General features: G+C 63.1%; 94 protein-coding genes and 4 pseudogenes (1 of these 98 running past the window's edge). 54 read left to right on the plus strand and 44 right to left on the minus strand.

All coding sequences use genetic code 11. The features are described 5' to 3' along the window. Nucleotides 1–438 precede the first annotated feature (438 nt). From E1956_RS26745 to E1956_RS26755, 3 genes are all read right to left on the minus strand, one after another. On the minus strand, nt 439–1,428 hold the full coding sequence (locus tag E1956_RS26745; RefSeq protein ID WP_134754923.1) for a 2-hydroxyacid dehydrogenase: 990 nt from the start codon (nt 1,426–1,428) through the stop codon (nt 439–441). Between the two features lie 214 nt (nt 1,429–1,642). Beyond that, nucleotides 1,643–2,626 carry an alpha/beta fold hydrolase gene (locus E1956_RS26750; protein WP_197732947.1) on the minus strand — a complete coding sequence of 328 codons (984 nt, stop codon included), beginning with the start codon at nt 2,624–2,626 and terminating at the stop codon, nt 1,643–1,645. A gap of 113 nt (nt 2,627–2,739) precedes the next feature. After that, entirely contained in the window at nt 2,740–3,495 is a 756-nt protein-coding gene (locus tag E1956_RS26755; RefSeq protein WP_134754925.1) for a class II aldolase/adducin family protein, read from the minus strand. Between the two features lie 160 nt (nt 3,496–3,655). On the opposite strand from E1956_RS26755, the gene E1956_RS26760 reads away from it, so the two are divergent. Further along, nucleotides 3,656–4,348: a Crp/Fnr family transcriptional regulator gene (locus E1956_RS26760; protein ID WP_197732948.1), complete on the plus strand. Its 693-nt coding sequence runs from the start codon at nt 3,656–3,658 to the stop codon at nt 4,346–4,348. A 38-nt stretch (nt 4,349–4,386) separates the two neighbouring features. Here E1956_RS26760 and E1956_RS26765 read toward each other — a convergent pair whose 3' ends face one another. Beyond that, a complete protein-coding gene (locus tag E1956_RS26765) occupies nt 4,387–5,694 on the minus strand; it encodes an MFS transporter (RefSeq protein WP_134754927.1) in 1,308 nt (435 codons plus the stop codon). A 266-nt stretch (nt 5,695–5,960) separates the two neighbouring features. Between E1956_RS26765 and E1956_RS26770 the strand changes: the two are divergent. Beyond that, nucleotides 5,961–6,353: pseudogene (locus E1956_RS26770) on the plus strand (GNAT family N-acetyltransferase); the annotation flags it as partial. Nucleotides 6,354–6,381: 28 nt separating this feature from the next. Here E1956_RS26770 and E1956_RS26775 read toward each other — a convergent pair. Both E1956_RS26775 and E1956_RS26780 read right to left on the minus strand, forming a co-directional pair. Beyond that, the gene (locus tag E1956_RS26775; protein WP_134754929.1) at nt 6,382–7,947 is read right to left on the minus strand and encodes a methyl-accepting chemotaxis protein; all 1,566 of its coding nucleotides are present in this window, start codon (nt 7,945–7,947) and stop codon (nt 6,382–6,384) included. Between the two features lie 200 nt (nt 7,948–8,147). Next, nucleotides 8,148–8,825 carry a TetR/AcrR family transcriptional regulator gene (locus E1956_RS26780; RefSeq protein ID WP_134754931.1) on the minus strand — a complete coding sequence of 226 codons (678 nt, stop codon included), beginning with the start codon at nt 8,823–8,825 and terminating at the stop codon, nt 8,148–8,150. Nucleotides 8,826–8,888: 63 nt separating this feature from the next. Here E1956_RS26780 and E1956_RS26785 point away from each other — a divergent pair, with 63 nt between their 5' ends. Beyond that, nucleotides 8,889–11,018 carry an alpha/beta hydrolase fold domain-containing protein gene (locus tag E1956_RS26785; RefSeq protein ID WP_134754933.1) on the plus strand — a complete coding sequence of 710 codons (2,130 nt, stop codon included), beginning with the start codon at nt 8,889–8,891 and terminating at the stop codon, nt 11,016–11,018. A gap of 309 nt (nt 11,019–11,327) precedes the next feature. Continuing rightward, nucleotides 11,328–12,497 carry a porin gene (locus tag E1956_RS26790; RefSeq protein WP_134754935.1) on the plus strand — a complete coding sequence of 390 codons (1,170 nt, stop codon included), beginning with the start codon at nt 11,328–11,330 and terminating at the stop codon, nt 12,495–12,497. A 27-nt stretch (nt 12,498–12,524) separates the two neighbouring features. On the opposite strand, the gene E1956_RS26795 is transcribed toward E1956_RS26790, so the two are convergent. The 4 genes from E1956_RS26795 to E1956_RS26810 all read right to left on the minus strand — a co-directional run bounded on the left by E1956_RS26795 (nt 12,525) and on the right by E1956_RS26810 (nt 15,195). Continuing rightward, complete coding sequence (locus E1956_RS26795; protein ID WP_232072011.1) at nt 12,525–13,211, minus strand: Crp/Fnr family transcriptional regulator; 687 nt, start codon at nt 13,209–13,211, stop codon at nt 12,525–12,527. Nucleotides 13,212–13,379: 168 nt separating this feature from the next. Next, the gene (locus E1956_RS26800) at nt 13,380–13,697 is read right to left on the minus strand and encodes a hypothetical protein (protein ID WP_134754937.1); all 318 of its coding nucleotides are present in this window, start codon (nt 13,695–13,697) and stop codon (nt 13,380–13,382) included. 233 nt (nt 13,698–13,930) lie between these two features. Further along, entirely contained in the window at nt 13,931–14,737 is an 807-nt protein-coding gene (locus E1956_RS26805) for an acetoacetate decarboxylase family protein (RefSeq protein WP_134754939.1), read from the minus strand. Between the two features lie 53 nt (nt 14,738–14,790). After that, nucleotides 14,791–15,195: a tautomerase family protein gene (locus E1956_RS26810; RefSeq protein WP_134754941.1), complete on the minus strand. Its 405-nt coding sequence runs from the start codon at nt 15,193–15,195 to the stop codon at nt 14,791–14,793. Nucleotides 15,196–15,478: 283 nt separating this feature from the next. Here E1956_RS26810 and E1956_RS26815 point away from each other — a divergent pair, with 283 nt between their 5' ends. The 6 genes from E1956_RS26815 (at nt 15,479) to E1956_RS26840 (ending at nt 22,100) form a co-directional block, all read left to right on the plus strand. Next, on the plus strand, nt 15,479–17,116 hold the full coding sequence (locus tag E1956_RS26815; protein WP_134754943.1) for a fatty acid--CoA ligase: 1,638 nt from the start codon (nt 15,479–15,481) through the stop codon (nt 17,114–17,116). Between the two features lie 18 nt (nt 17,117–17,134). Then, nucleotides 17,135–17,599 (plus strand): MaoC family dehydratase, encoded by a 465-nt coding sequence (locus tag E1956_RS26820; RefSeq protein WP_134754945.1) that lies wholly within the window; start codon nt 17,135–17,137, stop codon nt 17,597–17,599. 56 nt (nt 17,600–17,655) lie between these two features. After that, entirely contained in the window at nt 17,656–19,362 is a 1,707-nt protein-coding gene (locus E1956_RS26825) for an alpha/beta fold hydrolase (RefSeq protein WP_134754947.1), read from the plus strand. Between the two features lie 58 nt (nt 19,363–19,420). Next, nucleotides 19,421–19,840 carry a phasin family protein gene (gene phaP, locus E1956_RS26830; protein ID WP_134754949.1) on the plus strand — a complete coding sequence of 140 codons (420 nt, stop codon included), beginning with the start codon at nt 19,421–19,423 and terminating at the stop codon, nt 19,838–19,840. Between the two features lie 131 nt (nt 19,841–19,971). After that, complete coding sequence (phaZ, locus tag E1956_RS26835) at nt 19,972–20,814, plus strand: poly(3-hydroxyalkanoate) depolymerase (protein ID WP_197732949.1); 843 nt, start codon at nt 19,972–19,974, stop codon at nt 20,812–20,814. Continuing rightward, entirely contained in the window at nt 20,811–22,100 is a 1,290-nt protein-coding gene (locus tag E1956_RS26840; RefSeq protein ID WP_232072013.1) for a DUF445 domain-containing protein, read from the plus strand. The genes phaZ and E1956_RS26840 overlap by 4 nt, the downstream gene beginning before the upstream one ends. Before the next feature lie 483 nt (nt 22,101–22,583). Here E1956_RS26840 and E1956_RS26850 read toward each other — a convergent pair whose 3' ends face one another. From E1956_RS26850 to E1956_RS26865, 4 genes and pseudogenes are all read right to left on the minus strand, one after another. Next, a complete protein-coding gene (locus E1956_RS26850) occupies nt 22,584–22,973 on the minus strand; it encodes a VOC family protein (RefSeq protein ID WP_134754953.1) in 390 nt (129 codons plus the stop codon). Between the two features lie 250 nt (nt 22,974–23,223). Beyond that, nucleotides 23,224–23,877 carry a hypothetical protein gene (locus tag E1956_RS26855; protein ID WP_134754955.1) on the minus strand — a complete coding sequence of 218 codons (654 nt, stop codon included), beginning with the start codon at nt 23,875–23,877 and terminating at the stop codon, nt 23,224–23,226. A 274-nt stretch (nt 23,878–24,151) separates the two neighbouring features. Next, nucleotides 24,152–24,511 (minus strand): annotated as a pseudogene (locus tag E1956_RS46995) (site-specific integrase); the annotation flags it as partial. Between the two features lie 431 nt (nt 24,512–24,942). Further along, nucleotides 24,943–26,742, minus strand: coding sequence for an FAD-binding protein (locus E1956_RS26865; RefSeq protein ID WP_134754957.1), 1,800 nt, complete (start codon nt 26,740–26,742; stop codon nt 24,943–24,945). A 452-nt stretch (nt 26,743–27,194) separates the two neighbouring features. Between E1956_RS26865 and E1956_RS26870 the strand changes: the two genes are divergently transcribed. Then, the gene (locus E1956_RS26870) at nt 27,195–28,118 is read left to right on the plus strand and encodes a recombination-associated protein RdgC (protein WP_134754959.1); all 924 of its coding nucleotides are present in this window, start codon (nt 27,195–27,197) and stop codon (nt 28,116–28,118) included. 487 nt (nt 28,119–28,605) lie between these two features. Here E1956_RS26870 and E1956_RS26875 read toward each other — a convergent pair whose 3' ends face one another. Both E1956_RS26875 and E1956_RS26880 read right to left on the minus strand, forming a co-directional pair. Continuing rightward, nucleotides 28,606–29,565, minus strand: coding sequence for a hypothetical protein (locus tag E1956_RS26875; protein ID WP_134754961.1), 960 nt, complete (start codon nt 29,563–29,565; stop codon nt 28,606–28,608). A gap of 371 nt (nt 29,566–29,936) precedes the next feature. Beyond that, nucleotides 29,937–30,902 (minus strand): DMT family transporter, encoded by a 966-nt coding sequence (locus E1956_RS26880; protein ID WP_418789310.1) that lies wholly within the window; start codon nt 30,900–30,902, stop codon nt 29,937–29,939. A gap of 114 nt (nt 30,903–31,016) precedes the next feature. On the opposite strand from E1956_RS26880, the gene E1956_RS26885 reads away from it, so the two are divergent. Both E1956_RS26885 and E1956_RS26890 read left to right on the plus strand, forming a co-directional pair. After that, a complete protein-coding gene (locus tag E1956_RS26885; RefSeq protein ID WP_134754963.1) occupies nt 31,017–31,742 on the plus strand; it encodes an AraC family transcriptional regulator in 726 nt (241 codons plus the stop codon). Between the two features lie 138 nt (nt 31,743–31,880). Beyond that, nucleotides 31,881–32,450: a YdeI/OmpD-associated family protein gene (locus tag E1956_RS26890; RefSeq protein ID WP_134754965.1), complete on the plus strand. Its 570-nt coding sequence runs from the start codon at nt 31,881–31,883 to the stop codon at nt 32,448–32,450. A 149-nt stretch (nt 32,451–32,599) separates the two neighbouring features. Here the strand turns inward: E1956_RS26890 and E1956_RS26895 are convergent, their stop codons facing one another. After that, on the minus strand, nt 32,600–32,938 hold the full coding sequence (locus E1956_RS26895; protein ID WP_134754967.1) for an antibiotic biosynthesis monooxygenase family protein: 339 nt from the start codon (nt 32,936–32,938) through the stop codon (nt 32,600–32,602). A 47-nt stretch (nt 32,939–32,985) separates the two neighbouring features. Beyond that, entirely contained in the window at nt 32,986–33,615 is a 630-nt protein-coding gene (locus E1956_RS26900; protein WP_134754969.1) for a LysE family translocator, read from the minus strand. A gap of 82 nt (nt 33,616–33,697) precedes the next feature. Between E1956_RS26900 and E1956_RS26905 the strand changes: the two genes are divergently transcribed. Then, entirely contained in the window at nt 33,698–35,026 is a 1,329-nt protein-coding gene (locus E1956_RS26905; RefSeq protein WP_134754971.1) for an aminotransferase-like domain-containing protein, read from the plus strand. Nucleotides 35,027–35,033: 7 nt separating this feature from the next. On the opposite strand, the gene E1956_RS26910 is transcribed toward E1956_RS26905, so the two are convergent. Further along, complete coding sequence (locus tag E1956_RS26910; protein ID WP_134754973.1) at nt 35,034–35,486, minus strand: monooxygenase family protein; 453 nt, start codon at nt 35,484–35,486, stop codon at nt 35,034–35,036. 60 nt (nt 35,487–35,546) lie between these two features. Here E1956_RS26910 and E1956_RS26915 point away from each other — a divergent pair, with 60 nt between their 5' ends. Beyond that, on the plus strand, nt 35,547–36,110 hold the full coding sequence (locus E1956_RS26915; protein ID WP_134754975.1) for a TetR/AcrR family transcriptional regulator: 564 nt from the start codon (nt 35,547–35,549) through the stop codon (nt 36,108–36,110). Between the two features lie 27 nt (nt 36,111–36,137). On the opposite strand, the gene E1956_RS26920 is transcribed toward E1956_RS26915, so the two are convergent. The 5 genes from E1956_RS26920 to E1956_RS26935 form a co-directional block, all read right to left on the minus strand. Further along, nucleotides 36,138–37,511, minus strand: a complete 1,374-nt coding sequence (locus tag E1956_RS26920) for an alkaline phosphatase family protein (protein WP_418789311.1) — start codon at nt 37,509–37,511, stop codon at nt 36,138–36,140. 138 nt (nt 37,512–37,649) lie between these two features. Continuing rightward, nucleotides 37,650–38,138, minus strand: a complete 489-nt coding sequence (locus E1956_RS47740; protein ID WP_418789312.1) for an alkaline phosphatase family protein — start codon at nt 38,136–38,138, stop codon at nt 37,650–37,652. 394 nt (nt 38,139–38,532) lie between these two features. Continuing rightward, nucleotides 38,533–41,322 carry a winged helix-turn-helix domain-containing protein gene (locus tag E1956_RS26925; RefSeq protein ID WP_232072015.1) on the minus strand — a complete coding sequence of 930 codons (2,790 nt, stop codon included), beginning with the start codon at nt 41,320–41,322 and terminating at the stop codon, nt 38,533–38,535. Between the two features lie 139 nt (nt 41,323–41,461). Then, nucleotides 41,462–42,901 (minus strand): coniferyl aldehyde dehydrogenase, encoded by a 1,440-nt coding sequence (locus tag E1956_RS26930; RefSeq protein WP_134754979.1) that lies wholly within the window; start codon nt 42,899–42,901, stop codon nt 41,462–41,464. An 813-nt stretch (nt 42,902–43,714) separates the two neighbouring features. Next, on the minus strand, nt 43,715–45,259 hold the full coding sequence (locus E1956_RS26935; protein WP_134754981.1) for an acetolactate synthase large subunit: 1,545 nt from the start codon (nt 45,257–45,259) through the stop codon (nt 43,715–43,717). A 149-nt stretch (nt 45,260–45,408) separates the two neighbouring features. On the opposite strand from E1956_RS26935, the gene E1956_RS26940 reads away from it, so the two are divergent. After that, nucleotides 45,409–46,395 carry a LysR family transcriptional regulator gene (locus E1956_RS26940; protein WP_134754983.1) on the plus strand — a complete coding sequence of 329 codons (987 nt, stop codon included), beginning with the start codon at nt 45,409–45,411 and terminating at the stop codon, nt 46,393–46,395. Between the two features lie 95 nt (nt 46,396–46,490). After that, on the plus strand, nt 46,491–46,700 hold the full coding sequence (locus E1956_RS26945; protein ID WP_197732950.1) for a hypothetical protein: 210 nt from the start codon (nt 46,491–46,493) through the stop codon (nt 46,698–46,700). A gap of 504 nt (nt 46,701–47,204) precedes the next feature. Here E1956_RS26945 and E1956_RS26950 read toward each other — a convergent pair. Beyond that, nucleotides 47,205–48,148: pseudogene (locus E1956_RS26950) on the minus strand (IS110 family RNA-guided transposase). Between the two features lie 932 nt (nt 48,149–49,080). Next, on the minus strand, nt 49,081–49,401 hold the full coding sequence (locus E1956_RS47560; RefSeq protein ID WP_167760137.1) for a hypothetical protein: 321 nt from the start codon (nt 49,399–49,401) through the stop codon (nt 49,081–49,083). Between the two features lie 335 nt (nt 49,402–49,736). Here E1956_RS47560 and E1956_RS26960 point away from each other — a divergent pair, with 335 nt between their 5' ends. The 6 genes from E1956_RS26960 to E1956_RS26985 all read left to right on the plus strand — a co-directional run bounded on the left by E1956_RS26960 (nt 49,737) and on the right by E1956_RS26985 (nt 53,802). Continuing rightward, the gene (locus E1956_RS26960) at nt 49,737–50,057 is read left to right on the plus strand and encodes a hypothetical protein (protein ID WP_134754987.1); all 321 of its coding nucleotides are present in this window, start codon (nt 49,737–49,739) and stop codon (nt 50,055–50,057) included. Between the two features lie 145 nt (nt 50,058–50,202). Then, nucleotides 50,203–50,733 (plus strand): glycine zipper family protein, encoded by a 531-nt coding sequence (locus tag E1956_RS26965; protein WP_134754989.1) that lies wholly within the window; start codon nt 50,203–50,205, stop codon nt 50,731–50,733. A gap of 121 nt (nt 50,734–50,854) precedes the next feature. Continuing rightward, complete coding sequence (locus tag E1956_RS26970; RefSeq protein WP_232072017.1) at nt 50,855–51,631, plus strand: response regulator; 777 nt, start codon at nt 50,855–50,857, stop codon at nt 51,629–51,631. A 108-nt stretch (nt 51,632–51,739) separates the two neighbouring features. Beyond that, nucleotides 51,740–52,039 carry a YXWGXW repeat-containing protein gene (locus E1956_RS26975; protein ID WP_134754991.1) on the plus strand — a complete coding sequence of 100 codons (300 nt, stop codon included), beginning with the start codon at nt 51,740–51,742 and terminating at the stop codon, nt 52,037–52,039. Nucleotides 52,040–52,155: 116 nt separating this feature from the next. Next, nucleotides 52,156–53,445, plus strand: coding sequence for an ATP-binding protein (locus tag E1956_RS26980; RefSeq protein WP_134754993.1), 1,290 nt, complete (start codon nt 52,156–52,158; stop codon nt 53,443–53,445). A 117-nt stretch (nt 53,446–53,562) separates the two neighbouring features. After that, the gene (locus tag E1956_RS26985; RefSeq protein WP_134754995.1) at nt 53,563–53,802 is read left to right on the plus strand and encodes a hypothetical protein; all 240 of its coding nucleotides are present in this window, start codon (nt 53,563–53,565) and stop codon (nt 53,800–53,802) included. Between the two features lie 24 nt (nt 53,803–53,826). Here the strand turns inward: E1956_RS26985 and E1956_RS26990 are convergent, their stop codons facing one another. Then, nucleotides 53,827–55,089, minus strand: coding sequence for a multidrug effflux MFS transporter (locus E1956_RS26990; RefSeq protein WP_134754997.1), 1,263 nt, complete (start codon nt 55,087–55,089; stop codon nt 53,827–53,829). 310 nt (nt 55,090–55,399) lie between these two features. Between E1956_RS26990 and E1956_RS26995 the strand changes: the two genes are divergently transcribed. From E1956_RS26995 to E1956_RS27015, 5 genes are all read left to right on the plus strand, one after another. Further along, on the plus strand, nt 55,400–56,155 hold the full coding sequence (locus E1956_RS26995; protein WP_134754999.1) for a 2OG-Fe(II) oxygenase: 756 nt from the start codon (nt 55,400–55,402) through the stop codon (nt 56,153–56,155). After that, nucleotides 56,152–56,874 (plus strand): 2OG-Fe(II) oxygenase, encoded by a 723-nt coding sequence (locus E1956_RS27000; protein ID WP_134755001.1) that lies wholly within the window; start codon nt 56,152–56,154, stop codon nt 56,872–56,874. Before E1956_RS26995 ends, E1956_RS27000 begins: the two co-directional genes overlap by 4 nt. Nucleotides 56,875–57,092: 218 nt before the next feature. Then, a complete protein-coding gene (locus tag E1956_RS27005; protein ID WP_134755003.1) occupies nt 57,093–58,340 on the plus strand; it encodes a serine hydrolase domain-containing protein in 1,248 nt (415 codons plus the stop codon). Nucleotides 58,341–58,590: 250 nt separating this feature from the next. After that, nucleotides 58,591–58,752, plus strand: a complete 162-nt coding sequence (locus E1956_RS27010) for a DUF1328 domain-containing protein (RefSeq protein WP_028221294.1) — start codon at nt 58,591–58,593, stop codon at nt 58,750–58,752. Nucleotides 58,753–58,797: 45 nt separating this feature from the next. Further along, on the plus strand, nt 58,798–61,167 hold the full coding sequence (locus E1956_RS27015; protein ID WP_134755005.1) for a PAS domain S-box protein: 2,370 nt from the start codon (nt 58,798–58,800) through the stop codon (nt 61,165–61,167). A gap of 85 nt (nt 61,168–61,252) precedes the next feature. Here E1956_RS27015 and E1956_RS27020 read toward each other — a convergent pair whose 3' ends face one another. From E1956_RS27020 to E1956_RS27030, 3 genes are all read right to left on the minus strand, one after another. Then, nucleotides 61,253–61,450, minus strand: a complete 198-nt coding sequence (locus E1956_RS27020; protein ID WP_134755007.1) for a hypothetical protein — start codon at nt 61,448–61,450, stop codon at nt 61,253–61,255. Nucleotides 61,451–61,939: 489 nt separating this feature from the next. Continuing rightward, complete coding sequence (locus E1956_RS27025) at nt 61,940–62,587, minus strand: hypothetical protein (protein WP_134755009.1); 648 nt, start codon at nt 62,585–62,587, stop codon at nt 61,940–61,942. A 107-nt stretch (nt 62,588–62,694) separates the two neighbouring features. Further along, nucleotides 62,695–63,114, minus strand: coding sequence for a hypothetical protein (locus E1956_RS27030; RefSeq protein WP_232072019.1), 420 nt, complete (start codon nt 63,112–63,114; stop codon nt 62,695–62,697). 393 nt (nt 63,115–63,507) lie between these two features. On the opposite strand from E1956_RS27030, the gene E1956_RS27035 reads away from it, so the two are divergent. Beyond that, a complete protein-coding gene (locus E1956_RS27035) occupies nt 63,508–64,956 on the plus strand; it encodes an MFS transporter (RefSeq protein ID WP_134755011.1) in 1,449 nt (482 codons plus the stop codon). 276 nt (nt 64,957–65,232) lie between these two features. On the opposite strand, the pseudogene E1956_RS27040 reads toward E1956_RS27035, so the two are convergent. From E1956_RS27040 to E1956_RS27060, 5 genes and pseudogenes are all read right to left on the minus strand, one after another. Then, nucleotides 65,233–66,175: pseudogene (locus tag E1956_RS27040) on the minus strand (IS110 family RNA-guided transposase). A gap of 377 nt (nt 66,176–66,552) precedes the next feature. Further along, on the minus strand, nt 66,553–68,085 hold the full coding sequence (locus E1956_RS27045; protein ID WP_134755013.1) for an efflux transporter outer membrane subunit: 1,533 nt from the start codon (nt 68,083–68,085) through the stop codon (nt 66,553–66,555). Beyond that, on the minus strand, nt 68,082–71,309 hold the full coding sequence (locus E1956_RS27050; protein WP_134755015.1) for an efflux RND transporter permease subunit: 3,228 nt from the start codon (nt 71,307–71,309) through the stop codon (nt 68,082–68,084). Before E1956_RS27050 ends, E1956_RS27045 begins: the two co-directional genes overlap by 4 nt. A 6-nt stretch (nt 71,310–71,315) precedes the next feature. After that, nucleotides 71,316–74,405, minus strand: a complete 3,090-nt coding sequence (locus E1956_RS27055; protein WP_134755018.1) for an efflux RND transporter permease subunit — start codon at nt 74,403–74,405, stop codon at nt 71,316–71,318. Between the two features lie 12 nt (nt 74,406–74,417). Then, nucleotides 74,418–75,605, minus strand: a complete 1,188-nt coding sequence (locus E1956_RS27060; protein ID WP_134755020.1) for an efflux RND transporter periplasmic adaptor subunit — start codon at nt 75,603–75,605, stop codon at nt 74,418–74,420. A gap of 407 nt (nt 75,606–76,012) precedes the next feature. Between E1956_RS27060 and E1956_RS27065 the strand changes: the two genes are divergently transcribed. The 3 genes from E1956_RS27065 to E1956_RS27075 all read left to right on the plus strand — a co-directional run bounded on the left by E1956_RS27065 (nt 76,013) and on the right by E1956_RS27075 (nt 80,999). Continuing rightward, the gene (locus E1956_RS27065) at nt 76,013–77,533 is read left to right on the plus strand and encodes a sensor histidine kinase (RefSeq protein WP_134755022.1); all 1,521 of its coding nucleotides are present in this window, start codon (nt 76,013–76,015) and stop codon (nt 77,531–77,533) included. Beyond that, a complete protein-coding gene (locus E1956_RS27070) occupies nt 77,518–78,891 on the plus strand; it encodes a sigma-54-dependent transcriptional regulator (RefSeq protein WP_134755024.1) in 1,374 nt (457 codons plus the stop codon). Before E1956_RS27065 ends, E1956_RS27070 begins: the two co-directional genes overlap by 16 nt. 182 nt (nt 78,892–79,073) lie before the next feature. Beyond that, nucleotides 79,074–80,999, plus strand: a complete 1,926-nt coding sequence (locus E1956_RS27075; RefSeq protein WP_134755026.1) for a potassium transporter Kup — start codon at nt 79,074–79,076, stop codon at nt 80,997–80,999. A 265-nt stretch (nt 81,000–81,264) separates the two neighbouring features. On the opposite strand, the gene E1956_RS27080 is transcribed toward E1956_RS27075, so the two are convergent. Continuing rightward, complete coding sequence (locus E1956_RS27080; RefSeq protein ID WP_197732942.1) at nt 81,265–82,209, minus strand: IS110 family RNA-guided transposase; 945 nt, start codon at nt 82,207–82,209, stop codon at nt 81,265–81,267. Nucleotides 82,210–82,898: 689 nt separating this feature from the next. Between E1956_RS27080 and E1956_RS27085 the strand changes: the two genes are divergently transcribed. From E1956_RS27085 to E1956_RS27110, 6 genes are all read left to right on the plus strand, one after another. Then, nucleotides 82,899–83,243, plus strand: a complete 345-nt coding sequence (locus E1956_RS27085; protein ID WP_134755030.1) for a hypothetical protein — start codon at nt 82,899–82,901, stop codon at nt 83,241–83,243. After that, nucleotides 83,233–83,865 carry a Dabb family protein gene (locus E1956_RS27090; RefSeq protein WP_134755032.1) on the plus strand — a complete coding sequence of 211 codons (633 nt, stop codon included), beginning with the start codon at nt 83,233–83,235 and terminating at the stop codon, nt 83,863–83,865. Before E1956_RS27085 ends, E1956_RS27090 begins: the two co-directional genes overlap by 11 nt. Before the next feature lie 67 nt (nt 83,866–83,932). Next, complete coding sequence (locus E1956_RS27095) at nt 83,933–84,925, plus strand: NADP-dependent oxidoreductase (protein WP_134755034.1); 993 nt, start codon at nt 83,933–83,935, stop codon at nt 84,923–84,925. A gap of 39 nt (nt 84,926–84,964) precedes the next feature. Continuing rightward, nucleotides 84,965–85,840 (plus strand): SDR family NAD(P)-dependent oxidoreductase, encoded by an 876-nt coding sequence (locus tag E1956_RS27100; RefSeq protein ID WP_134755036.1) that lies wholly within the window; start codon nt 84,965–84,967, stop codon nt 85,838–85,840. A 2-nt stretch (nt 85,841–85,842) separates the two neighbouring features. Then, nucleotides 85,843–86,667: an SDR family NAD(P)-dependent oxidoreductase gene (locus E1956_RS27105; RefSeq protein ID WP_134755038.1), complete on the plus strand. Its 825-nt coding sequence runs from the start codon at nt 85,843–85,845 to the stop codon at nt 86,665–86,667. A 751-nt stretch (nt 86,668–87,418) separates the two neighbouring features. Beyond that, a complete protein-coding gene (locus tag E1956_RS27110; protein ID WP_134755041.1) occupies nt 87,419–88,801 on the plus strand; it encodes a DUF1329 domain-containing protein in 1,383 nt (460 codons plus the stop codon). Between the two features lie 77 nt (nt 88,802–88,878). Here the strand turns inward: E1956_RS27110 and gfa are convergent, their stop codons facing one another. Continuing rightward, nucleotides 88,879–89,454 carry an S-(hydroxymethyl)glutathione synthase gene (gfa, locus tag E1956_RS27115; RefSeq protein WP_134755043.1) on the minus strand — a complete coding sequence of 192 codons (576 nt, stop codon included), beginning with the start codon at nt 89,452–89,454 and terminating at the stop codon, nt 88,879–88,881. A gap of 353 nt (nt 89,455–89,807) precedes the next feature. On the opposite strand from gfa, the gene E1956_RS27120 reads away from it, so the two are divergent. Beyond that, a complete protein-coding gene (locus tag E1956_RS27120; RefSeq protein ID WP_134755045.1) occupies nt 89,808–90,581 on the plus strand; it encodes an ABC transporter substrate-binding protein in 774 nt (257 codons plus the stop codon). Nucleotides 90,582–90,682: 101 nt separating this feature from the next. Here the strand turns inward: E1956_RS27120 and E1956_RS27125 are convergent, their stop codons facing one another. Beyond that, the gene (locus E1956_RS27125) at nt 90,683–91,633 is read right to left on the minus strand and encodes a LysR family transcriptional regulator (RefSeq protein ID WP_134755047.1); all 951 of its coding nucleotides are present in this window, start codon (nt 91,631–91,633) and stop codon (nt 90,683–90,685) included. A 140-nt stretch (nt 91,634–91,773) separates the two neighbouring features. Here E1956_RS27125 and E1956_RS27130 point away from each other — a divergent pair, with 140 nt between their 5' ends. The 3 genes from E1956_RS27130 (at nt 91,774) to E1956_RS27140 (ending at nt 95,006) form a co-directional block, all read left to right on the plus strand. Beyond that, nucleotides 91,774–92,937, plus strand: coding sequence for a M20 aminoacylase family protein (locus E1956_RS27130; protein ID WP_134755049.1), 1,164 nt, complete (start codon nt 91,774–91,776; stop codon nt 92,935–92,937). Between the two features lie 70 nt (nt 92,938–93,007). Further along, on the plus strand, nt 93,008–93,787 hold the full coding sequence (locus E1956_RS27135) for an ABC transporter substrate-binding protein (RefSeq protein WP_134755051.1): 780 nt from the start codon (nt 93,008–93,010) through the stop codon (nt 93,785–93,787). A gap of 52 nt (nt 93,788–93,839) precedes the next feature. Further along, nucleotides 93,840–95,006: a porin gene (locus E1956_RS27140; protein ID WP_418789314.1), complete on the plus strand. Its 1,167-nt coding sequence runs from the start codon at nt 93,840–93,842 to the stop codon at nt 95,004–95,006. Nucleotides 95,007–95,033: 27 nt separating this feature from the next. On the opposite strand, the gene E1956_RS27145 is transcribed toward E1956_RS27140, so the two are convergent. Beyond that, complete coding sequence (locus tag E1956_RS27145) at nt 95,034–95,981, minus strand: LysR substrate-binding domain-containing protein (protein ID WP_134755053.1); 948 nt, start codon at nt 95,979–95,981, stop codon at nt 95,034–95,036. 190 nt (nt 95,982–96,171) lie between these two features. On the opposite strand from E1956_RS27145, the gene E1956_RS27150 reads away from it, so the two are divergent. From E1956_RS27150 to E1956_RS27160, 3 genes are all read left to right on the plus strand, one after another. Further along, nucleotides 96,172–97,257 (plus strand): aromatic ring-hydroxylating dioxygenase subunit alpha, encoded by a 1,086-nt coding sequence (locus E1956_RS27150; protein ID WP_134755055.1) that lies wholly within the window; start codon nt 96,172–96,174, stop codon nt 97,255–97,257. A 1-nt stretch (nt 97,258) separates the two neighbouring features. Beyond that, nucleotides 97,259–98,431 carry an FAD-binding oxidoreductase gene (locus tag E1956_RS27155; protein ID WP_134755057.1) on the plus strand — a complete coding sequence of 391 codons (1,173 nt, stop codon included), beginning with the start codon at nt 97,259–97,261 and terminating at the stop codon, nt 98,429–98,431. A gap of 61 nt (nt 98,432–98,492) precedes the next feature. Continuing rightward, on the plus strand, nt 98,493–99,617 hold the full coding sequence (locus E1956_RS27160) for a DUF2817 domain-containing protein (protein ID WP_134755059.1): 1,125 nt from the start codon (nt 98,493–98,495) through the stop codon (nt 99,615–99,617). 301 nt (nt 99,618–99,918) lie between these two features. Here the strand turns inward: E1956_RS27160 and E1956_RS27165 are convergent, their stop codons facing one another. Beyond that, on the minus strand, nt 99,919–101,277 hold the full coding sequence (locus tag E1956_RS27165) for an NAD(P)/FAD-dependent oxidoreductase (protein ID WP_134755061.1): 1,359 nt from the start codon (nt 101,275–101,277) through the stop codon (nt 99,919–99,921). 101 nt (nt 101,278–101,378) lie between these two features. On the opposite strand from E1956_RS27165, the gene E1956_RS27170 reads away from it, so the two are divergent. Beyond that, on the plus strand, nt 101,379–102,332 hold the full coding sequence (locus tag E1956_RS27170) for a LysR family transcriptional regulator (RefSeq protein WP_134755063.1): 954 nt from the start codon (nt 101,379–101,381) through the stop codon (nt 102,330–102,332). Nucleotides 102,333–103,178: 846 nt separating this feature from the next. Here E1956_RS27170 and E1956_RS27175 read toward each other — a convergent pair. Then, the gene (locus E1956_RS27175; protein WP_134755065.1) at nt 103,179–104,123 is read right to left on the minus strand and encodes a LysR substrate-binding domain-containing protein; all 945 of its coding nucleotides are present in this window, start codon (nt 104,121–104,123) and stop codon (nt 103,179–103,181) included. Nucleotides 104,124–104,307: 184 nt separating this feature from the next. On the opposite strand from E1956_RS27175, the gene gtdA reads away from it, so the two are divergent. The 4 genes from gtdA to E1956_RS27195 all read left to right on the plus strand — a co-directional run bounded on the left by gtdA (nt 104,308) and on the right by E1956_RS27195 (nt 108,054). After that, a complete protein-coding gene (gtdA, locus tag E1956_RS27180; RefSeq protein WP_134755067.1) occupies nt 104,308–105,354 on the plus strand; it encodes a gentisate 1,2-dioxygenase in 1,047 nt (348 codons plus the stop codon). Nucleotides 105,355–105,451: 97 nt separating this feature from the next. Continuing rightward, nucleotides 105,452–106,150: a fumarylacetoacetate hydrolase family protein gene (locus E1956_RS27185; RefSeq protein WP_134755070.1), complete on the plus strand. Its 699-nt coding sequence runs from the start codon at nt 105,452–105,454 to the stop codon at nt 106,148–106,150. A 33-nt stretch (nt 106,151–106,183) separates the two neighbouring features. After that, nucleotides 106,184–106,825 carry a maleylacetoacetate isomerase gene (gene maiA / locus E1956_RS27190; protein WP_134755072.1) on the plus strand — a complete coding sequence of 214 codons (642 nt, stop codon included), beginning with the start codon at nt 106,184–106,186 and terminating at the stop codon, nt 106,823–106,825. 20 nt (nt 106,826–106,845) lie between these two features. Next, nucleotides 106,846–108,054, plus strand: coding sequence for a 3-hydroxybenzoate 6-monooxygenase (locus tag E1956_RS27195; protein ID WP_134755074.1), 1,209 nt, complete (start codon nt 106,846–106,848; stop codon nt 108,052–108,054). A gap of 15 nt (nt 108,055–108,069) precedes the next feature. On the opposite strand, the gene E1956_RS27200 is transcribed toward E1956_RS27195, so the two are convergent. Next, entirely contained in the window at nt 108,070–109,023 is a 954-nt protein-coding gene (locus E1956_RS27200) for a LysR family transcriptional regulator (RefSeq protein ID WP_134755076.1), read from the minus strand. Nucleotides 109,024–109,230: 207 nt separating this feature from the next. Between E1956_RS27200 and E1956_RS27205 the strand changes: the two genes are divergently transcribed. The 4 genes from E1956_RS27205 to E1956_RS27220 all read left to right on the plus strand — a co-directional run bounded on the left by E1956_RS27205 (nt 109,231) and on the right by E1956_RS27220 (nt 113,221). Then, entirely contained in the window at nt 109,231–110,373 is a 1,143-nt protein-coding gene (locus E1956_RS27205) for a M20 aminoacylase family protein (protein WP_043288652.1), read from the plus strand. Between the two features lie 132 nt (nt 110,374–110,505). Further along, entirely contained in the window at nt 110,506–111,813 is a 1,308-nt protein-coding gene (locus E1956_RS27210; protein WP_232072021.1) for an MFS transporter, read from the plus strand. 29 nt (nt 111,814–111,842) lie between these two features. After that, on the plus strand, nt 111,843–112,922 hold the full coding sequence (locus E1956_RS27215; RefSeq protein ID WP_134755080.1) for a porin: 1,080 nt from the start codon (nt 111,843–111,845) through the stop codon (nt 112,920–112,922). Nucleotides 112,923–112,939: 17 nt separating this feature from the next. Next, nucleotides 112,940–113,221 carry an HU family DNA-binding protein gene (locus E1956_RS27220; protein ID WP_134755082.1) on the plus strand — a complete coding sequence of 94 codons (282 nt, stop codon included), beginning with the start codon at nt 112,940–112,942 and terminating at the stop codon, nt 113,219–113,221. A 71-nt stretch (nt 113,222–113,292) separates the two neighbouring features. Here E1956_RS27220 and E1956_RS27225 read toward each other — a convergent pair whose 3' ends face one another. Then, nucleotides 113,293–113,748 carry a carboxymuconolactone decarboxylase family protein gene (locus tag E1956_RS27225; protein ID WP_134755084.1) on the minus strand — a complete coding sequence of 152 codons (456 nt, stop codon included), beginning with the start codon at nt 113,746–113,748 and terminating at the stop codon, nt 113,293–113,295. Between the two features lie 207 nt (nt 113,749–113,955). Next, nucleotides 113,956–115,343, minus strand: partial view of an LVIVD repeat-containing protein gene (locus E1956_RS27230; RefSeq protein ID WP_232072023.1) — the 3' portion only. The gene runs 475 nt beyond the window's last position; 1,388 of the gene's 1,863 nt are visible here — the last part of the coding sequence; its start codon lies beyond the right edge, outside the window — the gene reads right to left on this strand; it ends in the stop codon at nt 113,956–113,958.

A 115,343-nucleotide genomic window follows, 5' to 3' on the forward strand; every position in this document is an offset into this window, starting at 1 on the left:
ATGATGAACCCGCGGCCGCCTGGCGTTGCCTGCCATAGGGTGTTGGCCTCGTTGACGCTTTACGTCGCCGAGTTACTGCTGCGCACTAACAACAGCGTTGCAGGCACGATGCTGTTGATTCTCGGGACGTCGGTCACCCATCTCCTTCGCCGCCTGATCCATTCGAACATCTAGCCGCTTTCGCTGGGCTTTCGCGAGTTATCGTCGGATGAATTGACGCGCGAGCTGGATGGCCGTGACGCCGGGGCCGTGCGCGTGTTCACTCGCGGTCATGCCAGCCTGACCACGAGCGAGCGCGAAGATCGCGCCGGGTCAGCAGGCCAGTCGAGATCCCGACCTGCTTGTCGATACCCATGTAGACCGGGGACATGACGTCTCATTTCTATGGCGACCCGAGCGCTTCTTTAAAAGCCGTTCAGGCGAAGCGCGTTGCCATCTTCACTGGCGCGCCTTGCCAAGCACTTCGGGATTGACGGGATTGGGCGGATGCCCCGCCCGCGGTCCTTCGCCCAGACCCGCGATCAGATTGTCGGCAGCGAGGTTCGCCATCGCCCGGCGCGTCGCTTCCGTCGCGCTCGCGATATGCGGCGTCAACACGACATTCGGCACCGTGAGAAGATCCGGATGCACGCGCGGTTCCCCTTCGAACACGTCAAGGGCGGCTGCGCCGATGCGTCTCGCGCGCAGCGCTTGAGCCAGCGCTGCGTCGTCGACAATGCCGCCGCGCGCGATGTTGGTGAGTGTCGCAGTCGGCTTCATCTGCGCGAGCTCGGCGGCACCGACCATGTGATGGTTCTCCGGCGTGTACGGCAGGACCAGAACGACATGGTCCGAGGCGCGCAGCAGCTGTTCCTTCGACGCATACTCCGCATTCAACTCCGCTTCGATATGCGGTGCCACGCGCGTACGGTTGTGGTAGACGACGCGCATGTTGAAGCCGCGCGCGCGGCGTGCGAGCGCCTGTCCGATGCGGCCCATACCGACAATGCCAAGGGTCGAGCCTTGAATATCGCTACCGAGAAAGGCGTCGTACTGAAACTTGTGCCACTTGCCGGCGCGCAGCCAGTGTTCCGACTCGCTCACGCGGCGTGCCGCCGCCATCATCAGCGCCCAGCCGAAGTCGGCCACCGATTCGTTCAGGACGTCGGGCGTGTTGGTCCCGAGGACATTGACCGCGTTGAACGCGGCGATGTCGAAGTTGTTGAAACCGACCGCCATGTTCGAGACGACGCGCAAGCGCGGCGCTGCGGCGAGCACCGCAGCAGTAATGGGTTCGCCCGCGGTCAGTGCGCCGTCCTTGTCCGCCAGGCGCCGGACCAGTTCGTCAACGGTGAGTGCGTTGCCCTGGTTCCAGTCAACTTCGAAATAGTGTTCGAGCCGGTCGATCACGTCCGGAAAGGTCGGACCAGCTACCAGAATCTTCTGCATGCTCTATCTCCACGCTGTGCGCAGCGCCGAACGGTACCGCGTGCATTTAAACGAAACGACAAAATCACTTGGCTCCGACACATCGTCTCCGTGGCCTTCGGTCTCCCGTTGGCCATGGCGGCAACAGCGCGATGCGTCTGTGACGGATGTGACGGATGTGACGGCGAACCAGCCAGTGACGGGCTCTGCGCTACTTTTCATCACGTGCACCGATTCACGAACACACGGTTGCCAATCGGTCGCGGAACTCAAAGTAAGAGGCGGTCACAGCGGCCGGCGCCTGAACTTGCGGGTAGTGCCCGACGCCAGGCAATTCCGTGACATCGGAACGGGGCACCAGCTCGCGATAGCGTTCGACCATGTGGCTGCCCGAGATAGGGTCAACAGGGCCGACGATCAGCTTGAGCGGAATCTCCGCCGCCTGGAGCGCGCCAACCCATCTCTCGCGATGCTTGATACGATCAGGGATGTAATTGATGAGTTTGTGCATGATCCGCTCGCCGTGCTGTTCACGCAGCACCTCCCACATGGAGTCGAGCGTTTCCGTATCCGCCGGATATCGACTCCCGAACACCGCACTCATGTTTTCAGACAGTTTTCTTCTGGTCGTCAGCAATGAGACAAGCGGTCCGATCGGTGAAAGCAGGAGCGACTGAAAACGCACGCGCCTGTGCGTTTCAGGGAAAAGGCCACCATTGAGGAAACACACACTCCGCAGTCTGGGTCGATTGGCGCATTCAATATCCCTGGCTAACATTTCCTGCGCTACCGAGTCCCCGTAGTCATGAGCCAGAATGTGGAATTCACCGAGGCCACGCATTGCCAGGAATCGATCGTAAAGATCGGCCTGATCGAGGATCGAGTAGACGTAATTACGCGGCTTGTCCGAATGACCGAAACCGATCATATCTAGCGTGAGCAATCGATAACGCTTGAGCAGGTCCGGCCAGACGTGCAGCCAATCCCACGAAGCCGTCGGAAAGCCATGGATCAAAAGGAGAGCGGGAGCATCCACGCTTCCTTCCTCACGCCAGAAGATCTGGTGGCCACGGTAGGTAAAGTAGTTTCCCCTGGCCTTCCAGGCGTCCGTGCTTTGCGTCATGTCTCGTTCCTCGAACAGGCAAACTCGATTGGCCTGCCAGAATGTTTTGGATTGCGTATCGTTTTCACGGAAATCCGCAAATCGATGCGCAATCACGATTATTGGTGGGGCGTTTCGATGCGCGCTTCGGGTTACCTGCAGTGCGCTCGATGGCAGGAAAGGGAAAGCTCCCCTCCCTGAAGATTCCCGTGGACCCCGGCAGCGCCTCCCTACGAACGATAACTATCGTCAATTCGGTCGAGTTTGCGAATCAGCGCCGGCCACACAAACGAGCCTCCCACTCCGTCCGTCTGAACGTCTTTCGCCGCCGCCGCCGTGGCCAGAATATCCCGGTCCACAAGCGTCAGCTCGCCACCCGCCTGTGCTGACAACTGGATCTGGCACGCAGTCTCGAAGATGTACATGTTCAGGAATGCGTCTGCAATGGTCTTTCCGACGGTCAGCAAGCCATGGTTCCTGAGCATCAGATAGTTGGCGTGTCCAAGGTCGTCCTGAAGGCGCGGTTTTTCGTCATCTCGAAGCGCTACGCCCTCGTAATCGTGATACCCGAGTGAATCGAGCACGAAGGTCGATTGCTGGGAAATCGGCAGCAGGCCGTTCTTCTGCGCGCTCACGGCTACGCCCGCGCGGGTATGGGTGTGCAATACGCACTGCACGTCCTCGCGCGCGGTATGAATCGCGCTATGGATCACAAAACCAGCGCGATTGACCTCAAAGTCCGAGTTCGACAGCCGCTGACCTTCGGTATTGACCATGATGAGCGACGATGCGGTGATCTCTTCGAACAGGAGCCCGTACGGATTGATCAGGAAGCGATGGTCAGGACCGGGCATGCGCGCACTGATGTGCGTAAAGATCAGATCGGTCCAGCCATGCAGCGCGACGAGGCGATAACAGGCCGCGAGGTCGCAGCGGAGATGCCATTCGTCTGCACTGACGGTATTTTTCAGCGATGGGATTCGCATGATGTCTCCCTGAAATTGTGAAGGTTGGATCGGGAACCGTTGATGGATGCAACGTCGTTGCTTTGGCCGTCAACTTGACCACAGAGTACAAAAACGCCTATCTTCAGACCGCAAGATATCTTCCAGTTTTCACGTCTCTTCCGGTCAATCGAGTTTTCAAATGACTTTCATCGCACAGGCATCTGACGAGATGCGCGCGAGTCCCTGGTTCGGCTCGCTGGCTCGGGACACGCAGCAGGCTTTACTCGAGGGTTGCTGGACCGTTCAGCTCAAGTCCGGGGAATACCTGTTCCGGCGAGGGGATCAGCGAAACGGGTTCTATGGCGTCAACAAGGGACGCCTGAAGGCGTCAACGCTGAGGGAAAACGGCAGGGAGGCCATTCTTGCCGTTATTGAAGCGGGTAACTGGTTCGGCCAGATGTCGATGATCAGTGGCGCTCCCCACGCGCACGATGTCGTTGCCCTGGAGAACGCAACCGTGCTTGCGGCGAGGCCCCAGACATTCGAGGCCCTGATGAACGATGCAGGTTTTGCCAAAGCCATTTCGCAGCTCCAGTCCATCCACACGAGCTGGCTTTATCGAATCATCGACGATTCTGCTGCCTATTCCACGCGGGCGCGCATCGCCAGGAGGCTGGTTCTGCTGGCCTCCGGCGACATGAGCATGGCATCGGAGGGGCGCGATGAGATCGTCCTGTCACAGGAAATGCTGGCGATGATGCTGGATATCACTCGCCAGACGCTCGCGATCGAATTGAAGGCGATGGTTGCGAAAGGCGCGATTTCCCTTCACTACGGCCGCATACAGATAGTTTCAAGAGAGGCTTTGCTGAAGCTCCAGGAGGATAACTGACAAACCTCCCCAGCGAGATCGGGTCTTCTTCTCTTTGCTTATCTACGCGGGCCGTCTTTCATGCGAAGCATGACCACGCTGGCGATCAGCAGAAGAACCGAGCAGGAATAGAGCCCGGCATCGAGGCTTCCTGTCGATGTTTTTATCAGGCCAATCGCGTACGGACAGATGATTCCGGAAACGGCGCCCAGGCTGGTAACGATGGCGATACCCACGGCCATTGATTCCCTGCGAAGCACCGACGTCGCCACCGCCCAGAAAACCGGGAATGAGGAGATCACTGCGGCCAGAGCAACGGAGACAAGTGCGACAGAGGTCCAAAGCGATCCTTCCGTCCAGTTGCAGAAGGAAAGAGCGACGGCACAAAGCAGCACGGCAAACACAAAGTGCCATCGCCGCTCCCGGGTCCTGTCGGAGTGGCGGCTGTACCAGATCATTGCCACAATTCCGCATGCATAGGGAATGAGGGAGAGTAAACCAATTCGCTGCAGGCCCACGGCGCCGGCCCGTTCGATCATCGACGGCATCCAGAAACTTAGCGCGTAAGCGGCGCAACTCATGGCGAAATAGAGTGCTGCGAGTCTGATGACCGTCAAATCGCGAAACACGTCTCGAACACGAGCAGTCTCCGCCGGAGCGCCGGTGGACTTTTCTGCGAGATCTCGGGCAATGGCATCCTTCTCCACCGCAGAAAGCCATTTGGCAGCAGATGGCTGATCGACCAGCAAAAGATAAGTTGCGATGCCCAGTAAAACCGTCGGCAGGCCCTCCAGCAGAAACACCCATTGCCACCCGCGCAAGCCGTGAACGCCGTTCATGTGTTGCAGCAAGAAGCCCGAAACAGGACCGGAAATCAAGCCCGCCGCGACTGTCGCGGCCATAAAGAACGCAACGATGCGTGCCCGCCGATCAGCTGGAAACCATAGCGTCAGATAGAACAGAATACCGGGAAAGAAGCCAGCTTCGAACACGCCGAGGAAGAATCTCGCCACATAGAATTCGAGCGGGTTCGCTACGAACATGGTGCTCATCGATACGACACCCCAGCACAGCATGATGCGAAGCATAGTCTTACGGGCTCCGATTTTCTTGAGGAGCACGTTACTGGGTACCTCGAAGAGCACGTATCCGACAAAGAACATGCTGGCGCCCAAGCCATATATGGCATCGGAAAAATGCAGATCGAATCGCATCTGCAGTTGAGCATAGCCGATGTTGATTCGATCGAGGTAGGCGAGCAGATAGCAGAGAAAGAGTAACGGTACAATTTTTCGCGTTACCTTCTGATAGGTCCTTTCGAGATCCGTGGAGGAACTCGTGTACGGAAATGCGGCAATGTCTGACATCTGGAGTCCGTCGCTAAATGTGGGGCCATGGACAACATGCTGGTTGTATCGTGCTCATGCAGCACGCGCAGTCCGTCTGGCCGGGAAGGGGATTCGATCGCATAGAATCCGAATGCAGGAACGTCTTGCAACGCACCGCTCAAATATCCGTTGGCCTCGCGTTGGCCCTGACATCACTCCTCTTCCTATTCGTAAGGCAAGGGTAGTGGGCGGCTAGTGGCAGAACTGCAAGATAATTTGCAATTTCGGGTTTGTCCGGAATTGCAGCCAATGAGTTCTGGAAACAAGTCGGTGCGGGCGTGATGCGCAACGAGCGAATCCTTTTCGTTGCCGAAAGCGCTGACGGTCAAATTGTCGGCACCGTGCAATTGATCACGGCTTTGCCCGAAAATCAACCGCATCGCGCCGACATTGCGAAGATGCTAGTGCGTAGCAGTGCGAGACGCCAGGGCATTGGCGCGCGCATGATGGCTGCCGTCGATGATGCGGCCCGAAACACCGGCAAGTCCGTTCTTGTACTGGACGCCGTCACAGGCGGCGATGCCGAAAGACTTTACGAGCGGGCGGGTTGGCAACGAGTCGGAAACGTGCCGAACTATGCCTTGATGCCCGATGGCACGTTTTGCGGGACGACCTTCTTTCACAAGCAACTGGCTTAGGTTGGCGGGCCAGCTCCAGTCGACCGGCTCAGACCAACGCCTCATCGCGAAGCCGGAACTGCGCCACCGCGTCATTGAGCCTCGCGCTCTGTTCCTCGAGCGACAGCGCCACGGCCGCCGCTTCCTCGACCAGCGCGGTATTGCGCTGCATCGTCTGCTCCATTTGCGTGACCGTGGCGTTCACCTGCTCGATGCCCGAAGACTGCTCTTCGGACGCGATGCTGATGTCGCTCATGATCGCATTCACGCGCTCGACCGCGGTGACGAGCTCGACCATCGTCGACCCCGCGAGCGCAACAAGGCCGTTGCCGTCTTCTACGCGCCGCCCGGCGTTCCCGATCAATTCCTTGATTTCCTTCGCTGCCGACGCGCAGCGCTGCGCGAGCCCGCGAACCTCCGTCGCGACCACTGCGAAGCCGCGTCCTTGCTCGCCCGCGCGCGCAGCCTCGACGGCCGCGTTCAACGCGAGAATGTTGGTCTGAAACGCTATGCTCTCAATGACGCCGACGATGCCCGAGATTCGCGCGGAACTCTCCGAGATTGCCGACATCGTCTCGACTACGCGCTGCATGGCCTCCCTGCCACGCGTCGCGATGCCGGCCGCGCCCTCGACATAAGTGCGTGCGTCGCGAGCGTTGGCCGCATTCTGGCTCACTGCCGCCGTCAATTGCTCGATGCTCGCAGCGGCCTGCTGCAGCGACGCCGACTGCTGCTCGGTGCGCGCGGACAAGTCGACATTGCCGCTTGCGATCACGCGGACGTCGCCGACGATCGTCTGCGTGCTCGCGCGCACCTGGCTCACGGTGCCGATCAGGCCGGCCTGCATCTGCTTGAGGGCGTTCAATAGCCACGCCATCTCGTTCTCGCGGGACGTCACGACGGTGCCCGTCAAATCGCCTTGCGCGATTCTTTCGAAGTGCTTAACAGCGAGATTGATCGGCTCGACGATCGCCTTCGCGAGCTTGCGCTGGGCGATCAGGCCGAGAATGACCGCGAGCGCGGCCACTGCGGCCATCCCCCAGACGATCCGTTGAAAATGCGCAGCGGCAGCATCGAAGCGCGCCTTTTCACGTGCAACCTGGAACGTTTCGAGCGCGCCAATCGCGTCCTGGTACGCGACGAAAAGCGCCGGAGGCGCAGCGCGTTGCGTGTCGAGGAAATTGAATGCGTCGTCGTGGTCGAGCTGTGACATCGCCTTCAGGAAGACTTGATCAAGCAGCGCCTGACGATTTTTCTGCAGCGTCTCGAAGAGGGCCTGCTCGTCGGCGTCGCGCGGGTGGAGGCGCGAGTAGGCCTCCAGTTCGTCGTTGCTTTGTGCAAGCAGGGTATGGAGACGGGCGATCTCGTCTTTGGCGGACTGGCCGGCACTGATGATCTGTGCGACGTCGCTCAGGCGCTCACGCAGGACGAGCATGCGCTCGGAGCTTGTTTTCAGGTGCAAAAGCGACGCGGTGTCGTCGCGATACATGGCCTCGAGCGAACCGTTGCTCGCGTACAGGCCGGCGATGCACGCGCCCACCACCAGCACGAGCAGCGCCGTATAGGCGGCGATGGTCGCAAAGAGCCCGCCGCGTATCGTGAGTTGTTTTCGCATGAGCGTTCCCTTTGCCATGGCTGGGCGAGGCCAGCGGCCGATGTCGTTTGCGGATCGAGGAAAGACGGGCGCCGCCGCACAATGCGTGGCGACCTCGCTTACGAACGCGTTAACGGCCGGGCAAACGGGAAGGTTTTATCGTCACGCGACGCGGATATACACGATTGCGACAACCAGGATTCTCTGAAAATACTTCCGCCTCACGACGCATCCAGCAACGCGCGCGTCTCCTCCGAAGGCGCCGACACGAGCACATTCTCGAAACTATCCATCAAGCTCGCCACCGCATAGCCGGGCGACCAGAGCCGCCCCGGCTCGCCGCCGTCGCGGCTCGCTTCCCACGCCGCCAGCGCGGCATTGCCATAGATGCCCACGAGCGAGAGCCGGTGATCGATGATGGCCGCCGGAAGCTGGGGCAGCAGTTCGCGCAGCAGTGCGTTGCAGCGCTGATAGCCCACGTTCCACTTGTTCTCCAGCGCCTCGCGCAGGAACGCGCGGTTGTTCAATTGCAGATTGGCGATCATGCGGATGTAAGTGGCCTGGCCCGTCCGATCGGCCAGATCGAACATCGGCATCAGTAGCGCGCCCAATACCGCGCGCACCGTCATCCCTCCCTCTGCTTCCAGCCGGTCGACCCGCGCCTGGCGATCCTCGTCGATCAGGCGCGCGCCGTCGACGATCAATTCGCGCGCCAGCTCCTGCTTGTTCCCGAAGTAGTAGCGCAGCGAGGCGCTGTTGCGCTGCCCGGCGGCCGAAATGATGTCCTGGACCGACACGCCGTCGAGTCCTCGCAGCGCGAACAGGCGCTGGGCTTCCTCTTTCAGGCGCGTTCGCGTCTCGGCGCCATCCGAACGAAGGGTTTTTCCTGGTGTGGTCATGACTTTACCGTATCGAGATAACTAACTACACTGGGTTAACTAACCCGGTAGGAGAAACTTAGCATGAAAGTTGTTATCGCTGGAGGCGGCATTGGCGGCCTCACAACCGCTCTGGCGCTGCTGCGCCACGGAATCGAGCCGATTGTACTGGAGCGTGCCCCGCAATTGACCGAGGTGGGGGCGGGGGTCCAGATCGCCGCCAACGGCACCATCGTGCTGCGCGAGCTGGGCCTCGAGCCCGCGCTGGCGAGCATTGCCACGGTGCCTTCGGGCTTCGACTACCTCGAGTTGTCGACGGGCCGGCGCCTCTATTACGCCCCGCTCGGCGAGGAAGCCGCCGCGCGCTATGGCGCGCTGCTCTATAACGTCCACCGCGCCGACCTGATCGACCTGCTCGCGAAGGCGCTGCCGCCCGGCGTGGTGCGGTTGGGCGCGGAGTGCGAGTCGGTCTCGCAGGACGCGGACGGCGCCTGGGTCACGCTCAAAACCGGCGAAGTGATTCGCGGCGACGTGGTGATCGGCGCGGACGGCATTCACTCGGCCGTGCGCACGGCCCTGCGGGGACCGGAGGAGAAGCAGTTTGCGAACATCCTGATGTGGCGCTCGCTGATTCCCGCGGAGCGGCTGAAGGGGCTCGATCTGCCGGTGGCGGGGAACAACTGGTTCGGCATCGGCCGCAATATCGTCTCGTACTGGGTGCGCAAGGACCTCTACAGCATTCTCGCCTCGGTGCCGGCCACCGAAGTCAGCCGCGAGTCGTGGACGCAATCGGGCGACGTCAATCAGCTGCGCCGCTCGTTCGAAGGCTCCGAGCCGACCGTCCAGCGGATGCTGGAGGAAGTGGACTCGGCCTTCATCACGGGCATGTATCACCGCGATCCGATCGAGAATTGGGCGGTCGGCCGGATCGCGCTGCTCGGCGACGCCGCGCATGCGATGGTGCCGTATCTCGCGCAAGGCGCCTGCCAGTCGATCGAAGACGCCTGGGTGCTCGCGAGTTGCCTCGACAAGCACGGCAAGGCCGGCGTAGAGGTCGCGCTCGCCGAATATGAAGCCCGGCGCCAGCCGCGCACGCGGCGCATCCAGGCCGGGGCGCGCTACGTGGTCGACTGGGCGCACGAGCCCGACGAGGCGCGCGTGCGTCAGCGCAACGGGCGCCTGAAGGGGCTCTCGCGCATCGATCCGCTGGCCGAGATTTCTTGGTCGTTTGCGTGGGGTCACGACATTCTCGAGGCGGCCAAACTGCCGCCGGGCGAGGTCGTGGGGCTGAGCGCGGCGCGCGAAGGCAAGCGCATGGCGCGTGCCGAAAGCCAGCGCGCCTTCGATCTCTGGAAAGGCGTGTTCACGCCCGACGACGTCGCGCGCGGCGACCGTGGCCAACGCGCGGCCTACGAACGCTTCCTGCTCACGCAGTTCCCCGCGCCGGCCAGCACTCAGGTGACCCCGGTCGATCTCGATGGCGTGAGCACGTTGCGGGTGACGGCCGAAGGCGCCGGGCAAAGCGCCACCGTCCTGCATTTCCACGGTGGCGGCTATGTGCTCGGGTCGGCGCAGAGCTCGGTCGAATACGCGAGCCGTCTGTCACGCACGCTGAACGGCCCGTGCTACACGGCCGACTATCGCCTCGCGCCCGAGCATCCGTATCCGGCGGCCATCGACGATGCATTCAGCGCCTGGCGCGGGCTGCTCGCCACGGGCGTGGATCCTGCCACGGTCTTCCTGAGCGGCGAGTCGTCCGGCGGCGGCCTCGCGCTCGCACTGGCGGCCGCGTTGCGCCGCGCCGGACTGCCGTTGCCGGCGGGCGTGATCGCCATCTGCCCGATGACCGACCTCACGCTCGAGGGGCCCTCGATCCTTGCGAACTCGGGCGACGACCCGGCCGCGAACCGCGAGACGCTGGCTAACCTCGTGGCGTCCTACTTCCAGGGCCATGAGCCGACCGACCCGATGGTGTCGCCGCTCTTTGCCGATCTCGCGGATCTTCCGCCGGTGTATCTCGCCGCCGTGCGCGGCGAGGTGCTGGAAAGCGACACCACCCGCTTCGCGGAGCGGGCCATTGCGGCGGGCGCGAACGTGACGTTGAACATGGTGGACGATTCGGTCCACGTCTTCACGCTGTTCCCGTTCTTGCCCGAGGCGGCCGCCACGCTGGAAGAAATCGGCCTGTGGAGCCGCAAGCTGCTGCGCAAGTGACGGGCGGCAGCCGCGCCGGGTGCGTGCCCGGCGCGGCTTGGGCGAGCGCGTTCGGCGTTCCCGGTGCCGGCTAGCCAAATCGGCAAATGTAAATTTTCTGACTGTCCGTGCTTTTTTTCCCGTGCAATGTATCGTCGTGGGCGCAACGCTCATGCAGGAGACGGGAAAACCATCAAGGACGCTCAGGTCGGAAGACGCGCCTCGCCAGGCAGCGGGACTTCGAACGCGACTGAAGCGGGCAGGGCAAAAAGCCATTGATGTGATTCATATGTTTTGGAGTACGACATAACCATAAGATGGAGTCATTTCATGAGGAAGGTAAGGAGATTGCCTGGATCGCGCGCACGTAAATCGATATTGCGCGGCCCGGCAAAGACGGGATTGCTAGCCGGCGTCATTTCCACGGTGACGCTGTATGCCGTGCCGGTATTCGCGCAATCGTCGGTGACGCTTTACGGGCTTGTCGATGCCGGCGTGCGCTATACGACGCACGCGAATACGGCGGGCGATTCGCAGTTCCAGATGGCGAGTGGCGCAAGCGAGAGCTTTTTCGGCATCAAGGGCGTGGAGGATATCGGGGGCGGCACGAAGGTCGTGTTCAATATGGAGGACCGCTTCTTTCCGAACTCGGGGGCGACCGATCCGGCTTATCCGTTCTTCAATACGGCCTTCGTGGGCCTGCAATCGAACACCTTCGGCAAGCTCACGATGGGGCGCCAGCTCAATCCGCTTTCCGACGCCGTGCTCAGCGCCTACGTGACGAACCGCTGGCTGCCGACGTTCTATCAGTTCCGGCCCGAAGTCATGATGGCCCAGGGCGTGTGGACGAGCAACATGGTCAAGTACGCCGCGCGCTGGCAATACCTCACGGCCGAGGTCTCGTATGCGTTCGGCGGCAACGCGGGCCAGTTTGGCGCAGGTAGCCAGATTGGCGCGTCGATTCTCTATTTGCCGGCCGCGCCGCTGACTTTTGCCGCGGCCTATCTCGACTCGCGCGATGCGGTGAACGCATCGGCGCACCTCAAGTCGTGGACCGCCGGCGGAAGCTACACATTCGGCTCGACGACCGTGACGGCGGGCTGGGCGGTCAACCGTGAGGACGCCGGCTTTGTCGGCAATTTCCCCAACGGGCCGTTCTCCGAGCCCGCGTTGACGGCGCTGAAATTCAACACGTTCAGCCAGCGGCAGATGTTCTATGGGGGCGTGACGCAGCAGATCGGCATTGCGACTCATCTTTCGGCCAACGTCTGGCGCACGATCCAGACCGGCAAGACGCAGCCCGCGGATGGTAATGCGACACAGTTCCAGTTGCTCGCGGACTACAACTGGTCGAAGCGCACGGACACCTATCTGGAAGTCGATTATTCGCTGTATCGCGGCGGCATGGTGGGTGCGCAGTTCCAGGGCATCAATGCAGTGAGCTCCGCTTTCGGCACCACGCAGCTCGGCGTGACGGCGGGCTTGCGGCATTTGTTCTAGCCTGCGGCGCTCACGGCGCGATCCCGGCTATTCCTGGAACGACGCAAGCAGTTCCTTCGAGCAGATTTCGATGCGTCCGTACTTGAGCGTGATCGCGCCTTTTTCCGCCATCGCCTTGAGCTCCAGCGAGAGCGTCTGGCGCGTGATGCCCAGCATCATCGCCAGCGTGTCCTGCGAGAGGCTCACGTCGTGGCGGCACTGCGGCGCCACGGTGACGTCGCCCTCAGCGAGCAACAGCAGGCGCCGGGCAATGCGCGCGCGTGTCGAATGCAGCGTGGCGTCTTCCACGATGCGATAGAGCCAGTGCATATGAATCGACTGCAACTCGGCAATCGCGCGCACGAACGCAGTGCTCTGCATCAGCTCCTCGAAGTCGGCCGCGCGAACTACGAAGAGCGTCGAGCGATCGAGCGCAACGACGTCGCGCGGGCGAGGCTGGCGGTTCGTGAGCGAGGTTTGCCCAAACCAGTTGCCCGCTTCGATCACGGCCAGGATGGCCTCCTTGCCGTCTTCGCGCAGGGTGAAAGCTTTGAGCCGGCCGCTCTTGATGCCGTAAAAACCCGTGGGCGCGTCGCCGCGACGGAATAGATATTCGCCGGGGCGGAGCGTGACAGATTCGCTTTTGCGAATCAATGCTTCTTGCTCTTGCGGGGGCAACGCGCTGAACCACTGGTTCGTCCGCATTGCTTCGGACGTGTCGGTTATGTGTGCCATGAGTAGCAATCAAAAAAAACATACCAATACGGAAACACGTTGCCGAATGGATACGCAGTGCGCCTATTATCGCGCCAAATGCCGCGAATGACGCGGAGAAACAAAGGGCCGCTGTTCGCGAGAACAGCGGCCTTGCTTGCAGCGGATGCGAATTGCGGATTGACGCAATTATTGGCCGGCGGCCGGCGACTTGGTGCTCGGGGTGGCCAGCGTGTTGTTGGTCCCATAAGCGGCGCCGCCGGGTGCCGCGCTATTGCTCATGTTGTCCTGCATGCCCGGGTTCGCCGCGCCGGTGCCCATGCCGCTGTCCGAGTTGGTGGCGCCAGGCATGCCGTAGCCGCTCGTTGAATTGGACGGCGCCGGCGCCGCAGCTGCGGCCGGCGATTTGGTGGTCGGCGTTGCCAGCGTGTTGTTCTGTGCGTATGCAACGCCCGAAATCGCGAGTGCGGCCGCGGCCGCGACTAATGTGCTGATTGTCTTGTGCATGATGCGTTCCTCCAGAATTTGGCTGGAATAACGACGCAGCCGATCGCCGCCTGCTTGACCGTGAATTGAGCAATCGCTGTGGCCCGTGCGCCTGGCGCAGCGACTGACTGGCGCACGTGGCCACGTGACGGCCCGATACCGAGTGCAATGGAAAACATCTACTGACCCGATTTCCTGAAGCACTTCAAAAAGTATAGGTCAAGCTGTGAATACGCGTTGGCGGTGCCGCGGCCTTACTTCGTGTGATCGACCAGCGTTTTCAGATCCGTCACGCTATAGGCCATGGAGCCGCGGTAGCCGGCGCCCACGCGCACAGGTTGGAGATCCGCAATTTCCTCTCCCTGCGCGACTGGGAACGCCAGCTTGCCTTCGCCTGCCCACACGCCCGCGATCTGCGCGTTGTCCATGATGGAGAGAACGAGCTCGTTCACCGCGGGCGTGTCGTGCTGACCGGCTGCGAGGCGCGGAAAGTAACGCTGATTGACCACCGGGCGGCCGGCGATGCCGAGCTTCGAGACGTCCTGAACCGCCGCCTCGAGCTTGACCTCGGCATGGGCCAGCCGTTGCCCCGCGGCCGACGCCGTCGCGGCGAAGCGTGTACCCGCTGCGACGGGCGCCGCAGCCGGGCTCAGCGCGGCGAACGTGCGCGTCTGATGGATCTGGCCGTAACGCTTCGGGAAGCCCTGGATCAGCCCGCGCATCATGGCCGAGTCGTTGTCCACGAAGATATACGGGCAAAAGGAAACGGGCTTGCCGTCATAAAGGGCGTCGACGAGCACGAAGAACTCGCGGTACTGATAGCGCGCCGGATCGAGCATTTCGTCGTTGCTGGCGGTGAATTGCCAGTCGATGAAGAGGGCCGTTGCGTGGCCGGGAGACGCCGGATCGAGGCTCAGGCCTTTGGGGAGCACCGCGGCTGCGGCGGCCGGGTCGGCCCAGAATTCGACGAGGATGAAGTCGCCGGCATAGTGCCAGGGCGGCGGGGGCGCGATGCTCGAAAGGCCACGGGGGGAAAGCGGAACGGCATAGGGCTTGTTCATAAGGATTCCGTATTGAAATGGATAGCGGCTGGAGGGCGGATGGCCGAATGGCGTCAGCTTGCGGAAGGCGCCGGAATGGCGGCGTTGCGGCCGGCCAGCCCGTTGCCCGGCGACCAGTTCTCCGCGGCCACTTCGATGATGTTGATGAAGACATCCGCGGGATCCACGCCGGGGTTGGCCTGCAGCGTCTTCACGAGGCGCTCGTAGAAGCGCTTCTTGTCGTCGGCGTTGCGGCCCGCGGTCAGCGTGATTTGAATCAGCAGCAGGTCGGGGCTCCGCTTGAACGGGAACGTCTCGTTGGCGAGGAAGTTGGCTTCGTCGTGCTCGGCGATCGTCATGAAGAACGCCTCGGGGTGCACACCCAGCGCCTCGTGCAGCGAGGCGTGAATGCCCTTGAGAACGGCGGTGCGGAATGATGCGGGTTTGCCCTTGCGCATCGAGACATGGGTCATCGGCATGAATAGCTCCGTTGGGTGATGTTGGGTGATGTTCGGTGATCGCTGCGCCCAATCTTAGGCGTCGGACCGATCGCGTCCAACAATCGGAGCGCATTGTTGTGATGAGATTTCTAAATCATCGGCGAGGGCGTTTTTACACGTTTTAGCCGCGCTCCCCCATTCAGGGGATATTGCCGCCCCTTCGATATCCGCATGATTGAGTCAACGGCCCGCTGCCAGAACCAGAACTAGAACACCCCTCCGGCGTGCGAGCGATCCATTTCGGAAAGTCAAGGAGATATCGATGTCGGAACACGTGCAGACGGCGAGTGCCTACGCCTACCCGCTGCTGATCAAGCAGCTATTGCATACGCCTTTTGCGCAGGCGCAGGACCAGGAAATCGTCTACCGGGGTCAGGTCCGGATGACGTACGCGACGCTGCGCGAGCGCATTGCGCAACTCGCCAACGGCCTGAGCCAGCACGGCGTGCAACATGGCACCACCGTCGCGGTCATGGATTGGGACAGCCACCGCTACCTCGAAAGCTATTTTGCGGTGCCGATGATGGGCGCGGTCCTGCAGACCGTCAATGTGCGTCTTTCCCCGGCCGAAATCGCCTGGACGATCAACCACGCGGGCGCCGAAGTCCTGCTCGTTCATACCGACTTCATTCCGGTGGTCGAGCAGATCAAGGACCAACTGGAGAAGGTGCGCACGTTCATCTGGATCGACGAGCCGGGCAGCGAAGCCCCCGCGCACAGCATTGCGTTTGCAAACGAGTACGAGGCGATGCTCGCGGCGAGCAGCACGAGCTACGAGTTTCCGGATTTCGACGAGAACACCCGCGCGACCACGTTCTACACCACCGGCACGACCGGCCTGCCGAAGGGCGTCTACTTTTCGCATCGGCAACTGGTGTTGCACACGCTCACGCTGATGGCGGCGCTTGCAAGCCCCGTTTCCGGCCAGCGCTTTCATCGCGGCGACGTGTATATGCCGCTCACGCCGATGTTCCATGTCCACGCGTGGGGCATGCCTTATATCGCCACGGTGATGGGCGTGAAGCAGGTCTACCCGGGCCGTTATGCGCCCGAGCGACTCGTGAAGCTGATCGAGGACGAAGGCGTGACGTTCTCGCATTGCGTCGGCACGATCCTGCACATGCTGCTTACGTGCCCGCAAGGCAAGGCGACCGACTTCAGCAAGTGGAAGGTCATTATCGGCGGCAGCGCCTTGCCGATCGGCCTGGCCCAGGCGGCGCTCGAGCGCGGCATCGATGTGTTCGCCGGCTATGGCATGTCCGAGACCTGCCCGGTGCTGAGCCTCGCGCAACTGCCGCCCGGCGCCGAAGCCCTCGACGCCGACGAGCAGGTTCGCCTGCGCTGCAAGACCGGCTTCCCGGTCCCGCTCGTCGACCTTCGTGTGGTGGACGACAGCATGGCCGATCTCGCACGCGACGGCAAAGCCACGGGTGAGATCGTCGCGCGTGCGCCGTGGCTCACGCAGGGCTATCTGAACAACCCGGACGCCAGCGCACAACTCTGGGCCGGCGGCTATCTCCACACGCAGGACATCGCCAGCATCGATCCCACCGGCAACGTGCAGATCACCGACCGCCTGAAGGACGTCATCAAGTCGGGCGGCGAGTGGGTTTCGTCGGTCGAAGTCGAGAGCCTGATCTCGCAGCATGAGGGCGTCTCCGAAGTGGCCGTCATCGGCATCAAGGACGAGAAGTGGGGCGAGCGGCCGGTCGCGCTGGTCGTGCTCAAAGAGGGCGCGGCCGTCAACGAGGACGAGATCAAGCGCCATGTGCTCTCGTTCAGCGAATCCGGAAAGATTTCGAAATACGCGGTGCCGCAAGTCGTGAGATTCGTCGAAGCGCTGCCCAGGACGAGCGTCGGCAAGATCAACAAGAAGGGACTGCGCGAGCAGTTCGTCTGAGTGAGCGAGTCAGGAGCCATGAGTATGGAGAACTACAGCATCGGCACGCTCGGCGATTTCGTGGGCCGGGAACTCGGAGTGTCGGACTGGGTGGTCGTGGATCAGGCGCGCATTGATGCGTTTGCCGCCTGCACCGGCGACCGGCAATGGATTCATGTCGATGTCGAGCGCGCACGACGCGAGAGCCCTTTTGGCGGCACCATCGCGCACGGCTATCTGAGCTTGTCGCTGCTCGCGAGCCTTGCGATGGAAATCGGCATCGTCCCCAAGGACGCTTCGGCGGGACTGAACTATGGCCTCGACAAGGTCCGCTTCATGACGCCGGTGAAGGCGGGCGCGCGCGTGCGTAACCGCGTCACGCTCGCGTCGGTGGAGAACAAGGGCGGTGGACGCATTCTGATCAACACGACGAATACGCTGGAGATCGAAGGCGAGGACAAGCCCGCCTTGATCGCCCAGACGCTCGCGATGCTGATCGCGTGACCCCATATCTGCGTACCCGGTCGTACGAAGCGGAAGACATACTCGAGGAGCACCCCATGGCAGTCGTCACAGAAAACCCCCGGCAAAGCGAGAGCGCGAATGCGTTTGCCGCTTCGGTCGAGCAAGCGCTTCCGGGCCCGAACCCATTCGTTGGCCTGCGGCCCTGCGATGTGCTGGCCACCGTGCAGCAGATTGGCGCCCAGGCGATGCGTCAGCCCGCGCTCGTGATGGAGCAGGAAATGACGCTCGCCCGCGACATGCTGGGCATCGTCACGGGGCACGCGAAAAGCGCGCCGCCGCAAGGCGACAAGCGCTTCGCCGATACGGCGTGGCAGCAGAACCCGATCTATAGCATGACGATGCGTGGCTATCTCGCGTGGCGCGATTCGATCGCCGGCTTCGTCGAGCGCTCGGGACTCGACGCGAACACGAAGGAACGCGCGAAGTTCGTGGCGTCGCTCTTCACCGATGCGGCCTCGCCCACCAATACGCTGCTCGGCAATCCGGCCGCATTGAAGAAGGTCGTGGATTCGGGCGGCATGAGCCTGCTCGATGGCTTGAACAATGCGGTCAACGACCTGCTCAAGAATCAGGGCATGCCGGCGCAGGTGAACAAGACGGCGTTCGAAGTAGGCAAGAACCTGGGCACGTCCAAGGGGGCGGTGGTCTTTCGCAATGAATTGCTCGAGCTGATTCAATATTCGCCGGCAACCACCGAGGTCTATAGCCGGCCCCAGCTGATCGTGCCGCCGCAGATCAACAAGTTCTATGTGTTCGATCTGGCCGAGGGCAAGAGCATCGTCGACTATCTGGTCCAGAACGAGCTCCAGACCTTCGTCGTGAGCTGGCGCAATCCGACTAGCGCGCACAGCCATTGGGATCTCGACACCTATGTGAGCGCGCTCATGGAAGCGATCGCGGCCGTGCGCGAGATCACCGGCAGCGAGGACGTCAACGTGCACGGCGCCTGCTCCGGAGCGATGACGATTTCCGCGCTGCTCGGGCATCTCGCGAGCCGTGGCGACAAGACGGTGAACGCGACCACGCTGATGGTGGCCGTGCTCGACAATTCCGCCGACTCGCAGCTTGGCCTCTTCGCCACGCCCGAAGCCGTGGCGGCGGCCAAGCAGCACAGCATCGCACGCGGCGTGCTGGCGGGCGAGGAGATGGGCCGCATCTTCGCGTGGATGCGCCCCAACGACCTGGTCTGGAATTACTGGGTCAACAACTACCTGATGGGCAACGCGCCGCCCGCTTTCGACGTGCTTTACTGGAACAACGACACGACCCGGCTGCCGGCGAAATTCCATGGGCAATTGCTCGATATTTTCACCGAGAACCTGTTCAGCCGGCCGGGCGCGTTGACAGTGCTGGGAACGCCGGTCGACCTCTCGCAAGTCACGTGCGACAAGTACGTGGTGGCGGGCATCACCGACCACATCACGCCATGGAAGGGCGTGTATGGCACGGCGCGCCAGTTTGGCGGCAATACGCGCTTCGTGCTGAGCTCGAGCGGCCATATCCAGAGCCTCATCAATCCGCCGGGCAATCCCAAGGCGAAGTACTTCCTCAATCCCGCGCTGCCCGCGGATGCCGATGCATGGCTGAGCGCCGCGCAAACGGAGAAAGACTCGTGGTGGGCCAACTGGCGCGACTGGCTGGTGGAGCGCTCGGGCGCCAGGCGCGCAGCGCCGGCCGCACCGGGCAGCGAGCGACATCCGGCGCTTGCCGATGCGCCCGGAACGTACGTTCTGGAAGCGTGACGGGCTCTCAGCGCCGAACGCGAACTTTTATCTTTTACTTTCAATCAGGAGATCCAACATGGTATCGACGAACCCCAGCGGCATCTTTGCCGAATACACGAAACTCATCACGCAGTTCAAGCTTCCGGGCGTGGACGTTGCGGCATTTCTCGAATCGCGCCGTAAGGACGTCGAGGCGCTCACCGAGGCCAACATGACCGCGCTCGCGGGCGTGCAGCAAGTCAGCCAGAAGCAGGTGGACATCTTCCGCGCGAAGATGGGCGAGCTGCAATCGCTGGTCTCGCGGCTGACGAAGCCGGAGAGCGTTGGCCTGAGCGCTGGCGAAGACGTGAAGAATGCGCTGCAAAAGGCCTTCATCGACATGCAGGAGCTGGCGGACGCGGCGTATCGCGCCCAGACCGACAGCATTGCGGTCGTGACGAAGCGCTTTGCCGAGCATGTCGAGGAAGTCAAGGTGCTCGTGCAAGTCAAGAAATGATCTTGCGGGCCCGCCGAGCTGCCGCAGTGGCGGGCCATCACGTGACATGGCGTGCCACTACGTGCTCATCGCGTGCCCGCCACGTGCGATTACCTACCATCACATAATGTCCTGGCAGGGGAAACGACCGGATGAACGACATACAAACAAGCCCGGAGGCGGTCGAAGTCATGCAAATCCAGACGCTCGATCTGGACGGCCAGTTGCTGCGCGTCGGGGTCCGCCGCGGCCGTGACGATGGCGTGCCGCTGCTGTTATTCAATGGCATCGGCGCGAATCTCGAACTGGTCGAGCCTTTCGTCGCCGCGCTCGAGGACGTGACCGTGATCGTCTTCGATGTGCCTGGCGTCGGCGGCTCGCCCGCGCCGCTGATTCCCTACCGCTTCTCGACGCTCGCGGTGCTCTCCGAGAAGCTGCTGACGCGGCTCGGCTACGCAGGGCCGGTCGACGTGCTCGGCGTATCGTGGGGCGGTGCGCTCGCGCAGCAGTTCGCGCATCTTTACCCGCGTCGCTGCCGCAAGCTGATTCTCGCGGCCACCTCGCCGGGCGTGATCATGGTGCCGGCGCGGCTGTCCGTGCTGGCGAAGCTGGTCGGCCCGCGCCGCTATACCGATCCGGCGTATCTGAAGGAGGTTGGCGCCGAGATATACGGCGGCGCCTACCGGCGCGACGCCACGCTACTCGACGAGCACAGCCGCCACATTCAGGCGCCGCGCGGCCGCGGCTATCTTTACCAGCTGCTGGCGGCATCGGGGTGGACGAGCCTGCCTTGGCTCGGCGCGCTGCGCCAGCCGACGCTCGTCATGCACGGCAACGACGATCCCATCGTGCCGCTCACGAACGCGAAGATTCTTGCCGCGCGGATACCCAAAGCGACGCTGCATGTGATCGACGATGGCCACCTGTTCCTCATCACGCGCGCGCGGGAAGTTGCGCCGCTGGTGAAGCGGTTTCTCGGGCAGGAGACGAGTTGAGCGCGGTAGCCAACGAGAAGGAGCCGCTCGCTGGCGCGAAGGCCGGCGCGGCGGCTGACGACAAGCTCACCCGGCTCAAGCGCATGCGCGCGACGGCTACCGCTTTGCTGGGGGCGATGATCGTGCTGTTGTTCGCGTGTGTCGTCTGGCAGGCGGCCTATCCATGGCTCGCGTGGCCGCGCGCGTTCGCGGAAGCGGGCACGGTAGGGGCCATTGCGGACTGGTATGCGGTGGTGGCGCTATTTCGGCATCCTATGGGTCTGCCGATTCCACACACGGCCATTGTGCCCAATAACCAGGCGCGCATTGGCGAGAGTCTGGGCAGCTTCGTGGAAGAGAATTTTCTGGCACCAGAGCTGGTCGTGGGGCGCTTGAGCGAATACAACGCCGCGCACGCGCTGGCGACGTGGCTGGCAGACAGGGAAAACAGTGCGGCGATTGCGGGTCTGGTGGCCGATTCACTGCCGCGCCTGCTCGAACGCCTTGACGATGCGGATATCGAAGCGCTATTCGACCGGTTCGTGTTCGCGCAGGCACGCACGCTCGATGTGTCCCGCCTCGCCGGCCAGGTCCTCGACATGCTGACCGGGGACGATCGCCATCAGCCGCTGCTGGACCGCGGGCTGAGCGCCATGAAGACATGGTTGACGGATAACGTCGATCTCATCAAGGCAAAATTCAGCGAAGCGTCGCGATTCACGCCTGCGCTGCTCGATGCTTATATCGTCAACAAGTTCATCGAAGGCATCGTCGCGCTGATTCATGAAGCGGCGGACAATCCCGATCATGAGTTGCGCGAGCAGTTCGATGAGGCCGTGCGCGCACTATCGCTCGATTTGCAAACCGCGCCCGCGTATCGGAGATTCGGCAGACTGCTGTTGCGCGATGGCATCCGGCATTTCAAGGCGGGCGGCTATAGCCGCGTCGTGATCGATCGCGTGCGATTGCTCGTGGTTGCGGATGCGCAGAGTGAGCAACCGGTTATGCGCGGCGTGATCGCCGGTGCGTTGGTGTCTTTGGGAGAAGCCATCGAAAGCACGCCCACGATGCAAAAGAAGCTGAACGCGTGGTGGCTCGATCTCGCGCGGGCGCTGCTTGCACGCTATCGCAATCGGCTGTCACTCATGATTGCCGATGTCGTGAAAGGCTGGAACGCGCAAGAGGTGAGCGGCAAGTTCGAAGCGGAAATCGGCCGCGATCTGCAGTTCATCCGGATCAACGGGACGTTCGTGGGTGGGTTTGTGGGTGTGCTTATACACACCTGCGTGTTTGCGCTTGGGCGGTAGCGCCGGGGCTTTTAGCGAAAGGTCTGCCGCTGCACTCCGGACTGAGCCGGGTGAGGGGGGACTTCTGCACGCACATTTGAAGTCTCACAGCCGAGCTTTCCGTAAAGATCATCAAAGTTATGGATGAGCCAGGGCGCGTCACCCGACGGGGTCGATAGCAAACACACCCTTGGACGCGTCTTACCCGTAAGGTCGCGAATATAGCCCGCCGCGATGGCTTCAGATTCGCCTGTACTGAATCCGCCAATGGCAAGAATTCGTCTCATCTCAGCCAGTTCCCTATAATTTGGTCCGATTTTGGTGTCGCGTCACCGGCTGTTGAAGATTTGGGAAACATTGTCGAGTAATCGAAAATAGCCGGACTCCGCCCCCAACGCTTTACCCTCCGCAGTCGCAAGTTTTGCGAATCGACTCAAGAGGCATAAAGCGACCCATGAGAGACAATCGGACCGCCCGAAAGCAAACACTTGCTTGATGTCTTCGTCAGGAACTCCACATTGCATTTTGCAAAACGACTCGGTAGCCGTCAGGATCCTCGAACGTCCGGCCCGAAACGTCCCAATAAGGATTGAGCGACCTTACGCATACAAATCCGTTTTCGACAAGGCGATCACACGTTGATTGCCACTCCTGTCTATTCGGGATGTAAAACACCAGCAAGTCCTCACTCGTTGGACTTGGCACCACCGGATGTTCGCGGCAGTGGGTGAACTCGAAGTGATAGTCCATACCAGGACTTCCGAGCATCACGCCGTCGAATCCCTGATGATCCTGAAATCTTGCCAGTAAGGTCAGATTGAGCCCTGCGCGGTACATGCGCTCAGTACGTGCAAGATTGCTAACGGGCCTGGCGATTCTAAGATGCGTCTGCATGAAAAGGCGTTGTGGCAATCGTTGTCAAAGGCGTCCAACCATCTCTTTCGCAAGCTACGCCGAGCGATTATTGTCACCCATTTTAGTCGGCTTATCGAGTGGCCGAAACTGGCCGTTCAGCGCCCGACGACTGAACGCAATGATCGTTTCGGGCGTGCGCGCGATGCAAATGGCATGAGACGACCGGGAGCGGCCGGTCGACCCGTTGCAACATGTAGAGCGGGTTTCAAGGTACAACGGACATTCGCTTCTAACGCCCGCTCCAGGCCGAGTCTTCTTCAAACGTGACCATGATTCCGCCTCCGGCATTTATATGAATAATTTTTTCAATGGCTTCCTTCAAACCGGTTGCTGCCCGCGCCATGTAAGCGGGTGTTAGCCCTTCGTAGTCGGTTAGGTAGGAAACAACTTCTTCTTCGGAGAATTGAACCTGGTCGAGTGTCTCCAGATTCTTGACCAAATTGGTGAGATTTTCCTTCCGACCGTCCCACCGGGTGTTGCGATTCATATGAATTGACTCATTGGCGGTTGCCTTGGACGGTCCGTTATCGTCGATCACAAGTTGGCATTTTCGTCGCCGAACGGTCAAATGGAGAAGCCGCAAGTTGATCCTAAAATCGACACTTCCTTGGAGTAAGTTCCCGGTATCGATACCAAAGTTGATGTGCGCAGCCAATAGTCCGAGCTTGTCGTGCAGTTCAACACTCCAATTTCCCTTGTCTCTTTTCCGAAGAAAAATTGGCATTGCTTTCGAGATCGTAAACGGCCCGATGACACCGTCGGAGCCTTCAGTCGGAAATCGATATCCGTCATATATCAGGCCGTCGAGGATATTACGCAGAAATAAGGCCTTGTTTTTTCCTTTGCTCAATTCAATCAGATCGACAGCTGCGCTTTTTCCCATCGCCAATGCTCCCGAAATTAACCACCCGTGGAAAGGTTGCCTTCTGACCTCTGCCAGAAGTCCGGCTCGACAGTGTTTTTTTGTGTCGATATTGCACCGGTGCGACTGCACGGTCAACACCCATTCCCGTGCCCGTCGCGATGCACCGGGAATACATTGGAATGCAGACTAATCGGGATGGGGTGAATCGGCGGCATGCTATCGGAATTACCTCTCGCAGAGCCCAGTTCCGGACGGGCGGCCGCGGCGCGCTCTGTGGAGTGATCGGGTTCAATAGATAGTCGGTAGACTTCAATCCCCGCGCCCGAATCCATGCCTCAAGGCTCTGACGAGTCTGCTCCGTGATCTCGCACTGAACCGGCCGTTGCGCCTTCTGCTGCATTACCATTGCCCACGATCGGGCGTGGGCGCCTTGACGGACGTCTTGCACCTGCAGTCGGGTCAGGTCGGAAGTCCAAAGTTTGCTATCAATCGCGAGATTGAATATAGCCAGCTCGCGAATGTTCGAAGACATCTGGAGTCGGGTGCGAATCGCCCAGATATCCGGAAGCTTCAACGGCGGCTTCTGACCAATTAGTTTGCCCTTGTTCCACGGCACGCGGTTGCCTGCGCGGCCATTCTGCGTTTCCGTGATGATCTCCTTCCAGTTGAAGGGAGATCCAGTGTGTTGTCTCGCTGTGGAAGCAGTGATCGCTACTCGATTTGCCTTGGTCATGTAGCGAGCAGCACCGTCATCGAACTGGGAAGATAGGCAGGTCGAACGATGCGGTAGTCTATGCATTACTCGAAATCGACAGACAGACCTCGGCTTGAGAAGTGCGATTGTATTGACCGGATGACTGCATTATTCAATTCGTCATCCTCAATTTTCATTTGACTACTGCCTTCGACAAGACCGGTGCAGTCGCCGCGCCGTCTTGGACCACTGTAGCTGCGACTCGGACGTAGCAGAGGGATGTAATGTCGAAAGCAGCGCAGCTACATGGTGGGTCGGTGGGGTCATATCGACCCTTCCCGGTCTTTCGACAATCGGCCGGCTCGACGTCCTTTTCTGAAGTATCCCGGTCACTCACACGGTGGCATCGCAGGCCGACCATCGGCGATGGCTGAGTGGAAAAGCGTACATTCTGATTGCGCCGATGCAACTACAGGCGTGCGGGACGAGGCGCCTGCTGCAATCGCTCGCGCGGCGCGGCGACCCGAAAAGACGCAATCGGCATAGGACAGCCCGCTGACATAGAGATGGGAGCAAAGGCCAATCGCAGTACGGCCAGCGGCATAGCGCCCGTCAATGCCGGTCCCGTCGGCGCGCCGCACCTCGCCGGTTGCTTCATCCACGCGCAGTCCGCCCACGGTCATGCAGGCGAGTGGAAAGGTGCTGCTGTCGGCCGACGCGTCGATGGCCCAACATGGGCCATCCTCGATCACGGCCATGTCGCTGGGCATTTTCGCGAAAATATCCGGCGTTTCGCCGCGCGCGGCGGCATTGTTGGCGGCGACGGTTGCGCGGAAGGCATCGCGGTCGAAGCCCATGCGGTCCGCCATCGCATCGAGACTGGGCGCCTTTTTCGACGCGAACAACACGTTGAGCAGGGTGATGTCGCGCTGGAATGCCAGCGTCTCCGGTCCGAATGCCTGACGCAGTGCATCCTTGCGCAGCTTGGCGTCGAGGATGATGTATGCCCGCCCGCCATTGCGTTCGACCAGCGCGTCGCCGATCGTCGCGCCATAGAGCGTCTCGTTGACGAAGCGTTCGCCGCGCGCGTTGACCATGATCGCGCGCGACCAGGCGACGGGCGGGTTGATCATGCGCCATGCCGACACGCGCTCCATAAGATCCGCATGCGCGCCCACTGACACGCCTAGCATGATGCCGCTGCCCGTGTCGCCCAGCGTTCCGTTGGGCATCGACGCTGTGTATTTGGGCGCGAAATGCCGGACCATCGGATTGTTGAGGATGAAGCCACCGGCGCTCAGCACAACGCCGCGACGGGCGCGCACCCATTCGGACACGCGCGATGTCGCTTCGATGCGCATGGCCTTGGCCAGATAGCGGGCGCCGATGCCATAGCTGATCTGCGAGCCGAAAAAGGTCGGCGGCAACATGGCCATCCACCCGTTCGCGCGCGCAATCGCGCGTTCGAACGCAGCGGCGGCGGCAGGATCGGCGATCCGTTCCACGCGGACCCCGATCACCCGTCCATCGGTATCGACCGCCAGTTGTCGCGCTTCGGCAAAGCGGCGGAAATCGAGTCCTTTCGCAATTGCAGCTGCGCGCAACGGATTGTAGATCGCAGCGCCCAGACCCCACGCTTTGTTGCCGTTGCGCATCACCCCGCGATGGCCGCGGGCCGCAGGCCGAGCCACGCTCCGATGGGGTTCGGCCAGCGTACTGTCAGGATGGTAGAGGAACTTGTCGAGCGGCGGATAGCTGGTCTTCTTGCGATAGATGCTCGGTTCGAACGGCACGCCGTGCGCCATCATCCAGTCGATATCGGCCGCGCTGTTTTCGCAAAAGGCCCTGAGTGTATCGTCAGCGATCACGTCGCCGGTTTCCATCTTGAGATAGGCGAACATATTGGCGGGATCATCGTCTTCGCCCGCCGCCTTCTGGATCGCAGTGCCGCCGCCCGCATAGAATACGCCGCCATTTGCCGCCGACGATCCGCCACCTGCATAGCGGTCGAGCGCAATGATGCTCATGCCGCGTTCGCACCCTTCGAGCGCTGCTGCGACTCCGGCGCCGCCCAGCCCGACGACGACCATGTCTGCGGCGGCTGCCCAGGCGAAATTGTCAGGATCAGAGACCGTCAACGGCACGTCGATCGAAAGCCCCCAGTCGTTGATCGCTTGCATTTCGCTCATACCTTCCCGATGCCTCCAAAAATCTGAAAACACTAACGTCAGCTGAAGCCGGCAGAATTTGACTCGACTGACAACGTCCGATGATTTCTCGTTCTGACTTGCGGCTCTCTTTTTCCTTGCAAGCGGCTTTTGGCCGGTCAAGATGGCCCGCCGGACCTCAAGACGGGATGCGTCAAGGGACGAAACGGACAGCAATGCCCTGGATACTGTCCGTCGGGACGAGTATCGGCTGATACACCCAAGCAGTTCCTCGTCCGGATGGACGATGCTCAACTGTTCGTCGCTTGATCGACGGATGAGCGTTCGAGAACCGCCAAAATTGTCCTGGCATGAAGGTCCGGTGCTTGAACGAGGCGGCCGCTCGAATGGCAAGCTAGCCGGGCTGGCGTATGACGCTTCCTGGCCGGGAAGCATCACCGTCATTTAGAATAGTGCACTTTGCCCGTACTCCCATGTGGTTCAAAAATCTTCAGCTTCATCGTCTTCCGGCACCTTGGGCCGTTACCCCCGATCAAATGGAAAAATGGCTGGCGCCCCACGCGTTTCAGCCGGGCAGCAGCGTCGAGATGCAGAGCTTCGGATGGGCATCGCCGCGCGACGACGGCTCGCTCGTGTATTCGACCAACCGGCAGATGCTTCTCGTGTTTCGTGCCGAAAAGAGGCTGCTCCCGGCGTCGGTCGTCAATCAGGTGACCAAGGCCCGGGCGCTTGAAGTCGAGGAGCAGCAGGGCTTCAAGCTGGGGCGAAAACAACTGCGCGAACTCAAGGAGCAAGTTACCGATGAACTGCTGCCGCGCGCGTTCACCATTCGGCGCGATACCCGCGTTTGGATCGATACGGCGAATGGCTGGCTCGTCATCGATGCGGCTGCGCAGGCGCTTGCCGACGACGTTCGCGGCCTGCTCGTGAAATCGATCGATCAGTTGCCGCTCGCCGGCGTTCGCGTGGCGCTTTCGCCGGTCGCCGCGATGACGGATTGGCTGTTGTCCGGCGAAGCGCCGGGTGGATTCACCGTGGACCAGGACGCCGAGTTGCGCTCGAGCGGCGAAGGCGGCGCCACGGTGCGATACGTCGGCCACGCGCTCGAAGCGAACGACATGCGCCGGCACATCGAAGCCGGCAAACAATGCATGCGCCTCGCGATGACCTGGGACGACCGGATCTCCTTCGTACTGACGCCGTCGCTGACCATCAAGCGTGTCACACCGCTCGACGTGATCAAGGAGGCGGCGGATCCCACCGCGCAAAACGACGACGAACGCTTCGAGTCCGATGTCACGCTGATGACGGGTGAATTGGGGCGGATGTTGACCAATCTTGTCGATATCCTGGGCGGCGATCAACACGACGCGACACGTCAGGCGGCGGCAGCCTGAACCTGGTGGGCGAGGATCATTGCCCCGCGCCGGTGCGGTATCGCGCCGGCGCAACAACTCGAGGTGGACCGTCGCGCCCAGGCGGCAGCGGGTCGCGACTGGACGCTCGCGACCCTTCTCAGCCCCTCGACGACTGCATGTTCCGCTGTCTCTTACCGGAGTCCAACGGCCGTTCGCTCACGGGCGAGCGTCTGCCGTTTGTCGGCCTAAGCGAACGTGCAATAGTTGTCTTGCTGATAACCGCAATTGGGCACGAATCAGCCGTTGCGGAGGGCACCCCAAGAAAATTCTCGGCAAGGTCCGATATCACCGCTAGGCGGAAGCAGCGCCATTGACAGAAATTGAAGTTGGGATGCAGTTAACGGATGCTTTTATGATATTTCGAAAAACCATGCATTTTTCTGCATCGCCAGGAAGTGAATTTTAATGAAAATAATAAATAAATTAATTGAATTCATTCCATCAAAAATAATACTGCAATATCTATTTAAACGCCTACCGCAAGCGCATGAATAAATTGCTTCACATTCGCTGCATTTTTCTGAGAAAGATTTGGATTGGTGATATAAGTCATGCCTCGCGTTGAGATGGGCATCACTTGGTCTCGATATTCAAAAATAAAGGTGTTGATTGACTGAAGGAGAATTGCCATTGTGCCATTTCCAAATTTATACGAAAATCCGAGCTCTTCGTGCAATATCGACTCGATTTCAAAAGTAGAGTATAAGCCGACTATTTTTGAGAAATTCTTATCGAGCAATATGTGCTCAACCAAGTTTCCAGAGATAAGTTTCTTAGCCTCAAGTTTTGCGTAGCTCTCGACGAATTTGTGGAGCGTAAATTCTACGAAATCTTCTATTTTTTTGCGCGGGATTAAATTTGACAAATCCACCGCAACAAATCCGAATTTTGCTTGCCCATTTGCAATGCGGGTTGCGATTTGACTATCGGCTTTACTTATATTTTCGACTATTCCAGATTGACTGTGAATGTATTTGCATTCAACTGCAAGGACTTCGTCAACAATGATATCGCATTCGCCTGCCAAGTTTATTTTTACCTTCTCATTACCTTTCTGTAGCGCCCGCAAAAATCTACATGCCATAGAGAATTCAAAGAAGAAATCATTATATTTTTCATTGCTTTCTGTTTCTGGATTTGCGGTGCCCTCGAGAAGTTTAAATAAATCCAACTCGTTGTAGTCAACATCTCTAGAGAATATTTCATTTATAGAGTTGTATTTCGTGGTGATTTCAATGATTTTGGCAAGGGTTTCTTTTTTTAAATTGTTTAAATTATTTAAATCTTTCTTTATTTTTCCTAGTTTCGTGCTTGAAATTTTGGTTCGTGGCCTTACTTTTTCTGATAATTTTGAAAAATTATCAAGCAATAGTTCGAATGCGATTTTAACGTCTTCAATATCGTGGTTGGTTCTTACTTCACTCATATTTATCCTCGCGTTGGCCACCAAAAGAGAGCCATTTCATCAAACGTCCGCTCATTTTTCGAGCACGACAGGAGTCGCATTCTATACCTTATATTAATCGCGTTGTTCGTTGCTAATCCACTTTAGTCATTTACCCGTATCAGGTCGGATGTCCGTTACGGCCGATAGCAGCCATCGACTTCGGGAACTTCAGTGACGGCTTCCGGTGTGCTACCGACGCTCGAATGTCCAAATGCGTCAACGAGTGAACGTCGCTTCCTGGCCGACTACCGCCCGACACGATCAGCCATAGTCGACCCTTTTGAGCCATCCAGCACGTTAGATCGGAAGGGCATGTTCGATGCCAGGGAGCGGACGCATCCTCGACACGCTCATCGTTCCGCCGACCCTCGCATCGCTGCGTGTGCTGTCTCGGTCAGTAATGGCCGACGCAGCGTCTGCGCCAGCATCACGCCAATGAGCGCCGCCCCGCCTCCAAGCAAGTGGTAAACGTGAAGCCGTTCACCAAACCATCCGACGGCAATCGCCGCCGTTGCAACCGGCAGCAAGTTCATAAACATGCTGCAATGATTCGGGCCGAGATGCTTGATCCCCTGCATCCAGAAAAACGGCAAGACGACCGATGCGAGTGTTCCCGCGTAGACGATCAACGGCAAACTCGCCCGGCTCGGCATTGCCGCATGCGCCGGCAGCCGTAGTTCAAGAAACAGCATAAAGACCCATGCGGCGATGGCCTGAAGGTAGGTCGACTGCCACGACGGCAAGCCAACGTGCCAGCGGCGCACCAGAATGCCATACAGCGCATAGGCAAGCGCCGCGAGCAGCATCAGCAGATCGCCAGCATGCACGCCGCCGGCCAGAAGGGTGCCCGGGTTCCCCGAACTGATCAGATAGACCAGGCCACCGAATGACAAGATGCCGCCAAACAACATCCCGACGGTTGGCACCTCGCGCAGTAGCGGAACAGAAAGGAGCATCGTCAGCAAGGGCACGAGCGAAGTCATGATCGCCATGTTCGTTGCGGTGGTGGTCTTCGCTGCCTCATAGGACAGGCACTGAAACAGCGCCATTGCGAGAAAGCCGAGGAAAGCGAGCTTCGGGAGTTGCGCCCGGATAGCAGCGCGATTTCGCCATGCGGGTTTCAGGACGAACAAGGTCATCAGTGCAACCGCAAGTACGAGGCGCCAGAACGTGATGGCCGTGGGGTCGATCGTATGCGCGGACAGCTTCGATACCATCACATTGCCAGCCCAAAGCAATATCGCGGTGAGCGGGAACAGGAAGTAAAGACCCGGCATGACGGAGTGCTCCTTGAAAAATAAACGAAGCCCGATCATGCCCCCGCGTGCGGCGTCCGTCTCACGCTAAAATGACCGGACCTATCGTAAAAATGTCAGGTCATGGTTACGCGTCCGCCGCATGACATCCACGTCCCTTTCGAATCTACGCCGATGCCCGTCGCGGCGCTGGCCGCCGACTATCCGCACGGTGCCTTTGTGGCCATGCACAGGCATCGTCGCGCGCAATTGCTGTATGCGGTTGAAGGCGTGATGTTGATCGAGGCGCAGGCGGGGCGCTGGGTCGTGCCGCCCACGCGCGCCGTGTGGCTGGATGCAGGACTGGACCATACCGTCCGCATGAGCGGCAACGTCAAGATGCGCACGGTATTCGTCGAGCCCGGTACGGTCGATCATTTGCCGGGCGGCAATTGCGTGGTAGAGGTTCATCCGCTGCTGCGCGAACTGATCCTCGCCGCCGTCGATGTGCCGCTCGACTACGCTCGCGGCAGCCGGCATGAACTGTTGATGCAACTGCTGCTCGCCGAGTTGGCAGCGATTCCCCGGCTACCGCTGTATCTCGCATGGCCGGCGAACGCGAAACTCCGCACGATATGTGACGCGATCATGGCCTCCCCGGATCAGCGCCATGCCGTCGCGGATTGGGCTGGGGTACTAGGCATCGCTGAAAAGACCTTGCACCGGATGTTTCATCGCGAAACAGGGATGACATTCGGCCGCTGGCGCCAACACGCGCGACTGTTCATGGCACTGGAGCAACTGGCTCACGGAGAGAAAATCGTCGATGTCGCGCTCGAACATGGATATACGAGTCAGAGCGCGTTTGCGGCGATGTTCAAACGACACTTTGGCGTTGCGCCTTCCGCGTTTTATCGCTAATCGTTTCAACCCGCAACGAGCGGATTTACACGAATTGTCGATAAATCGGGTATTCCCAAATTCGCGCAATTCGGTAATCTGCGAGGTTGCTGTGAACGAAACAGCCTCGCTGCCTGAATGCAGCCATTCGGATCCTCCATGACTGAGCCTCGTCTGACATTCCTTGACCAGAATGAATGGGAAAGCTGGTTGACGCAAAACGGCGGCACTTCGACCGGGATATGGTTGCGCCTGGCCAAAAAGGGCGCCGGGAAGCGAACCTTGACTTACGAACAGGCGCTGGAAAGCGCCCTTTGTCATGGCTGGATCGACGGTCAAAAACAGGCTGAGAGTGAAGAATACTGGTTGCAACGCTTCACTCGCCGCTCCGCGAAAAGTATCTGGTCCGTGCTCAACAAAGACCGGGCCGAAGCGCTGATCGCCGCAGGCAGGATGCTTCCATCGGGCATGCGAGAAGTCGAGAAAGCCAAAGAGGATGGCCGCTGGCAGGCGGCCTATACGTCCGCCAGCAACTCGGTCGTGCCGGACGACCTGCAGGCCGCACTGGATGCCAATCCCAAGGCCAGTGCATTTTTTGCGACGCTGAACGGCCGAAATCGCTACGCCATCCTGTTTCGAATACAGAATGCCAAAAAGCCCGCAACACGGGTGCGCAAGATCGAGGAGTTCATCGGCATGCTGAATCGCGGCGAAACCATTCATCCCTAGACCCGCACTACCTGATGCGGTCGACCGAAGGTTGGCTCCCCAGTCAGTCAACCCGTCCGAACAAGCCCGCCCGCTTCGGCCGCACATACATGACTCAAGGACGCACGCTCGTGGGCCGAAAGCGGACCGTCGCTGCAACGAGACAGGGATCAACGGATATTCGGCCGCCTCGAGTCGGGCACGAAGTGCTCAAACGTCCCATCTCCATACGCTCGCTCCACTTTCGATATCACGACGTGGTATCCGCCGTACCATTTCCGGAACTGTCGCTTGGCGTCCAGATGCTGTGGCGCCGTGGCAAACGCCTTGAGCGATGCTTCGTCTCGCCAGTAATAACTGGCGTTCACCAACCGTCCGTCGGCTGACCGCCAGGATTCCGCGCCGACAAAGCCGGGCAGGCTGGTCGCCACTTCATCGATGATGGCGCTCAGGCGGTGAAACTCTTCGTCGGCCTCGCCCGGCTTGTAGATAAAGGCTGCGATGTACATTCACGGTTCTCCATGCGATGGGGGTGGGCGCCGCTTCGTCTGGCGACTCAGAGGGGGCGGGACATCACGGCCAGCCGAACCGCCAGCAGCACCAGCAATGCCGCCAGGCCGCGGGACTGGAGCCTGGCCGCTCCGGAGTGGCGGGCCAGGAAGCGGGACACCGAGCCGCCAACCGCACCTAGCAGCATGTGAAATACCGTGGCGATAGCGGTCAGGGTACAGCCGAGCAGGGCCAGTTGCTGCCCGACCGGGCCTTTGCCAGGATCGGCGAATTGCGGCAGAAAGACCATGAAGAACAGCAATGCCTTCGGATTCAACAGGCTGTTCAGCGCGCCGCGCACGAAGACCGATCGCAGCGTCGTCTGGGACGCGGTCAGTTGCTCCAGCTCGCCTGGCCGGCGCATGGCCTTGTAGGCCATCCACAGCAGGTAAGCCGCACCGGCGTAGCGGATCAGGTCGAACGACGGGGGCCATGCCGCGACCACGGCGGTCACGCCGGTCGCCGTCAGCGCGGTGAGGATCAGGTCGGCCAGGCCAATGCCTAGCGCCGCCGCCGCGCCGCCGCCAGGCCCATAGGCCATGCCATGCGCCATCACGAAAGCCATGTTCGGGCCAGGCGACAGCAAGAGCGCCATCACGGCGGCCGCGAAGACCAATAAGGTGGATGTGTCGATCATGGCGGGAGGCGTTTGCGTTGATGGAGGCCGCAGAGTAATCTTTGTCGGCGATACAAACAAAGAATTGTTCTAGATACATGCCATGGGTGAGCCCCGGTACAAATCCATCGTCGACGATCTGGCCTCCCGCATTCGCGCGGGCGCGCTGCCGCCCGGCACGCGGCTGCCCACTATCCGTTCGCTGATGAAGCTGCACGGCGTTGCCCTCGCCACCGCCTCGCGCGCGTATGGCGAGCTTGAAGCCATCGGGCTGGTGGTCGGTGAAGTGGGGAGGGGCACGTTCGTGCGCGATACCTCGCTGCCGCGCGGGCTGGGGCTGGAGCAGAATCCGGCGCCGTCCGGCGCAATCGACCTGACCTTCAACTACCCGTCGTTGCCGGGTCAGGTCGAGTTGCTGCGGACCGGGTTGCGCAATCTTGCGGCCTCCGGCGATCTCGATGCGCTGCTGCATTCCGCACCGCAAGGCGGCCGCAGTCACGAACGGCAGACGATTGCCAGGCATTTGCGCAATCGCGGCATTCGGGTGCCCGGTGCACAGGTCCTGATCGTCAACGGTGCGCAACAGGGACTGGCCGTGACCGTCATGGGGCTGCTCCAGCCCGGCGACATCCTGGCGATTGACGCGTTGACCTACCCCGGCATGAAAGCGATGGCGCAGTTGCAGCGGCTCGACCTCGCGCCGCTGCCGTCGCGCGAGGGGGGCGGTCTGGATCTGGACCGGCTCGACGCACTGTGCCGCAAACGCCCCGTACGCGCCCTCTATGCGATGCCGACGCTGCACAATCCGCTCGGCTGGGTGATGAGCGAGCCGGACCGGATTCGCCTCGCTGAACTCGCTGAGCGGCATGATTTTCTCGTCATCGAGGACGGCGCCTACGCGTTCCTTGCCGAGCCTGCACCCAAGCCTGTCTTCACGCACGCCCCCGACCGGACCATCTACGTATCGGGGTTGTCAAAGAGCGTGGCATCGGGATTGAGGGTGGGGTTCGTGGCGGCGCCGGAGCGCCTGATGCCGGCGCTCGAGCGGGCGATCCGCGTGTCGACATGGAATACGCCGTCGCTCACCGTCGCCTTGGCGTGCCAGTGGATCGAAGGCGGGATCGTCGATACGCTCGAAGACCGAAAGCGCAAGGATGCGCGGCGCAGGCAGGCGCTGGCACGCCGCATCTTGCGCGGCGCATCGATCGTCGCGCACCCCAGGTCTTATTACCTTTGGCTCGAGCTGCCCGACGACCTGCGCGCCGACCGTGTCGCGGCCGAGCTGGAGCGTGACGGCGTTCTGGTGACGACGGCCGAGCCGTTCTCGACCATGCCGAACGCGCCTCATGCACTTCGATTGGCGATCGGCTCGCTTTCGCTCGATGCGCTCGCCGATGCCTTGCATAAAGTCGGCCGGGCGGTGATCGGCTGAAGCAGGTCTAACCCGCCGCCATCCGCCGCCGCGCGCTCATAAACGAGCCGGTCGGCTTGCGCTCCGGCGCAAAGCGGTCGAAGCCCACCGGGCCGGGCATGTCGATATAGACCGCTTCCATTCCTTGCCGGCTATAGCTTTCATGCCAGAAGCCCGCGCCGCCGCTGTCGCGCAGGAAGTCGCGCCACCAGCGCGAATGTGGCTCGCTGCGGGTAAAAGCTTCGAGGCTTTCGAGGTCGCGCCAATACTGGCGGATGCCGATATGGTTAAGGGCGAAGAGGAATTGCTCGCTCGACAGCAATCCGGGTGGCGGGTCCAGCTCGATCTGCCGCAGGCCTTTGCCGATGCCGAGCAAGGCGGCGATCCCTCGCAAGCGGCGGACGCGAAAGCCCAAAATGATGACCACGAGATTCGGAAAAGTGCTGAGGTCGACGGATCGTCGGATAACGGAGGCTTGCATGGCGGCTCCTTGCTGTTTACGCTGTAAGCGTAGACCCTTTTGATTACAGTGTAAACAGCGATGAGCGATTCCGTATTGTCCCTTCATGACCGGCTGGTCGATTGCGCGCTGGCCTTGCTCGAACAGGATGAAAGCGATGTGAGCCTGCGTGCGGTTGCGCGGGCGGCGGGTGTTTCGGCGATGGCGCCCTATCGCCATTTCGAAGACAAGGCGGCGCTGATGGGCGCCGTCGCGCTCAAGGGCTTTGCCATGCTGGAGGCCGACGCCGCACGGGCCGACGAGGCGGACGATCCGGGCGAAGCGCTGACCGCGCAGGGCTTGGCCTATGTGGGTTTCGCCCGCGCGCATCCCGCGCTGTTCCGGCTGATGTTCGCGGCCGGGGCGGGCCTCGATCTGCCGCATGAGGATTGCCAGGGCGCTTATGGGTTGATGGCGCGGCGCGTGGCGGAACTGGCTCCGGACCGGGCCGCGGCGGGGGCGCTAGCCTGTTGGGGGCTGGTGCACGGGTTGGCGACGTTGGCGCTCGACGGGCGCATTCCGGCCGATCCGGGCGGTGAGAGGGCGGCGATCGCCTTGTTGGCGCAAGCGCTGAAGGCGGCGCCGCCTGATCTCAGCCGTTCCTGATGCGGCTCGCGTGGCCGACGCGATCGATCAGAACGGGAACATTCCCGCCGCGCCCTCGTTTCGTTTCCCCGGCACCGCCAGCTTGACGGACGGGAACTGGAAAGCGCCGAACAGGTCGCCTATAGCGGGCGCATTGGTGGGAACGTAGGGGTTGGAGGAAAGCTGGACCGGGTTGGGAAGATTGTCACGACTGCGCGACGTAATCGGTTCCAGCGACCAGTTGTGCTCGATGAATTTAACCAGCGACACGTGATCCGAGTAGTCGTGAACCACGCGGCCACCGCGCGAGTAGGGCGACACGACGATGAGCGGAATGCGTGGCCCATCCCCGAAAAAGTCGAGCGGTTGGATATAGCCGGAATCATAGTAGCCGCCTCCCTCATCGGTCGTAATGAAGATTGCGGTGGATGCCCACAATGCCGGGTTCGCCTGAACCGAGTCGATGATCTTGCGCACGAACCCTTCATAGAGATCGAACTTCGAAGAGGACGGGTGCCCGTCCAGCAGGCCTCCGGGCTTCACGAAGGAGACGGCGGGCAACGTGCCGTTTGCGATATCCGAATACAGGTTTGTCGTGTCTTGTAGATGCGCGGCTACCAGTGGCGGACTGGTCATGATCGCCGTTTCATAGAGAAACGGATTGCAGATGTTGCAGTAGACACTCGTTGCAGGCGTGGTCACGAATGTCTTCCAGCCTTCGCCATAGTATTTCCATGAGATGTTTCGTTCGAGCAAGGTGTCGCCGATCGTGCGCACCGGCGAAGGCGGAATGGTGAAGGTACTCGTGTTGACGGTGCCGTCACCGTTGTAGCCAGGGTTGTAGTTATTCAGCAGATAGTACGTGCTGGGCGCGCAATTAGGATCGGGGTGATACGGCAGGCTGTCGAGGTATTGCCGGATTGCGCTTACGCCGGGCTGCTTCCGATCCGAGCAGTTGCTATACGTTCCGCCCGAGTAGCCGTCCTGCGCATACCAGTTGTTGGTGCCTGGCTGTGGCCGCGGGTTCTCGATCTCGTCTTGCGGCGGTGTTGCGGGATCGCCTTTGCTGTCTGTGTAATAGAGCGCATCGGCCGTTCCGATCATGATGCTGTTCGCCCCCGTGCCTCCCATCACCGGCTGGTGATAGTTGTCGCTGATCGTGTAATGGCGTGCGAGCTCCGTGAAGTAGGGCATGTCGCCGCTGTTGACGTTATAGAACCCGAGGGCCGTTGCGCCTTCGTTGGTCGTCTCGTCGGTGAAATTGGCCGGCCGTGACTTGCCGTTCGAGCCGGCGCCTATGGTGGCTTCGACCCACGCGAACAGGTCCATCTGGCAGCCGCTCGGATTGCCGGGCGTTGCATGAGCGATATTGCAGTCCGATTGCTGCCAGTTCTGGTAGAAGCGATGCACGGGGCTGTTCATGTACTGGTCGTAGTTCGGCCCAACGCGCGAAATTTGATAAGGACCACTCTGCAAGTTGTAGAGGTTCGCACCGAAACGCGCATCAGGGACGTCGTTGGGAAGGCCTGTTGCGCCCGTCGTCAAATGAACGACATCGCCCTATTCGAGGGCGTAGCCTTCTGCCGCCTGAGCCGCCGCAAGCGTGGCGAACGGGGGCGGATTCGCGTCGCTCGCGGCGCTCGGCGCCGATCCCGTGTTCGGAGCCGGCAGCGTCGGGTAAGGCTGTTTCGAGGTCGGGCTGGCGTCGAACCGCGAGGGATTGGTTGCCTTGGCCATGTATTGCTCGGCGAGCTTGAAGTTGGGTCCGGGTCCGCCGTCGGCCCTGATGATGCCCTTGGAGAGGAGATTCGATACGGTTTGTCCCGCGCGCGGCTGATAAGCGCCGAAGACATGGTCGAAGGTCCGGTTCTCGCCCACGATGATGATCACATGCTTGATTGGCGTGAGGGTTGCCGAGGAGGGGTCTGGTGAGAATTGTGGCTGGCTATCTGCCGCTGAGCAGAAGAGTGCCGCAGCCGCCAGAGAAGCCGCTGCAAAAAGGGCGGGGACGGCAGGCCATAGATCTCTCGATCTTGATGTCAGGCTCATGTGTCTCTCCATTGAAGCGTTGCACTGCTACGCAAGACTGAAGGGGTGTCAAATACCGCTTTTCAAATCATTACGGCGTGTTACAGGCTGGAAAACTAGACCCGTTAAATGACGTTGAGGGGACGCTAGCAAGTCGCTTTTGTGCCGGTCACGTGACCATGCCTACGATTTGCCTTCACGGATCTTTCGGGCACGGCGGGAATGATTTGTGCGCAATGACAGGTTGACGAACGAGGCGGCGAGGCAGAGGAGGGGGCTCGGCGCAATCGAGCACTTGCGCGCGGCTGAAACGATCGACGTAAAGACGAAAGAACGCTTTATGTCGTTATGCGAAATAAATGGAAGTGAACGACGGGAGTCGTTGCACCGTTTTCACGCGGTGCGCAACCGGACACTAGTGACGGCCGATCAGACCGAGCGCCTGCGCGCGCGAGACGGCTTGAGCACGCTTGTCCACGGCGAGCTTGACGAAGATGTTCTTCAGGTGGGACTTGACCGTTTCAGGCGTGACGCCCAGCGTGCGCGCGATTTCCTTGTTGGACTGCCCCTGCGCGATCAATTCGACGATCTTGCGTTCGCGTGCGCTCAGCGGTTCTCGTTCGCCTTCGCGCGCCAGTGGGCTGTCCGGCTCGTAGATCGCGCGCCACCCATCGACGAGGCGCTCGAGCCATGCAGCAAGTTCTCTGGTGCGCGGCGTGCTGCTAAAGCGTTCGCGTGCGAGCTTCAATAGCGGCCCGACTTCCGCGCCGTGATCGAGAATGGATTGATAGAGGCCGGCGGGCGCGCAAAGCTGCGCGACTTGCTGGAATGCATCGAGTGCGCGCTCCTGCTCGCCAGCGGCAAGCCACGCCCTGGCGAGCACCATGCGAAACCGCGCCGCCAGCCAGGTGGCGTGCAGATGCTCGCAGCGCGCGAGCGCCGTGTTCGACGCGTCCGCCGCCTCGGAGAGTTGCTGGCGCTTCAGCGCGAGGAGGGCAACGGCGAGATCGCGATAATTCTCGATCTCGGGCGAGACGGATGAAGCGGAAGATTCGGCGGGGCGCGCGAGCTGGCGGAGCTCCGCCACGCATACCGCGGCTTCGGTGATGCGGTCTTCGGCGAGATAGAGGCGCGTGCGCTCGACCAGCGCGGCCGCGAGCAGACGGGTCCAGCCGCGCGCCTGGCCAAGCGCTTGCGCCTGATCCAGCAACAGGTGAGCGCCGGCAAAGTTCTGGCGCGTATGGGCGATGCGCACGAGGATGCGGTAGGCAATCAGCACGCTGTCGAGCAGCACGGCGCGCTCGATGACGGGCATGAGCTCGACGAGCAGCGCTTCGGCCTCGTCCAGGCGGCCATGCTCGTAGTGAATCTGCGCGATCATGGGTGCGCAAAGCGCAGCCGAGACCGAGTGCGGACCGGCGTGACGCTCGGCGAGCTGCATCGCTTCTTCGAACCGGCGTGCCGCGATCGGAACATGCACTTGCTGCAATTCCGCATGCCCGAGCAGGCAAAGCCGATAGACCGACGACAAGACACTGCGCTGGTCTTCTTCGAGCGAGTCGGGAATCCACGGTGTCGCGTAGAGCGCTTCGAGATGGCCCAACTTCCAGTGGCAAAAGCGCACGACATTGGAAACCGCATTGCGGGTCCAGACGTCGGTCGACGGTCCGTTCAGGAAACGCTGCGCGAGCTCGAGCGCGGGCCCCGGGTTGTCCTGCAGGGCCGCGAGCGCGGATCGTAGGGCGAGACAGCTCCAGAGGATCGCTTCGGCATCCGGGCTTGCGCCCGCGTTCGCGTCTGGTCTTGCTTCGGTTTTGCGCGCTTGCGCATCGCGCTCGATCGAGTCGATCAGTTGCGCGGCTTCGTCAAAGCGCATGGAGAGCGCCGTGCCCCACGCGGTCGCGAGCGTGACGGTCACTTGCGCGCGCATCAGGTCGGCCGGGAACTGGCGTTGCCAGCCAACCAGCGTCAGCAGATCGCCGCGCTTGAGCAGCGAATGCGCACAGCGCTCCATCAGGCGAATCGCCTCGCCGGTCGCGCCGGCGGCGATCGCGTGCTTGACCGCATCGGTCCATTGCTCCTCGCGCGCGTACCAATGCCAGGCTCGGTCGTGCAAGTCCGCAAGTTCGTCGCGATGCCGGTCCTGCAGGCGCCGTCGTAGATATTCGGCCATCAGCCTGTGATAACGGAACCAGCGTCCTTCCTGGTCCAGCGGCTCGAGCAGCAGTTGGCGGGCCACGATGCTTTCGAGCATGTCCTGGCTGCGCGCGACGCCCGTAACCGCTTCGCACAACGGCGCGGACAGGCGCTCGAGGATGGCGGTGCGCAGCATGAACGCGTGCATCGCGGGCGGCAGGTGCACGAGGATGTCTTCAAGGTAGTCGGCCACCGGCTTCGACGCGCCGGTTGGCACAGTGCCAGGCGCGCCCGTCATCCAGCCGTGCGGGTGCTCCTCGCGGGCCAGCGCGGAGGCCGAGAGGCGCAACGCGGCGGCCCAGCCTTCGGTCGTCGCGTGCAGCGATTTGAGCTCGCCCGAGCGCAGCTTGCCGGGGAACGCATGCTCGACAAAGCGGCGCGTCTCGTCGAAATTGAACCGCAATGCCGACGCGTCGATTTCACAGAGCGCATTGCCGGCACGCAGCTTCGCAAGCGGCAGCGGCGGGTCGACCCGCGTGCAGATCACGACATGGACATTGGAGGGCACGTTGAGGACGAAGAGCGACATCGCCTCGTGAATGGCGGGATCGCCAATCAGATGATAGTCGTCGATGAACAGATAAAGCTCGTCGTCGACTTCGGCCAGTTCGTTGATGAGCGCCGCCGCAAGCGAATTCGCGGGCACGAAGGTCGCTTCCGCGGTCAAGCCGATGGCGGACGCGCCCACCGTGCCGCATGCGCGCTGCAAGGCGTGGGCAAGGTGATGAAAGTAGCGTGCGGGTTCGTCGTCGTCCGCATCGAGAGATAGCCAGGCGACGCGTGCGCCGTGCGCGCGTAACGCGTCGAGCCAGGTCAGCGCGAGAGAGGTCTTGCCGAAACCTGCAGGAGCCCTAATGATGGCGACGCGCTGCGATTCCAGCCGCGCGTGGTACGCGTTGAAGCGGGGCCGCTCGATCAGGCCTGCGGGCAAGCGTGGCGGAACGACTTTCGTCGCCAGCAAAAGGGGCGGCCTCGTCACGGGCATCGCTTCGGGCACTGCTTGCGTCACGGTTGAACGTCTCCGGGCATCCTGCGGCATTGTTATTGTCGTCGCGCCGGCGGCCCGAAACGGGGCGGGGCGCGACGGATGGGCGAGCCGCGCGGCGGCGGCTCGGTCCATCATACGCCAGGCGCACGCGAGGCACACGTCATGCGGCGATCATCCCGTTCACGGCGTCCTGCGTTTGCGCGAGATACGGCGCGCGCATCAGAAGGTTCGATTCGCCGCCCGCGCTCTGGAATACGACGGGCTTCGCATGGCTGAACGTGCGGTAGCCGTATTCGCCGTGGTAGTGGCCCATGCCGGAAGCGCCAACCCCGCCGAACGGCAGCGAGTCGAAGAACACGTGGGTCATTGCGTCGTTCACGACCAGCGCGCCGGACGTGGTGCGTCGAGCAACCCGCTGCTGCTCGGCCGGATCGTCGCCGAAGTAGTAGAGCGCGAGCGGACGCGGACGGCTGTTGATGAACGCAAGCGCGTCGTCGAGCGACTCGTAGGTCACGACAGGCAGCACCGGCCCGAAAATCTCTTCCTTCATCACGCGCATGGCATCGGTGGCGCCGATAACGATCGTCGGCGCCATCTTGCGCACGGCGGGATCGTGGAGATCTTCGTGGGACGGGGCGAGGCTCACGGTGCTGGCGCCTTTCTGGCGTGCATCCTCGACGAGGGCGAGTTGACGCTCGAAGCCGCGCACGTCGATCATCGCCGTATAGTCGGGATTCTCGCGCATGGTGGGATACATCTGCGCCACCGCGGCCTCGGCGTGGGCCACGAAGGCGCGCACGCGATCGGCTGGAATCAGGACATAGTCGGGCGAGAGGCAGATTTGGCCGGCATTGAAGGTCTTGACGGTCAGCACGCGTTCGGCGACGCGTTGCAGGTCGGCGTGCGGGCTTACCAGCACGGGGGACTTGCCGCCCAGTTCCAGGGTGACGGGGACGAGGTTTTCGGATGCCGCGCGCATGACGTGGTGCGCGACCTGCGTGCTGCCGGTGAACACGAGGTGGTCGAAGGGTTGGGCGCTGAAGGCTGCGCCGGTTTCGGGGCCGCCGAGCACGGTGGTCAGTTCATCGCTGTTGAAGTACTGCGCGATCAGATCGGCCATGAGCGCCGACGTGTGCGGCGTGAGTTCCGAAGGCTTGAGGATCGCGCGGTTGCCGGCCGCGAAGGCGCCGGCGAGTGGGCCGAAGGCCAGCACGATGGGGAAATTCCAGGGGCTGATGATGCCGATGACGCCTAGCGGCTGATATTCGACGCGGGTTTTGACGCCGGGAAACGGTTCTGTCGTGGCCGGTTGCGCCATCCATGTTTCGAGGTGTTCGCGGTTGAATTTCAATCCTTCGATTGAGGCGAGGATGTCGGCCAGGAGCGTTTGTTGTCTGCCTCGGCAGGTGTAGTCGGTGTTGATTGCGTCGGCGAGTGCGTCCTTATGGGCGCGAAGGAGGTCGATCGCGCGATCGATTCGGTCGCGGCGGAGGGCGGCCGAGGGGGGCCCTTCTTTTAGCTGTGCTGCTTTCATGGCGTCCAGATGGGCGCGGATCTGCTCGGCAGATGGCTCGGATGGCAATTTAAAATGATTTGGCATGCTGATAGGCTCTTGAGGGTAAATGGGGCCGTCCTCGGTTGGACGGGGTTTTCAGGTTTTAAACAAACTTTGGGTTTGGTTTGGGGCTATCGCGATCTTTTTGCTTTGGCCTTAACTTGTTTTCGCGGCGGGCCGCAGGCGTTGCCCCTGTGCGGGGCGGCACCTACTTTTCTTTGCCGCGGCAAAGAAAAGTAGGCAAAAGAAAGCCGCTCAAACCGCCAGTGTGACGCCGTCCCCCACTGCCCTGTTTATCGGAGCGGCTCCGGAGCGTCTGTCACCACTCGCCGTCAGCCGGAGTGACTAAGGACTCATCCATCCGGCGGCGCTACGCGCGCCGTGGGGCATAACAAAAACCATTGGGATATACACGTATTCGTGCAACTCCAACGCATTCAAATGGAAGCGCTCTCGCGTATCAGTAGGACTCCAGCGTATTCGCCCGGAACCATTCCTGCGTAATCACCAATTTGCCAGGCAGAACTTCGCGCATTCGCCAAGCAGCCCGCCCGGTGTTCCTTGCAGACCATTCCGCCCGCGCGTAGCGCGTGGCGGGAAGGATGAGCCCCTTGTCGCTGAGGCGGAGTGTGCGAGGCGACGGATGCTCCGGAGCCGCTCCGATGTACAGGGCAGTGGTGGACAGCGTCACACTGGCGGTGTGAGCCGCTTTCTTTTGCCTACTTTTCTTTGCGGCTGCAAAGAAAAGTAGGTGCCGCCCCGCACAGGGGCAACGCTTGCGGCCCGCCGCGAAACCAAGTTAAGGCCAAATCAAGAGAATCGCGAAAGCAGCAACCCAAACGCACCCCTGCGTTCAAATCAAATAACGGCTTCGATAACCATAGGCCCCGGCCGCTTCATAGCGGCAGCAAACGCGGCATCGAACGCAGCAGCGGTCTCCACGCGCACCGCTTCAACACCCATGCCCTTCGCAAGCGCGACCCAATCCAGCGACGGATTCTCGAGATCGAACATGGAAGCAGCATGCACGCCATCCGTCCTGGCGCCGACGCGCTTAAGCTCATTAGCAAGAATCCGATACCCGCGATTAGCGAAAATAACGGTCACCACATCGATATTCTCGCGAGCCTGCGTCCAGAGAGCCTGAACCGTATACATGGCGCTACCATCCCCCTGAAGATTGACAACTTTACGCTCAGGGCAAGCAATGCCCGCGCCAACGGAGACAGGCATCAAGCACCCGATAGCCCCACCGGTGAGGGTCAGCAAATCATGCGGCGCGGCCGACTCAGTCAACCCGGAATACGCCATCGCAAGCGACGCCTCCTCGGTAACGATGGCATTCTCAGGCAAATGCCTGGCCACGCTTCGCATGATCGACTCACCATCGAGCGCCCCATTCGGAGCAACTTCATCAACCACACGGGAGTTAATGGCCACGTCGCACTGCTGCGCGCCAAGCGCATCCACTAGCGCCCCGAGCGCCGCCGCGCCGTCCTCATGCGGATGCGCAAGCACAGCAATACGGCAGCCTTCCGGCGTGAGCCAACTCGGCTTGTCCGGGTAGCCGAAGAAGCTAACCGGCGCTTGCGCGCCCACCAGCACGAGCAGCTCAGTACCGGAGAGAAACTCGACCACCTGTTCCCCGAAATACGGCAAGCGTTCGACACGCACCCGTCCGGCGCCGCGCTCAACGCGCGGTGCGAACGTATCGCAGAGCAATCGCGCACCCGTCTTCGCGGCAATGCGTCCGGCCGCGCGCAGCCCCGCGCCTTGCAACGCCTTGCCCCTCAGGAGTAACGCCGTCTTCACGCCGCTTTGCGCGAGCGCCGCGATATGTTCGATCGTGCCCTCGCTCACGCGTGCGGGCGCCGGTGCCGGCAGCGCTTCGGCGACCACGTCGGCTTGCGACCAGGCCGTGTCGGCCGGCAGGATCAAGGTCGCGATTTGCCCGGCGCCCGTCATCGAGGCCTGCACCGCGCGGGCGGCGTCCGCGCCCACGGTCAGCGCGCTGCTCGAGGAGTGAATCCAGTGCGACACCGGGCGCGCAAAGCCCTGAATATCCGAGGTGAGCGGCGCTTCATAGCGCGCGTGGTTCGACGAATGGTCGCCAACGATATTGACCACCGGACTCGACGCCCGCCGCGCATTGTGCAGATTGGCCAGCCCGTTGGCGAGGCCCGGCCCGAGGTGCAGCAGCGTGGCGGCCGGCTTGCCCGCCATGCGCGCGTAGCCGTCGGCCGCGCCCGTCACCACGCCTTCGAACAGGCCCAGGATCGGCCGCATGCCCTCGACCGAATCGAGCGCCGCCACGAAATGCATCTCGGACGTGCCCGGGTTGCCAAAGCAGACTTCCACACCGTTCGCGACCAGCGAACGCAACAGACTTTCAGCACCGTTCATTGTTTGCTTACCTCGATATCGAACCCATCAATCAGCTGTGGCACCCAGGGTTTTTCGGGAGCCCGGACGTCGCGTATCGACATCTGAGACGATCCTAACTAGTCGGCTCCCGTGCAAAAATACAGTGTGATCTGAAAATTTATTACGTCATGCGCAAGAATCTCGATTACGGCTTGCTGCACGCCATGACCGCGTTCGTGCGGGTCGTCGATGCGGGAAGCTTCACCGCGGCTTCGGCGCTTATGGAGCTGACGACCGCGCAGGTTTCGAGGCTCGTTTCCGAGCTGGAGAACCGCCTGGAAACGAAGCTGCTGCAGCGCACGACGCGCCGTCTCGCGCTCACGAGCGCCGGCGAGCGCTACGCCAACCAGTGCCGGACCATCCTCGAGCTGGTCACGGAGGCGGAAAGCGAGGCGAGCGGCGCGCGCATTCAGCCCACCGGGCGCCTGCGGCTGCTGTGCATGGCGAGTTTTGGCGACCGCTATGTGGTGCCGCTCGTGGCGAAGTTCTGCGCGATGTATCCGGCCGTGACGGTGGAGTACAGCGCCTCGCAATATGTGCCGGATCTGCTGGCCGAGGGCGTGGATGTGAGCGTGTATCTCACGCCGCGTCTGCCCGATTCCAGTCTCGTCGCGCAGCGGCTTGGTGCGGTTCATGGCGTGCTCTGCGCGGCGCCCGCGTATCTCGCGCAGCATGGCGCGCCGAAGACCGCTCGGGATCTGGCCGGCCACGCGTGCCTGCGGCTCGTCAATCCGTCGACTACGCCGCATTGGGCGCTCACCGATGGCAAGACCACCCATTCGTTCGAGCCCGCGGGCCCGCTGATCGGCGATCATCCCGAAGCCGTCGTGCACGCCGCCTGCACTGGGCTCGGTATCGCGTTGCTGCCGGGGTTCGCCGTGCTGGACCCCATCGAGCGGGGCGAGCTCGTGCATGTCCTGCCGAGCTGGCGCTCGCTCGATGTGGGCGTCTATGTGCTGATGCCATCGAGAAAATTTCTCGAAGCGAAGACCCGTGCGTGGGTCGAGCTATTGAAGGCGGAATTGCCGGCCGCGCTCGAACGCGACGATAACCGGCTCCATGCGCAGGCCACGTCCAGACGGCGCCGTTCGCGCGCGGTCGCGTCGCCGCGCTAGTTCGTTCGTGCTTCAAACGGTGCCCTAAAGTTCGTCCGATCCGTGCCGACAAATGCTGCATGGAAAATAGAAACCGCAATCCGCGTAAGGCGAAAGTGGATCTCGCTTTCGATCGCGCCATGGTCCTGACCGTGTCGATCATTCGGCGCGCCCAGGGGAAGACGAATCCCGATGACTTCGCGTACGGATCGCCGGAGTTCGAGGATGCCGCGGACGATTATCTGGAGGATCTGACGCGCGCGTTCGATCGGCACAGCGCGGGCGTGGCGCGCGGTGAGGACGATCTGCGGTATCGCTACTCTTGAGGGCGGTGTCCCCAATTTCGCGTTGGGGTGTGTGTTGATGCTGTGACGTAGCGGATCGTACGGCTAGTTGCGAGCTGCCGGTCGCCGGATGTGCGCGCGGTAGCCGGCATTCCCGAGCAGCTCGGGAAAGGTCTCGTTGCCTTCGATTGGGTGGCGCTCAGGCGCGGAAAGGCGATGCCCATGTCGGGCGGGTGCCGCGGGCTCTCGCTGGGCGAGGTATTCGGGGAAGTCCTTGGAGCGGATTTTGATGTGGTTTTTTGTAGGGCCGTTGGCGTTGGCCTTAACTTGTATTCGCGGCGGGCCGCAGGCGTTGCCCCTGTGCGGGGCGGCACCTACTTTTCTTTGCCGCGGCAAAGAAAAGCAACCGTATTGGGAGTCAAGCGGTTGCTGGCTGGCAGAGGCTGGATTGCCGACACGTCTATCAGCAATGCATAGGCGAGCGCATACCGCACGATTGATGATCGCGCCCGGACTGCCCGCCAACGGGGCAATGCGTGATGAAACTCAGTTGAGCGGCGGACTCCAGTGCGTGGCGTTACGAACCATTGCATTAAGCGTGACGACGAGCTTGCGGATGCAGGCCGTGATAGCTACCTTGAACGGTTTGCCAGCCTTGCGTAGCCGGTCATAGAACGCCCGGATGGTAGGGTTAAAACGCAGCGCGGGCACGCAGGCCATATAGAGGGCGCGCCGCACGACAGCGCGCCCGCCCTGGATACGGCGCTTGCCGATGTGCTTGCCGCTGTCGCTATTGAAGGGGGCGACGCCGGTGAGCGCAGCGATCTCGCGGCGGTTCAGGGACCCGAGCTGGGGCATGAAGGCGATCAGCGTCGCGGCGGCGCCGGGACCGATGCCGGGCACAGAGCGTAGCAGGTCTTCCTTCTGGCGCCACGCGGGCGAGGAGCGCAGGAATGAATCGATGTCATTGTCGGCGATCTTGATCTGCAGCTTGAGCCATTTGATGTGCTCGTTCAGACTGTCCCGCGCAGCAGCATGGGCGCGTTCAAGACGAGCTTCTCGGCCACAAGCATCTCGATGAGCTGGGCGCGGCGCAGCAGCAGGGCCTGTAACTGCTCCGTCTGCAGATCGTTGAGCGGGCGCACGTCGGGCTTGAGGACCGCGGCGAAATGAGCGATGGCGAAGGCATCGATGCGATCGGTTTTAGCGCGCGTGCCGGTTGCGCGGGCGAAGTCGCGAACCTGCCGGGGATTGACCGCGACAGCGGGCAGGCCGGCTTCGCACAGGGCCCTGAGCAGGGCGAGTTCAAGCTTGCCGGTGGCTTCCAGGACGATCAGCGTGGGGTTCAACGCGATCAGGCGTTGCACCAGCTGTTCAATGGCGCGGGGCTCATTGTCGACACGAAAATGTTCGGTGGTGTCATGAATGGCAACATCGAGCGCGGTGCCGCTGACGTCGATGCCGATATAAACGGAATGAGAGTGGTTCATCACGGTACCCATACTTGCAGAAAAATACGAGCTCGGGGCTCAGTCAACTGTTCGGGCTAGGAGGATGAAAAGGACAGTCGCTCAAGCTTTTCTGCGTGCTCGAGGCACGGTAGGCAGACGAGCTGACTGTCCCTGTGACGGCAACTGATCAGGTCGACGTCACAGAAGGGAATATACAAGTAGGCAAAAGAAAGCCGCTCAAACCGCCAGTGTGACGCAGTTCACCACTGCCCTGTCCATCGGAGCGGCTCCGGGGCGTCTGCCATCACATGCTACATGCCGGAGTGACTAAGGGCTCATTCATCCGGCGGCGCTGCGCGCGCCGTGGGGTATAACCAAAACCAGTGGGATTCACGAATATTCGTAGGAGTCCAACGTATTCGATCGGCGGCTTGCCCACGCATTCGCTGACCAGCACGCCGTGCATTCACCGATCAGCGCTCCCGCGCATTTACCGGTCCGCACCTTCGCGCACTACCGGGTGGCACCCCCAGCGCATTCGCCGACCAGCCCACCCGGTTTTCCTTGCATACCCTTCCGCCCGCGCGTAGCGCGTGGCGGGAAGGATGAGCCCTTTGTCACTAAGGCGGAGTGTGCGAGGAGACGGATGCTCCGGAGCCGCTCCGATATACAGGGCAGTGGGGGACTGCGTCACACTGGCGGTTTGAGCCGCTTTCTTTTGCCTACTTTTCTTTGCGGCTGCAAAGAAAAGTAGGTGCCGCCCCGCACAGGGGCAACGCCTGCGGCCCGCCGCGAAAACAAGGAAATGCCAACGTACGGAGCCGCACACCAAAGCGAGGGAAACGCAACTCCAAGAAGCCCACCCATAGGCTCCTGATGTTCGGCCGCCACCAACATCCCCCTTCCCTGACATATCTTGACATCCATTTCTAACGATTCAGTAAACCGCAGGCGGCAGGCCACGCCTACACTTACAAGCCAAGCGAGCCCAGAATCGCTGCATCATTCTTCATGGAGAGAAAATGAAACGCATTTGTCTGATGTTGGCCGCGGCGCTGATGGCGACCTCCATTGCAACCTCCGCATTCGCGCAAGATGCCAGGATGCAACAACTGCAGTCGCGCTTCGAAGCGGCTAACACCAATCACGATGGCAAGCTCACCAAAGCCGAGGCACAAGCCGGCATGCCGCTCGTCGCCAAGAATTTCGATCAGATCGACGCAACCCACAAGGGTTATGTGACGCTCGACGACATCGCTCAATTCGCCAAAAAGCGGGGTCAATAAATCCACTCGTAGTCTCGTTCGTTCCCGTCCGGCTTTGAAGCGGCGCCTCGCTCTTCAAGCCGGCTGACATGCAACGAACCGGCGCGGTCAGCTCGCCGTCCAAACGACGACCCATGATGCCGCCGCTAGTCGTCGCCTTCGCGATCATCTCGATGTTTCTCCCGGTGTACCCCCGTTCGGAATTCCGCTTTCGCCAAAGCGGATTCGCTTTATTGCGCCCCGGGCCGCATCGACACACGTTGACATAACTTTTGAATAGCCTGGAATGTGCCGCCTCTCTAAGGTGTGACCACCGTCGCGCCCAAGGCTCGCGACCGTTGTCCATCCATTCAGGAGCTGCCATGAAAATCCGTTCTCTCGTCTCGTTTGCCATTGGCCTCGTCGGCGCGTGCATTGCTCGCTATGCGTCGGCAACCAGCGTTGCGGTGGGCATCAGCATTCCAATCGCGCCCGCGCCGGTCGTTGCCGTTCCCGCGCCTGCTTACGTGGCTGCTCCGGTGCCTGCACCGGTTGTCGCCGTGCCCGCCGCCGTCGTTGCCGCGCCGGTCGTCGTTGCGGCGCCTGTGGTCGTTCCCGCGCCCGTCTACGTTGCGCGTCCGCCCGCCGTCGTGGTTCGTGGCGGATACGGCTACTGGGGACGCGGCGTCGTAGTCGTGCGATAGCGCGGCAGCATCGCAGATCCGTGCAATCGTCAGGCGCCGCGCCTACGCGTTGCACCCATGAAGCCTGATCGAATCGATATCGCATTGGCGTGCGCGCGGATACGCGTTTTTGCCGGCCATGCACTGAAACGGAATTTGTCGTGCCATGAAATTATTCAAGCATCAGTCCACGCTTGCCGCCGTTTTGGCGTTGGCATCTCTTGCCGGGTGCGCAGTCGTGCCGCCCAGCGCTCCAACCGTGATGGCGCTGCCCGCGCAGGGCAAGACCATCGCCGCGTTCCAGCAAGACGATTACGCGTGCCGCACGTACGCGGCGCAGATCGTCAATTCGGTTGCCTCGTCACCCGCTGTGGCGAACTCCGCGCTGGCCGCTCCGGCGCTGGGCGCGGCGGGCGGCGCGGCGGCCGGGGCCCTGATCGGCGCAGGGGCGGGCAATGCCGGCGCCGGCGCGGCAATCGGGGCAGGGGCCGGCCTGCTGCTCGGCAGCGCGGCGGGCCGCAATCAGTACGCCGGCAGCGAAGCGGCGCTGCAGCGCCAATACGACAACGCGTACGCGCAGTGCATCACCGCAAAGGGCAACACGATCGCGGTGCCCCAGGTGACGCGCGCTGTCGTCGTCGCGCCCGCGCCGGCCGTGGTTTATGCGCCGGCCCAGTATTATTACGCCCCATATTGACCCGCCGGCCGCGATGCTCACGGCACGCGCGCGCTTGCGCATCGCGCGCGTGTCGTGCACCGGTCGGCATCGGGCTCTACACTCGTATCCACTCTCCTTGCCGCGAGCGCCCCGAACCGCCATGCCGCCACCCAAACCGGCCGACGAACAGACGATGAACCCGGCTCCCCGAGGCCGCATTCTCGTGCTCGACGACGACCTCGAAATTCGCAATATGCTGCAACGCTTTCTGAGCGCGCAGGGTTTCGAGGTGCGCGCGGCGCGAGACAGCAACCAGCTCGATACGTTTCTCGAGCGGCATCCGTTCGATCTCCTGATTCTCGACATCATGATGCCCGGCGAAGACGGCCTGTCGATCTGCAGGCGTCTGCGCAGCCAGGGGCAGATGATCCCCATCCTGATGCTGACCGCGCGCGGCGATCCGATCGACCGCGTCGTCGGCCTCGAAATGGGCGCCGACGACTATCTCGGCAAGCCGTTCTTGCCGAGCGAGCTGGTCGCGCGCGTGCGCGCGATGCTGCGACGCCAGCAGCTCTTCGCGCGGCAGCACGGCGCGATGGCGAGCGCGATGGGCGACGATGACGCGCTCGCGCTGCGCATTGGCGACTATCTGCTCAAGCCGCATGCTCAGGAGCTGACGCTCGAGGGCGAGCCGATCGAAGTCGGCGCGGCGGAGATGCGGCTGCTCTGCGCGCTGGCCGAGACGCCGAACCGGCCAGTCAGCCGCGAGAACCTGATCGAGCGCGCTCATGGGCGTCTGTACGAAGCGAACGCGCGCAGTATCGATGTCCAGGTGCTGCGCCTGCGCAAGATCATCGAGGCGGATGCCTCTTCGCCTCGCCATATCCGCACGGTCTGGGGCGTGGGCTATATGCTCGTCGCGAAGCTCGAAGGATGATGGTCCGACGCGGGGCGCTGTAACCAGATGACATGACTCGTTGCAGGTTGTATTGGCGCCAGCGCTTATATTGCGTGCCTGTCCTGTTCGAAGAGAAAGTAACCTCGTATGAAAAAGCGCAATCTTGTTCGCGCGGGTGCGGCCGTTCTGGCGGCGCTCGGCGCATCGGCGGTATTTGCACAGGCGGTGGTGGTGGCGCCCGTGCCGCCCCCGCCGGTTCGTTTCGAGCCGGTGCCGGTCGCGCGGCCCGGCTATGTCTGGGACCCCGGTCACTGGCTATGGCGCGCGGGCGCGTATGCGTGGGTGCCGGGCCACTGGCAGGTCGTGCGGCCCGGCTATCGCTGGATGCCGGGGCACTGGGTTGCGCGGGGCGTGACCTGGTGCTGGATGCCAGGGCATTGGGCCTGAGCGGCATGCAGTATTGCCTTGCAGCGTTCGTTGTATAAGCTCGGATGATTGCGCGGCCCGATAAGCAACACCATATCGGGCCGCCGTTGACTACCTGGCGTTCATCGGGGAGGGCCATGTTCGGCTGGTATCGCTCGTTACTGGTGCGCAACGTGCTGGCGCTGATCGTGCTGGTGCTGACCAGCCAGATTTTTGCGGGCGCCGTTTATCTGTTCTTCGTCCAGCGCCCGCGCGTGGACGAGGCGGCGGCGCTCACCGCTTCGCAAATCCGCACGGCGAGCCGGCTGCTCGCCGCGCTGCCGCCGGCGGCGCGCGAGCAGCAACTGCTGGCGATCAACGGCGTATCGCAAGGCGAGGTGCCGCCGGCGAGTGCCGCGCAGCCGCTGCCGGTGGGCTTCGTCGCCCGCTATTTCGTCTCGCGGCTCGCGCATGAACTCGGCGCTGGCGACCAGATTCGCTTCGAGCAAGGTAGCGCGCAGCGTGTCTGGGTCCGCCTGCGCGTGGACGACGCGTACTACTGGATGGTCCTCGCCGGCGCGCCGAATGCGATTCCGAGCCTGCCGTGGACACTGATCAGCCTGCTGCTGTGTATCGCCACGGTGCCGGCGCTGGTGGCCTTCCTGATCCATCGGCCCGTCGAGCGGCTGCTGATGCGTCTCTCGCGCGCGGCGGATACCATCGAGCACGGGGCGTGGCCCGAGGCCGTGCCCGTCGAAGGCGCGCATGAGCTGGCGATGGTTGCGGACGCATTCAACCGGATGGCGGCGTCGCTTCAGGAGCTGGACACGACCCGGGCACAGATGCTGGCGGGCATCTCGCACGACATCCGCACGCCGCTCACCAAGCTGCGCATGGTGCTCGAGGCGCCGGAGTCCGTCGAAGCGCCGGCGGAGAGTGCGGAGCGCTTCGTCGAGGAAATCGACCTGATCGTGCAGCAGTTCATCGATTTCGCACGTGGCTGGGACAGCGAGCCCACGAAGCGCGGCGACCTCAATGCGCTGATCGAGCGTCTCGCGGCCGATTACGTGGGGCTCGAATATGTCTTCGACCTCTCGCTGGAGGCGCTGCCCGAGTTCGCTTTTCGGCCCACGGGGATGCAGCGGCTGTTGATGAACCTGATGCAGAATGCGGTCGTGTACGGCCGTGTCGGGCTGGCGGTCAGGACCTGGGTGGCGGATGGCTACGTGACGATCGACGTCGAGGACCAGGGCCCCGGCGTGCCGGCCGAGCTGTTGCCGCTGATGAAGCAGCCGTTCCGGCGCGGCCCGCAGAGCGAGCAGCGCAACGGCTCGGGGCTCGGTCTTGCCATTGCGGAGAGGATCGCGAAGCAGCATGACGGTACGCTCGATCTGCTTGCGAACAGGCCGCACGGCCTCGTGGCGCGGGTGCGGCTGCCGCTGCGCTGAGCGCGGGATGCCGTGCCAGCGTGCGGTGCAGCCGCTACGTCACGCTGTACTGCATAGTATTGAAGAAAACTTATGAACCGTCCAGGAGCACGACCGGTGTCCATTTTCGGATCTCGCTTGAGCCTTCTTCCGGAAGCGCCATCGCGGCAGCGCATTCCGGTTTCCCGCAGGAGTAAAGCCATCACGCGTGCGCGCGCAGAGGCGGGCGCCGATCCGCTCACGCATGAAGAATACCGACTGGCCGCCGAGTGGCTCGACCATCTCTGGAATCAGGCGCCGAGCGAGCAGAAGTCCCGGCTCATGACGCACTTGCTGGTGCTCGTCGACGAATTCGAAATGCTGCGCGGCGCTACGTGAGGCGTCGTTGTCCCGGGGCGCCGATCACACGGCTTCTTCGCGGCCTTTCGCGAGCGCTTCGGATTCCATCCGCTCCAGGTAGCGCAGCAGCTTCGTCACCATCACGACGACCGTGACCGCGAGGATCACGAAGAACACTGCAAGCGGCGTGAGCACGTGCACCGAGACGAAGCCCGCGAGCCCCATCATCGCCGAAGAAACGAGCAGGAGCGCACACCCGAGTATCGCGCTCGTCAGGCCCGCGATGTGCGGGAACAGCGAATTCCCCTTGGCCATCAGCGTCGGATACATCGCGCCCGCGCACAGCCCCATCACGAGCACCGGCGTCGCGAGCGTCCAGACCTGCAGGCCCACGGTCAGCGCGAGCACGAGCATCGCGATCGCGGCGCCCGCCATCACGCGCGAGCCAATCTGCAGCCGCCGCTCGGCGCTCGGCAGGCCGGGGCCATGCACCCGGTTCGAGAGGCCGCCAAGGAAGTACATCATGCCGATGCCGAGCGCGAGGTAGCCGAAATAGGTCGGCGGCTTGTGCAGCGTGTTCAGCACCATGAACGGCCCGACGATATTGAACACGAGCAGGATGCTGTAGCACAGCCCCTGGGCGAGAAAGCAGCTCTGGAACACCGGGCTCGCCAGCACCTTGCCCGCGTTCGTCATGAGCGTGCGCACTTCCAGGTGCACGGGCTGCGGCAGCGTCTCGCGATAGCGCCACAGCAGCGCCCACATCGCGAGCGAATAGAGCAGCAGGAACACGAGGCAGGCCTGCCAGCCGAACCACGTCTGCAGATGTGCGCCGATCACGGGCGCGACGATCGGCGCGAGCCCCCACGTGATCGACATATAGGTGAACGCATGCATGAGCGCCTTGCCGCGGAACGTATCGGTGATGATGGCCTTGGCGAGCAGGTTCGTCGTGGCGATGCCGAAGCCCTGCAGGCAGCGCGCCAGCACGAACGTCTCCAGATTGGGCGCGCGGAGCGAGAGCACGCAGCCGATCGTATAGACCACGAGCCCGAACGCGAGCACGCGCTTGCGCCCATAGGCATCGGCGATCGGGCCGAAGATGAGCTGGCCGAGCGCATACGCGGCCATGTAGCCGGACACGCTCGACTGGATCGCCTGCGGCGAGGTCGCGAAGTAGCGCGCCATCGCGGGCAGCGCGGGGACGTAGATGTCGATCGCGAGCTGGCCCGCCGATGCATACAGGCAGATCAGGGCCAGCAGGAAGCGCGGTGAATTGCTTGCGCGCGCAGGCGTGGCCGCGCGAGGGGAGTACGGGTCGGTCATGACGGAAGTAAAGGTCTACGCAGCGAATCGGGTGTGCGGGCAGGACCCGCATCTGGATTCCGGCACACCGCACGGTTCGCGCGTTGTTCGTAGCGTCTCGAAGATACTGCCATTTTTGGCGGTCGGGCGCGCAGCTGGGCTAATGGGCCCCATAGGGCGGGCCATATACTAACACTCCTGCTCGTTCGCGTTTGCCGGCAGCCCCGGCGGCGGCGCTGCGCGCAAACAATTGCAGCGCAAGGTGCGGAGTTTCCTGCGGCCATGGCGGCGCTAGACTAAACGGGTTCGATCAATCACCGGAATCAAGACCATGGCCGATGCGCAGCAGGCAGCACACTGGGACGCGATCTGGGCGGACGCGGGTGCGTCGCTCGATCGTCATGGCAATGCGGTGCTGCCGTCCGTGCTCCATGCGGGGCAATGCGAGCAACTGGCCGCGCTGTATGCGCGCGACGACCGCTTTCGCTCGCGCATCGTGATGGCGCGTCACAATTTCGGGCGGGGCGAGTACAAGTATTTCGCCTATCCGCTGCCGCCCTTGCTCGAACGCTTGCGCCACGCGCTGTATCGCCGCCTCGCGCCCATCGCCAACCGCTGGAACCGGCAGATGGGCCTCGAAGTCCAGTATCCCGCCGAGCTCGATGCGTTTCTCGCGCGTTGCCACGCGGCGGGCCAGACGCGGCCCACGCCGCTTATGCTCCGCTACGGCGCGGGCGACTACAACTGTCTGCATCAGGACCTCTACGGCGACCACGTGTTTCCACTCCAGGTGGCGATTCTGCTTTCGGCGCCGGGCGAGGATTTCACGGGCGGCGAATTCGTGATGACCGAAACGGCAAGCCGCGGCCAGCATGCCGATGTCGTTGCGTTGGGGCAGGGCGATGCGGTGGTGTTCGCCGTCAATCAGCGGCCGGACATGGTGGGGCGCACGCGTACGCGCGCGAGCGTGCCCAGGGTGGCCATGCGCCATGGCGTGAGCGTCGTGCGCAGCGGCACGCGTCACACGCTCGGGCTGATCTTCCATGACGCGCGCGAGGCATCGGCATCGGCCGGGGAGGCGGCATGAATGCGCACGCGATGATCGAGCGTTTCGATGCGAGCGTGATCGGCGCGCAACTCGATGCCGAAGGCTACGCGGTGCTGCCCAATTGCTTCGATCCCCACGAGGCGCGCGCGCTCGCCCAAGGCTTCGATGAATGGCGCGACGAGCCACGCGATGCCGGGCGCATGGCGGCTTGGTTAGCGCCGGTGGACCCGGGCGGCGGGGAGCTGCGCTATTTCGGCGAAAGCCTGCCGCCGCTTTTGCACGCGTGGCGCGCAGCGCTCTATCGCTGGCTCGTGCCCGTGGCGAACCGCTGGCAGGCGCATGCGGGCCTCGAAGCGCGCTTTCCCGCCGAGCTCGAGACCTTTCTCGATGCGAACCGTCGCGCCGGGCAGCATCGGCCGCAATCGCATCTGAGCCGGCTGCGCGAGGGCGATCGTCTCGCGCTGCATCGTCACGACGAGGGCGAGCAGGTGTTTCCGCTTCAGGTGATCGCGCTGCTGAGCGCGCCGCAGCGGGACTTTTCGGGCGGCGAATTCGTCATGACCGAGCAGCGCCCGCGCATGCAGTCGCGGCCGATGGTCGTGCCGCTCGCGCTCGGCGACGCCGCCATCATCGCGAGCGCGCAGCGTCCCGTCGAAGGCGCGCACGGCCATTACCGCGTCAAGCTCAAGCACGCGGTCAGCCGCGTGCGCAGCGGCGAGCGCATCGGCCTTGAGCTGATCTTTCACGACGCACCCTGAAGAGGCCGCCGCTCGCGGCGGCGCGCATGCCCCTGTCTTTTGCCGAAAGCCCCCGAATAACGGATACTGTGGCCCAACCGGTCAAATGCGATTCAAAGAGCCGTCGTGCTGCTGCGCTTTCGGGCGTGCGGCCATTTTGAATCCCATTGCTTCACCCACCGATATCCGCAATTCGCCCAGAAGTCGCTAGCGGCGCCAGGCAAAGGAGAAGACAGGGTATGGAAGGCATTGACAAGCATGGGATGTCGAGTGAGCGTCTGAAACGCATCGAGCGTTTCGTCGACGAGACCTATGTCGCCACCGGCAAGCTGGCCGGCGCCGTCACCCAGGTATGGCGTCGCGGCGGCCTCGCGCTGAATTCGGTGCTCGGTTTCGCCGACCGCGAGCGTCAGGTGCCGATCGCCGAGGATTCGATCTTCCGGATCTACTCGATGACCAAGCCCATCACGTCGGTGGCGGTCATGATGCTGGTCGAGCAATGCAAGATCGCGCTGGACGACCCGGTCAGCAAATACATTCCGGCATGGGAGAAGCTTGGCGTGCACGCGGGCGGCTTCATGGACAGCTTCCAGACGCGTCCGCCCGCACGCCCCATGCTCGTGGTCGACCTGCTGCGCCATACCTCGGGCCTGACCTACGGTTTCCAGCAGAACACCAATGTGGACGCCGCCTATCGCAGGCTGAAGGTGGGTGAGCTCGCAACCGATGGCACGCTCGACGGGATGATCGAGAAGCTCGCCACCTTGCCGCTGGAATTCTCGCCGGGCGAAGCGTGGAACTATTCCGTCGCCACCGACGTGCTCGGCTATATCGTCGGCAAGGTCAGCGGCATGCCGTTCGACGTCTTCCTGAAAGAGCGGATCTTCGATCCCCTGGGCATGGTCGACACCGCGTTTCATGTCCCCGAGGAAAAGGTGGCGCGCTTTTGCGCGTGCTACGCCGTAGGCACGCTCGGCTCGAAGGTGGTTTCCGCGCAAGGGCCGGAGCTGCAGGACGATCCGCGCACGAGCCCCTACCTCAAGCCGCCCACGTTCATCTCGGGCGGCGGCGGTCTCGTGTCCACAGCGGCCGACTACATGCGCTTCGCGCGCATGCTGCTCCAGGGCGGCGAGCTCGACGGCGTGCGGCTGCTGGGGCCGAAGACCCTCGCGCTGATGACGACCAACCATCTGCCGGGCGGCCTCGACCTGCCGCGCCTGTCGCGCTCGATGTTCAGCGAGGCGACTTACGAAGGGGTTGGCTTCGGGCTCGGCTTCGCCACCACCATCACGCCTGCGGCCACGCTGATTCCCGGCAGCGCGGGCGACTTCTTCTGGGGCGGCGCGGCCAGCACCTTCTTCTGGGTCGATCCGCGCGAGGACCTGATCGTGGTGTTTCTCACCCAGCTCCTGCCGTCGAGCGCGTACCCGGCGCGCCGTCAACTGCGTACGCTGGTGTATAGCGCGATCACCGAAACCGGAGGCTGAGGCGCGCATCTGCCCCAATTTGTAGCGATTACGCGTAATCCTTGAAAAGTAACTTTCGAAGTCGCAAGGCGAGGCGCTGCTTCGTGCGCGCCCGCAGCGGGCTGGCCTTGTGCCCGCGCGGGCGCGCCGGCGCAAGGCACGCAGGTTGCGTGTCCGTTGGCGTGACGACACGAAGTAGGGGTTAGCGTGCCCAGGCCCGAAGTCTGGCCTGGCCGACGCCCTGTGCCCAACGCTATCAAGGAGCCAGACAATGCTTTATTACGCGATCGTGTTTTTCGTGATAGCCCTCGTTGCGGCTGTCCTGGGGTTCGGCGGCATTGCCGCTGGCGCGGCGAGTATCGCCAAGATTCTCTTCTTTATTTTCGTTATCCTGTTCGTTGTCAGTCTGCTATTCGGCGCATTACGGCGCTGAGGGCACGCGTTGAGGCGGCAGGCCGGCCTCGCCACGGAGAATCGCATGAGTCAAATACGGCCCGCTTCGGAAAGCAACCGGGAAGACTGCTGGGAGCGGACCCTGATCGCGGGCGTTTGCGAGTATGCGATTTTCCGTTTGACGAAGACCGGCGAAGTGGCCAGCTGGAACGCAGGCGCCGAGCGTATCAAGGGATACCGTGCTGCCGAGATCATCGGGCAGCACTTTTCGGTGTTCTATCCGCCCGAGGACAGGGAGGCGGGCGCACCCGCGGCGGCGCTGCAGAAAGCCTGCGACGACGGTCAGTTCGCGGTGGAGGCCTGGCGCGTGCGCAAGGACGGCACGCGCTTCTGGGCCAGCATTCTCATTACGCCGCTTCGCGCGCCGGACGGCACGCCTGGCGGATTCGCCAAGATCGTCCGGGACGTGACCGACAAGCGGCTCGCCTACGACGCGCTGCGGGAAAGCGAGCGCAAGTTCCGGCTGCTCGTGCAGGGCGTCACGGATTACTCGATATTCATGCTCTCGCCCGATGGCAAGGTGACGAACTGGAATATGGGCGCGGCGCGCATCAAGGGCTACGAGGCGAGCGAAGTCATCGGCACGCATTTTCGGCGCTTCTACACGCCTGAAGATGCCGCGCGGGGCCTGCCGGAACGCGGCCTGCAAATCGCCGCGCAGGAGGGCCGCTTCGAGACCGAGGGCTGGCGCATACGCAAGGATGGCAGCCGCTTCTGGGCGAACGTCGTGATCGACGCGATCCGCGACGAGGACGGCAAGCTCGTTGGCTTCGCGAAGATCACGCGTGACGTCACCGAGCGCAAGGCCGCCCAGGAGCAGCTTGAAAGCGCGCGCGTCGCACTGCTGCAAGCGCAGAAGATGGAGGCGATCGGCAAGCTGACCGGGGGCGTGGCCCACAATTTCAACAATGTCCTTCAGGTGCTGCGCGGCAATCTCGAGCTGCTCGAACGGCGTCACGGGCACGATCCCGTTTCGCGCGAGCGTCTGGACAAAGCCATCGGCGCCGTGGAGCACGGCGCGAAACTCGCCTCGCAACTGCTCGCATTCGGCCGCCGCCAGGCGCTGCAGCCGCGTGTGGTGAACCTCGCGGCCATGTTGAGCAATATGGACGACATGCTGCGGCGCGCGCTGGGGGAGTTGATCGAAGTGGAGACCGCCGTCGCCGACGGCCTCTGGAATACGCTCGTCGATCCCAATCAACTCGAGAGCGTCGTGCTCAATCTCGCCATCAACGGCCGCGATGCCATGCGCAGGGGCGGAAAGTTGACGCTGGAACTGTCGAACGCGACGCTCGACAGTCATGGCAGCACGCTCGCGGGGGGCGTCGAAGCGGGACACTACGTGCTGCTCGCGGTCACCGATACCGGGACGGGCATGCCCCGCGAGGTGCTCGAACGCGCGTTCGAGCCGTACTTCAGCACCAAGCCCGAAGGCGAGGGCACGGGCCTCGGCCTGAGCATGGCGTATGGCTTCGTCAAGCAAAGCGGCGGCGATATGCGCATCTACAGCGAGCCCGGCAATGGAACCACGGTCAAGGTCTGGCTGCCGAGGTCGATGGAGCGCGTGGCCGAGAACGAGCCACTACTGCCCGCGCGAATCGAAGGCGGCACGGAGACGATTCTGGTCGTCGAGGACGACCGATACGTTCAATCGGCCGTGGTCGAGACGCTCGGCGAGCTGGGCTATACCATCCTCAAGGCGGACGATGCGCAAAGCGCCCTCGTGATCGTCAGAAGCGGCGCGAAGATCGATTTGCTGTTTTCCGATGTCGTGATGCCGGGCGCCTTGAGCAGCACCGCCATGGCCAGCATGGCCGTGCGCGAGCTGCCCGGCCTCAAGGTGCTGTTTACCTCGGGCTATGCGGAGAACGCCATCGTTCATGGCGGCCGCCTCGACGAGGGGGTGCAACTTCTGAGCAAGCCGTATAGCCGCGCGCAGCTTGCAGCAAAAATACGGTACTTGCTGGGAAGGTCCGATGCGATGCCGCCCGCGCTCGCGCAGCCGGATTGCCCGGCGCGGGCGCAAAGTCCGTTATCGATACTCGTCGTCGACGACGATATCTCGTCGCGCGAAGCCGTGAGCGCGTTGCTCGAGGAAATGGGCTACGAAGTACGGCAGGCGTCAGACGAGCGCGAGGCGCTGCGCGCATTGGAGAAGCAGGCGGCCCAGGTGCTGATTGCCGATATCGCGTTGGCAGGCGGGTCGGGAATCGAGCTCGCGAGAGCCGCGTTGCGCCTGCGTCCGGGCCTGAATGTGATCTTCGTCTCGGGAAACGAGGCGCCGGCTGCCGAAGAAGCCGGATTCGCCTGCGCGTCGTTGCGCAAGCCATTTGCCGTCGCGCAATTGAGCGCGCTCATCGAGAGCGTTTGCGCCTCCTTGCGCGACACCGGTTGATTGACGGCCCTTCGGCGTGACTCGCCGCTTGAAACTCCCGTGAGCATGGAGTGGAGTGAATACGACCCCTGTGTGCAGAAAACGCTCAGTGCATGCGCATGACGCTCTGAAGCAGGAAGTCTCCATCGTCGGTCAGGCAGGGGCGATGCATGCCGGACGCGAGCTGTTCCATGGCAATCAGCTGGCGTTCCAGCAAGACATCCAGCTCCTCACGCGTGAGATCGATTTGTTCGGGAGAATCCTTGACTAGCATCAGGGTGGCGAATTCGTGGGGGCTGAGCATGTCTGTCTCCGATGTTGGTGTATTCGGCAAGTAATGCCGCAAAGCAGCAACAGTCCTGCTGCATGCTTGCGGAAAGCATGGCACGAGGGTCAACGGAAAGCCGTTGGCAAGAAACCTGAAACCGGGCTTGCAAGATCAATGCGGCAAACGACGAATGACGAAGCGGCTGAATGCAGCCTTTACTTAGACGGCGGAACTCACGAGACGGGCGCTACGGTGTCACGACGCACAGGCGTTTAGTCTTTGGGCCCTTGGAGTGGGCGGCTTGAGGAGGGTTGCGAGCAGGTGTCGCGCAGTCATTATGCAACACGCGTGGCGGGTGTGTATCGTCCGTATATTCCCCTGGAAAGATGCGCTCGATTGTTCGTCGGTTGTGCTGCATTTTTCGGTTAATAGATAGGTATCCGAAATGATTGGCGGAAACGCCATCGATTTACGGAAACACAATCGTCAGTCTTTTTCGCGCATTTCGCTGGAGTGGCAGCGTTTTCAGTGCCGGTAAATGTCTGCCCAATCGTCGGGCAAATTGGAGCGATTCGCTGAGGTGTAGCGCAAATGGGCGGGTCGCTCGGTATGCCGATGCCTGTGCCGCACCGCTCGCTTCGGCTCCGGCGGCGCCGTGGAGAAAGCACTGGCGTAGTGCGTCGTGCCGCTGATCGATGGCGCAGGCACAGGCGCCAGGGTCGGCGCTTTGCCCTGGACCCATCCGCCCGCGACAATGGCCTGAGCGAGCAGCGCTTGTGTCTCCGGCGTATTGCCGCGTTGCGCGATGACGCCGCTGGTCGCTTCGATCACGCAATCCCAATGGGCCGCAGCCGCGCATTCGCGAGCGTGGGCGAGCAGCGCATCGGGGTCGTCTGCCGGCGCAGTGGGCAGCGTGATGGCGGCCACGGAGACCGGCGCGGGCTCGCTCGCGAGTGCCGAGCGCTCGACTTCGGCAGGCTTGGTGCGTGGATGATGAGCGGCGTCGAACTTCACGCTGATCGTGACCATGGTCACGAAGAACGCAAGGCTCATCGCGAGGCTGAACCAGGCGCCGCGGGTCAGTCGCCTCGGGTCGCTGATGCCTTCGGGGGCGTCTTGCCCGGGCTCCCACTTTTCATCAGACGCTCGTTCCGGCCGGTCCGGTGTCGTCATGGAACGAGTCTCCTCTTGCGTTGAGCCTCAAGCTGCGGATTTGCCCGGCACTGCCGCGTTGTGCGTGGCGTGCGGGCGCGCAATGCGCAATACGGGTCCTGATCGCCTTACCACTTGATCTGGGCGTTCATGGTGCCGGTCTGAACAATCTCGAACTTCATTTCGCCGCGGTAAGTGCCTTCGATCCGGTAGTCGGCCTCGGGCACCGAGAACAGACATTCGGGGCCCTGAGCGACGAAATCCATCAGCACACGGCCGTGGCGCCTCAACCTGACGGCAACGTGCGAGAGCGGCGCGCCGTTCGATGCGGAGACGAACGAAATGGCCAAATTGAACGGGTGTGCTTGATCGGGTGACTTCGCGTGCGCATCGATGCCAGGCCTGCCGCAGACGTAATAGAGCATCGTTTGCGGCGCCGGATTCGATTCGGGTGAGTTGGAGGCGAGGGCGGCGCCGGGAACGGCGGCAGGGCCTGCCGTTTGTGCGGAGTCGGGCCGGGTGCAGGCACCAAAGAGAAGCACGGACATCACGAGCACACTTCTTTGCTTGAAGGCCACCATGTTCGACCTCTCTGGCAGATTCAAAAAGCATAGAAATCGGCGGAGTGGAACGCAACTCTTGTCGACAACGCGGGTGCGCGATGGGCCAGATTTTCTTCAACCGGAGGAAAGGAACGGTCGTCCTGATTCGTGATTCCCGTAGCGGTCCGACGCCGTGCGCCCGGTGTCGATGCAGTGAAGCAAGAAGAGCGCCTGCCTGGGCGAGCCATGGGGTGATATGGCGCGATGGCCCGCCCGCATGACGCCTGCGTTCTGTCACCATGCCGTTCTGCTTCTATGGCAGGGCATTTTGGTCACGTCTACTGAAAGGAACCGCTGCGCCACGTCCCGTAGCGCGGCCGCTTCCTTTTAGAGGACGTCATGCGCAACGTTTCCGCTTCTCCAACCATGGCATCGCGCGCGAGCGCCGCTGCACGGCTCGAACGCCTGCCGTTTTCCGGCTATCACAAGCTCATCTTTTTCATTATCGCGCTGGCGTTCTTCTTTGATTCGGTCGATCTCGGCACGATGACCTTTGTGCTCGGCTCGATCAAGAAGGAGTTTGGGCTGTCGAGCGCGCAGGCGGGGCTGGTTGCCAGTGCCAGTTTCTTTGGCATGACGCTGGGGGCGGCGGCGGCGGGGCTGCTTGCCGACCGGTTTGGCCGGCGCCCGGTGTTTCAGTGGAGCATGGTGCTTTGGGGTGTCGCGTCGTATTTGTGCTCGACGGCGCATGACGTGAATTCGCTGATCATTTATCGGATCCTGCTCGGCTTCGGGATGGGCATGGAGTTTCCGATTGCGCAGGCGCTGCTTTCCGAATTCGTGCCGTCTGCGCAGCGGGGCCGCATGGTGGCGTTGATGGATGGGTTTTGGCCGCTCGGTTTTATTACCGCGGGGATCGTTGCGTATTTCGTGCTGCCGGCGCTCGGGTGGCGCACCGTGTTTGCGTTGCTTGCGATTCCGGCCGTGTTCGTGCTCGTCGTGCGCAGGATCGTGCCGGAGTCGCCGCGATGGCTCGAGCATCGTGGGCGCCTGGCCGACGCGGATCGCGTGGTCTCGGACGTGGAGGCGCGCGTGATGCGCTCCGCGGGATTGTCGAGTTTGCCCGCGCCCGCTTCGATCGCTCCGCCCGCGGCTTCGCATCGTCGCGGTGCGTTGCGCGAAATCTGGAGCCCCGCTTACCGGCGCCGTACGACGATGGTCTGGTTGCTGTGGTTCTTTGCGTTGCTCGGCTTCTATGGGCTCACCTCGTGGCTCGGTGCGCTGCTGCAGCAAGCGGGTTTCGCGGTTACGAAGTCGGTGCTCTATACGGTGTTGATCTCGCTGGGCGGGATTCCGGGCTTCCTGTGCGCGGCGTGGCTCGTCGAGCGTTGGGGGCGTAAACCTACTTGCATCGCGTCGCTCGTGGGGGGCGGGGTGATGGCGTTCGCGTATGGGCAAACGGCGTTGCATGGGGCGAGCATTGCGTTGCTCATCGGTACCGGGCTGGTGATGCAGTTTTTTCTGTTTGCTATGTGGGCCGCGCTTTATACCTATACGCCGGAGCTTTATGGGACCGGTGCGCGGGCTACGGGGTCGGGGTTTGCTTCGGCCATTGGGCGGGTTGGGTCGCTGATTGGACCCTATGTCGTGGGCGTTGTGCTGCCGCTGTTTGGCCAAGGTGGCGTGTTTACGCTTGGCGCGATTTCGTTTGCGGTTGCCGCGGTCGCTGTTTGGGTGCTTGGGATTGAGACTAAGGATGTGTCGCTTGAGGCGCTTTCTTCGGTTGAAGAGGGGGGCGCGGCAGCGATGGCCGCTGGCGGTAAGGACCTGGAAAAACAGGTGTACTAATTGTGGGATTGAGGTTGGCGGGGGCTTTGCGGTTGTTCTCGGCGCGTTGGCCTTAACTTGTATTCGCGGCGGGCCGCAGGCGTTGCCCCTGTGCGGGGCGGCACCTACTTTTCTTTGCCGCGGCAAAGAAAAGCAACCGTATTGGGAGTCAAGCGGTTGCTGGCTGGCAGAGGCTGGATTGCCGACACGTCTATCAGCAATGCATAGGCGAGCGCATACCGCACGATTGATGATCGCGCCCGGACTGCCCGCCAACGGGGCAATGCGTGATGAAACTCAGTTGAGCGGCGGACTCCAGTGCGTGGCGTTACGAACCATTGCATTAAGCGTGACGACGAGCTTGCGGATGCAGGCCGTGATAGCTACCTTGAACGGTTTGCCAGCCTTGCGTAGCCGGTCATAGAACGCCCGGATGGTAGGGTTAAAACGCAGCGCGGGCACGCAGGCCATATAGAGGGCGCGCCGCACGACAGCGCGCCCGCCCTGGATACGGCGCTTGCCGATGTGCTTGCCGCTGTCGCTATTGAAGGGGGCGACGCCGGTGAGCGCAGCGATCTCGCGGCGGTTCAGGGACCCGAGCTGGGGCATGAAGGCGATCAGCGTCGCGGCGGCGCCGGGACCGATGCCGGGCACAGAGCGTAGCAGGTCTTCCTTCTGGCGCCACGCGGGCGAGGAGCGCAGGAATGAATCGATGTCATTGTCGGCGATCTTGATCTGCAGCTTGAGCCATTTGATGTGCTCGTTCAGACTGTCCCGCGCAGCAGCATGGGCGCGTTCAAGACGAGCTTTCGGCCACAAGCATCTCGATGAGCTGGGCGCGGCGCAGCAGCAGGGCCTGTAACTGCTCCGTCTGCAGATCGTTGAGCGGGCGCACGTCGGGCTTGAGGACCGCGGCGAAATGAGCGATGGCGAAGGCATCGATGCGATCGGTTTTAGCGCGCGTGCCGGTTGCGCGGGCGAAGTCGCGAACCTGCCGGGGATTGACCGCGACAGCGGGCAGGCCGGCTTCGCACAGGGCCCTGAGCAGGGCGAGTTCAAGCTTGCCGGTGGCTTCCAGGACGATCAGCGTGGGGTTCAACGCGATCAGGCGTTGCACCAGCTGTTCAATGGCGCGGGGCTCATTGTCGACACGAAAATGTTCGGTGGTGTCATGAATGGCAACATCGAGCGCGGTGCCGCTGACGTCGATGCCGATATAAACGGAATGAGAGTGGTTCATCACGGTACCCATACTTGCAGAAAAATACGAGCTCGGGGCTCAGTCAACTGTTCGGGCTAGGAGGATGAAAAGGACAGTCGCTCAAGCTTTTCTGCGTGCTCGAGGCACGGTAGGCAGACGAGCTGACTGTCCCTGTGACGGCAACTGATCAGGTCGACGTCACAGAAGGGAATATACAAGTAGGCAAAAGAAAGCCGCTCAAACCGCCAGTGTGACGCAGTTCACCACTCGCCTTTAATCGGAGCGGCTCCGGGGCGTCTGTCATCACTCGTCGTCACTCGGAGTGACTAAGGGCTCATCCTTCCGGCGGCGCTTCGCGCGCCGTTGGGTATATCCCCAAACCGGGGGGCTTCGTGGGTTCGCGCCTGGATTTTGCCTCACCGGGTCGCGCTGTCTCCCATTACCGCCGTCCCACGTTTCTCATTCCATTCCCAACCCCCGCCCAGATTCTTGATCAACGCTACGCTGCTCTGCATTTGTAACGATTGCGTATCCTTCACGCTCTGCGCTGCCTGCAGCAGCGTAAGCTGCTGCGTCAACAAATTTTGCTCGCTCGCCGTGCCCGCGCTTAATTGCGCCTGCGTGCTCGCAAACAAGGCCTGATTGCGCTGGTAGATGTGTGCGTACGCAGTCTCCTGTTGTGTCAGGTGGTTCCATGAGGACAGGCTGTCCTCAACGTTCTGGAATGCGCTCAGTACGGCTTGCCGGTAATTGGCCACGGCCTCGTCGTAGGTCGCGCGCGCCTCGTGCACCGCCGCCGTGCGCGCGCCCGCGTCGAACAGCGTCGCCGCCAGTTCCGGGCCAAGCGTCCACACGCGGCTCGGCAGCGTGAATAAATGCGCGAACGTGTTGTGCTCGAAACCACCTTGTATTCCCAAGTCCAGTACCGGGAAAAATGCCGCTTCGGCCACGCCTATCTTCGCGTTCGCCGCTGCCGCCGTGCGCTCGGCCTCCACCACGTCCGGCCGGCGTTCGAGAAGTTGCGATGGCAACGTTAGCGGCACCGCCGGCGTGTTGAATGCGTAGTCCTCGCGCGGCGTCAGCGTGAAGCTGGCGGGCGGTTCGCCAATCAGCACGGCTATCGCGTGCTCGTCCTGCTCGCGCGCCGTCTCGGTGCTCTGTAATGCCGCCACCACGAGTTCCAGCGTGTCCTGCGCGGCTAGCACGTCGTCGTTCGAGGCCGTGCCCTGTGCATAGGCCGCGCGCGTGATGTCGAGCAGGCGCGCGTCAATCGCCTGCTGTTGCTTGAGCGAGGCAATGTCGATGTCGGCCTGGCGCAGCGCGATGTAGTCGTCGGCCACGCTCGCCGCGATCGACAGGCGTTCGCCCGCAAGTTGCGCGTCGGTGGCCTGCGCGCTTTCCTTGCTCGATTCGATCTCGCGGCGGATTTGCCCCCACAGGTCCGGCTCCCAGGTCGCCGCCACGTTCACGCTCACGCTGTTGTGCACGCCCGGCACGCTCCCCGTCGTCGAGCTCACGCCGCCCGTCGCGGCGCTCGGCCCCGTGCCGCTGCGCGTGGCCGACGTTCCCGCCGTGACCACCGGAAAGAGGCTCGCCACGCTCGCGTCCACCGTCGCCTGCGCAAGCCGGTAGGCAGCCTCGGCCGCGACGATCGACTGGTTTGCCTTCAGCGACTGCTCAATGAGCTGCGTGAGCGTGGGGTCGTCGTAGAGTGTCCACCAGTCGGTCGATAGCGACGCCTGCGGGTTGGCCTGCGCACGCTGCCAGTCCACCCCTTCCTTGAACGAGGCCGGTACGTCCACCGCGGGCTTGTGGTAGTCGGGGCCGACTGCGCAGCCCGCGAGCCACGCCAGCGCGAGTGCGGCTGCGCAGCGGCGCAGCGTTGCACGCGGCTGCAAGAGCCTGGTGTGAGAAGGCCGCGCAATGAGGTACGCAGGTGTCATGGTCATGCTGCCTTCTTGCGAGGACGCAAGCGTTGATAGGCCCGGTCGAGCCACAGATAAATGACGGGCGTCGTATAGAGCGTGAGCATCTGGCTGAAAATCAGGCCGCCAATGATCGAGATGCCGAGCGGTTTGCGGAATTCCGATCCGTAGCCCGAGCCGAACACGAGCGGCAGCGCGCCGAGTATCGCGGCGCTCGTCGTCATCATGATCGGCCGGAAGCGGATCAGGCATGCGCGCGTGATGGCCTCGCTCGCGGGCCGTTTGTGCTCGCGCTCTTCGGTGATCGCGAAGTCGATCATCATGATCGCGTTCTTCTTCACGATGCCGATCAGCAGGATCACGCCCACCAGCGCGATGATCGAGAGCTGGGTATGCGTGACAAGCAGCGCAATCAGCGCGCCCACGCCGGCCGAGGGCAGCGTCGAGAGGATCGTGAGCGGGTGCATCAGGTTCTCGTAGAGGATGCCGAGCACGATGTACACGGAGAGCAGCGCGGCCAGGATCAGGAGCGGTTCGCTCGCGACCGCCTGCTGGAAGACCTGCGCCGTGCCCGCGAAGCTGCCCGTGATGCTGGCGGGCATGCGCAGTTGCGCGACGGCGTCGTCGACTTCGCGCGTGGCGTCGCCGATCGACGCGCCAGGCGCCAGGTTGAACGAGGCCGTGACGGCCGGGAAGGTGCCCTGGTGGTTGATCGAGATGGCGGTGCGGTCGATCGAGAAGCGCGCCATGGCGTTGAGCGGCACGAGCGCTTCGCCGTTGGCGAGCACCGCCGTGGAGGGCGTGTTGGTGGTGCTGCCGGGGCCCGCCACGGCGGCCGCCGATGCCGCGGCGGCGGTGGCGGCGGACTCGCTCGCGGAGGTAGCCACGCTCGGAGCCGTGGGGCTGCCGCTGCCGCTCGAGCCGCCCTGGCCCGGGTTCGGCGCGCCCGCGCTCACGTAGATGCCCTTGAGCGCGGCCGGGTTGGTCCAGTACTCGGGCGCGAGCTCCATCACCACGTGGTACTGGTTCGCCGATTTGTAGATCGTGGAGACCTGGCGCTGCCCGAACGCGTCGTACAGCGCGTTGTCGATCGAGGCGTACTTCACGCCCATGCGCGCGGCGGCGTCGCGGTTCACGTCCACCGTCGCCTGCATGCTGTTGTCCTGCTGATCCGTGTTCACGTCTTCGAGTATCGGGATCTTGTGCATCAGCGCGACCACCTTCGGCACCCAGTTGTCGAGGTCGCTCTGGTCGTCCGCGGTCAGCGTGTACTGGTACTGCGCCGCGCTCTGCCGGCCACCTACCGTGATGTCCTGCGCCGATTGCAGGTAGAGCCGCGCGCCCGGAATGTTGCCGAGCGTGTGGCGGATCTGCGCGATGACTTCGTCGGCGCTCGCATGGCGCACGCCCAGCGGCTTGAGCGTCACGAACATGATGGCCGTGTTGATCGCGTTCGTGCCGCCGATGAAGCCGCCCACAGTTACGACGTCGGGATTCGCCAGCACCTGCTTCGAGATGGCCTGGAACTTCTGCTGCATCAGCCGGTACGAGATGCTCTGCGAAGCCTGGATCGAGCCAATCAGGCGCCCCGTGTCTTCCTGCGGAAAGAAGCCCTTGGGCACGACCACATAGAGCATCACGTTGAGCGCGAGAATGAGGATCGTGACAATGCCCATCAAGAGCGGATGGCGGATCACCCAGCCGAGCGTGCGCGCATAGAAGCGGTGAAAGCGCGAGTCGGGGTAGTCTTCTTCGCGGTGTCCTTCGTGCGCGCCGCGCAGCGCCACGCTGGCCAGCATGGGCGTGACGGTGAGCGAGATCAGCATCGACATCAGGATCGCCGCCGAGAGCGAGACCGAGAACTCGCGAAAGAGCCGCCCGACGATGCCGCCCATCAGCAGCAGCGGAATGAACACGGCCACCAGCGACACGCTGATCGAGAGCACCGTGAAGCCCACTTCGCGCGCACCGTTGAGCGCGGCGAGCACGGGCCGCTCGCCGCGCTCCAGGTGCCGCATGATGTTCTCGACCACCACGATGGCGTCGTCCACCACGAAGCCGGTGGAGATCGTGAGCGCCATCAGCGAGAGGTTGTTCAGGCTGTAGCCGAGGAAGTACATGATGCCGAACGTGCCGAGCAGCGAGAGCGGCACGACGATGGCCGGCACGAGCGTCGTGCGCCAGCTGCGAAAGAACGCGAAAGTCACCGCGGTCACGAGCAGGATCGAGATCAGCAACGTGATTTCCACTTCGATGAGCGAGGCGCGGATCGTGGTCGTGCGGTCCATCAGGATGTTGAGCTTGATGGTCGGCAGGATCGACGCTTCGAGGAACGGCAGCTCGGCCTTCACGTTGTCGACGGTGTTGATGACGTTCGCGCCCGGCTCCTTGTAGACGATCAGCAGCACGGCGGGCTTGCCGTCCGAGAGGCCGAAGTTCTCCAGATTTTCCACGTCCTGGCGCACGTAGCCCAGGTCCGAGATGTGCACGACGTCGTTGCCCACGCGCTTGACGATGATGGGCGCGTAGTCGGCCGGGTTGTAGAGCATGTCGTTCGCGCCGATCGTGTAGTTCACCCCTGCGAGTGCGGCCGACCCCTTCGGCAGGTCGGTGTTGGCGCTCGCAATGGCCGAGCGGATCTGCTCGAGGCTCACGCCGTAGTGGCTCACGCGGTCGGGGTTCAACTCGATGCGCACGGCCGGCAGCGCGCCGCCGCCCACGTTCACGTCGCCCACGCCCGGCGTTTGCAGCAGCTTTTGCTGGAGCACCGTGGAGGCGGCGTCGTAGAGCTGGCCGCGCGTGGCCGTGTCGGAGGTCAGGCTGATGATGAGAATGGGCGCGTCGGCGGGGTTCGCCTTGCGGTAGGTGGGGTTGCCGTCGAGGTTCGCGGGCAGGTTCGTGCGCGCCGCGTTGATGGCGGCCTGCACGTCGCGCGCCGCGCCGTCGATGTTGCGGTTCAGGTCGAACTGCATCGTGATGCGCGTGCCGCCCAGCGAGCTCACCGAGGTCATCTCCGTGATGCCGGCGATCTGGCCGAACTGGCGCTCGAGCGGCGTGGCCACCGATGTGGCCACCGTGGTCGGATCGGCGCCCGGCAAGTGCGCGAACACGTAGATGGTCGGAAAGTCGATCTCGGGCAGCGGCGCCACCGGCAGCAGCTTGAACGCGAGCATGCCGAACAGCGCAATGCCCACGGCGATCAGCGTGGTCGCGATCGGGCGGCGGATGAACGGTTCGGAGAGGTTCATCGCGGCTTACTCCGTGGCCGCGTCGGCCGTGCCTTGCGCCGGCTTGCTGAAGAAGTCCTCGACGCGGTGCAGCGCGAGGTACATCACGGGCGTGGAGAACAGCGTGAGGAGCTGGCTCACGATCAGGCCGCCAATGATCGCAATGCCAAGCGGATGGCGTAGCTCCGCGCCCATGCCGGTGCCGAATGCGAGCGGCAGGGCGCCGAACAGCGACGCCATGGTGGTCATCAGGATCGGCCGGAAGCGCAGCCCGGCGGCGCGGCGGATCGCTTCCACGGGTGCGAGCCGCTCGTTGCGTTCGAGCTCGAGCGCGAAGTCGATCATCATGATCGCGTTCTTCATCACGATGCCGATCAGCAGCACGATCCCGATCAGCCCGATGATGTCGAACTGCGTGCCGGTGATCACGAGCGCCGCGAGCGCGCCGAGCGCGGCGGAGGGCAGCGTCGAGAGGATCGTCACCGGGTGGATGAAGCTCTCGTAGAGGATGCCGAGCATCAGGTAGACCACAACGATCGCGGCCGCCACGAGGAACGCCTCGTTCGCGAGCGAGGCCTGGAAGGTGGCCGCCGAGCCTTCGAGCGAAGCCTGCACGGCGGACGGCAGGCCGATGCGCCGCTCCGCGCTCGATAGATGCGAGAGCGCGGTGCCGAGCGTGTAGCCCGGCGCCAGGTTGAACGAAACATCGGCGTAGGGGAACTGGCCCTGGCGGTTGATCGTCACCGGCACGGGCACGACCTTCATGCTCGCCATGGAGGCGAGCGGCGCCACGCCGCCCGAGGACGTATCCACATAGAGGCCGTCTAGCAGATGCGCCACGGCGCTCGATGCGTGGTCGGCCGCGAGCACGACGTGGTACTGGTTCAGCTGCGTGTAGATGGTCGAGACCTGGCGCTGCCCGAATGCGTCGTAGAGCACGTCGTCGATCGCCTGGGGCGTGATGCCGAGCCGCGAGGCCGTATCGCGGTCGAAGGTCAGCTGGATCTGGTTGCCCTCCTGCATGGACTGGCTCTGCACGTCGGCGAACGCGGAGTCCGCACGCAGCGCCGCAATCAGCTTGCCGGTCCATTCGCCCAACACCACGGGGTCCGTCGCCTGCAGGCCCACGCGGTAGCTCGTGGTGGAGATGGTGTCGTCGAGCGTGAGGTCCTGCACCGGATGCAGGAAGAGCCGCATGCCCGCGTCGCTCGCGGTGGAGTCCGCAAGGCGGCGGATCACGGCGGCGCTGCTGTCGCGCTCGCCCTTGTCCTTCAAGTTGATGAGGATGGTGCCCTGGTTGAGCGTCGGGCTCGTCTGGTTGATGCCGACGAACGACGAGAGGCTCGCCACCGCGGGGTCCTTGAGAATCTGCGCGACGAGCTGCTCCTGCTTCTGCACCATGTAGGGAAATGAAATGCCGGGCGCCGCCTGCGAGATGCCTTCGATGAGGCCCGTGTCCTGCTCGGGAAAGAAGCCCTTGGGCATGAAAAAGAGAATCGCGAAGGTGAACGCCGCCGTCACCGCCACCGAGATCAGCGTGAGCACGCGGTGCTCGAGCACCCAGCCGAGCGCCCGCACGTAGCGCGCGTTGATCTTGTCGAAGAAGTCGGCGTGGTGCGCCTGGGCGTGTTCCGCGTCGTGCGGCTTGAACATGCGCGAGCACATCATCGGCGTGAGCGTGAGCGAGACGATTGCCGAGATCACGATCGCAATCGCGAGCGTGAGCGCGAACTCGCGAAAGAGCCGCCCAACCACGTCGCCCATGAAGAGCAGCGGGATCATCACGGCGATCAATGATACGGAGAGCGAAACGATCGTGAAGCCGATCTGCTTCGCGCCCTTGAGCGCCGCTTCGAGCGGCGTCTCGCCCATCTCCAGGTGGCGCGTGATGTTCTCGATCATCACGATGGCGTCGTCCACCACGAAGCCCGTCGCCACCGTGAGCGACATGAGCGTGAGGTTGTTCAGCGAGAAGCCCAGCCCATAGGCCACGGCAAGCGTGCCAATCAGCGAGAGCGGCACCGTCACGGCCGGAATGATCGTGGCCGAGAGCTTGCGCAGGAAGATGAAGATCACCATCACCACGAGCGCGACGGCCACGCCCAGTTCGGATTCGACGTCCTTCACCGAGGCGCGGATCGTCTGCGTGCGGTCGGTCAGCACGTCCACCTTGAGCGTGCCGGGCAGGCTCGCGCGCAACTGCGGCAGCACCTTCTGCACGCGGTCCACCACGTCGATCACGTTCGCGCCCGGCTGCCGCTGGATGTTGAGCACGATCGAGGGCTTGTCGTTGGTCCACGCGGCCTGGCGCACGTCCTCGGCGCCATTCACGGGCTGCGCGACCTGCGAGAGCCGGATGGGCGCGCCGTTCTTGTACGCGATCACGAGGTCCGTGTAGGCATCGGCCGTTTGCAACTGGTCGTTCGCGCCGATCGAATACGACTGAAAGCGGCCGTCGAGATTGCCCTTCGCCTGGTTCACGTTGGCCTCGGCGAGGGCGGTGCGCACGTCGTCGAGCGACATCCCCAGCGAGTTGAGCGCGCCCGTGTTCGTCTCCACGCGCACCGCGGGGCGCTGGCCGCCGCTGATCGTCACGAGCCCCACGCCCGAGATCTGCGAGATCTTCTGCGCGAGACGCGTGTCGGCGAGGTCCTCGATCTTCGTGAGCGGCAGCGTGGCGGACGTGAGCGAGAGCGTGAGCACCGGCGCGTCGGCCGGATTGACCTTGCTGTAGACGGGCGGGTAGGGCAGGTTCGCGGGCAGGTAGCTCGCCGATGCGTTGATCGCGGCCTGCACCTCCTGCTCCGCGACGTCGAGCGAAAGCGAGAGGTCGAACTCGAGCGTGATGACGGAAACGCCGTTGGAGCTGGTCGAGTTCATCGACTTCAGGCCCGCCATTTCGCCGAGCTGGACTTCGAGCGGCGCCGTGATGGACGAACTCACCACGTCGGGCGCGGCGCCCGGGTACTGTGTGTAGACCTGGATCGTCGGGTAGTCGACTTCGGGCAGCGCGGAGACGGGCAGCAGGTGATAGCCGAGCAGGCCGGCGAGCAGCACCGCCACCATCAGGAGCGAGGTGGCGATGGGCCGTTCGATGAACGGGCGCGAGATGTTCATGGGCGCGGCCTGTTAGTACGAGCCAGACGAACCAGAGGAAGCGGACGAAGCGGCGGAGCCGGCTGAAGCCGCCGTTGCCGACGCCACCACGCGCACGAGCGAGCCGTTGTCGAGCTTGTCGGCGCCGTCGGTGACCACGCGCTCGCCGGGCTTCACGCCGGCGTCCAGAATGGCCGTGTCGTCGCCGCTCACCGGGCCCGCCTTCACGTTGCGGAGCACGGCCTTGTTGCCCGCGCCCAGCACGAAGATGAAGTCGCCGTTGGTGCCGTGCTGGATCGCGACGGTCGGGATCACCGGCACCTGGTCGAGCGTGTCGGCCTGCATGCGCGCGTTCACGAACTGGTTCGGAAACAGCGCGTCGCCCGCGTGATCGAACTGGGCGCGCACCTTCACCGTGCCGGTGGTCGTGTCCACCTGGTTGTCGAGCGCGTACAGCGCGCCGGTGGCCAGCAGCTTGCGCTTGTCGCGGTCGTAGGCCAGCACCTTCACGGGGCCGCGCGCCATCGCTTCGTGAATCTGGCCGAGGTAGTCCTCCGGCACCGCGAAGATCACGGTGGCCGGGTCCAGTTGCGTGATGACGGCCATGCCCGTGGTGCTCGTCGTCGTGACGTAGTTGCCCGGGTCCACGAGGCGCAGGCCAATCACGCCATCCACGGGCGAGGTGATCGTGCAGTAGTCGACCTGCACCTGGAGGCTTTTCACGTTGCCGGTGTCGGCCGTGACCGTGCCTTCGTCCTGCTTGACGGTGGCGGCCTGGGTGTCGAGCGTCTGCTGCGTGACCGAGCCGGTCTTGATGAGCGTCTGATAGCGCTGCAGGTTCAGGCGGTCGTTGGCGAGCGTCGCCTGATCGTGCACGAGCGTGCCCTGGGCCTGCTGCAATTGCGCTTCCAGCTGGCGCGAGTCGATGTGCGCGATGACCTGGCCTTTCCCGACGTGCTGACCTTCGCGGAAGTCGACCGAATCGAGAATGCCGTTGACCTGGGTGACGAGCGTGACCGTGCGGATGGCCGTGACGGTGCCGAGCGCGTCGATATAGACGGGCACGTCGGCGAGCTTCACGGCAACGGCCGAGACCGGCACGCCGCGCGGCGCGGCGGGCGGGGGCGCGGCGGGGCGCCGGATCAGGAAGAACCACGCCGCAACGGCGATCAGCAGCAGCGCGACAGCGAGTGCCGCCCAGTTGAGGGGCTTTCTTTTCATGACGCCTCGTTCGGGAACCCGTTAGCTTCCCTCGGCCCCTGACGTGTGGCCCGTCTTGCGCGTGCTGCCGCGGCTGGGTCGGCCTCACGCGGAATCACCCGGGATCACCCGCAGCCATCCGGGCCACGCTGGGGAGGGATAATATTTGTGAAGTGCTACTGCAAGGGCCATGCCACCGCGCGTCGAACGATGCGGCTTGGGTTGTGCGGGCCCATGAAGGACACGGCGCGCGTGAGGCTGTCGTGAATCCCAACACGCGGTGTCATGAATCGCGACACTTTCGGCCGCCATCGCTGCGCGTTCGCGCGACAGCGCAGCGGCACGGCAAGCGGCGCGCGCTGGCACGGCTTTCGCATCGGATCATGCCCCTGCTCTCGTCACGACTGAAAACCGGAAACTGGACCGACATGCTCCGATCCTTGCGCGGCCGGCTGATCCTGCTGCTCGTTCTTCTCGTTGGCGCGGCGCTGGCGACCGGCATCCTGATGGTGGGGCTGTTCCATCAGTCGGCGGCCGCGCAGCAAGGCCAGGCGGCGGCCGAGAATAGCCGCGCATGCGATGCGATCGCGGCGGCGTATCGAGCCAACTACGGGGCCAGCAGCGGAGTCTTCGGCGCGCCCAACACAGCGCACCCGGACGCGAAGATTCGCGACGTCGCGCTCGACGGCCCCGAGGGCGCCGCATTGCGCGAGCGCCTGAGCGCGCTGCTGGCCAATGCGCTGCGCACGCGGCCCGGCGTGCAGGGGGGCGTCTGGAGCGGTGCGACGGGCTCGCTCGCATACGCTTATCCCACCTACGTGGGCGCGGTGCAGCGCACCGATCCGCCCGCCGGCGAGCTGCCGCGGATTCGCGCGCTCAACGCGGCGGCGCTCGCGAACGACCGCACGACCAGCATGCGCTACAGCGGCCAGACGCAAACGCTGCTGCTGGCGGCGTGCCCGCTGCCGGGGCCGATCCCGCACCTCACCGCGTGGACCATGAGCTGGACGCTCACCTTCGCGGGCCGCAGCTACCATCAGCTGATGGCGGGCCTCGGTGTGCTGCTCGTGACGGTGCTCGCGGCGGCGGCGCTGCTCACGCATCTCACCATCACCTGGTCGCGCCACGTCTCGCAGATCGAAAGCGCGCTCAACGCCTACGACGTGGCCGAGCTGCCGGTGCTGCCGGCCACGCGCGAGCGCGAGCTCGACCGCATCGTGCTCGCGCTGAACGAGGCGGCGCGCAGGCTCGCGGCCGCGCGGCAGCGCGCCGACACGCTCGCGCGCCAGATGGCCACGGCCGAGCGCATGGCCGCGATCGGCCGCGTGGCTGCGGGCGTCGCGCACGAGATCCGCAATCCCATCGCGGCCATGCGGCTGAAGGCCGAGAGCGCCGTGGCGGCGGGCCCCGAGCGCCAGCCCCAGGCGCTGCATGTGATCCTCGGGCAGATCGAGCGCCTCGACGCGCTCGTGCGGCGCCTGCTCAGCATCACCGAACACGACGAGCCGAAGCGCGAGCGCGTGGCGCTCGCGCCGTTCCTCGACGCGTGCCTCGCGCAGAACGCGGACGAGGCGTCCGCGAAGCAGGTTACGATGACGCGCACGGGCGACCTGCGCGAAGCCCGCTTCGATCCCGACCAGATGCAGCGTGCGCTCGACAACCTGATCCTCAACGCGATCCACGCGGCGCCGCCCGGCAGCCGCATCGAAGTGGCCGCGCGCAACGAACCCGAAGGGGCCGTGCTCGCCGTGCACGACGAGGGCACGGGGCCGCCCGCCGCGATCCTCGACCACCTGTTCGAGCCGTTCGTGACCGGCCGGCCGGACGGCACGGGCCTCGGCCTCTCGATCGTGCGCGAAGTGGCGGAGGCGCACGGCGGCGCCGCGCGCTTCACTCACAGCGAGCGCGGAACGACTTTTGAAATGGTGCTGCCATGGCCCACATCCTGATCGTCGACGACGACGAGACCATGCGCGACGCGCTCGCCGAAGTCGTGCGCGACCTCGGCCACAGCGTCTGCCTCGCGGCGAACGGCACCGTGGCGCTCGAACTGGTCGAGCGCGAGCGCGAGCGCGTGAATGCGATGTTCCTCGACCTGCGCATGCCCGGCATCGACGGGCTCGAAGTGCTGCGCCGCCTGCGCGAGCGTCCCGGTGCGCCCACCGTGGCGGTGCTGACCGCGCACGCGATGGCGTCGAACACGATCGAGGCGATGCGGCTGGGCGCCTTCGACCATCTCACCAAGCCGATCGGCCGCAACGACCTCGCGCAGGTGCTCGAGCGCATGCTGGCGAGCATCGTCGAGCCGCAGCCGAGCGCCGCGAGCGTGGAGCCCGAAACGCTGATCGGCTCGAGCGAGGCGATGCGCACGGTGCAAAAGACCATCGGCGTAGTCGCGGACAGCGACGCCACCGTGCTCATCACCGGCGAAACGGGCACGGGCAAGGAAGTGGTCGCGCGCGCAATCCACGAGCACGGCCAACGCAATCGCGGGCCGTTCGTGGCCGTGAACTGCGCGGCGATTCCGCCCGACCTGCTCGAGAGCGAGTTGTTCGGCCATACGCGCGGCGCGTTCACGGGCGCGAGCGCCGAGCGCGAAGGCGCGTTCCGCCAGGCCGAGCACGGCACGCTCTTTCTCGACGAAATCGGCGACATGGGCATGGCGATGCAGGCCAAGATCCTGCGCGCGCTGCAAGAGCGCGTGGTCACGCCGGTGGGCGGCCGGCCCGTGCCTGTGCAGGTGCGCGTGATTGCCGCCACGCACCGCGACCTGATGCGCGGCGTGCGCGAGGGGAGCTTTCGCGAGGACCTCTATTACCGGTTGCACGTCGTGCCGATCCATCTGCCGCCGCTTTCGGCGCGCATCTCCGACATCGTGCCGCTCGCCGAGCATTTCCTCGCGCGCGCGGGCACGCGCAAGCGGCTTTCGGCCGACGCCGCGGCGCACCTGATCCGCTATGGCTGGCCCGGCAACGTGCGCGAGCTGAAGAACGCGATGGAGCGCGTTGCCGTGATGGTGCGCGGCGAGTACATCCATGCGATCGATCTCGCGTTTCTCCAGAGCGAGCGCTCGGGCGCGGACCCGCTGCTCGACTGGCCCGACGAGGACCTGCCTTCCGCGCTCGCGCGTCTCGAGGAAATGCTGATTCGCCGCGCGCTCGTGCACAGCAACAACAATCGCACCGACGCCGCGCGACGGCTGAACGTGAATCGGCAGTTGCTGTATGCCAAGCTCAAGCGCTATGGCATCGAAGTGTCGGACGAGAAAGGCGGCGAGGGAGAGGAGGGGGGCGAGGGCATGCGCTAGAGGCGCGCTGGCTCAACGGACGTTATTCATCCCCGATCGCGCCAGATAGCCTATAAAACAAGAACAAATTCGCAGCGCCTGAGATTGCCGCCCCGCTTGCATGTCCGCTTGCACGTACATTGCAAGCAAAACGAAATGTCATGTGCGGGGCATTTCAAGCCGAAACGAACCAGGAGGCAGACATGGGAGACTCCTCACCCGCCACGCCCGCGGCCGGTCCCACGCACGGCGCCGAGCCGCATCAAGAGGCGCTGGCCGGCCTCGCGCTTGCTGCGCTCGGCATCGTCTATGGCGACATCGGCACGAGCCCGCTTTACACGCTCTCCACCGTGTTCGATCCGGGCAACGGACTGGCGCTCAATGCTTTCAATATTGTAGGCATTGTCTCGTTGATCTTCTGGTCGTTGATGGTCGTGGTCTCGCTCAAATATGTCGCGTTGATCCTGCGGGCCAACAATCACGGTGAGGGCGGGATCATGGCGCTGCTGGCGCTCGCCGCCTCGTCGGTCGCGCATCGGCCGCGGCTGCGCAATGCGTTGCTCGTGGTGGGTGTGATGGGCGCATCGCTGTTCTTCGGTGACAGCGTGATTACGCCGGCGATCTCGGTGCTGAGCGCCGTGGAGGGGCTGGAGGTGGCTGCGCCGTCGCTCAAGACCTTCGTGATTCCGGTGACGCTCGCCGCGTTGATCGTGCTCTTCATTGCGCAAAAGCGCGGCACCGGCGGCATCGGTACCGTGTTCGGGCCGGTGATGGTGCTCTGGTTCGTCGTGATCGGCGTGGCCGGTATCGCCAATATCGCCACCGCGCCCGTCGTGCTGGTGGCGCTCAATCCGCTGCGCGGGCTGGCGTTTTGTCTGCATCACCGGTGGCTTGCGTTTGTCGCGCTCGGTGCAGTCGTGCTTTCGCTTACTGGCGCCGAGGCGCTTTATGCCGATATGGGCCATTTCGGTAAGCGGCCGATCCGGCTCACCTGGTTTGGTGTGGTGTTTCCGGCGCTCGCGCTCAATTATCTCGGGCAGGGCGCGTTGCTGTTGACTAATCCCGGTGCTGTGCAGAACCCGTTTTATCGGCTCTTTCCGCAATGGGCGATCTTTCCGATGATCGTGCTCGCCACGCTCGCTACAGTCATTGCCTCGCAGGCCGTGATATCCGGCACGTACTCGATGGCGATGCAGGCCATGCAACTGTCGTTTCTGCCGCGTATGAGTATCGTCCATACGTCCGAGCGCGAGTTTGGACAGATTTATGTGCCTGGTATCAACTGGATTTTGCTGATTACTGTGGTCGCCGCTGTGGTTGGGTTTGGGTCGTCTACCGCGCTGGGGTCCGCTTATGGCATTGCCGTGACCGGCACGATGCTTATCACTACGTGCCTCACGTTCTTCGTGGTGCGCTATGCGTGGCATTACAACTGGGCGCTTTGTGTGCTGGCTACCGCGTTCTTTCTCGTGATCGATGCGCTGTTCTTCTCGGCTAATCTGCTGAAGATTGTTGAAGGAGGGTGGTTCCCACTGGCTATTGGTGTAATCGTTTTCACGATTATGGCCACGTGGGGGCGTGGCTGGCAGATGATGATGGCAGAGGCGCGGGCTCGTGCGGGGAAGAAGCCGCTTAAGCCTTATCTTGCTTCGCTGCTTGCAAGTTCGCCCGTGCGGGTCGGTGGAACTGCGATTTTTCTCACGCCCGATACCGAGTCTGTGCCTCATGCGCTGATTAATAATCTGCGGTATAACCGCGTGCTCCATGAGCGTGTTGTGTTTCTCACGGTCACGACGCAGAGCGTGCCGCATGTGCCCGTGAGCGAGCGGCTGAAGGTCGTGTTGCTGGAGCCAGGCTGTTATCAGGTGATGGTCGCCTACGGGTTCAAGGACGAAGTGAACCTGCCGCTCACGCTTGAAGATGCCAAGATGGCCGGGCTTGTGTTCGAGCCTAAGGAGACTTCATGGTTCCTCAGTCGAGCGATGGTCGTGGCCGCGCCCGGGCGGGGGATGGGGTTCTGGCGCGGGCGGTTGTTTGCTGTGATGCTCCATAACGTTGGGAATATTGCGGCGTTTTTTAAGCTGCCGGCCAATCAGGTTATTGAGTTGGGGGCTCGGGTGGAGATTTGATTGCGCGGTTGGGGTTCGCGCTTTTGATGGGCGCGTTGGCCTTAACTTGGATTCGCGGCGGGCCGCAAGCGTTGCCCCTGTGCGGGGCGGCACCTACTTTTCTTTGCCGCGGCAAAGAAAAGCAACCGTATTGGGAGTCAAGCGGTTGCTGGCTGGCAGAGGCTGGATTGCCGACACGTCTATCAGCAATGCATAGGCGAGCGCATACCGCACGATTGATGATCGCGCCCGGACTGCCCGCCAACGGGGCAATGCGTGATGAAACTCAGTTGAGCGGCGGACTCCAGTGCGTGGCGTTACGAACCATTGCATTAAGCGTGACGACGAGCTTGCGGATGCAGGCCGTGATAGCTACCTTGAACGGTTTGCCAGCCTTGCGTAGCCGGTCATAGAACGCCCGGATGGTAGGGTTAAAACGCAGCGCGGGCACGCAGGCCATATAGAGGGCGCGCCGCACGACAGCGCGCCCGCCCTGGATACGGCGCTTGCCGATGTGCTTGCCGCTGTCGCTATTGAAGGGGGCGACGCCGGTGAGCGCAGCGATCTCGCGGCGGTTCAGGGACCCGAGCTGGGGCATGAAGGCGATCAGCGTCGCGGCGGCGCCGGGACCGATGCCGGGCACAGAGCGTAGCAGGTCTTCCTTCTGGCGCCACGCGGGCGAGGAGCGCAGGAATGAATCGATGTCATTGTCGGCGATCTTGATCTGCAGCTTGAGCCATTTGATGTGCTCGTTCAGACTGTCCCGCGCAGCAGCATGGGCGCGTTCAAGACGAGCTTTCTCGGCCACAAGCATCTCGATGAGCTGGGCGCGGCGCAGCAGCAGGGCCTGTAACTGCTCCGTCTGCAGATCGTTGAGCGGGCGCACGTCGGGCTTGAGGACCGCGGCGAAATGAGCGATGGCGAAGGCATCGATGCGATCGGTTTTAGCGCGCGTGCCGGTTGCGCGGGCGAAGTCGCGAACCTGCCGGGGATTGACCGCGACAGCGGGCAGGCCGGCTTCGCACAGGGCCCTGAGCAGGGCGAGTTCAAGCTTGCCGGTGGCTTCCAGGACGATCAGCGTGGGGTTCAACGCGATCAGGCGTTGCACCAGCTGTTCAATGGCGCGGGGCTCATTGTCGACACGAAAATGTTCGGTGGTGTCATGAATGGCAACATCGAGCGCGGTGCCGCTGACGTCGATGCCGATATAAACGGAATGAGAGTGGTTCATCACGGTACCCATACTTGCAGAAAAATACGAGCTCGGGGCTCAGTCAACTGTTCGGGCTAGGAGGATGAAAAGGACAGTCGCTCAAGCTTTTCTGCGTGCTCGAGGCACGGTAGGCAGACGAGCTGACTGTCCCTGTGACGGCAACTGATCAGGTCGACGTCACAGAAGGGAATATACAAGTAGGCAAAAGAAAGCCGCTCAAACCGCCAGTGTGACGCAGTTCACCACTGCCCCGTATATCGGAGCGGCTCCGGGGCATCCGTCTTCTCGCACATTCGTTTGATTTCCGCATACACGCTTGCACCCGGTCGGTTTGGGTTATCGCCGACGGCGCGCGCAGCGCCGTACGGCATCACCCCGGATGCACGTGTATTCGTAGTCCCCACACGTATTCGCCTGTCCAGGCGCATGCCTCGTTTCCCTTGTTGACCCGCCGTCATGCGCGTAGCGCGTGACGGGATGAATACGCCCTCTATCACCGCTTATTCCGGTGTCTTCGCACGATCGTGCGCCTCCGAACGGGCTTTCATGCGCGTCGCGTTTTGACCGCCGCGGTAGGGATGGCTGATCGGGCCGGTAGGGGTTTAGCCTCAAACTGCACCCTAGAATCATACCCACCTCCCGCACCGCGCCGCCCGCACGGCGGCGCAGCAGGGCAGTCAAAACCCGGCACTTCCTCATAACGAATCATGATCCATATTCTCGATGAAATCACGCTCGCCACCGAGCGCGTCCCGGAGGTGCTCGCAGCGCTGCAGCAACACTATCTGCCCGGCCACGCGTCACGTGGATTGAGCCTCGCCGGACAATGGGTGTCGCCGCCCGTCGCCGTGCCCGGCCAGCCCAACGTCCTGCGCCTGTTGTGGCAGGTCGCCGACGCACCGGCCTATTACCGCGTGCGTGCGATGACCGATGCCGCGGTCGTCGGCTTCTGGATGAACGTCGATGCCATTTGCGAAAGCCGGCAGCGCCATGTGATGGTCGACGCGCAGTCGCCGTTGCCCGCTCCGCTGGAGGCACATCATGCGGCATGAGACGGCCCAGGTATTCATCGACGCGGGCGCCGACACGAACGCGATCGAACGCGCTGTAGCGGCGCGCGTCGCCGGACTGGCCGAACACGGCCGTATCGGCTTCGCGCGCAATCTCGAAGGCAGTTGGGGCGCGGGCGACTACACGCTCGATCTCATGCTTGACGACGACGCTCCGGCATGCGATGACGTATTCGCCGATCTCGCCGCGATTGCCGGCGTCGCCCGCATCGATCATGTCGGATGCCTAAGCATTGGGGGCGGCCTGCGCGATTCAGGTTTGCGCGACGGCATCTGGCGCACGCTGATGCTTCGGGTTCGCGCCGGGGCCAGTGACAGTCATGTCGCCGCGCTCGAGCGCGAGTTGCTGCAAATGCCCGCGTTCATGGCCGGCATCCGCAACTGGCGGTTGAGCCGCGTCGCCACGCCCGGCACGTGGACGCACGTCTGGCAGCAAGAGTTCACGCGGGCCGACGACCTGCTCGGCGAATACCTGATGCATCCGTTCCACTGGGGCTGGGTCGACCGATGGTTCGACGCTGAACATCCCCAATGGACCGTAGAAGCGATCTCGCACGCATTCTGTCCGCTTGAGTCGAGTCTGCTGACGGTCCCCGCTTCGTAGTACGCCTCGCAGTTCATCTCGTAGTGCGCCGAATATGGCGAATCGAATAAATAAAGGAGACATCCCTGTGCGAGCTATTCAGATTGACCGCACCGGTCCTTCGGATTTGATGACCGTGGCGGACCTGCCCATACCCGAACCCGGCCCCGGCGAGGTGCTGATCCGCATCGCGTGCGCCGGCGTCAATCCCGCCGACTGGAAGTGCCGTGAGGGCTATCTTGGCGCGTTCATCGAATACACGTTCCCGTTCGTGATCGGCTTCGACGCGGCCGGTGTCGTCGTCGCGCTGGGGGAGGGCGTAGACGGGCCGCCGCCCGGCACGCGCGTCTTCGCGCAAACCGACGTGGGCGCCGGGAAGTGGGGCTCGTTTGCCGAGTTTGTGACGGTGCGGCATGACTCAGTCGTTCGCATTCCTGAGAACATGAGCTTCGCACAAGCCGCCGCGACGCCGACGCCGGCGCTGGCCGCCTGGGCTGGCGTCTTCGACGACGGCGGCCTGAGCGCCGGGCAAAAGATCCTGATTCATGGCGGTGCTGGCGCCGTCGGCACGTTTGCGATCCAGTTCGCCAAGCAGGCGGGCGCCGAAGTCGCCGCCACTTGCGCGGCACACAACCGGTCTTATGTCCAGGCGCTCGGCAGCGACCTCGCTATCGACTACCAGTCCGAGGATATCGGGGCCGCCGTGAAGGCGTGGGCGCCGCATGGCGTCGATGTCGTGCTCGACGCGGTTGGCGCAGGCACTTTGCCCACCGCGCTGGATATGCTGGCAACGGGCGGGGTGCTCGTCAACATCATGACGCTTACCGCCGAAGATGCCGAACGGCTGCCGGCGCTTGCCGCCGAGGCCGGCAAGCGCGGTCTGCGTACCGCGATGACCTTCAGCCGCATGCCGAGCGGCGAGCAGCTCGGCCGTATCGCCGCGCTCGTCGAGCAGGCCGGCCTGCAAACACCGCGCGTCGAAACCCTGCCGCTCGAACAGGCACCGCGGGCGCTGGACCTCGTTCAGTTCGGCCAAGCCAAAGCGAAACTCGTCCTCGACGTGGCCGATCTGGCCGGCTGACAGCGAGCGAAATCGACCGATAATCACTAAGGAAAGCTGATGAATGACATCGGAACGCAAAAACTTGCGGGCAAGTGTGCGCTCGTGACCGGCGCGAGCCGCGGCATCGGCCGCGCGATCGCGCAGCGGCTCGCCGCCGAAGGCGCAACCGTGGTGGTGACGGCGCGCAGCCTCGGGCACTCGGGGGACGTGGCCGGCACGCTAGCGGAGACGGTCGCGCTGATCGAAAGCGCCGGTGGCCGCGCGATTGCGCTTGCCGCCGATCTGACCGATGCCGTCGGTCGCGATGCGCTCGTCGAGCGCGCGGCGCAGGCCGCTGGCGGGCTGGACATCCTGATCAACAACGCGGGCGTCGCCGACTACGAGAGCGTCGAGAATATGCCCATGGAGATGTTCGAGCGCACCTTCGACCACTATCTGCGCATCCCGTTCGCACTCGCGCAGGCGGCAATCCCGCTGATGCGCTCACGCGGCGCGGGCTGGATCGTGAATGTCGGCTCGGTGACGGCGCTGCCGCCGCTGCGCCCCTTCGACGATTTCGCGCGCGCCGGGGGCGCCACCGTGTACGCGGCGGTGAAGGCAGCGCTCTCGCGCTTCACGCAAGGGCTCGCGGCCGAACTCGAGGCCGATGGCATTGCCGTCAATCTGGTGGCGCCGAGCACCGCGATCCGCACGCCTGGCGCGGCCCGCTATATTCCGGAGGGCTACCCGACCGAAGACGTCGCCTATCTGGCCGAAACGGCGCTCGCGTTGTGCCTGCTGCCGGCGCGCGAGCGCACTGGCGTCATCGCGCACAGCCTGCATTTCCCGCTCGCGAACGCGTTGCAGGTGCGCTCGCTCGATGGGCGCACCGTGCTGCCGCCGCCCACGGTGCCGGCCTACGCGCATCCCCACATCAACGCTTTGGGAGTCTGAACATGACGACATCGATTCGCTTCGACGGCGGGACGGCCGTCATCACTGGCGCGGCCAGCGGCATCGGCAGCGGTCTTGCGCGGCACGCGGCCGGGCTCGGCATGCGCCTCGTGCTTGCCGATCTCGATGCGGCGCGGCTCGACGCGTTCGCCGCGACGCTCGATACCGAAGTGCTGTGCGTGCCGACCGACGTCAGCCGGCCGGAGGCGGTCGAGGCGCTGGCGCAAGCTGCGTGGCAGCGCTTCGGCGGTGTCGATTTGCTGTTCAATAATGCCGGCATCATGGCAACGGGCTTCAGTTGGGAAATCTCGGCTGAACGCTTCGAGCGCAGCTTTGCGGTCAATGTGCATGGCGTGCTCAACGGCATGCGTAGTTTCGTGCCGCGCATGCTCGAACGCAACGTGTCTGCACGCATTGTGAATACCGCATCGATTGGCGGGTTCTTGCCGAGCCCGCTGATGGCGCCTTACTCGGCGACGAAGTTTGCAGTGGTGGCGCTGACTGAATCGCTGCATGGCGAGTTGAAGATGATCGGCGCGCCGATCGGTGTCTCGCTGCTGGCGCCGGGGCCGGTGCAGAGCTCGATCTTTGATGATCCGTTTGGTGGCGCGTATGAGCGCGCTGAGGTGCGCGGGTTTGTTGACACGATGCGCAAGATGCTTGGTGCGAATGGGCTCACGCCGGATCAGTTCGCTGAACGCGTGTTCGAAGGGATTCGTGAGGGGCGGTATTGGCTCCTACCGCAGCCGGAGATGATCGATCAAGCGTTGCAGTATCGGACGCAGGGGATTCTGGATAGACGTAATCCGGAACTGCCGGTGTATTGAATTTGCGTGGTTCTCGGCGCGTTGGCCTTAACTTGTATTCGCGGCGGGCCGCAGGCCACCTACTTTCTTTGCCGCGGCAAAGAAAAGTAGGCAAAAGAAAGCCGCTCAAACCGCCAGTGTGACGCAGTTCACCACTGCCCTGTCAATCGGAGTGGCTCCGGGGCGTCTGTCATCACGCGGCGTATAGCGGAGTGACTAAGGGCTCATCCAACCGGCGGCGCTGCGCGCGCCGTGGGGTATAACCCAAACCAGTGGGATACATGCGTGTACGCGGGATCATGGGTATTGGTAGGTTGCATTAAAATACATAGGAATCCGATGTATTTAGCGGAAGCAATCCCGCGCTTTCGCCGGCAGCACGCCCGGTTTTCCTTGCATACCCTTCCGCCCGCGCGTAGCGCGTGGCGGGAAGAATGAGCCCTTTGTCACTAACGCGGAGTGTGCGAGATGACGGATGCTCCGGAGCCGCTCCGGTTGGAGGGGCCGTGGTGGACGGCGTAACACTGGCGGTTTAAGCCGCTTTCTTTTGCCTACTTTTCTTTGCGGCTGCAAAGAAAAGTAGGTGCCGCCCCGCACAGGGGCAACGCCTGCGGCCCGCCGCGAAAACAAGTTAAGGCCAAAGCCAAAAAGAATCCCCCAAACCCGATAAATCACAATTTAAAAACACTCACTGAGCACGTTGCACCCGCAGTTCAGTCCGGCGACGCTATCGCCAAGACCTGCTCACAATTCTATGTAATAAGGAATGCAAATGAAAAAAGCCATTCACATCGCGATACCCATCTGCGCACTAGCAGCAACCCTGACGCTGGCAACAGCGTCCCTCGCAAAAACCAGCCCCGAGGACATGGCAAAGCTGGAAGGCCCGCTCACCCCAATGGGCGCCGAACGCGCCGGGAACGCAGACGGCACCATCCCCGCCTGGACCGGCAAATGGCTCGGCGCCCCGCCCGACATCACCTACAAGCAGGGCGAACGCTTCCCCGACCCCTACGCGAGCGACAAGCCACTCTTCACGATTACCGCACAGAACATGCAGCAGTACGCAGCGCGTCTAACCGACGGCGAAAAGGCGCTCCTGAAGAAGTACCCGGATACCTTCAAGATCACCGTGTATCCGAGCCATCGCGATTTCCGCTACCCGGACGAGGTCTACAAGGCGATCCGCACCTACGCGCCGCAGACGACCATGACGCCGGACCAGAACGGCTTGAAGGATTTTCCGCCAGTCGCGCCGTTCCCGGTACCCAAGGACGGGGTGGAAGCCATGTGGAACCTGCGCTTCGCCTCGCTGATCGAGTGCGAGAGCGCCACCTATGACCAGGCCGTCGTCTATCCGGATGGCAACATCGCCCGGGGCAAGGTGAACTACTTCATTTACGGGCCGCGCGGCGCCATTCCGTTCCAGCCAGCCAACAACCCGCTCGTGAACAAGACGTTCGCGCGCGTGCAAACCCAGTTGCCGTTGTCCGACCGCGGCTCGCTTATCGTGAGCTATGACATGTGGAACGAGGAAGGCTCGGACACGCGCCGCGCGTGGCAATACAACCCCGGCACGCGCCGCGTGCGCCAAATGCCCGAGTACGGCTTCGACCAGCCGATCGGCCCGGGCGGCTTCCGCACGGTGGACGACGACCGTCTCTTCAACGGCTCGGGTGAACGCTACGACTGGAAGATCCTCGGCAAGCGCGAGATCTACATCCCGTACGACAACTACAAGCTGATGGACCCGTCGATCAAGTACAGCGATCTGCTGACGAAGGGCCATGAAAACATGCAGTACATGCGTTTCGAACTGCATCGCGTGTGGGTGCTGCAGGCGACGCTGAAAGCCGGCTTCCGCCACCAGTACGCGAAGCGCGTGCTGTATCTCGACGAGGATAGCTGGAACGCAGTCGCCGCCGACAACTACGACGCGCGCGGCACGCTGTGGCGCATGAACCTCGCGCCCACGCTCTATGCATACGACGCCAAGTCGTTCTACTCGACCTCGGTCTTCTATCACGACCTGATCTCGGGCGCGTACTATGCGGACCGTCTGTCGAACCAGGAGGAGATGCCGATTCTCTCGCATACGTCGAACATGACCGAGGCGTTTTTCTCCCCCGACTCGATCCGCGGCGACGGCAACTAATGTGCGCCACCGCGCGCCCGGCGGCTCTTGCCGGCGCGCGCCGGGCACGGGCTTTGTCAAGCCCAGCTTAACGCTGATCAGGCCTCGCGGTAGGTACCCTTTGCCTTGGCCGAGTGCGTGGAGAGGATGTCCATGAGCGCGGGGCTCAGGCAATCATAGGGTTCCAGGCCCTGGTCGCGCAGACTCTGGCGCACTTGGGCCATCAGCGAAGGCGGCGTTCCGCTCTCGATGATCGACGAAACGAACGCCGCGAAACCGGGGCCGTCCCAGCCGGCATCGCTGGACAACTCGGTGTGGATGAAATCGAGCCCGTAGAACGCGTGGTCCTTGTTCTCGATGCGCCCATACAAATGCGTGCCGCAGGCGGTGCAGGCATGGCGCTGGATAAGCGCCTTCTCGTCGACGACCTTCAGCTTTTCTCCGTGGGCCACCACGGAAAGCTTCTCGCGCGGCACTACACCCACGACCGAGAACAACGCGCCTGCGGGCTTCCAGCACTTGGTGCAACCGCAGGCGTGGTTGAACAACACCTGTGAGGCGACCTGCACTTCAACCGGGTCGCTACTGCACTTGCAGCGCAGCGTGCCGCCTGCGAAGTTCTCGATACCTTTCTTGATGCCCTGATCGACGGTCGGGTGAAGCGCAATGGCCATGATGTGTCTCCTTGAAGGCGCGTGAGCGGTGAACGGTCGTTTGGATCGACTCGCCCATTGGATCGGGCGAGGGCGATTGAGCGTGATACTGGGGATGAGTATAGGTCAATACTGTGGGGGAGTATACGGTCGCGTTGATGCGCTGTTGCGTACCGAGGGGGCACGTTTTAGAAAAACTTAAGCATCGTGCATCGGTACACCTCTATTATTCGATTTTTTGTGTCCCTATGCTTGGGCCAATGTTGTTCGCGCCATCCCAAGGGCGGATCTGCTCTCGTTAACCCTCGCTCCCGTAGTCGGGTCTCTGGCCGACGCTGAAAGCGACCATTTCGAACAGGAATTCCATGTTTGCCATGAAGAAGACGCTGGTGTGTCTCACGCTGTCACTTGCGGCGCTCAGCGCTCACGCAAAGGCATTGACCGAGCTGAGGTTCGGCGTCGATCCGACCTATGCCCCGTTTGAATCCAAAGCGCCGGACGGCAAGCTCGTGGGCTTCGAAATCGATCTCGGCAATGAAATTTGCCGGCGGCTGCATGCGAAGTGTGTGTGGGTGGAGACGGCGTTTGATGGGATCATTCCTGCTTTGCAGGGGCGCAAGTTCGATGCGATTCTGTCGGCGATGTCGGTTACGCCGAAGCGGGAAGCGCAGGTTGCGTTCTCCAGTATGTTGTTCAATACGCCGAGTAGTTTGATTGGGCCACGGGGGTCTACGTTGCAGCCTACGGTTGCTTCGCTGAAGGGAAAGAACGTGGGGGTGGCGCAAGGGTCTACGCAGGAAGCCTATGCGAAGGCTTATTGGGCGCCGGCGGGTATCAACGTAGTTTCGTATGCGAATCAGGAGCTGGTTTATACCGACCTTCGGTCGGGGCGGCTTGATGTGACGCTTACGGATATGATTTCTGGTAGTAATGGGTTTTTGAAGACGCCGCAAGGGCGGGATTATGCTTTTCTTGGTGCGGCGGTTAATGATCCCAAGACGCTTGGGGTGGGGGCTGCCATTGGGTTGCGAAAGAGTGATACTGAGCTGCGAGCGATGATCGATCAGGCTATTGCCGATATGATTAAGGATGGGACTTATCAGAAGATCGAGCGGCGGTATTTTGATTTTGATGTGTTGGGGGGGTGATTTTTTTTGCCCGGTTCCCGGCGCGTTGGTGTTTAACTTGTATTCGCGGCGGGCCCCGAAAACAAGTTAAGGCCAACGCGCGAGGAGCGCAAAAAAAAATTTCAAACTAACAAATCAACAGACCTCAACACATTCCGCGTCTCAGGCGAATCAGAAAATTGCGCATAGTGCACAGCCTCCACGAGGCACTCAATAAAGCACTCAGCCGCAACACTCAGCGGATACCCACTCCTCGAAATAATACTCACTTTCGCATCTTCGAGCTGCTCCCGCACGGGCACCGCACATAACCCTTCCCGCGCAGCGCTCACCTCCACGAGCGGCCACGGAAACACACTAGCCATATCGCTCTGCCTCAAAAGCGCAAGCGCAATCGCAAACGAATGCACAAGATGAATCTTTCGCGGCACTGGCAGCGCATGCTGCTCAAACATATTCTGCGCAGACGGCCCATCATTCGCAGGATCCCAGGTCAGCAACCAATCGAGATCACACAGCTCCGCCAATGACCGGCAATTCGCGCGCGGATGATCCTGCCGCACGACAACAGCACACGACGACGAAAACAGCGGCCGATACTGAAACTCCACACCAAGATCCCCCGGCGTAGGCCTGCCAAGAAAGAAGTCAAGGCTCCCATCCCGCAGCCGCGGATTCGCAATCGGCAGCAAGCCTTCAAAAAACTCCAGACGAATGTCGGGCATGCGCTCGGTGAAGCGCCTCATGGTCTCGGGTAGAAACGTCATCGCCAGCCACGGCGTGATCGCAATCGACAGCTTGCCGCTAGCCGTGCCACGCATGGTATCAACCGCCTCTTGCGCGCGCGCCATCTGACCCACCATCAGCCGCGCATGCACCAGCAGGGTTTGCCCGAATTCCGTCAACGTGACACCCGATGACGTGCGCAGCACGAGCGGTATCTGCGCGTCTTCCTCGAGCTGACGCAGGCTTTTCGTAATGGCGGCCGGCGATGCATCGAGCGCGCGCGCCGCGCCGCGAATGCCGCCGGCGTCCGCAACGGCAACGAGCGTTCGGAGTTGATGGAGTTTCATGCGCTCTCTGGCGGGTCTCGCGTCCGGGGAAGTGTTAGCCGCAGGTTGCCACGTTCACGATTTGGGCTCTCCCTGGGCGCTTTCTGTCGCGATACGTTAGCACCAGCTGTTCACTTTTTGAATACACGGAGACGCTCACGATGACCGATTTGTCCGATATCCACGCCAGCAGCCGCGAAATGATCGAGTTGCGCCAGCACATTCACGCCCATCCCGAGCTAGGCTACGAAGAATTCGCCACGAGCGATCTCGTGGCGCAGCGTCTCGCCGATTGGGGCTATGAGGTGCATCGCGGGCTGGCCGGCACGGGCGTGGTGGGGACGCTGAAATGCGGCACCGGATCGCGCCGCATTGGCCTGCGCGCCGACATGGACGCGCTGCCCGTGCATGAGCAAACCGGCCTGCCGTATGCGAGCCGTCATGCGGGCAAGATGCACGCGTGCGGTCACGATGGCCACACGGCCATGCTGCTCGCCGCAGCAAAGCAGCTCGCGCAGTCGCGCAATTTCGACGGTACGCTCAACCTGTTCTTCCAGCCCGCGGAAGAAGGCCTCGCGGGCGCGCGGCGCATGCTCGAAGACGGCGCGCTCGAACGCTTTCCCTGCGATGCCGTGTTCGCCATGCACAACATGCCGGGCCATCCGGCCGGCAAGCTCGGGTTTCGCGCGGGCCCATTCATGGCGTCGGCGGATCAGGTCACCGTGCGCGTGACCGGCGTGGGTGGCCATGGCGCCATGCCGCACAAGACGGTCGACCCCGTGGTCGTGTGCGCGGCCATCGTGTTCGCGCTGCAAACCGTGGTCTCGCGCAACGTCGCGCCGCTCGATATGGCCGTGATCACGGTGGGCGCGATTCATGCCGGCGAGGCATCGAACGTGATTCCCGGCGAAGCCCACATGGCGATCTCGGTGCGCGCGCTGCGCCCGGAAGTTCGTGATGACCTGGAGCGCCGCATCAAGGCGGTCATCGCGGCTCAGGCGGCCGTCTACGGCGCGAGCGCCGAGGTCACCTATGAGGCCAGCTATCCGGTGCTCGTCAACGACACGGAAATGACCGCCTTCGCCGAGAAAGTCGCGCGCGACTGGGTGGGCGATGCCGGCATGATCGAGAACCTCGCGCCGTTGACAGGCAGCGAAGATTTCGCGTGGTTCCTGCAACGCTGCCCGGGCTGCTATCTGATCATCGGCAACGGCGATGGCGAAGGCAGCTGCATGGTCCACAACCCCGGCTACGACTTCAACGACGACATCCTCATGACCGGCGCGGGCTACTGGGTGCGTCTCGTCGAAAGCTTCCTCGTCTGACCGGATTGCGTGCCGGCCGCGCGGCACGTTTGCGTCGCGCACACCATTTACCCATTGCTAAGGACAATTGATGAAACGTACAGCGCTTTCGTGTTTTCTCCTGCTGGCCATGCTGCCGCTCGCGGCCAGCGCTCAGGAACCGCAGGTCATCCGCTTCGGCGTGGACCCCAGCTATCCGCCGATGGAATCGAAGGCGCCCGATGGCAGCCTGCGAGGCTTCGACATCGAACTCGGCAATGCGATCTGCGCGACGCTTCATGAGAAGTGCGTCTGGGTCGAACAAAGCTTCGATGGCATGATTCCCGCGCTCAAGGCTCGCAAGTTCGACGCGATTCTGTCCGCCATGTCGGCGACCGAGGTGCGCCGTCAGCAGATCGATTTCACCAACCGCATTTACAACGGCCCCTCGGCGCTGATCGCGCGCACCGGATCGAAGCTTCAGCCAACCACGCAGGGCTTGCAGGGCAAGCGTGTCGGCGTCGTGCAAGGGTCGACCCAGGAGGCCTACGCCAAGGCGGAGTGGGCGCCGCACGGCATTACGGTCGTGGCGTATCAAACCCAGGACCAAATCTATGAGGACCTGGCAACCGGGCGGCTCGACGCCGCGTTTCAGGCGGCCGTGCAGGCCGACTATGGCTTTCTCAGGACCCCGCGCGGCAAGGGCTATGCCATGGCCGGCGAGCTCGTGAAGGACCCGCGCCTCGCAGGCAACGGCGTGGCCATTGGCGTGCGCAAGGGCGATACGGCACTTGAATCGCGTATCAACGACGCCATCGGCACGATTCGCAAGAACGGAACCTATCAGCAGATTGCCGCGAAGTATTTCCAGTTCGACATCTACGGCGATTGATTCGCGGTCTGCTCAGTGAAAAATTCTTATAACGATGGTTTAGGAGATCTGAATGAAGAAGTCCTGGTTTGGAGTGTGCATGTTGGGCACGATGGGAGCGTTGGCCGGGGTTCAAACGGCGGCTCATGCACAGAGCAGTGTGGCGCTGTACGGGATCGTCGACGAGGGGATCGACTATACGAGCAACGTACTAGGGCACTCGCAATGGAAAATGTCGAGTGGCGACGCGCAGGGCAGCCGCTGGGGACTCAAAGGCAGCGAGGATCTGGGAGGCGGCTACAAGGCGGTCTTTCAGCTGGAAAACGGCTTCGACGTGAATAGCGGCCGGTTGATGCAAGGCGGCCGGATGTTCGGCCGCCAGGCCTGGGTGGGCGTATCGAACGATTCATACGGAACGCTGAGCCTCGGGCGCCAGTATGATTCGCTCGTCGAGTTTCTGGGTCCGCTTACGGCGAACGGCAACTGGGGCGGCTATCTGTTCGAGCACCCCTACGATAACGACAATACCGACAACTCGTTCCGCCTGAATAACGCCGTGCAGTATTACAGCGCGAATTTCAGCGGCTTCCAGTTCGGCGCGACCTATGCGTTCTCGAACAGCCCCGGACAGATCTCGACGAACAATGCGCAGAGCGTCGGTGCGAGCTACGCGAACGGCGGCTTCACCATCGGCCTTGCCTATTTGAACGTGACGAACCCCGGTGTGAATTCCGCCGGCGCGGTGGCGACGAACGACGCGGGGTTCTTCGCCGAACGGCAGCGCGTATTCGGTGCCGGTATCAACTATGCGCTGGGCAACGCGATGGTCGGCTTCGTGTACAGCCATACGGACCTGCGCAATCCCACCGCCTACGCCTACATTAGCGGGTCCATCGTGCCGCCGGGGCAAAGCGTGTCGTCATTGAAATTCGATAACTTCGAATTGTCGGGGACCTATCATGTGACCCCGGCCTTCATGCTCGGTGCGATGTACGACTTCACGCAGGCGAAGCTCGATGCTTCGGGCGGCTCGTCGAAGCCGAAGTGGCACACGTTCGGCCTGATGGCGGACTACAACCTCTCGAAGCGCACGGACGTCTACGTGATGGCAAGCATGCAGAAGGCCGTGAGCGCGCATACGGGCACGGCTTTCGACGTCGCGTACACGGGTGGCGCCGACGATTCGTCCACGAGCGAAACCCAAACCGTGGCGCGCATCGGCATTCGTCACAAGTTCTGAGCGCCGCCACCGTGGTCGCCTGAAGCCTCAGGCGACCACGTGCAGCATGCTCTCGTTGCGTTGTTGCTGTTCTTTGCCGCGCGTAAGCAGCCAACGATGGAAATGGCGGCAGTGGGGCCGGTCGAATGCGTTCGGCTTCCACGTGAGGAAGTAGGGCGAAGGCAACGAAAGCCCGAGCGCGAAGGGCATGACGAGACGGCCGGCGGCGAGGTCGTCGCAAACCATCGAGCTTTGGGCCAGCGCGAACCCGTAGCCGTCGATGGCCGCCTGAATCGCCACGCTCGAGAGCGAGAGCACGAGGTGGTTCTCGTTGAACTCGCCGCAATCCACTTCGTTCGCGACGAACCATTCGCGCCATGACGGCGGCGAGGCGAACTTCGGCAGCCAGTCCACCGATATCAGCGGGTAGGCGAGCAGGTCCGCTGGGTGCTCGAGCGGCGTGCCCGAATCGAGCAGGCGCGGGCTGCACACGGGCACCACGCAGTCGCGGAAGAGCTCGACGGTGTTCTCGGCGTTCACGATCCGCTCGCCATAGCTAATGCGAAAGTCGATTTCGTAGCCGTCGGGCGAGGGCTCCGTGTGCGTGCCGTCGAGATACACGCTGAGCTCGGGGTGCTGGCGCTGCCATTCGAGCATGCGCGGGGCGAGCCACTTCGACAGGAGCGAAGGCAGCGCGCTGATGCTCAGATTGCGCGTGTTCTTCGCGCGTTCGATTTCGGCGTGCGCGACGCGCAGGCTCTCGAATGCCGCCGCGCAACTCTCGTGGTACTGCCGGCCAATCGCCGTGAGGCGCAGCCGCTTGCCGTCCTTTTGCGTGAGATGCAGTCCCAGCGTGTCTTCGAGCAGCTTGATCTGCTGGCTGACCGCGCCCGCGGAGATACCAAGGCGCCGCGCCGCTTCGGTGATGCCGCCGCACCGGCCGACCGCCTCGAAGACCTGTAGCGCGCGTAGCGGTGGAAAGGCATTCGTCGTCATTTCGTCATCGTCCCGGTTCTCGGCGGCTATTCACGTTTTAGAAACTCTAAACGAACAGGCAGGTTTTTACATCTGTTCTTTTGTGTTCTGGTTTTTTATCCTTGGAAACCAGTCGGATGTCAGCGGCCTGCACAGCGCAGCTAAAGGGCGCGAACAGACGAAAAACGAAAACGGACTAGCGGAGGCAACAATGTTTCTGAAGAATGCGTGGTACGTGGCGGCATGGGATGCGGAAGTGACGCGCGAGCTCGCGCCGGTGACCCTGCTGGGCGAGTCCATCGTGATGTATCGGCGCGAGGACGGCACGCCCGTCGCGCTCGAAAATGCGTGCCCGCATCGCAAGCTGCCGCTCTCGATGGGCCGGCTCGTGGGCGATCAGGTCGAGTGCGGCTACCACGGCCTCACGTTCGATTGCGAGGGCGCCTGCGTGCGCGCGCCGGGCAGCCCGAGGATTCCGCCGGGCGCCAAGGTGCGCAGCTACCCGCTGGCGGAGCGCTACGGGCTGCTCTGGATCTGGATGGGCGAGCCGGCTGAGGCCGATGCCGCGAAGATCGTCGACATCGACGAATGGGGCGACCCGGCCTGGGGCGTGAATCGCGGCGACGCGATGACGGTGGACTGCAACTACCTTTACGTCACCGACAATCTGCTGGACCCCTCGCACGTTGCGTGGGTGCACCGCTCTTCGTTCGGCAACGCGGCTTGCGAAGCCGAGCCGCTCAAGACCGAGGTTGCGGCTCACGGCGTGACGGTCTCGCGCTGGATGCGCGATGTGGAAGTTGCGCCGTTCTACGCGCAGTTCGTGCGCTTCGCAGGGCGTTGCGACCGCAAGCAGCATTACGAGGTCCGCTTTCCGTCGCACGCGATCATCAAGGCCGTTTTCACGCCGGCGGGAACGGGCGGCGACGACGCGCCGCTTCATGCCGATGGCTTCCTGATGAATTCCTATAACTTCATGACGCCAGTGAATGCTTCGCAGACGCGCTATTACTGGTTCCAGACGCGCAACTTCGCGCCGGACGACGAGCAGGTGTCGCGCCAGTTCGATGCGGACGTGCGCCATGCGTTCGAAGAAGACCGCGTGGTGTTGCAGGCCGTTCATGCGGGCATGCAGAACGCGCGCACGCCGAACATCGATCTCGCGATCGACGCGGGGCCGCTGCGTTTCAGGCGCGCGCTTGGGCAGATGATCGAGCGTGAGCAGCAAACCGAAAAGCAGGCACGGCCTGTGGCGGTGCCGGTTCACCTCGTGAATCGCGAGCGCGCGGAGCAGTGAAATGAATGATGTCGTCAACACGGGGGTGGCATTGGCGAGCCGCGCGCCCTCGGGCTTTCGGCGCTTGCGCGTGAGCGGGCGGCGGCGCGAAAGCGCCTCGATCGTTTCGTTCGAGCTCGTGCCCGCCGATGGCGAGGCCTTGCCGTCGTTCGTGGCGGGGCAGTTCGTTACGTTGCGCTTGCCCTTGCCGTCGGGTGAAAGACTGCTGCGCACATACAGCCTTTCGGGTGATCCGGCAGACGCTGCGCGCTGGCGCATCTCCGTCAAGCGCGAACCGGCCCCGCCGGGCCGCGACGACGTGCCGGCGGGACGCGGCTCGTCGTACCTGCACGACGCGGTGCAGGTGGGGGACGAACTCGATGTGGCCGGGCCGGCGGGCGCGTTCGTGTGCGGCGACGACACCACGCGGCCCGTCGTGCTCATGAGCGGCGGCGTGGGCTTGACGCCGCTCGTGAGCATGCTGCATCGGTTGCGGGCGATGGACGAGGCGCGGGACCGGCGTGTGTACTTCATTCACGCCTGCGAGAACGGCGCGGTGCACGCGTTTGCCAGCGAGGTAGAGGCGGTCGCGGGGGCGTGTCCAAATGTGCATACGCACGTCTGCTATCGGCAGCCTTCTGGCGAGGACCGTCTCGCACCGAGGTTCGACAGCGAAGGGCTCATTTCGCGCGAGACCTTGCAACGCCTGCTGCCGCTCGACGACTACGAAGTGTATCTATGCGGGCCGCCCGCGTTCATGCAGGCCAACTGGCGGCTCCTGCGCGGCCTCGGCGTCGCGCGCGAACGCATCCACTACGAGTTTTTCGGCCCCGCGACCGTGCTGGAGGCCGAGGCCGAAACTGCGCAGGAAACACTATCTGACGCGGCAGAGCCGCTCGAGAACGAACGGCAAATAGATGCGAACGCAACGATAGTGAAATTCCACCCCAATGCGCCCGCCGTCGCGTGGGACACGCGTTGCGAATCGTTGCTCGAACTCGCGGAGCAGCATGGCTACGCGGTGCCTTTCAGTTGCCGCATCGGCATTTGCAATACCTGTGTCACGCCGTTGGCGGAAGGCGGCGTCGAATACACGACCGCGCCGCTCGACCCGCCGCCCGAAGGCAGCGTGTTGCTCTGTTGCGCGAGGCCTTCGGGTAACGTTACGCTCGCGTTGTCCGAGACACCCGCATGAAGCAGCGCAGCCCCCGCAAGACGGCACGACCCCACAACACGCTTGATGATCAGAGGACTCCATGAAGCCAGGCTTTCCCGTCGAAGCGGATTTCGACGCCCAGCGCCAACATTTCCTTCGCGCCGCGCAAGCGGCGGGCGCCACCGTAACGAGCTATGCGCACCCCCTCAAGGGCCCGAAGGGCGAAGCGCTCGCGACAGAGGTCGCCTGGCTTGGCGATCCGGCCGCGTCTCGCGTGCTGGTCGCCATCTCGGGCACGCACGGGGTGGAGGGCTATTACGGCTCCACGTGCCAGACGCAGTGGCTGCACGAGCTGGCCGCGCGGACCTTGCCCGACGACGTGGCCGTGCTGATGGTGCACCTGATCAATCCGTGGGGCACCGCGTGGGTCAGGCGCGTGAATGAAGACAACGTCGATCTGAATCGCAACTATGTCGATTTTGGCGCGGAGTTGCCGGTCAACGCGCGCTATGAGGCGTTGCACGAGATTTACGCCTGCCGCGATATCGATGGCCCGCAGCGCAAGCAGGCCGACGCGCTGCTCGCGAGCCACGTCGAATCGCTCGGCTGGTCGGGCGTGCAGGCGATCGTGGGCGCAGGGCAATACCGCCATGCGGATGGACTCTTTTATGGCGGGCAAGCGCCTACCTGGTCGAACCGGACCTTGCACGAGATCGTCCAGCGCTTCCTCAAGCGGGCTCGGGTCGCGATCTCGTTCGACCTGCACACGGGTGCGGGTGCGTTCGGCCACCCGATGCTGATGGCGATCGCGCAATCGGCGTATCCGGCGCTGGCCGACGCGCAGCATCTCTACGGCCCATGGCTCTACACGCTGCTCACGCACGCGGATGCCGCCATCAGCGAAACCGGCGTGGTCGCACGGGCGACGGGCTATGCCTCGCAGGCCTTGCTCGACGCGTTGCCGGATACGCACCTGATGCAGCTTGTGATCGAATGCGGGACCTATCCGGAAGCGCCCATGCACACGGCCTTGTGTGACGACCACTGGCTGCACCTGTATGGCGACCCGCACGATGCGCGAGGCCGTGCGATCAGCCGCGCGTTGTTCGAGTCGTTCTTGCCCGCCGACGCCAACTGGCGCGAGCTCGTGTGGTTGCGCACGCGGCAGATCTGGGAGCGGGCGCTGACGGCGCTGCCGGGCATCGCGCCCAACGGAGCTTCTTAAAGCGGGTGTTCATGAAGCGGGCCTCATGAACCGGGCGTCGATCTGCTAGCATCGCCGCGTGAACGTCCATGCCCGCTCCATTCGTTACTTCGACATGATTTGCCGCTGCGGCTCCATTCGCGAGGCCGAGCGGTGCGCTGCCCGATACACCGAAAATGCTAGCGACTGAAAACGCTTACATCGCCGGGCGCGCATGTGAACGTTTCAAACATCGGATACTCGCACGGACGATCTGCATTAGAGTGGCGGCGAAGCGCAAATCGGGAGCGGTGGATCCGATGCGCTTCGCCATGGGCCATGGTCAGTGCAGCTTGATCGAGGGCCGGCCATAGCTGTGCAGCACCTGGCCCAGCGTCTGGAGCAGCGTACGTCCGATACCATGCACGCCCGAAAGGTGCTTGCGATACAGCAGCCGGTACAACCCCGCCGCAGCCGGCCCATCGACGATCACCGAGCGCGCGCTCACCCGAAGGTCGGCCTGGTAGAGCGCGCCGGACTGGCCGAGCGAGACCACGGTGCCGGCGTCGCGAAACACGAAGCCCGCGACCGGCTTGCCGGCCAGGCGCCGCGCGAATGCCTGGCTCAGGTAGACCGCTTGCTGGTGCGCGACCTGGGCGCGTGGCGGCAGGTACGCGCTCGAAGCACCGGACGGGCAGGCGGCGCAATCGCCGAACGCGAACACGTGCGGGTCGTCAGGCGTTTGCAAGGTATCCGTCACGATCACCTGATTCGACGCGCTGAGCGCCAGTCCATCGATCGAGCGCAGCATCGCGGGCCCGGCCACGCCGGCGGCCCAGATCGTCATATCGGCGGGCAGTCGCTCGCCGCTCGAGGTCACGATCGCATCTTCCTCGACGCGAGCCACACGCGTGCTGGTCAGCACATCGACATGCAGGCGCTCGAGTTGTGCCTGCGTGCGCTCCGAAATGCGCGGGTCGAGCACCGGGAGCACGCGCGGCGCGCCTTCGATCAGACGAATGCGGACATCGCGCACGGGATCAAGCGCCCTGAAGCGATACGCCGCGAGCTGGCCGACTGCGTGCCGCAGCGCCGCTGCCAGCTCCACGCCGGTCGCGCCCGCACCGATCACGTTGATGCACACGGGCCGTGCGGGCGATGGAGCGGGCGCATCGGCGAGGTGATTGACCTTGGCGCACGCGGCCAGGAACTTCTTGCGGAAGTCCTCGGCGTGCCCGACATGCTCGAGCGGGAGCGCGTGACGCGCGGCACCGGGCACATTGAAGAAGTTGGTCACGCTGCCGACGGCCAGCACGAGATCGTGATAGTGCATTTCCCGTTGCGGAACGATCTGGGTGCCATCCTGATCGACCACGGCGCCGATGGTGGCGATGCGGCGAGCGCGATCGACGGCGCGCAATTCGCCCTGGACGAACTCGAAGCCATGGCGCTTGGCCTGAGCGGCGTATTCGATGGTGTGCGAGGCGGGATCGCGGTGACCGGAAGCGGCCTCATGCAGAAGCGGCTTCCAGAAGTGCGTCGGCAGGCGATCGACGAGCACGATCTGCGCCTGGCCGCGCCGGCCGAGCGTGCTGCCGAGGCGCGTGGCGAGTTGCAGACCACCGGCGCCGCCGCCGACGATGAGGATGCGCGGGGCGCTAGCCGCGCGCGCCTTGGAGGGGAAGTCAGGGATGGGGGCCACGGTTGTCCTCCAGAATTTATTCGGTTCAAATGTGTCGCTACTGGATTCCAGGATATCGTTTCATGTACCAAAGAACAATTTAATGTTTCTAGGTGACCTATATGCATTCACTAATAGGAAAGGCGGCGACGTTCCGGCAACTGAAGGCGCTCGATATGGTCGTGCGCACGGGGAGCGTGTCGCGCGCGGCGCAGGAACTGCATCTCACACAGCCGGCAGTATCGTTGCAGATCCGCTTGCTGGAGGAGGCGGTGGGCACGGCATTGCTGCAACGGGTGGGGCGTGGCGTGGAGCTGACGACGGCGGGCGAGATCGTGGGCCGCTATGCGCGTGAGATCTTGCATCTGTGGCGCGATGCGGGCGACGAGGTGGCGGCGCTGAAGGGGGAGTTGGGGGGCACGTTGCGTATTGGAGCGATTACCACCGCGGAATATCTGATACCGCCTCTGCTTGTGAGGTTTACGGCTACGCGGCCTCATGTGAAGACGTATTTCAAGGTGGGCAATCGTGAGGAGATCATTCGCATGCTGGCTACGCATGAGATCGATCTGGCTGTCATGGGGAGTCCGCCGAAGGAGTTGCGGACGCATGCTGCGGAGTTTGCCAAGCATCCGATGGTGTTTGTGGCTGCTCCGGAGCATCCGCTGGTGCAGCGCAAGCGCGTTTCAATGAAGGATCTGGAGTCGGCGCATTTGCTGGTGCGCGAGCGTGGAGCGGGGACCAGGACGACCGTCGAGGGGCTTTTTAAGGCGTCTGGGCACCGGTTTCATGTGGGGTCCGAATTATCGAGCAATGAGGCCATCAAGCAGATGGCGGAAGCCGGGCTCGGTGTCGCGTTTTTGTCGCGGCATGCTTGCGCGCTGGAATTGCGGGCTGGGTTGTTGAAGCAGTTGCCGTTTCCGGGGAATCCCGTTGAACGGGAATGGTATGTGGTGACGCTCGCGGATCGGAGAATTTCCCAGGTTACTGGGTTGTTTCGGGATTTTCTTATTGAGCAGGGGGCGCCTGTGATTGATCTGGCAGTGGCGGGTGCCGGCGAGCGGCGGCGTAAATAGGCTGTTCTTGAGGCGTTATCGCAGCCTGGATCGTTGGCCTTAACTTGTTTTCGCGGCGGGCCGCAAGCGTTGCCCCTGTGCGGGGCGGCACCTACTTTTCTTTGCCGCGGCAAAGAAAAGTAGGCAAAAGAAAGCCGCTCAAACCGCCAGTGTGACGCAGTTCACCACTGCCCTGTATATCGGAGCGGCTCCGGGGCGTCTGTCACCACTTGCTACTCGCCGGAGTGACTAAGGGCTCATCCATCCGGCGGCGCTCCGCGTGCCGTGGGGCATAGCCAAAACCGGTGGGGTGCGCGCGTTTTCGTAGGACTCCAGCTTATTCGATCGGCCGCTCGCCCACGCATTCGCCAGCCAGCACGCCCGTGCATTCACCAATCAGCACTCCCCCGCATTTGCCGATCAGCACTCCAGCGCATTTATCGGTCAGAATCCCAGCGCATTTATCGGTCAGAATCCCAGCGTATTAGCGATCAGCACTCCCGCGCATTTACCGGACAGTACCTTCGCGCACTTACCGGGCGGCGCTCTCAGTGCATTTGCCGGCCCGCCCGCCCGGTTTTCCTTGCAGACCCTTCCGCCCGCGCGTAGCGCGCGGCGGGAAGGATGAGCCCCTTGTCACTAGGGTGGGATGCGCGAGGAGACGGATGCCCCGGAGCCGCTCCGATATACAGGGCAGTGGTGGACTGCGTCACACTAGCGGTGTGAGCCGCTTTCTTTTGCCTACTTTTCTTTGCGGCTGCAAAGAAAAGTAGGTGCCGCCCCGCACAGGGGCAACGCCTGCGGCCCGCCGCGAAAACAAGTTAAGGCCAAAGCCATAAAAAAATATCAGACTACGATATAACCCAATCACATATTAAGATTCGCCTGCCAGGCAACACTAGCCTGATCCGCATAGGCGCGCAACGCTTCAAGCGCCATAGCAACCGCAACGCGGTTCTCATTCTCCGCCAACCAATACATGGAAACCGACCCAAACCCTTCAAGCTGCATAGGCAGAATCCGAATAGCATTGAGCTTCTCAAATCTTAGCGCGGCGCGATGCGACGCAACCCCCACCAGATCGGTGTTATTGAGCAAAGTAAGATTGAGCAACGAAGAATTCGACTCAACACAATGCGTAGGCAACGCATGCCCCGCAGCGGCAAGCGCAATCTCCATAGCAATGCGCACAGGCGTGCCCTGAGGCCAAACGATCCACGAATACGCGAGCACATCCTCCCAGCCGAGCGCAGCCTTTTCCGTAAGCGGATGATGCGGCCTCGAAACAAAATTGATCGGCTCCGTATAGAGCGCCTCCACCTGCAGCAACGGATCGTCATACTGCTGCCCGGACCGGCCAACCACAATATCCAGCTCCCCCCGCGAGAGCTTCGGCAACAACTGATCCATCGTGCTTTCAACAAGCCGCACATGCGCGCGCGGCATGCGCTCAAGCAACCGCGAAACAGCAAGCGGCACCGTATCCGCCGCCGCCACCCCGGAAGTGCCAATGCTCACGAGGCCGCTCCCACCTTCCCGCAACGCGTGCATATCGTCACGCGCCGTATCGAGCTGCGCCTCGATGCGCCGCGCGTGCTCGATCATCGCCTCCCCGTACGAGGTGGGCCGCAAGCCGCGCGCGTGCCGCTCGAACAGCGGCAGCCCCAAATCCTCTTCCAGCTCCTTCAGCCATTTCGACAGCGCCGGTTGCGTCGTATTCAGCGCCACGGCCGACTGGCTCAGGTTGCCAGTGTCCGCGAGGCTCAGCAGCACCTGCAGATGGCGCAAACGCAGGCGGTGGGTCCAGTCCATCAGGCAATCCTCCCGTCGATCCCGTTCTGGCACTCAAGGTATATCCAGAATCATATGGATTAGATGAATTTATCATTTTACGCGATATAGGTCGTTCGCCTATAAATCGTCTACCGGGCCAATCGAAGCGACGCGCCGCCAACTGGCGCGCCAGGCCCAGCCAGACACCAAAAAGGAGACGCGAATGACCCGCCACCATCCGGACGCCTCGCGCGCGGCCTATTACGAGCAGATCGCCCAGCAGCGCCTCGCGCCGCTTTGGGAGTCGCTGCACAGCCTCGTGCCGAAAACGCCCCAGCCGAAGGCGCTGCCCGCGATCTGGAAGTACGCGCAGGTGCGCGATCTCGTGATGCAGGCCGGTGCCCTGATCAGCGCCGAAGAGGCCGTGCGCCGCGTGCTGGTCCTCGAAAACCCCGGCCTTCCCGGCAAGTCGAGCATCACCCCGAACCTCTACGCCGGGCTCCAGTTGATCCTCCCCGGCGAGATCGCCCCGAGCCACCGGCATACGCAGTCGGCGCTGCGCTTCATCGTCGAAGGCAAGGGCGCCTGGACGGCCGTAAACGGCGAGCGCACGACGATGCACCCGGGCGACTTCATCATCACGCCGTCGTGGACCTGGCACGACCACGGCAATCCGTCCGTGGAAGACGGCGGCGAGCCCGTCGTGTGGCTCGACGGCCTCGATATCCCGCTCGTCGCGCACATGGACGCCGGCTTTGCCGAGAACTTCCCCGAAGCGACGCAGCCCGTCTCGCGGCCCGAGGGTGACAGCTTCGCGCGCTTCGGCCACAACATGGTGCCCGTGCGGCACCGCGTATCCGATCCCACTTCGCCGATCTTCAGCTACCCGTATGCGCGCAGCCGCGAAGCGCTCGACACGCTGTACCGCCATGGCGATCTCGACGAGTGGGACGGCGTGAAGCTGCGCTACGTGAACCCGGCAACGGGCGGCTGGCCGATGCCGGACATCGCGACCTTCATGCAATACCTGCCCGCAGGCTTCAAGGGCCGCACCTTCCGCAGCACCGACGCAACGATCTACTGCGTCGTCGAAGGCAAGGGCACGGTCAAGATCGGCAACGACGAGTTCACGTTCGAGCCGCATGACGTGTTCGTCGTGCCTTCCTGGGCGAACGTGAGCCTCTCGGCGCAGGCGGAAAGCGTGTTGTTCAGCTATTCGGATCGTCCCGTGCTCACCGCCCTGAATCTGCTGCGCGAAGAACGCAGCTAAGCACGGCCGTTCTGGCGGCCGTTATTGGACCCTGGTTGTTTCGCGCGCGCCGCTGGCGGCGCGCGCTTCACCCCTTATTTGCCGAGTCGAAATCATCATGGCTTTTGTCTTCCCGCCCGAGGCGCCCGTTGCCGTTCCTGTCGCCGGTAGCGACGCCCAGTTCGCAGTGCGCCGCGTCTATTGCGTGGGCCGCAACTACGCGGCGCATGCGCGCGAAATGGGCTTCGATCCCGATCGCGAGCCGCCGTTCTTCTTCTGCAAGCCCGCCGATGCGGTCGTGCCCGTCGCTTACGGCGAAACGCTCGAACTCGCGTACCCGTCGCAGACGCAGAACTACCACTACGAAGCCGAGCTCGTTGCCGTGATCGGCAAGGGCGGCTCCGATATCGGCGTCGATGAGGCACTCGAGCACGTCTGGGGTTATGCCGTCGGCCTCGACATGACGCGCCGCGATCTGCAGATGAAGATGCGCGAAATGGGCCGCCCGTGGGAGATCGGCAAGGCGTTCGACCGTTCCGCGCCGATCGGCCCGATTCATCCCGTGAGCGCAGTCGGCCACTTCGAGCAGGCCGGCCTCTGGCTGACGGTCAATGGCGAGACGAAGCAGAAGAGCGATGTCTCGCACCTGATCTGGTCGGTTGCGGAAACGGTGTCGTATCTGTCGAAGTTCTTCCGCCTCGAACCGGGCGACGTGATTTTCACGGGCACGCCCGAGGGTGTCGGCGCCGTGAAGGCCGGCGAGACGATGAAGGTCGGCGTCGAGCGCCTCGGCGAAATCGCCGTGCACGTTGTTTGATTCGTAGTCCTGTATTCGATGGAAGGCGTCGCCATGCAACTCCATAGCTTCTTCAACAGTTCGACCTCTTACCGAGTGCGCATTGCGCTCGGGCTCAAGGGACTCGCGTACGACACGCTGCCCGTCAATATCCGCGTCGGCGAGCACCGCGCCGCGGATTATGTGGCCAACGTCAATCTGTCCGCTACGGTGCCCGCGCTCGTCGACGGCGATTTCAAGCTCGGCCAGTCGCTGGCCATTCTCGATTACCTCGACCAGCGCTATCCCGAGCCGCGCCTGATCCCGCTCGAGACGCATTCGCGCGCGCGCGTGCTGGAACTCGCGCTGCTGATTTCGTGTGACATCCATCCCGTCAACAATCTGCGCATGCTGCGCTATCTGGAAACGGAGCTGAAGGTCACGCCGCAGCAGAAGGCCGCGTGGTATCGGCACTGGGTCGAGGAGGGCATGGCGGGCGTGGAGCGCATGCTCGCGCGCAGCGCCACCGGTCCGTGGTGCTTCGGCGCGCAGCCGACGCTCGCGGACGTGTGCCTCGTGCCGCAGATCGCCAACGCGCTGCGCATGGATTGCGATCTGAGTGCGTATGCACGCAGCCTCGCCGTCTATGAGCACGCTTCGCAACACCCGGCGTTTGTCGCTGCACAGCCGCAGCGTCAGCCCGATTACATCGCTTGATTGCAGGGCAGGAGACAGCCATGAGTGAGACAAACAGCAAGAGCCGGCGCGTGCTCGTGATCGGCGGTGGCATTGGCGGTCTCGCGGCCGCGCTGGCGCTCGCGCGCCAGGGCATTCGCGTGCAGCTGCTCGAGCAGGCCCCCGAGATCAAGGAAATTGGCGCGGGCATTCAGCTCGCGGCGAACGCGTTCAATGCGCTCGACGCGCTGGGCGTGGGCGCCGCAGCGCGCAGCCGCTCCGTATTCACCGACACCATGATGCTGATGGACGCGATCGACGCGCACGAGGTGGTGCGCATCGACGTCGGCGCGCCGTATCGCGCGCGCTTCGGCAATCCGTACGCGGTGATTCATCGCGCGGATATTCATCTGTCGATTCTCGAGGCCGTGCAGGATCATCCGCTGATCCAGTTCCGCACCGACACGCAGGTCTGCGGGATGGAGCAGGATGCCGATGGCGTCACGGTCATCGACCAGCATGGCGAACGTTACCGCGCCGATGCCGTGATCGGTTGCGACGGCGTGAAGTCGGAGATCCGCAAGGCGCTGATCGGCGACGAGCATCGCGTGACGGGGCATGTGGTGTATCGCGCTGTCGTCGACGTTGCCGACATGCCGAAGGACTTGCAGATCAACGCGCCGGTGGTCTGGGCCGGCCCGCACTGCCACCTCGTTCACTATCCGCTGCGCGGCGGCCAGCAATACAACCTCGTGGTGACGTTTCATAGCCGCGAGCAAGAGGAGTGGGGCGTGCGCGAGGGCAGCAAGGAGGAAGTGCTTTCGTATTTCGAGGGCATTCATCCGCTGCCGCACCAGATGCTCGACCGGCCGAAGTCATGGAAGCGCTGGGCCACGGCGGACCGCGATCCCGTCGAGCGCTGGAGCTTCGGGCGCGCGACCATCCTCGGCGATGCCGCGCATCCGATGACGCAGTATCTCGCGCAAGGCGCCTGCCAGGCGCTCGAGGACGCCGTCACGCTGGGCGCTGCCGTGGCCGCGACCGATGGCGATTTCGAGGCGGCGTTCAAGCTCTACGAGCAGGCGCGCATCCCGCGCACGGCACGCGTGCTGTATTCGGCGCGCGAAATGGGGCGCATCTATCACGCGAAGGGCGTGGAGCGCCAGGTGCGCAATTCAATGTGGGTCGGCCGCACGCAGGAGCAGTTCTATGACGCGCTGCAGTGGCTGCATGGATGGCGCGCGGAGGATTGCCTCAAGGGCGTGGTGTGAAGCGCGTGGCTGAATTCACATCAGCAAATCGAGCATGCCGAACAAATCCCGGTCAACGGGATTCGCGGATCGCGCTCGCTGCCGGATGACGCCACGCAAGCAATCCAGGAAGCATTCGGCGGGCGCGCCGGGCACCGAATTGCGCCGGCTGACGATGCTGACATTGCTGGTTTGAAAGCGCTCGACAAGCGGCAGGACGTGCACCCAGCCGCCCGCCGCTTCCGTGGCCAGCATGGGCCGCGGACAGAAGCCGAGCATCTCGGCATGCCGGACCAGATCGAGCAGGAACGCGGCCGAATGCGCGCAATGCAGGCGGCGCGGCTCGATGTCGATGCCGTGTTGCCAGAACAGATCGTTCAGCAGCGCAGGCCGGGTCGCGACAGTGAAGTTCAGCGCCCAGTCATAGTCGCGCAGCTCGGCCATCGACGTGGCGTGCGAGGCCGGGTGACCGCGCCGCACGATGACACAGGTGTCGTAGGCAAAGAGCGGCTCGCTCTCGAACTCCTGGGCCGGCATGGCCGTCGTGTGGGGCACCACGGCGCAATCGATCACCCCCTCGCGCAGACGGGGCAGTGTCACGGCCGTGAGTCCCTCGAAGATCTCCAACTGCACGTTCGGCATGCGCTCGCGAAAGCGCATTAGCGCCTGTGGCACGAAGGTGTGCATGATCCACGGCGTGACGGCAATCGAGAGCCGCCCCACATGATCGCCGCGCAATTCGGCGAGCTCTTCGTCGGCTCGCCGTAGCTGGCCAAGCACGAGCCGCGCATGGCTGAGCAACTTGTCTCCCGCCGCAGTGAACACGATGCCGCTCGCGTTGCGCACGAGCAGCGGCAGTTTCTGCTGCGTCTCCAGCTCGCGCAGCGTCTTGCTGACGGCGCTTTGCGACAGGCCGGCGAGCCGCGCGGCCGCGCGGATGCTGCCCGTATCCGCGACTGCAACGAGCGCTTCCAGTTGATGGACTTTCATGAATCAGACAATGGAATGGGGTCCGGACCGATTGGAGCGTCCTGACCGCCCGGGGTGAACACCAAAAGTATTCAGGATATCGCTTTTGGGACTTCCTGGGCACTGCGGGTCCGCCTACCATCGCTTCCTCGCCCATCAGGGGTAGTCGCTGCCCCCACGTCTTACGCGAGGAGACCCGCTGTGCCAAATATCGTCGTTCCGCCCGGCATGCGCGCCATCGAAGCAGAAATGGTCGCGCTCCGTCACGAGATTCATGCCCATCCCGAACTGGCTTTCGAGGAAGTCCGCACGGGCGACCTCGTTGCTGACTGCCTGCAGCGATGGGGTTATGAAGTGCACCGCGGCCTCGGTCGCACGGGTGTCGTCGGGACGATGCGCAACGGCGAAGGGCGCTCGATCGGCCTGCGTGCCGACATGGACGCGCTGCCTATCCAGGAAGCGACGGGCCTGCCCTACGCGAGCAAGCTCGAGGGCAAGATGCACGCGTGCGGGCACGACGGCCACACGGCCGCTTTGCTCGCCGCCGCGAAATACCTGGCCGAGCACAAGCCCTTCAAGGGCACGCTGAATCTGATTTTCCAGCCCGCCGAGGAAGGCCAGGGGGGCGCCCGCGAAATGCTCGAAGACGGCCTGTTCGAGCGCTTTCCCTGCGACGCGATCTTCGCGTTGCACAACATGCCGGGCATTCCGGTCGGCAAGTTCGGTTTCGTCGCGGGGCCGTTCATGGCGTCCTCGGACACCGTCACCATCCGGGTGATTGGCAGGGGCGGCCACGGCGCCGTGCCGCACGCGGCGGTCGACCCGGTCGTCGTGTGCGCATCGCTCGTGATGGCGCTGCAAAGCGTCGTCGCGCGCAACGTCAATCCGCTCGACGCGGCCATCGTGACGGTCGGCTCGATACAGGCTGGCCAGGCGCCCAATGTGATTCCCGACAGCGCGCAGATGCGCATCTCCGTGCGCGCCTTCCGGCCGGAAGTGCGCGATTTGCTGCAACGGCGCATCACGACGCTCGCGCAAGCCCAGGCCGAGAGTTTCGGCGCGCGTGCCGAGGTGCATTACGACCGGCGCTATCCGGTGCTAGTCAATCATCCGGACGAAACGGCGCTGGCGCGCGACGTCGCGCGCGAATGGCTCGGCGAAGAGGGGCTCGTCGAGGACATGAAGCCGTTGACCAACAGCGAGGACTTCGCGTTTCTGCTGGAAGCGCGCCCCGGCTGCTACCTGATCACCGGCAACGGAGAGGGCGAGGGCGGCTGCATGGTTCATAACCCCGGCTACGACTTCAACGACGCCTGCCTGCCGCTTGCCGCCACGTACTGGGTCAAGCTGGTGGAGCGCTTTCTGGCCTGAACTGAAGGGCGCAGGCGCGGCGCGTGTGCGCGCGCCGAAGCGCGATGGGCCGCCGATCGCATAACCGGTACGTAGTGCAGAATATGTTACGAGGAGACAGATGTGAGCCCAAAGGCCACCCCATCCCCAGCCATGCTTCGTAGAGTGGTTGCCGCCGCCGTGCTCGGCAACGCCTTCGAGTGGTACGACTTCGCGATCTATGGTCTGTTCGCCGCCATGATCGCCAAGCTGTATTTTCCCGCTGGCGGGCCGATGACCTCGCTGATGCTGGCGCTCGCGACCTTCGGCGTGGGCTTCGCGGTGCGCCCCGCAGGCGGCATCCTGATCGGCATGTACGGCGACCGCGTGGGCCGCAAGCGGGCGCTCTCGCTCACGATTACGCTGATGGCGACTGGTACAGGCATGATCGGCTTGATTCCGTCCTATGAGCGCATCGGTATCGCTGCACCCGCGTTGATCGTGCTCGCACGCATGATTCAGGGGATCTCCGCGGGCGGCGAGTTCAGCGGCGCGACCACGATGCTGATCGAGTTCGCGCCCGCGCACCGGCGCGGCCTGCTCGGCAGCTTCCAGATGTGCGCGCAGGCGCTGTCGTTCCTGTGCGGCGCGGCGACCGTCTGGCTGCTGACGGACCTCCTCACGGCTGCGCAGCTCGAATCGTGGGGATGGCGGCTGCCATTTCTGTTCGGCATCCTGATCGGTCCGCTGGGCTGGCTGATTCGCTCGCGCGTAGACGAATCGCCGGAGTTTGTCGCTTGCGTGGCGGCGAAAACCGGTGCCAAAGCGGGCACAGGCGGCCATGGCGAGGCGAAAGAGGCCGGCTCGGGACTGCGCGATCTTTTCACGAAGCACGCGCGTGCATTGTTCGCGAGCACGGGCGTCTGCGTGGTCGGCACGGTGTCGGCCTACATGTTCGTGATTTTTCTGCCGCTCTTCGCGAAGCAGCTGGGCGTGCCCGCCGCGCAGGCGAACCGCGGCACCTTCATCGCGATGGCAATCGTGTTCGCGGTGTGCCCGCTCGCGGGCCATCTCTCGGACCGCTTCGGGCGCAAGGCCGTGTACCTGCCCGCCACGATCGGCTACGGCCTGGTGGCGTGGTGGCTCTTTCATCGCTTCGCCGCTGCACCTTCCGCCGGCACGTTGCTGGCGCTGCAGGCGGGCGTGGCGTGCTTCATGGGCCTGCTCTGGGGCCCCATGCCCGTGATCCTCGCCGAGGTGTTTCCCGCCGCGGTGCGCTCGACGGCGGCCGCGCTGGCCTACAACGTCGCGGTGCTGGTGTTCGGCGGCCTTGCCCCGTTCGTGAACGTCTGGCTCGTGAAGCTGAGCGGCAGCAATCTCGCGCCGATCTATTACGTCGAGCTCAGCGTCGCGATCGGCCTCGCGAGCGGCCTGCTGCTGCCGGGAATCTTGAAGCCGGACTGGCGCACCAGCCCGGCCTGAACATAAAACCCAATGGAGTGAGACAGTCAATGAAGGGGTACGCAGTTGCAGCCGTTCTGCTACAAGCTTTTTCCGTGCAGGCCTATGCCCAGTCTTCGGTGACGGTGTACGGCAGCATCGACAACGGTATTACTTACGTCAACAACGTGGCGGGCAAGTCGAGCGTCATGGAGCAGGGCGGCATCAGCCGCGCCAACGCGTTCGGCCTGACCGGCACCGAGGACCTCGGCGGCGGCATGGCCGCTTTGTTCAAGCTCGAAAACGGCTTCTCCGCCACCACCGGCGCAACGGGCCAGGGCGGCCTGATGTTCGGCAAGCAAGCCTACGTGGGCCTGCGTGACAACAACCTCGGCACGCTGACGTTCGGCCGCCACTACGACTTCACGGTGCTGCTGGAACCGTACATGCCGTGCATCGGCTGCGGCATCTATGCGGTCGAAAACGCGGACCTCGACCGCATTTCAGGCGAGCGCCTGAACAATAGCGTCAGTTATCGCAGTGCGGCGTTCGGCGGGCTCTCGTTTGGCGCGATGTACGCGTTCGGCCAGTACGCGGGACCGTTGACGATGAACGCGGGCCGGGCTTACAGCGGGATGGTCCAGTACCAGCACGGCCCGTTCTCGGCAATGGCGGTCGTGACCGACATCAACGGCGCGCCCATCGGCGCGGGGCAGCTTGGCGCGCATACCGTGCTGGGCTTGCCGGTGCAGCCGAACACCACGTTCATCGTCGACAACCAGCGCATTGCGGCCCTGGGCGCGTCGTACAAGCTCGGCGCGTGGACGCCGTCGCTCACGTATTCGAACACGCAACTCAAGGAGCGCGGCCTGGCGTCGACCGACCAGTTGCTGCGCCTTGGCACGACGTATAGCGTGACGCCCGCGACCTTGCTCTCCGCCCAGGTCTCCGTCGACCGGTTCGAGCAGTCGCGGTGGTACACGCTCAATCTGGGCCTCGACTACGCGCTCTCGCATAGCACGGACGTCTACATCGACCTGGCGGCGCAGAAGGCGTCGGGGCCCGAAACGACGGCGTCAATTTTCCTCGCTGGCACTTCGTCGGCTTCGGACCAGTTCCTTTCGCGTGTCGGCATCAAGCACGTATTCTGATGCGGGGAGAGCATGGTGTGAACAGGCGTGAATTGATCGATGCCGTTGCATTCGCTACGGGTCTAAACAGGGCTGTCGCCGGCGAAGCGATCGATGGGCTGGTTGGCGCCATCACGAAGGCGGTTGCCAGAGGCGATACGGTGCAGCTAATCGGTTTCGGTTCGTTTAGCCGGGGCAAGCGCGGTGCTCGCGTTGGAAGACATCCCGTGACGGGCGAGCAGACCAATATCGCGGCGACGAGAACGGTGAAGTTCACCGCAGGCAAGAACTTCAAGGACGCGCTGAACGCGCACCGGTAGCACGGGCAGGGCGGGCCGCTTCCGGCGCGAAGCGGGCCGCCCTGCGTCGGATACAGTGTCCGTTACGCGAATCAGCCCGCCTGGAACACGCCGGCTTCCCACGCAAACGGCTTTGCGATCCGGTTCCACGTGTTGATCTGCGCGACGGCCAAGGTCAGGTTCGCGAGCGCGTCGCGATCGAAGTGCTCGTAGGTCGCCTTGACGAGTGATTCGCCGATCTCATTCTCGCTGATCAAGGTCAGCGCTTCGGCCCAGCGCAGCGCGGCCTGCTCCTTCGCGCTGTAGAGTTGCGGGGTCTCGTGCCAGACCGGCAACAGGTTATAGCGCAGCGGATCTTCGCCCGCATGGACCCCTTCCTTGATGTGACGGTCGAGGCAGTATGCGCAGCCGTTCAACTGCGAGACGTGTGCGCGGACCAGCTCCAGCAGCTTGAAATCGAGACCGGTGGTGTTCACATACTGCTCGACGCCGATCACGGCTTCGACCAGCTTGGTCGGTAGTTGTCCAAAAGAAATACGTTCTGGCATGAAATGTCGATCCTGGAGGATGGGTAGATCGTTTCGCGGCGTTACTCACTGTGCGGGCAGCCGTGCCGCGCAGAACGGCTGCTCGATGCACGTGAGATCCTATCAAGTCGCATTCCCTGCGGCACCCTCGCGTCGAGCATGGTGTACATATAAAAGGACGAATGTCCTCCGGGCGCCGCCGTTGCGGCGCCCGGCCCGCGTGCGGGATCAGCGCGGCGGCCAGGCCCTGGCCGGCATGCCCAGCACGGGTTCGCCAAGCAGCGGCGTCGAAAGCGCATAGGCGCCGTTTTCCGTGAAGGCCCAGATGATGTTGCGGTCGTACTCGGTGTAGATCGCCAAGACGCCTTTGCCGAGCGTGTAGGTGGGCAATTGCGACTCGTCCGCGAGCGCGGGCACGAAGTACCCGGCGATCTTCGGATGCGCGGGGTCCTTCACGTCGAAGATCTGCACGCCGGCGTTGTAGTACGAATACGGCACGATGCCCTGGCGCCAGCCGCCGGGCTGGCCGATCGCATTGGCGCGTTTCGGTCCGAAGTTGCCGCCGCGCTGGCAGAAGTCGGTGAACGGCGCGCCTTCGGGCACTTCGGGACGAGGCAGCGTGGTCGCCACTTTCAGATGCGCCGGATCGCGCGCGTCGATCACGTAAATGTCCTTGAACGGCTCGTAGCAGTCGCGATTCATCGGATAGCCGTTGGTCAGCACGTAGCCGGTGCGCGCGTACTGGCTCACGTCGGCGTTGTCGAACTCGGTGCCCGCGTAGCTCGGCGGCGTGTTCACGCTGCTGAGGATCTTCGGCTTCGCCGGATTCGACAGATCGAACGCGTAGAAGCCCAGGCCGCCCATCGCGCCGAAGCCGATCTTGCCGCCGTTCTCGAGCGGCTTGGGCAGGAAGATCGGATTGCGCGAGCCCATCCACGACGTGCGGTTGCCCGCGCGCGGATTCATCAGGTAGGCGTCCTCATCGGCCTTGTTGCCGAGGACCTGGCCCGGCACGGCGATCTGCGTCACGAATACGGGGTTGGCGGGATCGGACATGTCCCAGACCTGGTAGCCCGGCGAGTACAGATAGTTCGGGTATTCGGTGAGCGCGTAGCTGTCGTTGGGCGCCGACGACACGAGCATGTACTTGCCGCCGTAGTATTCGGGCGCGTCGAGCGAGCCCGAGCCCTGCTGCTGGCCGATCGGCGCGTTGGGGTGCTGGTAGTCGGTCGTGCGCGTCGCAATGAGCTTCCACTGGTTCGGCAGCGGGCCATCCATCTCGAACACGCGGAAGCCCTTGAGCGAGTTGTAGTGACGCTGCGCCGCCACTTTCTCGGGCTGGTCGATCTTCTCGGTCATGAGCCCGTAGCGGCCGATCTCGAACGACGCCACCAGCACCGGCTTGCCGAGCTTCTTGCTCCACGCGATCGTCGCGCCGCCAAGGTAGCCGTGAACGTTGTTGGCGTCGAACGGCTCGCTCGAGCCCTTCGGCCCCCACACGCCGCCGCGCGAGTACACGACTTTGCCGTGCACGGGATCGGTCACGTCCATGATGCGCAGATAGTCGCGGTCGTGGATGTAGAGATAGCGGTGCCCATCGAAATCGATGATGTTGT

The sequence above is a fragment of the Paraburkholderia pallida genome (assembly GCF_004524855.1).
Lineage (GTDB): Bacteria > Pseudomonadota > Gammaproteobacteria > Burkholderiales > Burkholderiaceae > Paraburkholderia > Paraburkholderia oxyphila.

Bases quoted from the DNA above. Each gene is read 5' to 3' on its own strand.
- E1956_RS27135 (WP_134755051.1), top strand. From the start codon at position 93,008: ATGAAACGTACAGCGCTTTCGTGTTTTCTCCTGCTGGCCATGCTGCCG.
- E1956_RS26875 (WP_134754961.1), bottom strand. From the start codon at position 29,565: ATGAGTGAAGTAAGAACCAACCACGATATTGAAGACGTTAAAATCGCA.
- E1956_RS26775 (WP_134754929.1), bottom strand. From the start codon at position 7,947: ATGCGAAAACAACTCACGATACGCGGCGGGCTCTTTGCGACCATCGCC.
- E1956_RS27035 (WP_134755011.1), top strand. From the start codon at position 63,508: ATGCGCAACGTTTCCGCTTCTCCAACCATGGCATCGCGCGCGAGCGCC.
- E1956_RS26965 (WP_134754989.1), top strand. From the start codon at position 50,203: ATGAAATTATTCAAGCATCAGTCCACGCTTGCCGCCGTTTTGGCGTTG.
- E1956_RS26910 (WP_134754973.1), bottom strand. From the start codon at position 35,486: ATGCAAGCCTCCGTTATCCGACGATCCGTCGACCTCAGCACTTTTCCG.
- E1956_RS26930 (WP_134754979.1), bottom strand. From the start codon at position 42,901: ATGCCAAATCATTTTAAATTGCCATCCGAGCCATCTGCCGAGCAGATC.
- E1956_RS27015 (WP_134755005.1), top strand. From the start codon at position 58,798: ATGAGTCAAATACGGCCCGCTTCGGAAAGCAACCGGGAAGACTGCTGG.
- E1956_RS27005 (WP_134755003.1), top strand. From the start codon at position 57,093: ATGGAAGGCATTGACAAGCATGGGATGTCGAGTGAGCGTCTGAAACGC.
- E1956_RS26980 (WP_134754993.1), top strand. From the start codon at position 52,156: ATGTTCGGCTGGTATCGCTCGTTACTGGTGCGCAACGTGCTGGCGCTG.
- E1956_RS27030 (WP_232072019.1), bottom strand. From the start codon at position 63,114: ATGTCCGTGCTTCTCTTTGGTGCCTGCACCCGGCCCGACTCCGCACAA.
- E1956_RS27125 (WP_134755047.1), bottom strand. From the start codon at position 91,633: ATGAAACTCCATCAACTCCGAACGCTCGTTGCCGTTGCGGACGCCGGC.
- E1956_RS26995 (WP_134754999.1), top strand. From the start codon at position 55,400: ATGGCCGATGCGCAGCAGGCAGCACACTGGGACGCGATCTGGGCGGAC.
- E1956_RS27205 (WP_043288652.1), top strand. From the start codon at position 109,231: ATGCGCGCCATCGAAGCAGAAATGGTCGCGCTCCGTCACGAGATTCAT.
- E1956_RS26745 (WP_134754923.1), bottom strand. From the start codon at position 1,428: ATGCAGAAGATTCTGGTAGCTGGTCCGACCTTTCCGGACGTGATCGAC.
- E1956_RS26975 (WP_134754991.1), top strand. From the start codon at position 51,740: ATGAAAAAGCGCAATCTTGTTCGCGCGGGTGCGGCCGTTCTGGCGGCG.
- E1956_RS27045 (WP_134755013.1), bottom strand. From the start codon at position 68,085: ATGACCATGACACCTGCGTACCTCATTGCGCGGCCTTCTCACACCAGG.
- E1956_RS26760 (WP_197732948.1), top strand. From the start codon at position 3,656: ATGACTTTCATCGCACAGGCATCTGACGAGATGCGCGCGAGTCCCTGG.
- E1956_RS26935 (WP_134754981.1), bottom strand. From the start codon at position 45,259: ATGAACGGTGCTGAAAGTCTGTTGCGTTCGCTGGTCGCGAACGGTGTG.
- E1956_RS26855 (WP_134754955.1), bottom strand. From the start codon at position 23,877: ATGGGAAAAAGCGCAGCTGTCGATCTGATTGAATTGAGCAAAGGAAAA.
- E1956_RS27200 (WP_134755076.1), bottom strand. From the start codon at position 109,023: ATGAAAGTCCATCAACTGGAAGCGCTCGTTGCAGTCGCGGATACGGGC.
- E1956_RS27070 (WP_134755024.1), top strand. From the start codon at position 77,518: ATGGCCCACATCCTGATCGTCGACGACGACGAGACCATGCGCGACGCG.
- E1956_RS26915 (WP_134754975.1), top strand. From the start codon at position 35,547: ATGAGCGATTCCGTATTGTCCCTTCATGACCGGCTGGTCGATTGCGCG.
- E1956_RS27150 (WP_134755055.1), top strand. From the start codon at position 96,172: ATGTTTCTGAAGAATGCGTGGTACGTGGCGGCATGGGATGCGGAAGTG.
- gtdA (WP_134755067.1), top strand. From the start codon at position 104,308: ATGACCCGCCACCATCCGGACGCCTCGCGCGCGGCCTATTACGAGCAG.
- E1956_RS27080 (WP_197732942.1), bottom strand. From the start codon at position 82,209: ATGAACCACTCTCATTCCGTTTATATCGGCATCGACGTCAGCGGCACC.
- maiA (WP_134755072.1), top strand. From the start codon at position 106,184: ATGCAACTCCATAGCTTCTTCAACAGTTCGACCTCTTACCGAGTGCGC.
- E1956_RS27130 (WP_134755049.1), top strand. From the start codon at position 91,774: ATGACCGATTTGTCCGATATCCACGCCAGCAGCCGCGAAATGATCGAG.
- E1956_RS27060 (WP_134755020.1), bottom strand. From the start codon at position 75,605: ATGAAAAGAAAGCCCCTCAACTGGGCGGCACTCGCTGTCGCGCTGCTG.
- E1956_RS27195 (WP_134755074.1), top strand. From the start codon at position 106,846: ATGAGTGAGACAAACAGCAAGAGCCGGCGCGTGCTCGTGATCGGCGGT.
- E1956_RS26755 (WP_134754925.1), bottom strand. From the start codon at position 3,495: ATGCGAATCCCATCGCTGAAAAATACCGTCAGTGCAGACGAATGGCAT.
- E1956_RS26825 (WP_134754947.1), top strand. From the start codon at position 17,656: ATGGCAGTCGTCACAGAAAACCCCCGGCAAAGCGAGAGCGCGAATGCG.
- E1956_RS26895 (WP_134754967.1), bottom strand. From the start codon at position 32,938: ATGTACATCGCAGCCTTTATCTACAAGCCGGGCGAGGCCGACGAAGAG.
- E1956_RS27065 (WP_134755022.1), top strand. From the start codon at position 76,013: ATGCTCCGATCCTTGCGCGGCCGGCTGATCCTGCTGCTCGTTCTTCTC.
- E1956_RS27090 (WP_134755032.1), top strand. From the start codon at position 83,233: ATGCGGCATGAGACGGCCCAGGTATTCATCGACGCGGGCGCCGACACG.
- E1956_RS26790 (WP_134754935.1), top strand. From the start codon at position 11,328: ATGAGGAAGGTAAGGAGATTGCCTGGATCGCGCGCACGTAAATCGATA.
- E1956_RS26765 (WP_134754927.1), bottom strand. From the start codon at position 5,694: ATGTCAGACATTGCCGCATTTCCGTACACGAGTTCCTCCACGGATCTC.
- E1956_RS27145 (WP_134755053.1), bottom strand. From the start codon at position 95,981: ATGACGACGAATGCCTTTCCACCGCTACGCGCGCTACAGGTCTTCGAG.
- E1956_RS26880 (WP_418789310.1), bottom strand. From the start codon at position 30,902: ATGATCGGGCTTCGTTTATTTTTCAAGGAGCACTCCGTCATGCCGGGT.
- E1956_RS26820 (WP_134754945.1), top strand. From the start codon at position 17,135: ATGAGTATGGAGAACTACAGCATCGGCACGCTCGGCGATTTCGTGGGC.
- E1956_RS26815 (WP_134754943.1), top strand. From the start codon at position 15,479: ATGTCGGAACACGTGCAGACGGCGAGTGCCTACGCCTACCCGCTGCTG.
- E1956_RS27120 (WP_134755045.1), top strand. From the start codon at position 89,808: ATGAAGAAGACGCTGGTGTGTCTCACGCTGTCACTTGCGGCGCTCAGC.
- E1956_RS27010 (WP_028221294.1), top strand. From the start codon at position 58,591: ATGCTTTATTACGCGATCGTGTTTTTCGTGATAGCCCTCGTTGCGGCT.
- E1956_RS27105 (WP_134755038.1), top strand. From the start codon at position 85,843: ATGACGACATCGATTCGCTTCGACGGCGGGACGGCCGTCATCACTGGC.
- E1956_RS27185 (WP_134755070.1), top strand. From the start codon at position 105,452: ATGGCTTTTGTCTTCCCGCCCGAGGCGCCCGTTGCCGTTCCTGTCGCC.
- E1956_RS26805 (WP_134754939.1), bottom strand. From the start codon at position 14,737: ATGAACAAGCCCTATGCCGTTCCGCTTTCCCCCCGTGGCCTTTCGAGC.
- E1956_RS27210 (WP_232072021.1), top strand. From the start codon at position 110,506: ATGCTTCGTAGAGTGGTTGCCGCCGCCGTGCTCGGCAACGCCTTCGAG.
- E1956_RS27170 (WP_134755063.1), top strand. From the start codon at position 101,379: ATGCATTCACTAATAGGAAAGGCGGCGACGTTCCGGCAACTGAAGGCG.
- E1956_RS26865 (WP_134754957.1), bottom strand. From the start codon at position 26,742: ATGAGCGAAATGCAAGCGATCAACGACTGGGGGCTTTCGATCGACGTG.
- E1956_RS26870 (WP_134754959.1), top strand. From the start codon at position 27,195: ATGTGGTTCAAAAATCTTCAGCTTCATCGTCTTCCGGCACCTTGGGCC.
- E1956_RS27055 (WP_134755018.1), bottom strand. From the start codon at position 74,405: ATGAACATCTCGCGCCCGTTCATCGAACGGCCCATCGCCACCTCGCTC.
- E1956_RS26920 (WP_418789311.1), bottom strand. From the start codon at position 37,511: ATGAACAGCCCCGTGCATCGCTTCTACCAGAACTGGCAGCAATCGGAC.
- E1956_RS26940 (WP_134754983.1), top strand. From the start codon at position 45,409: ATGCGCAAGAATCTCGATTACGGCTTGCTGCACGCCATGACCGCGTTC.
- E1956_RS26785 (WP_134754933.1), top strand. From the start codon at position 8,889: ATGAAAGTTGTTATCGCTGGAGGCGGCATTGGCGGCCTCACAACCGCT.
- E1956_RS26885 (WP_134754963.1), top strand. From the start codon at position 31,017: ATGCCCGTCGCGGCGCTGGCCGCCGACTATCCGCACGGTGCCTTTGTG.
- E1956_RS27175 (WP_134755065.1), bottom strand. From the start codon at position 104,123: ATGGACTGGACCCACCGCCTGCGTTTGCGCCATCTGCAGGTGCTGCTG.
- phaZ (WP_197732949.1), top strand. From the start codon at position 19,972: ATGAACGACATACAAACAAGCCCGGAGGCGGTCGAAGTCATGCAAATC.
- E1956_RS27110 (WP_134755041.1), top strand. From the start codon at position 87,419: ATGAAAAAAGCCATTCACATCGCGATACCCATCTGCGCACTAGCAGCA.
- E1956_RS27225 (WP_134755084.1), bottom strand. From the start codon at position 113,748: ATGCCAGAACGTATTTCTTTTGGACAACTACCGACCAAGCTGGTCGAA.
- E1956_RS27160 (WP_134755059.1), top strand. From the start codon at position 98,493: ATGAAGCCAGGCTTTCCCGTCGAAGCGGATTTCGACGCCCAGCGCCAA.
- E1956_RS27140 (WP_418789314.1), top strand. From the start codon at position 93,840: ATGAAGAAGTCCTGGTTTGGAGTGTGCATGTTGGGCACGATGGGAGCG.
- E1956_RS47740 (WP_418789312.1), bottom strand. From the start codon at position 38,138: ATGAGCCTGACATCAAGATCGAGAGATCTATGGCCTGCCGTCCCCGCC.
- E1956_RS27050 (WP_134755015.1), bottom strand. From the start codon at position 71,309: ATGAACCTCTCCGAACCGTTCATCCGCCGCCCGATCGCGACCACGCTG.
- E1956_RS26960 (WP_134754987.1), top strand. From the start codon at position 49,737: ATGAAAATCCGTTCTCTCGTCTCGTTTGCCATTGGCCTCGTCGGCGCG.
- E1956_RS26810 (WP_134754941.1), bottom strand. From the start codon at position 15,195: ATGCCGATGACCCATGTCTCGATGCGCAAGGGCAAACCCGCATCATTC.
- E1956_RS26850 (WP_134754953.1), bottom strand. From the start codon at position 22,973: ATGCAGACGCATCTTAGAATCGCCAGGCCCGTTAGCAATCTTGCACGT.
- E1956_RS27000 (WP_134755001.1), top strand. From the start codon at position 56,152: ATGAATGCGCACGCGATGATCGAGCGTTTCGATGCGAGCGTGATCGGC.
- gfa (WP_134755043.1), bottom strand. From the start codon at position 89,454: ATGGCCATTGCGCTTCACCCGACCGTCGATCAGGGCATCAAGAAAGGT.
- E1956_RS27075 (WP_134755026.1), top strand. From the start codon at position 79,074: ATGGGAGACTCCTCACCCGCCACGCCCGCGGCCGGTCCCACGCACGGC.
- E1956_RS26970 (WP_232072017.1), top strand. From the start codon at position 50,855: ATGCCGCCACCCAAACCGGCCGACGAACAGACGATGAACCCGGCTCCC.
- E1956_RS27085 (WP_134755030.1), top strand. From the start codon at position 82,899: ATGATCCATATTCTCGATGAAATCACGCTCGCCACCGAGCGCGTCCCG.
- E1956_RS26800 (WP_134754937.1), bottom strand. From the start codon at position 13,697: ATGCACAAGACAATCAGCACATTAGTCGCGGCCGCGGCCGCACTCGCG.
- E1956_RS27155 (WP_134755057.1), top strand. From the start codon at position 97,259: ATGAATGATGTCGTCAACACGGGGGTGGCATTGGCGAGCCGCGCGCCC.
- E1956_RS26890 (WP_134754965.1), top strand. From the start codon at position 31,881: ATGACTGAGCCTCGTCTGACATTCCTTGACCAGAATGAATGGGAAAGC.
- E1956_RS26795 (WP_232072011.1), bottom strand. From the start codon at position 13,211: ATGGCACACATAACCGACACGTCCGAAGCAATGCGGACGAACCAGTGG.
- E1956_RS26990 (WP_134754997.1), bottom strand. From the start codon at position 55,089: ATGACCGACCCGTACTCCCCTCGCGCGGCCACGCCTGCGCGCGCAAGC.
- E1956_RS27215 (WP_134755080.1), top strand. From the start codon at position 111,843: ATGAAGGGGTACGCAGTTGCAGCCGTTCTGCTACAAGCTTTTTCCGTG.
- phaP (WP_134754949.1), top strand. From the start codon at position 19,421: ATGGTATCGACGAACCCCAGCGGCATCTTTGCCGAATACACGAAACTC.
- E1956_RS27100 (WP_134755036.1), top strand. From the start codon at position 84,965: ATGAATGACATCGGAACGCAAAAACTTGCGGGCAAGTGTGCGCTCGTG.
- E1956_RS27020 (WP_134755007.1), bottom strand. From the start codon at position 61,450: ATGCTCAGCCCCCACGAATTCGCCACCCTGATGCTAGTCAAGGATTCT.
- E1956_RS27025 (WP_134755009.1), bottom strand. From the start codon at position 62,587: ATGACGACACCGGACCGGCCGGAACGAGCGTCTGATGAAAAGTGGGAG.
- E1956_RS26780 (WP_134754931.1), bottom strand. From the start codon at position 8,825: ATGACCACACCAGGAAAAACCCTTCGTTCGGATGGCGCCGAGACGCGA.
- E1956_RS26900 (WP_134754969.1), bottom strand. From the start codon at position 33,615: ATGATCGACACATCCACCTTATTGGTCTTCGCGGCCGCCGTGATGGCG.
- E1956_RS26905 (WP_134754971.1), top strand. From the start codon at position 33,698: ATGGGTGAGCCCCGGTACAAATCCATCGTCGACGATCTGGCCTCCCGC.